The organism is Micromonospora sp. NPDC049900 (assembly GCF_044461025.1).
Taxonomy (GTDB): Bacteria; Actinomycetota; Actinomycetes; order Mycobacteriales; family Micromonosporaceae; genus Micromonospora.
This window is the reverse complement of the sequence record NZ_JBITKM010000008.1, coordinates 168889-277901: the sequence shown is the minus strand read 5'-3', so window position 1 is coordinate 277901 and position 109013 is coordinate 168889. Positions and strand designations below refer to the sequence as shown.

At 72.1% G+C, this 109013-nt stretch carries 92 protein-coding genes and 3 pseudogenes (1 of these 95 running past the window's edge); 61 read left to right on the top strand and 34 right to left on the bottom strand.

Going from position 1 to position 109013, the window contains the following annotated elements:
* Positions 1 to 155 precede the first annotated feature (155 nt).
* Entirely contained in the window at positions 156 to 1124 is a 969-nt protein-coding gene (gene pip, locus ACIBMZ_RS20060; protein WP_396695838.1) for a prolyl aminopeptidase, read from the bottom strand.
* 43 nt (positions 1125 to 1167) lie between these two features.
* Here pip and ACIBMZ_RS20055 point away from each other — a divergent pair, with 43 nt between their 5' ends.
* The 3 genes from ACIBMZ_RS20055 to ACIBMZ_RS20045 all read left to right on the top strand — a co-directional run bounded on the left by ACIBMZ_RS20055 (position 1168) and on the right by ACIBMZ_RS20045 (position 5660).
* A complete protein-coding gene (locus ACIBMZ_RS20055; RefSeq protein WP_396695836.1) occupies positions 1168 to 1722 on the top strand; it encodes a MarR family winged helix-turn-helix transcriptional regulator in 555 nt (184 codons plus the stop codon).
* 333 nt (positions 1723 to 2055) lie between these two features.
* Complete coding sequence (locus tag ACIBMZ_RS20050; protein WP_396695834.1) at positions 2056 to 4143, top strand: family 43 glycosylhydrolase; 2088 nt, start codon at positions 2056 to 2058, stop codon at positions 4141 to 4143.
* 527 nt (positions 4144 to 4670) lie between these two features.
* Positions 4671 to 5660: a LacI family DNA-binding transcriptional regulator gene (locus ACIBMZ_RS20045; protein WP_396695832.1), complete on the top strand. Its 990-nt coding sequence runs from the start codon at positions 4671 to 4673 to the stop codon at positions 5658 to 5660.
* Between the two features lie 79 nt (positions 5661 to 5739).
* Here ACIBMZ_RS20045 and ACIBMZ_RS20040 read toward each other — a convergent pair whose 3' ends face one another.
* Both ACIBMZ_RS20040 and ACIBMZ_RS20035 read right to left on the bottom strand, forming a co-directional pair.
* Positions 5740 to 7116: an endo-1,4-beta-xylanase gene (locus ACIBMZ_RS20040; RefSeq protein WP_396695830.1), complete on the bottom strand. Its 1377-nt coding sequence runs from the start codon at positions 7114 to 7116 to the stop codon at positions 5740 to 5742.
* A gap of 582 nt (positions 7117 to 7698) precedes the next feature.
* On the bottom strand, positions 7699 to 9072 hold the full coding sequence (locus tag ACIBMZ_RS20035) for a PHB depolymerase family esterase (RefSeq protein WP_396695828.1): 1374 nt from the start codon (positions 9070 to 9072) through the stop codon (positions 7699 to 7701).
* A 749-nt stretch (positions 9073 to 9821) separates the two neighbouring features.
* Between ACIBMZ_RS20035 and ACIBMZ_RS20030 the strand changes: the two genes are divergently transcribed.
* The 5 genes from ACIBMZ_RS20030 to ACIBMZ_RS20010 are packed head-to-tail and all read left to right on the top strand — an operon-like array spanning position 9822 to position 15709.
* Positions 9822 to 10883 carry a sugar ABC transporter substrate-binding protein gene (locus ACIBMZ_RS20030; protein WP_396695826.1) on the top strand — a complete coding sequence of 354 codons (1062 nt, stop codon included), beginning with the start codon at positions 9822 to 9824 and terminating at the stop codon, positions 10881 to 10883.
* A complete protein-coding gene (locus ACIBMZ_RS20025; RefSeq protein ID WP_396695824.1) occupies positions 10880 to 12421 on the top strand; it encodes a sugar ABC transporter ATP-binding protein in 1542 nt (513 codons plus the stop codon). Before ACIBMZ_RS20030 ends, ACIBMZ_RS20025 begins: the two co-directional genes overlap by 4 nt.
* Positions 12414 to 13451, top strand: coding sequence for an ABC transporter permease (locus tag ACIBMZ_RS20020; RefSeq protein ID WP_396695822.1), 1038 nt, complete (start codon positions 12414 to 12416; stop codon positions 13449 to 13451). Before ACIBMZ_RS20025 ends, ACIBMZ_RS20020 begins: the two co-directional genes overlap by 8 nt.
* A 60-nt stretch (positions 13452 to 13511) precedes the next feature.
* Positions 13512 to 14837 (top strand): enolase C-terminal domain-like protein, encoded by a 1326-nt coding sequence (locus tag ACIBMZ_RS20015; RefSeq protein ID WP_396695820.1) that lies wholly within the window; start codon positions 13512 to 13514, stop codon positions 14835 to 14837.
* Positions 14834 to 15709, top strand: a complete 876-nt coding sequence (locus tag ACIBMZ_RS20010) for an amidohydrolase family protein (RefSeq protein ID WP_396695818.1) — start codon at positions 14834 to 14836, stop codon at positions 15707 to 15709. Before ACIBMZ_RS20015 ends, ACIBMZ_RS20010 begins: the two co-directional genes overlap by 4 nt.
* A 15-nt stretch (positions 15710 to 15724) precedes the next feature.
* On the opposite strand, the gene ACIBMZ_RS20005 is transcribed toward ACIBMZ_RS20010, so the two are convergent.
* A complete protein-coding gene (locus tag ACIBMZ_RS20005) occupies positions 15725 to 16420 on the bottom strand; it encodes a FadR/GntR family transcriptional regulator (RefSeq protein WP_396695816.1) in 696 nt (231 codons plus the stop codon).
* A 215-nt stretch (positions 16421 to 16635) separates the two neighbouring features.
* On the opposite strand from ACIBMZ_RS20005, the gene ACIBMZ_RS20000 reads away from it, so the two are divergent.
* From ACIBMZ_RS20000 to ACIBMZ_RS19985, 4 genes are all read left to right on the top strand, one after another.
* Entirely contained in the window at positions 16636 to 17661 is a 1026-nt protein-coding gene (locus tag ACIBMZ_RS20000; protein WP_396695814.1) for a zinc-binding dehydrogenase, read from the top strand.
* Positions 17658 to 18419, top strand: coding sequence for an SDR family oxidoreductase (locus ACIBMZ_RS19995; protein WP_396695812.1), 762 nt, complete (start codon positions 17658 to 17660; stop codon positions 18417 to 18419). Before ACIBMZ_RS20000 ends, ACIBMZ_RS19995 begins: the two co-directional genes overlap by 4 nt.
* A gap of 231 nt (positions 18420 to 18650) precedes the next feature.
* Positions 18651 to 19229: a hypothetical protein gene (locus tag ACIBMZ_RS19990; RefSeq protein ID WP_396695810.1), complete on the top strand. Its 579-nt coding sequence runs from the start codon at positions 18651 to 18653 to the stop codon at positions 19227 to 19229.
* A 386-nt stretch (positions 19230 to 19615) separates the two neighbouring features.
* A complete protein-coding gene (locus tag ACIBMZ_RS19985; protein ID WP_396695808.1) occupies positions 19616 to 22612 on the top strand; it encodes a glycosyl hydrolase family 95 catalytic domain-containing protein in 2997 nt (998 codons plus the stop codon).
* A 74-nt stretch (positions 22613 to 22686) separates the two neighbouring features.
* Here ACIBMZ_RS19985 and ACIBMZ_RS19980 read toward each other — a convergent pair whose 3' ends face one another.
* From ACIBMZ_RS19980 to ACIBMZ_RS19960, 5 genes and pseudogenes are all read right to left on the bottom strand, one after another.
* The gene (locus ACIBMZ_RS19980) at positions 22687 to 23319 is read right to left on the bottom strand and encodes a hypothetical protein (protein WP_396695806.1); all 633 of its coding nucleotides are present in this window, start codon (positions 23317 to 23319) and stop codon (positions 22687 to 22689) included.
* A gap of 43 nt (positions 23320 to 23362) precedes the next feature.
* Positions 23363 to 25768, bottom strand: coding sequence for a family 43 glycosylhydrolase (locus tag ACIBMZ_RS19975; RefSeq protein ID WP_396695804.1), 2406 nt, complete (start codon positions 25766 to 25768; stop codon positions 23363 to 23365).
* Positions 25769 to 25863: 95 nt separating this feature from the next.
* Positions 25864 to 28368 carry a glycoside hydrolase 43 family protein gene (locus ACIBMZ_RS19970; RefSeq protein ID WP_396695802.1) on the bottom strand — a complete coding sequence of 835 codons (2505 nt, stop codon included), beginning with the start codon at positions 28366 to 28368 and terminating at the stop codon, positions 25864 to 25866.
* Between the two features lie 195 nt (positions 28369 to 28563).
* Positions 28564 to 31304 (bottom strand): annotated as a pseudogene (locus tag ACIBMZ_RS19965) (beta-L-arabinofuranosidase domain-containing protein).
* 97 nt (positions 31305 to 31401) lie between these two features.
* Positions 31402 to 32793: a glycoside hydrolase family 43 protein gene (locus tag ACIBMZ_RS19960; RefSeq protein ID WP_396695800.1), complete on the bottom strand. Its 1392-nt coding sequence runs from the start codon at positions 32791 to 32793 to the stop codon at positions 31402 to 31404.
* Positions 32794 to 33100: 307 nt separating this feature from the next.
* On the opposite strand from ACIBMZ_RS19960, the gene ACIBMZ_RS19955 reads away from it, so the two are divergent.
* From ACIBMZ_RS19955 to ACIBMZ_RS19900, 12 genes are all read left to right on the top strand, one after another.
* On the top strand, positions 33101 to 34486 hold the full coding sequence (locus tag ACIBMZ_RS19955; protein WP_396695798.1) for an MFS transporter: 1386 nt from the start codon (positions 33101 to 33103) through the stop codon (positions 34484 to 34486).
* A gap of 48 nt (positions 34487 to 34534) precedes the next feature.
* On the top strand, positions 34535 to 35452 hold the full coding sequence (locus ACIBMZ_RS19950; RefSeq protein ID WP_396695796.1) for a GNAT family N-acetyltransferase: 918 nt from the start codon (positions 34535 to 34537) through the stop codon (positions 35450 to 35452).
* A 36-nt stretch (positions 35453 to 35488) separates the two neighbouring features.
* Positions 35489 to 37117: an acyl-CoA dehydrogenase family protein gene (locus ACIBMZ_RS19945; RefSeq protein WP_396695794.1), complete on the top strand. Its 1629-nt coding sequence runs from the start codon at positions 35489 to 35491 to the stop codon at positions 37115 to 37117.
* A gap of 247 nt (positions 37118 to 37364) precedes the next feature.
* Complete coding sequence (locus ACIBMZ_RS19940) at positions 37365 to 39476, top strand: cellulose binding domain-containing protein (RefSeq protein WP_396695791.1); 2112 nt, start codon at positions 37365 to 37367, stop codon at positions 39474 to 39476.
* A 134-nt stretch (positions 39477 to 39610) separates the two neighbouring features.
* Entirely contained in the window at positions 39611 to 40504 is an 894-nt protein-coding gene (locus ACIBMZ_RS19935) for an alpha/beta hydrolase family protein (RefSeq protein ID WP_396695789.1), read from the top strand.
* A 308-nt stretch (positions 40505 to 40812) separates the two neighbouring features.
* Complete coding sequence (locus ACIBMZ_RS19930) at positions 40813 to 41460, top strand: TetR/AcrR family transcriptional regulator (protein ID WP_396695787.1); 648 nt, start codon at positions 40813 to 40815, stop codon at positions 41458 to 41460.
* A 59-nt stretch (positions 41461 to 41519) separates the two neighbouring features.
* Positions 41520 to 44309: a LuxR C-terminal-related transcriptional regulator gene (locus ACIBMZ_RS19925; RefSeq protein ID WP_396695784.1), complete on the top strand. Its 2790-nt coding sequence runs from the start codon at positions 41520 to 41522 to the stop codon at positions 44307 to 44309.
* A 154-nt stretch (positions 44310 to 44463) separates the two neighbouring features.
* Positions 44464 to 45435 carry an ABC transporter substrate-binding protein gene (locus ACIBMZ_RS19920; protein ID WP_396695782.1) on the top strand — a complete coding sequence of 324 codons (972 nt, stop codon included), beginning with the start codon at positions 44464 to 44466 and terminating at the stop codon, positions 45433 to 45435.
* Between the two features lie 66 nt (positions 45436 to 45501).
* Positions 45502 to 46302: an ABC transporter permease gene (locus tag ACIBMZ_RS19915; RefSeq protein ID WP_396695780.1), complete on the top strand. Its 801-nt coding sequence runs from the start codon at positions 45502 to 45504 to the stop codon at positions 46300 to 46302.
* The gene (locus ACIBMZ_RS19910; RefSeq protein ID WP_396695778.1) at positions 46299 to 47123 is read left to right on the top strand and encodes an ABC transporter permease; all 825 of its coding nucleotides are present in this window, start codon (positions 46299 to 46301) and stop codon (positions 47121 to 47123) included. The genes ACIBMZ_RS19915 and ACIBMZ_RS19910 overlap by 4 nt, the downstream gene beginning before the upstream one ends.
* Positions 47116 to 47916 carry an ABC transporter ATP-binding protein gene (locus ACIBMZ_RS19905; protein ID WP_396695776.1) on the top strand — a complete coding sequence of 267 codons (801 nt, stop codon included), beginning with the start codon at positions 47116 to 47118 and terminating at the stop codon, positions 47914 to 47916. Before ACIBMZ_RS19910 ends, ACIBMZ_RS19905 begins: the two co-directional genes overlap by 8 nt.
* A gap of 36 nt (positions 47917 to 47952) precedes the next feature.
* Entirely contained in the window at positions 47953 to 48840 is an 888-nt protein-coding gene (locus ACIBMZ_RS19900) for a PaaX family transcriptional regulator C-terminal domain-containing protein (protein WP_396695774.1), read from the top strand.
* Here the strand turns inward: ACIBMZ_RS19900 and ACIBMZ_RS19895 are convergent.
* From ACIBMZ_RS19895 to ACIBMZ_RS19880, 4 genes are all read right to left on the bottom strand, one after another.
* Entirely contained in the window at positions 48746 to 50287 is a 1542-nt protein-coding gene (locus ACIBMZ_RS19895) for a long-chain fatty acid--CoA ligase (protein ID WP_396695772.1), read from the bottom strand. The two genes, ACIBMZ_RS19900 and ACIBMZ_RS19895, sit on opposite strands and share 95 nt — an antisense overlap.
* A gap of 69 nt (positions 50288 to 50356) precedes the next feature.
* Positions 50357 to 50809, bottom strand: a complete 453-nt coding sequence (locus tag ACIBMZ_RS19890) for a MaoC family dehydratase (RefSeq protein WP_396695770.1) — start codon at positions 50807 to 50809, stop codon at positions 50357 to 50359.
* Between the two features lie 16 nt (positions 50810 to 50825).
* On the bottom strand, positions 50826 to 51707 hold the full coding sequence (locus ACIBMZ_RS19885; protein WP_396695768.1) for an amidohydrolase family protein: 882 nt from the start codon (positions 51705 to 51707) through the stop codon (positions 50826 to 50828).
* Between the two features lie 24 nt (positions 51708 to 51731).
* Positions 51732 to 52658, bottom strand: coding sequence for an SDR family oxidoreductase (locus tag ACIBMZ_RS19880; protein WP_396695766.1), 927 nt, complete (start codon positions 52656 to 52658; stop codon positions 51732 to 51734).
* A gap of 83 nt (positions 52659 to 52741) precedes the next feature.
* On the opposite strand from ACIBMZ_RS19880, the gene ACIBMZ_RS19875 reads away from it, so the two are divergent.
* Positions 52742 to 53203, top strand: coding sequence for a MarR family winged helix-turn-helix transcriptional regulator (locus ACIBMZ_RS19875; RefSeq protein WP_396695764.1), 462 nt, complete (start codon positions 52742 to 52744; stop codon positions 53201 to 53203).
* Positions 53204 to 53280: 77 nt separating this feature from the next.
* Here ACIBMZ_RS19875 and ACIBMZ_RS19870 read toward each other — a convergent pair whose 3' ends face one another.
* The 5 genes from ACIBMZ_RS19870 to ACIBMZ_RS19850 form a co-directional block, all read right to left on the bottom strand.
* Positions 53281 to 54075: an IclR family transcriptional regulator gene (locus ACIBMZ_RS19870; protein ID WP_396695762.1), complete on the bottom strand. Its 795-nt coding sequence runs from the start codon at positions 54073 to 54075 to the stop codon at positions 53281 to 53283.
* 24 nt (positions 54076 to 54099) lie between these two features.
* Positions 54100 to 55044, bottom strand: a complete 945-nt coding sequence (locus ACIBMZ_RS19865; protein ID WP_396695760.1) for a PDR/VanB family oxidoreductase — start codon at positions 55042 to 55044, stop codon at positions 54100 to 54102.
* On the bottom strand, positions 55041 to 55259 hold the full coding sequence (locus tag ACIBMZ_RS19860) for a hypothetical protein (RefSeq protein ID WP_396695758.1): 219 nt from the start codon (positions 55257 to 55259) through the stop codon (positions 55041 to 55043). The genes ACIBMZ_RS19865 and ACIBMZ_RS19860 overlap by 4 nt, the downstream gene beginning before the upstream one ends.
* Positions 55256 to 56299 carry a Rieske 2Fe-2S domain-containing protein gene (locus ACIBMZ_RS19855; RefSeq protein ID WP_396695756.1) on the bottom strand — a complete coding sequence of 348 codons (1044 nt, stop codon included), beginning with the start codon at positions 56297 to 56299 and terminating at the stop codon, positions 55256 to 55258. Before ACIBMZ_RS19855 ends, ACIBMZ_RS19860 begins: the two co-directional genes overlap by 4 nt.
* Positions 56300 to 56372: 73 nt before the next feature.
* On the bottom strand, positions 56373 to 57119 hold the full coding sequence (locus tag ACIBMZ_RS19850; RefSeq protein WP_396695754.1) for a FadR/GntR family transcriptional regulator: 747 nt from the start codon (positions 57117 to 57119) through the stop codon (positions 56373 to 56375).
* Between the two features lie 353 nt (positions 57120 to 57472).
* Between ACIBMZ_RS19850 and ACIBMZ_RS19845 the strand changes: the two genes are divergently transcribed.
* Positions 57473 to 59059 carry an alpha/beta hydrolase-fold protein gene (locus ACIBMZ_RS19845; protein ID WP_396695752.1) on the top strand — a complete coding sequence of 529 codons (1587 nt, stop codon included), beginning with the start codon at positions 57473 to 57475 and terminating at the stop codon, positions 59057 to 59059.
* Positions 59060 to 59142: 83 nt separating this feature from the next.
* On the opposite strand, the gene ACIBMZ_RS19840 is transcribed toward ACIBMZ_RS19845, so the two are convergent.
* The 3 genes from ACIBMZ_RS19840 to ACIBMZ_RS19830 are packed head-to-tail and all read right to left on the bottom strand — an operon-like array spanning position 59143 to position 62337.
* Positions 59143 to 60219, bottom strand: a complete 1077-nt coding sequence (locus ACIBMZ_RS19840; RefSeq protein WP_396695750.1) for a zinc-binding dehydrogenase — start codon at positions 60217 to 60219, stop codon at positions 59143 to 59145.
* Positions 60216 to 61634, bottom strand: coding sequence for an aldehyde dehydrogenase family protein (locus tag ACIBMZ_RS19835; RefSeq protein ID WP_396695748.1), 1419 nt, complete (start codon positions 61632 to 61634; stop codon positions 60216 to 60218). Before ACIBMZ_RS19835 ends, ACIBMZ_RS19840 begins: the two co-directional genes overlap by 4 nt.
* A 37-nt stretch (positions 61635 to 61671) precedes the next feature.
* Entirely contained in the window at positions 61672 to 62337 is a 666-nt protein-coding gene (locus tag ACIBMZ_RS19830) for a TetR/AcrR family transcriptional regulator (protein ID WP_396695746.1), read from the bottom strand.
* A 124-nt stretch (positions 62338 to 62461) separates the two neighbouring features.
* Between ACIBMZ_RS19830 and ACIBMZ_RS19825 the strand changes: the two genes are divergently transcribed.
* From ACIBMZ_RS19825 to ACIBMZ_RS19815, 3 genes are all read left to right on the top strand, one after another.
* Positions 62462 to 63637 (top strand): acyl-CoA dehydrogenase family protein, encoded by a 1176-nt coding sequence (locus ACIBMZ_RS19825; RefSeq protein ID WP_396695744.1) that lies wholly within the window; start codon positions 62462 to 62464, stop codon positions 63635 to 63637.
* Between the two features lie 17 nt (positions 63638 to 63654).
* Positions 63655 to 64836 (top strand): macrolide family glycosyltransferase, encoded by a 1182-nt coding sequence (locus ACIBMZ_RS19820; RefSeq protein WP_396695742.1) that lies wholly within the window; start codon positions 63655 to 63657, stop codon positions 64834 to 64836.
* A gap of 126 nt (positions 64837 to 64962) precedes the next feature.
* Positions 64963 to 65460, top strand: coding sequence for a GNAT family N-acetyltransferase (locus ACIBMZ_RS19815; protein WP_396695740.1), 498 nt, complete (start codon positions 64963 to 64965; stop codon positions 65458 to 65460).
* 59 nt (positions 65461 to 65519) lie between these two features.
* Here ACIBMZ_RS19815 and ACIBMZ_RS19810 read toward each other — a convergent pair whose 3' ends face one another.
* From ACIBMZ_RS19810 to ACIBMZ_RS19800, 3 genes and pseudogenes are all read right to left on the bottom strand, one after another.
* Positions 65520 to 67382: an adenylyl cyclase gene (locus ACIBMZ_RS19810; RefSeq protein WP_396695738.1), complete on the bottom strand. Its 1863-nt coding sequence runs from the start codon at positions 67380 to 67382 to the stop codon at positions 65520 to 65522.
* A 259-nt stretch (positions 67383 to 67641) separates the two neighbouring features.
* Entirely contained in the window at positions 67642 to 69102 is a 1461-nt protein-coding gene (locus tag ACIBMZ_RS19805; protein WP_396695736.1) for a PepSY-associated TM helix domain-containing protein, read from the bottom strand.
* A 187-nt stretch (positions 69103 to 69289) separates the two neighbouring features.
* A pseudogene (locus ACIBMZ_RS19800) lies at positions 69290 to 69553 on the bottom strand (helix-turn-helix transcriptional regulator); the annotation flags it as partial.
* Positions 69554 to 69663: 110 nt separating this feature from the next.
* Here ACIBMZ_RS19800 and ACIBMZ_RS19795 point away from each other — a divergent pair.
* Entirely contained in the window at positions 69664 to 70089 is a 426-nt protein-coding gene (locus ACIBMZ_RS19795) for an alpha/beta fold hydrolase (protein WP_396695734.1), read from the top strand.
* A 3-nt stretch (positions 70090 to 70092) separates the two neighbouring features.
* Here the strand turns inward: ACIBMZ_RS19795 and pobA are convergent, their stop codons facing one another.
* Positions 70093 to 71262 (bottom strand): 4-hydroxybenzoate 3-monooxygenase, encoded by a 1170-nt coding sequence (gene pobA, locus ACIBMZ_RS19790; protein ID WP_396695732.1) that lies wholly within the window; start codon positions 71260 to 71262, stop codon positions 70093 to 70095.
* 314 nt (positions 71263 to 71576) lie between these two features.
* Between pobA and ACIBMZ_RS19785 the strand changes: the two genes are divergently transcribed.
* From ACIBMZ_RS19785 to ACIBMZ_RS19745, 9 genes are all read left to right on the top strand, one after another.
* The gene (locus ACIBMZ_RS19785) at positions 71577 to 72395 is read left to right on the top strand and encodes a CoA transferase subunit A (RefSeq protein ID WP_396695730.1); all 819 of its coding nucleotides are present in this window, start codon (positions 71577 to 71579) and stop codon (positions 72393 to 72395) included.
* Positions 72392 to 73159: a CoA-transferase subunit beta gene (locus ACIBMZ_RS19780; protein ID WP_396695728.1), complete on the top strand. Its 768-nt coding sequence runs from the start codon at positions 72392 to 72394 to the stop codon at positions 73157 to 73159. The genes ACIBMZ_RS19785 and ACIBMZ_RS19780 overlap by 4 nt, the downstream gene beginning before the upstream one ends.
* Positions 73160 to 73208: 49 nt before the next feature.
* On the top strand, positions 73209 to 73952 hold the full coding sequence (pcaH, locus tag ACIBMZ_RS19775) for a protocatechuate 3,4-dioxygenase subunit beta (RefSeq protein ID WP_396695726.1): 744 nt from the start codon (positions 73209 to 73211) through the stop codon (positions 73950 to 73952).
* On the top strand, positions 73945 to 74514 hold the full coding sequence (gene pcaG, locus ACIBMZ_RS19770; RefSeq protein WP_396695724.1) for a protocatechuate 3,4-dioxygenase subunit alpha: 570 nt from the start codon (positions 73945 to 73947) through the stop codon (positions 74512 to 74514). The genes pcaH and pcaG overlap by 8 nt, the downstream gene beginning before the upstream one ends.
* Positions 74489 to 75826: a 3-carboxy-cis,cis-muconate cycloisomerase gene (gene pcaB, locus ACIBMZ_RS19765; protein ID WP_396695722.1), complete on the top strand. Its 1338-nt coding sequence runs from the start codon at positions 74489 to 74491 to the stop codon at positions 75824 to 75826. Before pcaG ends, pcaB begins: the two co-directional genes overlap by 26 nt.
* The gene (gene pcaD / locus ACIBMZ_RS19760) at positions 75823 to 76605 is read left to right on the top strand and encodes a 3-oxoadipate enol-lactonase (RefSeq protein WP_396695720.1); all 783 of its coding nucleotides are present in this window, start codon (positions 75823 to 75825) and stop codon (positions 76603 to 76605) included. The genes pcaB and pcaD overlap by 4 nt, the downstream gene beginning before the upstream one ends.
* On the top strand, positions 76602 to 76982 hold the full coding sequence (pcaC, locus tag ACIBMZ_RS19755) for a 4-carboxymuconolactone decarboxylase (RefSeq protein WP_396695718.1): 381 nt from the start codon (positions 76602 to 76604) through the stop codon (positions 76980 to 76982). Before pcaD ends, pcaC begins: the two co-directional genes overlap by 4 nt.
* Positions 76979 to 77767: an IclR family transcriptional regulator C-terminal domain-containing protein gene (locus ACIBMZ_RS19750; protein WP_396695716.1), complete on the top strand. Its 789-nt coding sequence runs from the start codon at positions 76979 to 76981 to the stop codon at positions 77765 to 77767. Before pcaC ends, ACIBMZ_RS19750 begins: the two co-directional genes overlap by 4 nt.
* Positions 77768 to 77850: 83 nt before the next feature.
* On the top strand, positions 77851 to 79422 hold the full coding sequence (locus tag ACIBMZ_RS19745) for a Na+/H+ antiporter (protein ID WP_396695714.1): 1572 nt from the start codon (positions 77851 to 77853) through the stop codon (positions 79420 to 79422).
* 75 nt (positions 79423 to 79497) lie between these two features.
* Here the strand turns inward: ACIBMZ_RS19745 and ACIBMZ_RS19740 are convergent, their stop codons facing one another.
* Complete coding sequence (locus tag ACIBMZ_RS19740; RefSeq protein WP_396695712.1) at positions 79498 to 80733, bottom strand: PucR family transcriptional regulator; 1236 nt, start codon at positions 80731 to 80733, stop codon at positions 79498 to 79500.
* An 84-nt stretch (positions 80734 to 80817) separates the two neighbouring features.
* Here ACIBMZ_RS19740 and ACIBMZ_RS19735 point away from each other — a divergent pair, with 84 nt between their 5' ends.
* Together ACIBMZ_RS19735 and ACIBMZ_RS19730 are read left to right on the top strand one after the other, a co-directional pair.
* Positions 80818 to 81909 carry a ferredoxin reductase gene (locus tag ACIBMZ_RS19735; RefSeq protein ID WP_396695710.1) on the top strand — a complete coding sequence of 364 codons (1092 nt, stop codon included), beginning with the start codon at positions 80818 to 80820 and terminating at the stop codon, positions 81907 to 81909.
* 17 nt (positions 81910 to 81926) lie between these two features.
* The gene (locus tag ACIBMZ_RS19730) at positions 81927 to 83075 is read left to right on the top strand and encodes a fatty acid desaturase family protein (RefSeq protein WP_396695708.1); all 1149 of its coding nucleotides are present in this window, start codon (positions 81927 to 81929) and stop codon (positions 83073 to 83075) included.
* Between the two features lie 24 nt (positions 83076 to 83099).
* Here the strand turns inward: ACIBMZ_RS19730 and ACIBMZ_RS19725 are convergent, their stop codons facing one another.
* Together ACIBMZ_RS19725 and ACIBMZ_RS19720 are read right to left on the bottom strand one after the other, a co-directional pair.
* Positions 83100 to 83276, bottom strand: a complete 177-nt coding sequence (locus ACIBMZ_RS19725) for a hypothetical protein (RefSeq protein WP_396695706.1) — start codon at positions 83274 to 83276, stop codon at positions 83100 to 83102.
* A 72-nt stretch (positions 83277 to 83348) separates the two neighbouring features.
* The gene (locus ACIBMZ_RS19720) at positions 83349 to 84092 is read right to left on the bottom strand and encodes a spermidine synthase (protein WP_396695704.1); all 744 of its coding nucleotides are present in this window, start codon (positions 84090 to 84092) and stop codon (positions 83349 to 83351) included.
* A 104-nt stretch (positions 84093 to 84196) separates the two neighbouring features.
* On the opposite strand from ACIBMZ_RS19720, the gene eccB reads away from it, so the two are divergent.
* From eccB to ACIBMZ_RS19705, 3 genes are all read left to right on the top strand, one after another.
* Positions 84197 to 85567, top strand: coding sequence for a type VII secretion protein EccB (gene eccB / locus ACIBMZ_RS19715; RefSeq protein WP_396695702.1), 1371 nt, complete (start codon positions 84197 to 84199; stop codon positions 85565 to 85567).
* Between the two features lie 132 nt (positions 85568 to 85699).
* On the top strand, positions 85700 to 86914 hold the full coding sequence (locus tag ACIBMZ_RS19710; RefSeq protein WP_396695700.1) for a helix-turn-helix transcriptional regulator: 1215 nt from the start codon (positions 85700 to 85702) through the stop codon (positions 86912 to 86914).
* Positions 86915 to 87171: 257 nt separating this feature from the next.
* Positions 87172 to 88377: a helix-turn-helix domain-containing protein gene (locus ACIBMZ_RS19705; RefSeq protein WP_396695698.1), complete on the top strand. Its 1206-nt coding sequence runs from the start codon at positions 87172 to 87174 to the stop codon at positions 88375 to 88377.
* Positions 88378 to 88536: 159 nt separating this feature from the next.
* On the opposite strand, the gene ACIBMZ_RS19700 is transcribed toward ACIBMZ_RS19705, so the two are convergent.
* Positions 88537 to 89151 (bottom strand): class I SAM-dependent methyltransferase, encoded by a 615-nt coding sequence (locus tag ACIBMZ_RS19700; RefSeq protein WP_396695696.1) that lies wholly within the window; start codon positions 89149 to 89151, stop codon positions 88537 to 88539.
* Positions 89152 to 89174: 23 nt separating this feature from the next.
* Positions 89175 to 89777, bottom strand: a complete 603-nt coding sequence (locus ACIBMZ_RS19695; RefSeq protein WP_396695694.1) for a class I SAM-dependent methyltransferase — start codon at positions 89775 to 89777, stop codon at positions 89175 to 89177.
* A gap of 105 nt (positions 89778 to 89882) precedes the next feature.
* Here ACIBMZ_RS19695 and ACIBMZ_RS19690 point away from each other — a divergent pair, with 105 nt between their 5' ends.
* From ACIBMZ_RS19690 to ACIBMZ_RS19645, 10 genes are all read left to right on the top strand, one after another.
* Entirely contained in the window at positions 89883 to 91244 is a 1362-nt protein-coding gene (locus ACIBMZ_RS19690) for an MGH1-like glycoside hydrolase domain-containing protein (protein ID WP_396695692.1), read from the top strand.
* Positions 91245 to 91360: 116 nt separating this feature from the next.
* On the top strand, positions 91361 to 92005 hold the full coding sequence (phoU, locus tag ACIBMZ_RS19685) for a phosphate signaling complex protein PhoU (RefSeq protein ID WP_396695690.1): 645 nt from the start codon (positions 91361 to 91363) through the stop codon (positions 92003 to 92005).
* A gap of 211 nt (positions 92006 to 92216) precedes the next feature.
* Positions 92217 to 93293: a phosphate ABC transporter substrate-binding protein PstS gene (pstS, locus tag ACIBMZ_RS19680; RefSeq protein WP_396695688.1), complete on the top strand. Its 1077-nt coding sequence runs from the start codon at positions 92217 to 92219 to the stop codon at positions 93291 to 93293.
* 85 nt (positions 93294 to 93378) lie between these two features.
* The gene (gene pstC, locus ACIBMZ_RS19675) at positions 93379 to 94368 is read left to right on the top strand and encodes a phosphate ABC transporter permease subunit PstC (protein ID WP_396695686.1); all 990 of its coding nucleotides are present in this window, start codon (positions 93379 to 93381) and stop codon (positions 94366 to 94368) included.
* Positions 94368 to 95282, top strand: a complete 915-nt coding sequence (gene pstA / locus ACIBMZ_RS19670) for a phosphate ABC transporter permease PstA (RefSeq protein WP_396695684.1) — start codon at positions 94368 to 94370, stop codon at positions 95280 to 95282. The genes pstC and pstA overlap by 1 nt, the downstream gene beginning before the upstream one ends.
* 1 nt (position 95283) lies before the next feature.
* Entirely contained in the window at positions 95284 to 96147 is an 864-nt protein-coding gene (pstB, locus tag ACIBMZ_RS19665) for a phosphate ABC transporter ATP-binding protein PstB (RefSeq protein WP_396695682.1), read from the top strand.
* Positions 96148 to 96260: 113 nt separating this feature from the next.
* Positions 96261 to 97010, top strand: coding sequence for a DNA-binding response regulator (locus ACIBMZ_RS19660; protein WP_396695680.1), 750 nt, complete (start codon positions 96261 to 96263; stop codon positions 97008 to 97010).
* Complete coding sequence (locus tag ACIBMZ_RS19655) at positions 97007 to 97561, top strand: hypothetical protein (RefSeq protein ID WP_396695678.1); 555 nt, start codon at positions 97007 to 97009, stop codon at positions 97559 to 97561. The genes ACIBMZ_RS19660 and ACIBMZ_RS19655 overlap by 4 nt, the downstream gene beginning before the upstream one ends.
* A 156-nt stretch (positions 97562 to 97717) precedes the next feature.
* A complete protein-coding gene (locus tag ACIBMZ_RS19650) occupies positions 97718 to 98101 on the top strand; it encodes a DUF2267 domain-containing protein (protein ID WP_396695676.1) in 384 nt (127 codons plus the stop codon).
* A gap of 108 nt (positions 98102 to 98209) precedes the next feature.
* Positions 98210 to 98692 (top strand): type II toxin-antitoxin system PemK/MazF family toxin, encoded by a 483-nt coding sequence (locus ACIBMZ_RS19645; RefSeq protein ID WP_396695674.1) that lies wholly within the window; start codon positions 98210 to 98212, stop codon positions 98690 to 98692.
* Positions 98693 to 98704: 12 nt separating this feature from the next.
* Here ACIBMZ_RS19645 and ACIBMZ_RS19640 read toward each other — a convergent pair whose 3' ends face one another.
* Both ACIBMZ_RS19640 and ACIBMZ_RS19635 read right to left on the bottom strand, forming a co-directional pair.
* Positions 98705 to 99355 (bottom strand): flavodoxin family protein, encoded by a 651-nt coding sequence (locus ACIBMZ_RS19640; RefSeq protein ID WP_396695672.1) that lies wholly within the window; start codon positions 99353 to 99355, stop codon positions 98705 to 98707.
* An 84-nt stretch (positions 99356 to 99439) separates the two neighbouring features.
* Positions 99440 to 100087 carry a GGDEF domain-containing protein gene (locus ACIBMZ_RS19635; protein ID WP_396695670.1) on the bottom strand — a complete coding sequence of 216 codons (648 nt, stop codon included), beginning with the start codon at positions 100085 to 100087 and terminating at the stop codon, positions 99440 to 99442.
* 254 nt (positions 100088 to 100341) lie between these two features.
* Here ACIBMZ_RS19635 and ACIBMZ_RS19630 point away from each other — a divergent pair, with 254 nt between their 5' ends.
* From ACIBMZ_RS19630 to ACIBMZ_RS19610, 5 genes are all read left to right on the top strand, one after another.
* Entirely contained in the window at positions 100342 to 100581 is a 240-nt protein-coding gene (locus tag ACIBMZ_RS19630; RefSeq protein WP_396695668.1) for a DUF397 domain-containing protein, read from the top strand.
* A gap of 137 nt (positions 100582 to 100718) precedes the next feature.
* Positions 100719 to 101600: a helix-turn-helix domain-containing protein gene (locus ACIBMZ_RS19625; protein ID WP_396695866.1), complete on the top strand. Its 882-nt coding sequence runs from the start codon at positions 100719 to 100721 to the stop codon at positions 101598 to 101600.
* A gap of 104 nt (positions 101601 to 101704) precedes the next feature.
* Entirely contained in the window at positions 101705 to 102760 is a 1056-nt protein-coding gene (locus ACIBMZ_RS19620) for a LacI family DNA-binding transcriptional regulator (protein WP_396695666.1), read from the top strand.
* A gap of 2 nt (positions 102761 to 102762) precedes the next feature.
* Positions 102763 to 102969 carry a hypothetical protein gene (locus ACIBMZ_RS19615; protein ID WP_396695664.1) on the top strand — a complete coding sequence of 69 codons (207 nt, stop codon included), beginning with the start codon at positions 102763 to 102765 and terminating at the stop codon, positions 102967 to 102969.
* 136 nt (positions 102970 to 103105) lie between these two features.
* Positions 103106 to 104647 (top strand): serine/threonine-protein kinase, encoded by a 1542-nt coding sequence (locus ACIBMZ_RS19610; protein WP_396695662.1) that lies wholly within the window; start codon positions 103106 to 103108, stop codon positions 104645 to 104647.
* 6 nt (positions 104648 to 104653) lie between these two features.
* Here ACIBMZ_RS19610 and ACIBMZ_RS19605 read toward each other — a convergent pair whose 3' ends face one another.
* Positions 104654 to 105361: a carbon-nitrogen hydrolase family protein gene (locus ACIBMZ_RS19605; RefSeq protein ID WP_396695660.1), complete on the bottom strand. Its 708-nt coding sequence runs from the start codon at positions 105359 to 105361 to the stop codon at positions 104654 to 104656.
* A gap of 81 nt (positions 105362 to 105442) precedes the next feature.
* Here ACIBMZ_RS19605 and ACIBMZ_RS19600 point away from each other — a divergent pair.
* Both ACIBMZ_RS19600 and ACIBMZ_RS19595 read left to right on the top strand, forming a co-directional pair.
* Positions 105443 to 106228, top strand: a pseudogene (locus tag ACIBMZ_RS19600) (DedA family protein); the annotation flags it as partial.
* 332 nt (positions 106229 to 106560) lie between these two features.
* Positions 106561 to 106989 carry a protein-tyrosine phosphatase family protein gene (locus tag ACIBMZ_RS19595; RefSeq protein WP_396695658.1) on the top strand — a complete coding sequence of 143 codons (429 nt, stop codon included), beginning with the start codon at positions 106561 to 106563 and terminating at the stop codon, positions 106987 to 106989.
* Between the two features lie 115 nt (positions 106990 to 107104).
* Here the strand turns inward: ACIBMZ_RS19595 and ACIBMZ_RS19590 are convergent, their stop codons facing one another.
* Positions 107105 to 109013, bottom strand: partial view of an ATP-binding cassette domain-containing protein gene (locus tag ACIBMZ_RS19590; RefSeq protein ID WP_396695656.1) — the 3' portion only. It continues 365 nt past the right edge of the window; the window shows 1909 of its 2274 coding nt (coding positions 366-2274); its start codon lies off the right edge, out of view — the gene reads right to left on this strand; the stop codon is at positions 107105 to 107107.

Genomic DNA, 109013 nt, shown 5'->3' with positions numbered 1-109013 from the left:
TGGCGGCCCCGCTTGTCGCGGCCCCACCCCGCCACCCCCCCCCCCGCCGGGGGTCCCCCCCCCCCCCCCCGGGGGGGGGGCCGCCCCCCCGCCCGGCGGGCCCCCCCCCCCCCCCCGCGCCCGGGTCCCCGCATCCCCCGTGGCGCGGGTCGGGTCTAGGTGCGTGCCATCGTGTCCGCCGTCTCGGACAGGACGCGCCGCATGGTCTCGCTGCCGGTGTGCCCCGCGTCCCCGACGACGTGCAGGCGTGCCTCGGGCCACGCCTGCGCGATCTCCCACGGTGTGATCGCCGGTCCGCTCACGTCGTTACGACCGTGCACCAGCACACCCGGGATGCCGGCCAGCTTCGGAACGTTGCGCAGGATCTCGCCGTCGGCCAGGAACGCGCCGTTGCCGAAGTAGTGCGCGCAGATCCGGGTCATGGTGAGCCGCTGTCGCAGCTCCCCGGCGGAGTACTGGCCGGGTCTGCCGTTGCTCTCCTCGGAGATCAGCGCGTCCTCCCACGCGCACCATTCCTCGGCCGCCCGTTCGCGTACCGCCGGGTCCGGGTCGGCGAGGAGTTGGCCGTAGCGCAGCAGGACCGGTTCGATCGGTGGTTGGCTGTCGGTCGGCAGCGCGTAGCCCGGCAGGCCCGCGTGGGCGACGAATCGTTGCCACGCCTCGGGGAAGAACCGCCCGCCGCCCCGGTACAGCCAGTCCACCTCGGACCGTCGGGTCATGGTCACCGCGACGAGCACCATGCCGCGTACCCGGTCGGGATGGTGCGTCGCGTACGCCAGCGCGAGCGTCGCGCCCCACGACCCGCCGTACACCACCCAGCGGGCGATGCCGAGGTGCTCGCGCAACCGCTCGATGTCGGCGACGAGATGGGCGGTGGTGTTGGCGCGCAGATCGGTGCTCGGGTCGGCCGCCGACGGGGTGCTGCGCCCGCAGTTGCGCTGGTCGAAGAGCACGACGCGGAACCGCTCCGGGGCGAGCGCCCGTCGGTGCCGGGTCGTGCTGCCGCTGCCGGGACCGCCGTGCAGGACGACGGCGGGGACGCCCTCGGGGTTGCCACTGACCTCCCAGTAGACCTGGTTGCCGTCGCCGACGTCGAGCATCCCGGTGTCGTACGGCTCGATCATGGTGCGCTCCTCGCGATATGACAGCGCTGTTACAGTACCCGCCATGGCAACCCCCGATCCCGGGCCCGGCGTCCTCGGCACGAGACTCGCGACGCTCATGGAGCTGCTCGACGGCGGCATCGGCCAGGTGTACGCCGAGATCGGCCTTCCCGGTCTGCGCGCGCGGTTCGCGCCGGTGCTCCTGGTGGTGGCCGACGACGGGCCGTGCTCGATCCGGGCCGTCGCGACCGCGATCGACGTGACCCATTCGGCGGCCAGCCAGACGGTCGCCGCGATGGCGCGTGCCGGGCTCGTGGAGACGATCCCCGGCCGCGACGCGCGCACCAGGATGGTCACGCTCACCGACGAGGGGCGGCGGGTCCTGCCGGCGTTGCGGGCCGAGGTCGCCGCCACCACCACGGCGACCCGCGAGCTGGAGACCGAGCTGTCGATGCCGTTGCACGTGCTCGTGGACGAGGCGCTGGCCGCGCTCGCCCGACGCCCGATGCGCGATCGGATCATCGCCGCCGACCCTGGCCTGCTCGGTGTTCGGGGCGGGGACGCCGGGACGGGCGGTCGCCGCCCGGGCGGCCCGCCGGACCCGCCGCCTCGACGGTGATCGGCTCGATCCCTGCCGCCACACCGCCCGGCGTGGACGACACCTCCGCGCCGCCCCGTCGGGCGGCGTCCTCGTCGTGTCCGGGTGCGTGATCCGGCCCCGCGCAAGTCGTCGGTGTTACGTCTTGACTAAGGATCTGTTATCGCTCACAGTCGATAGTGAAGACGGACGATATCTGCGGCCGACCGGGCCAGGCGCGTTCCGCTTCGTAGTAAACGATCACGACGCCGCACGTGGGCACGGCGGCGGTTGTTAGCGATCACACCACGCGGGACGCATCTACCCCGCGACCGTCCCCTGTGGTCGCTCCACTCTCTTCTCCCAAGGAGGATCATGGGTACCTTCGAGGTCCCCCGCATCGTTCCGCGTCGGCGTGGGTGGTTGTCCCGGGCCGTCGCGGCGGTGGCGGCGGTCGTGGTGGGCGGCACGCTGGTGGCGGTGGCACCCTCGCCGGCAGCGGCGGCGACGGTCGACACCAACGCGTGGTACGTGCTGGTCAACCGCAACAGCGGCAAGGCGTTGGACGTCTACAACCTGGCCACGAACGACGGCGCGCGGATCACCCAGTGGACGCGCAACAACGGCAACCAGCAGCAGTGGCAGTTCGTCGACTCCGGTGGCGGCTACTACCGGCTGAAGTCCCGGCACTCGGGCAAGGTGCTCGACGTCTACAACTTCTCCATCGCCAACGGCGCGTCCATCGTGCAGTGGACCGACGGCAACGGCACCAACCAGCAGTTCCGGCTCGCCGACTCCGACGGCGGGTACGTCCGCCTGATCAACCGCAACAGCAACAAGGCGGTGGAGGTGCAGAACGCCTCCACCGCCGACGGCGGCAACATCGTCCAGTACGACGACTGGGGCGGCACCAACCAGCAGTGGCAACTGGTCCGCGTCGGTGACACCGGCAACCCGGGCACCCCCGGCGGCAACTTCACCAACCCGGTGGTCTGGCAGGACTTCGCCGACGTCGACATCATCCGGGTCGGCGACGTCTACTACATGTCCGCCTCGACCATGCACTACTCGCCGGGCGCGCCGGTGCTGCGCTCGTACGACCTGGTGAACTGGGAGTTCGCCGGACACTCGGTGCCCCGGCTGGACTTCGGCACCAAGTACGACCTGCCCAGCGGGCAACACGCGTACGTCAACGGGATCTGGGCCTCGACGCTCAACTACCGGCCCAGCAACCGGACGTACTACTGGGCCGGGTGCATCGACTTCGCCCAGACCCACATCTACACCGCCTCCGCCGTGGACGGCACCTGGAGTCGGCACGCCACCATCCCCAACTGCTACTACGACGCCGGCATGTTGATCGACGACAACGACACCATGTACGTCGCGTACGGCAACGGCACCATCAGCGTGGCGCAGCTCTCCGCCGACGGGCGCTCCCAGGTGCGGGCCCAGCAGGTCTACCAGACGCCGTCGAGCATCGGCACGCTGGAGGGGGCGCGCTTCTACAAGCGCAACGGCGCCTACTACATCTGGCTGACCCGTCCGGCCAACGGCCAGTACGTGCTCAAGTCGACCAACGGTCCGTTCGGCCCGTACGAGCAGCGGCAGGTGCTGCTCAACATGCAGGGGCCGATCTCCGGCGGCGGCGTACCGCACCAGGGCGGACTGGTCCAGACCCAGAACGGCGCCTGGTACTACATGGCGTTCACCGACGCGTACCCGGGCGGCCGGATGCCGACGCTCGCGCCGATCACCTGGACCGCCGACGGCTGGCCGCAGGTGCAGACCGTCAACGGCGCCTGGGGCGTGAACTACCCCAACCCGCTGCCGCTGCGGCCGGTCAAGCCGCTCACCGGAGTGGACACGTTCGCCGGCACCCAGCTCGGCGTGCAGTGGGAGTGGAACCACAACCCCGACACCAGCCGGTTCTCGGTGAACAACGGACTGCGCCTGCAGACCGCCACCGTCACCAACGACCTCTACCGGGCCCGCAACACGGTCACGCACCGTATCCAGGGTCCGACCTCGACCGCGACGGTCGAGCTGGACTACTCCACCATGCGCGACGGGGACCGCACCGGCCTGGCCATGCTGCGGGACTCCTCGGCCTGGATCGGTGTCCGGCGCGACAACGGGGCCACCCGGGTGGTGATGACCAACGGCCTGACCATGGGCAACAACTGGAGCACCACCAGCACCGGCACCGAGATCGCCAGTGCTGCGGTGTCCGGCGGTCGGATCTGGCTACGGGCCAACGCCGACATCAGACCCGGCTCCGGGCGGCAGGCGCGCTTCTCGTACAGCACCGACGGGGTCACCTTCGTCCCGCTGGGCAACGCCCTGACGCTCAACAACAACTGGACGTTCTTCATGGGGTACCGGTTCGGCATCTTCAACTTCGCCACCAGCGCCCTTGGTGGTGCGGTGACGGTGCGACGCTTCGAGTTGGCCACGCCCTGACCTCGATGTCACGGCGCCCTCGGGGCGGGTGCGGCGCGAACCTCCGACCGCGCCGCCCGCCGGTACGGACGGTCACCGCGCTCCGGTGACCGAGGGGTGGGGGGCGGGGGCCCGCCCGGGCCCCCCCCCCCCCCCCCCCCCCCCCCAAGCCCCGGACCCCGGGTGGCCCCGGACCCCCCCGCGGCCGGGGGGCGCCGCGCCCCCGCGGGGGGGGGGGGGGGGGGGGGGGCCCGGCCCCCGGGCGGCCCACCACCCGCGTCCCGGCACGGACACCATGCGCGATCCCGGTGTACGCCGTCGACCGCGGAGCCTCGGCGCGACGCCAATTCGGCCGCACGGCCTGGCAACGATCGGGATCGGCGCTGACGTAGACTGTGCGTGATCGAGCGCTCTCCACTCGGACGGCACGGGCCGGTGTGGGTACCGCGAGAGGGGATCTTTGTACCCTAGCCGTTCCAGTCAGCGTCGACCGGTCGCGGCGCCGACCGACATGCGGGGAGTCTGAGATGGCCGTACGCGATCCTGCGATGACGGACGTGGCTCGCCTCGCTGGTGTCTCGCACCAGACGGTGTCACGAGTGCTCAACGGCCACCCGAACGTCCGCGAACAGACCCGGCTGCGGGTCCAGGCGGCCATCGCCGAGCTCGGTTACCGCCCCAACCGGGCGGCGCGCGCGTTGGTCACCGGTCGTTCGCAGGTGATCGGCGTGGTCGCCCAGAACACCACCCTCTACGGTCCGGCATCGTTGCTCACCGCGCTGGAACAGGTCGCCGCCGAGTCCGGCTTCGCGGTCAGCGTGGGCAGCGTCCGCGACCTCGACCACCGGTCCATCTCGGCTGCGGTGGAGCGGCACCTGGCCCACCGGGTCGCCGGCATCGTGGTGATCGCGCCGGTGGAGTCGGCCGGCGAGGCGCTGGAGCGCCTGCCGAAGGACGTCCCACTGGTCACCGTCGACGGGGATCCGCGCCGACCGATGCCACTGGTGACGGTGGACCAGGCCGCCGGTGCCCGGGCCGCCACCCAGCACCTGCTCGACGCCGGGCACCGCACGGTGTGGCACGTCTCCGGTCCGTCCGACTGGTTCGACAGCGCGGGCCGGATCGAGGGCTGGCGGGAGGCGCTGCTCGCGGCCGGGGCGGAGATCCCGCCGCTGGTGCCCGCCGACTGGTCCGCTGCGGCCGGTTACCGCTGCGGGCAGATGCTGGCCCGGATGCCCGACGTCACCGCCGTCTTCACCGCCAACGACCACCTCGCGCTCGGGGTGCTGCGGGCGCTGCACGAGCACGGTCGCCGGGTGCCGGACGACATCAGCGTGGTCGGCTTCGACGACGTGCCGGAGGCCGCGTACTTCATCCCGCCGCTGACCACCGTGCGACCGGACTTCGACGCGGTGGCCCGGGCCAGCCTGGAGATGCTGCTGACCCAGATCGAGTCGGCCAGCGGGGGAGCGTTGCGCGAGACGGTCGCGCCGACCCTGGTCTCCCGGCAGAGCGTGGGTCGGCCGCCGGTCCGCTGAGGCGGCCCGGCCCGCATCCCTCGGCGACGGGCAGGGCCCGGCCCGGCGATGCCGGACCGGACCCGCCGCCGGTGGGCGGTCAGCTCGCCGTGCAGGTCGGGGTGCCGGACGGACCCGTTCCGGTGCCCTGGAAACCGAACTCGGTATTGCCACCGGCACCGAGTTGGCCGTTGTAGCTCACGTTGGCGAAGTTCACCGTGCCACCGCTGCCGCTGGCCTGGGCGTTCCAGGTGCCGGTGACCGCGGTCCCGCCGGGCAGCGCGACCCGCACCGTCCAGCCACGGATCGCCGAGTTGCCGGCGGTGACCTTGACGGTGGCCACGAAGCCGCCGTTCCACGAGTTCAGCGACACCGACGCGGTGCATCCGCCACCGGTCGGCGGGGGCGCGGTGGTGGTGGGCGGCGGGGTGGTCGGGTTCGGTCCGCTGACGCTGTTCAGCGCGTTGAGCACCGACTGGTACGCCGCCTTCTTGTTGCCGTTGGCGTCGAACAGCAGCGGGTTCTCGTTGCGCCGCCACGAGTCGCTGTCCCGTACGCCCCACACGGTGATGCCGGTGCACCGGGCCACCGCCAGGCAGGCGCGGGTGACCCGCTCGTAGATGCTCGCCTGGTTGGACCCCTGGGCGACGTCCAACTCGGTGATCTGCACGTCCACGCCGAGGTCGGCGAAGCGTTGCAGGTTGGCCTGGTAGTCACCGGCCAGCGTGGTGCCCAGGTGGGACTGGAAGCCCACGCAGTCGATCGGCACGCCACGGGCCTTGAAGTCGCGCACCATGTTGTAGATGCCGGTCGACTTCGCGTTGATCCCGTCGGTGTTGTAGTCGTTGTAGCAGAGCTTGGCGCCCGGGTCGGCGGCCCGCGCGGTCCGGAACGCGACCTCGATCCAGTCGTTGCCGGTGCGCTGGAGGTTGGAGTCACGCCGACCGCCGCCACCGCCGTCGGCGAACGCCTCGTTCACCACGTCCCACGAGTGGATCTGGCCCCGGAAGTGACCGGCGACCCGGGTGATGTGGTTGGTCATCGCGTTGCGCAGCGCGGTGCCGGAGAGGTTCTGCGCCCAGCCCGGCTGCTGGGCGTGCCAGACCAGCGCGTGCCCGCGTACCGACATGCCGTTGGCCCGGGCGTGGGCGACGAGCCGGTCCCCGCCGGTGAAGTTGAAGCCGTTCTGCTGGGGTTCGGTGGCGTCCCACTTCATCTCGTTCTCGGCCACGATGGAGTTGAACTCGCGGTTGAGGATCGTGGTGTGCTGGCTGTTGGAGAACATGAACGAGCTGGTGGCGGCGCCGAAGTAGCGTCCGCTCTGGGCAGCGGCGGCGCCGAGCGTGCTGGCGGCGGCGTTGGCGGCGGGAACGACGAGCATGGTCGAGGCGAGCAGCGCGGTGCCCGCCGCGAGGGACAGCAGCAGGACGCGCGGCCGGATGGCCGGACCTCTGCCGTCGGTGGATCTGCGATTCATGACAGACCTCTCGTGGTGGTGGTCGGTACGCCCCTCGGCCCCAGGGCGAGTGGCGAGGAACACCCGGGGGCGGCCATGGCACGGCCCGTCGGGTGCTGGGGCGATCGGTGGAGTTCGTGCGGGCGCGGTGACCCGGCCGTGGTGAACGGGATCCGGTGCCGCCTGTGGTCGGGGCGGCTCGGACGGCCGACGCGCTGCGCCTTGTCGGCGGGCCCGGACAGGTCACCGGCGGGTGCGATCGTCGGTCGGCGTGCCCTGCCGGCCGGTTCGGTGACCTCGAAGGAGCGTGCCCTGCACCCCTCGACCGGAAGTTAGCATGTTATCGATAACACGCTCAAGTGACCGCGGTAAATATGCTCTGGTCGCCTGGTCGGGCACCCCGTCGCCCCGGTGGTCGGCGGGTGCCGGTGGGCACGAGCACAACGAGTGGGCCCGGTGTCGCGGGCGCGGGTGGCGCGCCCGCGGCACCGGGCCGCGTACTCGGTGACGGCCGGTCGCCGTCGGGTGTGGATCAGATCCGGATGCCACCGCCGGTCGACGTCGTGGCACCCGCGTCGGGGCCCGGTCGTCGGCCGGCGTCGCTCACTGGCAGCCGAGCCCGTTGAGGGTGAAGCCGGTGGGTGGGTTGTTGGTGCCGCTGTGGGTGGCCTGGAAACCGAAGCTGACGCTCTGGTTGCCGGCGATCGTGGCGTTCCAGGCGACGTTGCGTGCGGTCGCCTGGCTGCCGCTCTGGGTCACCGTGGCGTTCCACGCGCTGGTGACCTGCTGGCCGTTCGGCCAGGTCCACTGCAACGTCCAGCCGTTGACCGGGTTCGGGGTGTTGTTGGTGACGGTCACCGTGGCGACGAGACCGTTGTTCCACGAGTCGGTCGAGTACTGCACCCGGCAGGTCGTGGTGCCCGGCGGCGGGGTGGTGGGCGGGGGAGTCGTGGGCGGAGGAGTCGTGGGCGGAGGCGTGGTCGGCGGCGGCGTGGTCGGCGGCGGCGTGGTGGGCGGCGGCGTGGTCGGCGGCGGGGTGGAGGTCAGGCCGAAGAAGTCGATGGCGACCCGGGCCATGCCCGTCGACGGCAGCGTGTGCCCGGCGCCCTGGATGCTGTACGCCTCGACCTGCACGGTGCCGGCGGAGTTGGCGAACCGGCGACGGTTCCAGTTGGCCTGCGGGGTGTCCGAGGACGTCGGCGTCTGGCTCAATCCGAAGACGTTGGTCCACTGCTCGACCCCCTCCTGCAGGAGTTGGAACGGGATGAGCGTGTCGTTGGTGCCGTGCCAGAGCTGGATGCGGGGGCGCGGACCGCTGTAGTCGGGGTACGCCTGCCGTACCGCGTCGCCCCACTGCTGCGGGGTGCGGTCCATCCGGCCGTTGACGCACTGGCTGTTGGTGGGCGGGAAGTCGGCGGCGTTGGCGAAGCAGTTGAACGGCACGCCCATGAAGGCCGCGCCGGCCTTGAAGACGTCCGGGTAGAGGGCGAGCAGGGCCTGGGTGGCCATGCCGCCGGAGGAACTGCCGGTGGCGTAGACCCGCTGCGGGTCGCCGCCGTACTGGCGTTGGGCGTAACCGACCATGGACATGATGGAGACCGGGTCGCTGCCCCCGTCGCGGCGCTTGGAGGCCGCTGACCACACGTCGAAGCAGTTGCCGAAGCCGGCCTGCTGGGTCGCGGTGGGGTAGATGACCAGGAAGCCGTACTGGTCGGCGAGCCGGGCGAACTCGCTGCTGGAGTAGAAGCCGGTGCCGGAACCGCCGCACCCGTGCATGGCGACCACGATCGCCGGGTTGGCGGGTCGGTTGTCCGGCGCGTAGATGTGCATGCGCATGTTGCCCGGGTTGTTGCCGAAGCTGGTCACCTCGACCAGCGACGCGGCGACGGCCGGTGACGGGGACAGGGCCACGCCCGCCACGGCGAGAAGTAACGCGGTGGCCAGGGATGCCAGCAGCCCCGCTCTCGTTCGGGTCATGTTCACCTCCGGTGGTAGGGGCGACGCCGGAATCCGGGCACGGTGGACGTCGGGGTCAGCCGACATCGACCGGGGACGGGGGCCGGGCGTCGCGATGCGGGAGGTGCTGCCCTGCGGAGGGGATCCGCTCACCTCGCCGTGACGATGACACTTTCGTGCCGATTCGCGGCTCGCGCGCAAGCCAAAGTATGGAGTCGCGCCGAGAGGGCCAGCAACACGATGGCATTGATCGATATTTTCGGTCGGCCGCTGCTCGGGTGGCCGTGGTGACACCCTCCGCCCCCAGGGCTTCCGGGGGTGCCGCCACGGGCGCGAAACACGCTAGCAACACGAGGGGCGTCGATGTTAACGTTCGCAGGACTGTCGATGTGCGGACGTGGCGGCGATCGAGCGCCGTCGTGTGATCGCCAACATCGGTCCAGCCCGCCGGTCTGACCCGCCGTCGTCGGGCGAGTCGCCGCGTCGGGTATTGATGTGATGTATTCATTCCGCTGCCCCGATGCTCAGCCGCAGATTCCTGCCGATAGCCCGATATCAACGCAGATCTAGGCATTGACGCTGCGCGCCGGAAACGAATAACGTCTGATGTCTAGGCCGCCTTCATCCCGAACCACCCGAGGGGCGTCCGCACCTGCCCGCTGTGGACGTCACCGCCGCCCGATCGCATCTGTTCCGCCGGTCGTCCGTCGCCGCGCCCCGGTGGTCGCGGTGCCCAGCCTCCGGCGGCATCCCGATACGGAGGACACACGATGGAACGTAGAGCCCTGTTGAGCGTGGGACTGACCGTGCTGCTCGGTGCCTCGGCCACCCTCGCGGCCGGGTGCGGCGACGACGGCACCGGCTCGGGCGGTTCGACGCAGCTCGTCGGCGTCGACTACCCGCGTTCGGACACCGACTTCTGGAACTCCTACATCAGGTACGTGCCGCAGTTCGCCGACGAACTGGACGTCGAGACCAAGACGACCAACTCGCAGAACGACATCGCCAACCTGATCTCCAACACCCAGGCCTTCATGAGCCAGGGGGTCAAGGGCGTGGTGATGGCGCCGCAGGACACCGCCGCCATCGGACCGACGCTGACCCAGTTGGAGAGCCGGGACATCCCGGTGGTCACCATCGACACCCGACCGGACACCGGCCGGGTGTTCATGGTCGTCCGCGCCGACAACCGGGCCTACGGCATCAAGGCGTGCCAGTTCCTCGGCACGAAGCTCGGCGGCACGGGCAAGGTCGTGATGCTCCAGGGCGGCCTCGACTCGATCAACGGCCGGGACCGCACCGAGGCGTTCAACGAGTGCATGCGCAAGGACTTCCCCGGCATCACCGTCTTCGGCGAGGCCACCGACTGGAAGGCCGACGTGGCGGCGTCGAAGCTGCAGACCCGCTTCGCCTCGGACCCGGACGTCAGGGGCATCTACATGCAGTCCTCGTTCGCACTGTCCGGCACGTTGCAGATCCTCAAGCAGCGCGGTCTCCAGGTGCCGCCGAGCGACCCGAAGCACGTCTTCGTGGTCTCCAACGACGGCATCCCGGAGGAGCTGAAGAACATCGGTGAAGGTCTGATCGACGCCACCGTCAGCCAGCCCGCCGACCTGTACGCCAGGTACGGCCTGGAGTACGTGAAGGCGGCGATGGACGGCAAGACCTTCCAGCCCGGCCCGACCGACCACGGCAGCACCATCATCCAGGTCCGCGACGGCCTGCTGGAGGACCAGCTCCCGGCGCCACTGGTGACCCTGGACGGTGCGCCGATCGCGGGTGAGCCGACGCTGACGTTCGACGACGCCTCCCTGTGGGGCAACAACGCATGACCACCGTCGCGCACCACCCGGCCGACGGCGCGGCCGGCGACGCCCGGCCCGTCGTCGAGGCGGTGCACATCACCAAGCGCTTCGGGTCGACGGTGGCCCTGCTCGACGCGGGCATCGTGGTCCGGCCCGGCGAGACGCACGCCCTGGTCGGACGCAACGGCGCCGGCAAGTCGACCCTTGTCGGCATCCTCACCGGACTCCAGGCCGCCGACGGCGGCGCGGTGGCGTTCGACGGTCGGCCCGCCCCGCCGTTGGGTGACCGCGACGCGTGGCGGAAGCGGGTGGCCTGCGTCTACCAGAAGTCCACCATCATCGGCACCCTCACCGTGGCGGAGAACCTGTTCCTCCACCGCCACGCCCGGGGCCCGGCCGGGCTGATCCGGTGGTCGAGGCTGCGCCGACAGGCCGAGGAACTGCTCGCGACCTGGTCGGTCGAGGTCGACGTACGTCAACCCGCCGCGGCGCTCTCGGTCGAGCAGCGGCAGTTCGTGGAGATCGCCCGAGCCCTCTCCTTCGGTGCCCGGTTCATCATCCTGGACGAACCGACCGCCCAGCTCGACGGCGCGGGCATCAACCGCCTGTTCACCCGCATCCGGGATCTGCGGGCGCAGGGCGTGACGTTCCTGTTCATCAGCCACCACCTCCAGGAGATCTACGAGATCTGCGACCAGGTGACGGTCTTCCGCGACGCGCGGCACATCCTGACCGCGCCGGTGGCGCAGCTCGGCAGGTCGGACCTGGTCGCCGCGATGACCGGTGAGGACGTGACGATGCCGGAGGCGGATCACCGGCCCCTCGCGGCCGACGCGTCGGTGCTGCTGTCGGTGCGTGACCTGACCACCGCCTCCGGTGCGCGACTGTCGCTCGATGCCCGGGCCGGCGAGGTGGTCGGCATCGCGGGCGGCGGCGGCAGCGGGAAGGTCGAGGTCGCCGAGGCGATCGTCGGTCTGGCCCGCGCGGCCGGGGGAACGGTCGTGGTGGACGGTCGCACGCTGCGGCCGGGTAGCGTGCCGGACGCCCTCGACGCCGGGGTCGGACTGGTGCCGCAGGACCGGCACCGGGAGGGACTGGTGCCGCTGCTGTCCATCGCGGAGAACGTCACGATGACCGTGCCCGACCGGGTCGTGCGACGCGGTCTCATCTCACCGGCCCGGCGTGACGCGCTGGCCCGCGACACCATCGCCGACCTGGCGATCAAGGCGTCCGGGCCGCAGGTGCCGGTCTCCGACCTCTCCGGCGGCAACCAGCAGAAGGTGGTGATGGGCCGGGCGTTGGCCAGCGAGCCGAAGGTGCTGGTGCTCATCACCCCGACCGCCGGTGTCGACGTGCGGTCCAAGCAGACGCTGCTCGGTGTCGTCGACGAGGTCCGTCGACGCGGCACCACCGTGCTGGTGGTCTCGGACGAACTCGACGACCTGCGGATCTGCGACCGCGTGCTGGTGATGTTCCAGGGCCGGGTCGTCGGCGAGATGGCGCGCGGCTGGCGCGACAACGATCTGGTAGCCGCCATGGAAGGGGTGGATCTCCACCATGTCTGAGACGCTGACGCCCACCACACAGCCGTCGGCGGCACCGCCGCCGTCCCGGTCCGCGTCGCGGAGTCTGGCCGTCGCCCGGTTGCGCGACCTGGCGCTGGTGCCGGCGATCATCGCGGTCGCCATCGTCGGGTCGATCGTCAACCCGGTCTTCCTGAGCAGCGACAACATCATCAACGTGCTGCAGAGCATGTCGGAGATAGCCATCGTGGTGCTCGCCCAGACCATCGTGCTGATCACCGGCAAGATGGACCTGTCGCTGGAGTCCACCTTCGGCCTGGCGCCCGGCATCGCCGCCTGGCTGGTCATCGACCCCGCCCTCACCCGGGGTCTCGGGCTCGACGTGGTGCCGGACGCCTGGGCGGTTCCGGTGGTCCTGCTCGTCGGGGCGCTCGTCGGGGCGTTCAACGGTCTGCTCATCGTCCGGTTCGGCCTCAACGGCTTCATCGTCACGCTGGGCATGCTGATCGTCCTGCGCGGCCTGCTCACCGGCATCTCCGGTGGCCAGACCTTCTTCGCGCTGCCGGAGTCGATGACCTACCTGGGCTCCGCCACCTGGTTCGGGGTGCCGGCCTCGATCTGGGTGTCGCTGCTGCTGGTCGCCGTCGGAATCGTGGTGCTCGGATACACCCGTGCCGGCCGGGCGCTCTACGCCATCGGTGGCAACGCCGACGCGGCCCGGGCGGCGGGCATCCGTACCGACCGGGTGCTGTGGGTCGCCCTCATCGTGGCCAGCGTGCTCGCCGCCCTCGCCGGCCTGCTGATCAGTGGCCGGCTGGCGGCGGTGCCGGCGGCCCAGGGCAGCGGCGCGATCTTCCAGGTCTTCGCGGCGGCGGTGATCGGCGGGGTCAGCCTCAACGGCGGCAGGGGCAGCGTCTTCGGCGCCTTCACCGGCGTCCTGCTGCTGTTCATGATCATCAACGTGTTGACCCTGGCCGGGGTGCCCGCACAGTGGACGAACTTCCTCAACGGCACCGTCATCCTGGTGGCCCTGGTGGTCTCCCGCATCACCGGAGGCAAGGCACAGACATGAGGCCGGCGGGCCGCCGCACGACGCAGACCGAGTCAGCCGTACGACCCCCCAGGAGTTTCGGTGAGTGAGCGCATCTCGTCCGTAGAGACCATCGACGTACGGTTCCCCACGTCCCGGCACCGCGACGGGTCGGACGCCATGAACCCGTTCCCGGACTACTCCGCCGCGTACCTGATCCTGCGGACATCGACCGGCGCGGAGGGGCACGGACTGGTCTTCACCGTCGGACGTGGCACCGAGATCCAGGTCGCGGCCGTGCAGTCGCTGGCCTCGATGGTGGTCGGTCAGCCGGTCGACGAGGTGCTCGCGGACCCCGGTGCGCTGGCCCGTCGGCTCGTCGGCGACAGCCAGATCCGCTGGCTCGGCCCGGAGAAGGGGGTCGTGCACATGGCGGCCGGCGGGCTGGTCAACGCGGTCTGGGATCTCGCCGCCCGCCGGGCGGAGAAACCGCTGTGGAAGCTGCTCGCCGACCTCACCCCGGAGCAGCTCGTCGCGCAGGTCGACTTCCGCTACCTGCGCGACGCGCTCACCGAGGACGAGGCGCGGGACCTGTTGCGGGCCGCCGAGGGCGGGCGCGCGGCGCGGGAGCAGCGTCTGCTGGCCGAGGGGTACCCCGCGTACACCACCACCCCGGGCTGGCTGGGCTACACCGACGAGAAGCTCGCCCGGCTCTGCCGGGAGGCGGTCGACGACGGGTACCGACTGATCAAGCTCAAGGTCGGCGGGAACCTGGCCGACGACGTCCGCCGGATGGGCATCGCCCGACGCGCGGTCGGGCCGGACGTCCGCATCGCGGTCGACGCCAACCAGATCTGGGGGGTGCCCGAGGCCATCGCGTGGATGCGGGAGCTGGCACCGTTCGACCCGTACTGGATCGAGGAGCCGACGTCCCCGGACGACGTGCTCGGACACGCCGCCGTGCGCAACGCCCTCGCTCCGGTCCGGGTGGCCACCGGCGAGCACGTACACAACGCGGTGATGTTCAAGCAGCTCCTGCAGGCCGACGCCGTGGACGTGGTGCAGATCGACGCCTGCCGGGTCGCGGGGGTCAACGAGAACCTGGCGATCATGCTGCTCGCCGCGAAGTTCGGGGTGCCGGTCTGCCCGCACGCCGGTGGCGTGGGGCTGTGCGAGTTGGTGCAGCACCTGGCCATGTTCGACTTCGTGGCACTCAGCGGCAGCACCGACGACCGGGCCATCGAGTACGTCGACCACCTGCACGAGCACTTCGCCGACCCGGTCCGTGTGCGGCGTGGACGTTACCTCGCGCCGCGGACGCCGGGCATGAGCGCCCAGATCGTCCCGGCTGCGCTGACCGACTACCGGTTCCCCGACGGCCCGGAGTGGACCGCCGCGCCGGTCCAGGCGGGAGCGCCGGCTGCATGATCATCGATGCGCACCACCACCTGTGGCAGCCGGAGCACGGCTACACCTGGCTGGACGATCCCGCCCTGGCCGCGATCCGTCGACCGTTCACCCCGGCGGACCTCACCACCGAACTGGTGGCGACCGGCGTGGACGGCACCGTGCTGGTGGAGGGCGGTCGCTGCCACCCCGACGAGGCGGCCGAGTTCCTCGGGCACGCCGCCGACACACCGCCGATCCTCGGGGTGGTGGCCTGGCTCGACGTCGCGGCCGGTGACGTCGGGGCCACCATCGCGCGCTACCGCCGGCTGCGCGGCGGTGAGCTGCTGGTCGGGGTACGCCCGCAGGTGCAGGGGGAGCCCGATCCCGACTACCTCGACCGGCCCGACGTGCGACGGGGACTCGCCGAGGTGGCCGCCGCCGGGCTGGTGTTCGACCTGGTGATCCGGGCCGACCAGTTGCCGTCGGCGGCCCGGGCGGCGCGGGCCGTACCGCAGCTCCTGTTCGTCCTCGACCACCTCGGCAAGCCCCGGATCGACGCGGGGGAGGCGGGTCTGCGGTCCTGGCGTGACCCGTTCGCCGCGCTGGCCGCCAACCCGAACGTCACCGCCAAGCTGTCCGGGCTGGTCACCGAGGCCCGACCGGACTGGTCACCGGCCGACCTGAGCCCGTTCGTCGCGGTCGCGGTCGACGAGTTCGGTCCGGGTCGTCTGATGTTTGGTTCGGACTGGCCGGTCTGTCTGCTCAGGTCGGACTATCCGGGCGTGCGTCGGGCGCTGGAGGCCGCCCTGCCGCCGCTGTCGGTGCCGGACCGGCAGGAGGTCTTCGCCGGCACCGCCGTGCGCACCTACGGACTGACCCGGCGGTCCGCGCCCGCCGACGCGGCCGGGTGATCCGGCGTGCGGGGATCAGGCGTCCGTCGCCTTGGCGGCGAGCACCGTACGCAGCCACGCCTCGGAGGTGTTGACGTGCATCAGGGCACTGGCCTGCGCGAGCAGTTGATCACGGGAGCGCAGGGCGAGATAGATCGCGTGGTGCTCGTCGATCGTCTTGTGGGCCGCGTTGCCCTCGATCAGCCCGCGCCACACCCGGGCCCGCAGCGTCTGGCTGGACAGCCCGTCCAGCAGCGACGTCAGCGTCTCGTTCCCGGTGGTCGCGATGACCGTGTGGTGGAAGGCGGTGTCGAACTGGATCAGCTTCTCGGCGTCGTCGGCGGCGGCCCGCATGTCCTCCAGGATCCGGGCGAGCTCGTCGAGGTCGGTGTCGGTCATCCGCAACGCGGCCAGGCCGGTCGCCACCGGCTCCAGCATCCGCCGGACCTCCATCACCTCCAGCAGCGTGTCGTCGCGCAGCAGTTCCACCGCGACGCCGAGGCCCTCCAGCAGCAGGCGCGGGGCGAGGCTGGTGACGTACGTGCCGTCGCCGCGACGCACGTCGAGCACCCGGGCCGACTCCAGCACCTTGACCGCCTCGCGGACCCCGCTACGCGACAACCCCATCTGTGCGGCCAGTTGCGGCTCCGGTGGCAGCCGTGCGCCCGGCGGCAGCTCACCACTCTGGATCATGCTGCGGATCTTCGCGATCGCGTCGTCGGTCAGTGCCATCCACGCCCCCTTCGGACCGGCCCGCCACCGCCTGCGCCCGACACCGGCAGCCCTCACCACTATAGAGACGTCGGACGTTTGACGCCCTCGCGGCACCCTCGGCCGGCACCGGTGTCCGGGTCCGGCCGCACCATCCACCGGCGGCGGCCCGTCGCCGTCCGGCCCCCGGTCGCGCAGGCGCTGCGCGACGGCGGGCACCCGACCGAGGAGGCGGCGTGAATCGCAGCGCACAGTACGTCGGCGAGAACACCTTCGTCGTCGCGGAGACCCCCGTCGTGCCGCCCGGCCCCGGCCAGGTGCGCCTCGACGTCGCGTACACCGGGATCTGCGGCACGGACCTGCACATCGCGCACGGGTCGATGGACCAGCGGGTACGCGTGCCGGCGGTGATCGGGCACGAGATGTCCGGCCGGGTGGCCGAGGTCGGTGCGGGCGTCGAGGACCACCGGGTGGGCGACCCGGTCACCGTGATGCCGCTGGACTGGTGCGGTGAGTGTCCCGCCTGCCGTGCCGGGCACCCGCACATCTGCCACCGGCTCGACTTCGTCGGCATCGACTCGCCCGGCGCGATGCAGCGATCGTGGACCGTACCCGCGCGGATCCTGGTGCCGCTGCCGCCGGACCTGTCGTTGGTCCACGCCGCGCTCGTCGAACCGACCGCGGTGGCGGTGCACGACGTACGCCGCTCCCGCCTGGTCGCGGGCGAGCACGCGGTGGTCGTCGGCGCAGGTCCGGTCGGCCTGCTCATCGGCACGGTCGCCCGGGCCGTGGGCGCCGAGGTGACCGTGCTCGAACTCGACCCGCGACGTCGGGAACTCGCCGCCGACCTCGGCCTCACCGCCGTCGATCCGGCGACGGTCGACGTCGCGCGCCACGTCCGCGAGGTGACCGCCGAGGCCGGCGCGGACGTGGTCTTCGAGGTCTCCGGCTCGGCCGCAGGCGTCCGGACCGCGACCGACCTGCTCGCGGTCCGGGGACGGCTCGTCGTCGTCGCGATCCACCCCACCCCACGCGAGGTGGACCTGCACCGGATCTTCTGGCGCGAACTGGAGGTGATCGGGGTACGGGTCTACGAGCGCGCGGACTACGTGGAGGCGGTCCGTCTGGTGCACACCGGTCAGGTGCCCGCCGACCGGCTCGTCTCCCGGATCGTGCCGCTGGCCGAGGTGGCACGGGCCTTCGAGGCGCTCGCCGCCGGTGGTGACGTCAAGGTGCTCGTCGACTGCGGAGGCAACGCGTGAACCTGTTCGACCTGAGTGGCCGGTTGGCCGTGGTCACCGGCGCCCGGCGCGGCATCGGGCTGGCGATGGCGGAGGCCCTGGCGACTGCCGGCGCGGACGTGATCGGGGTGAGTGCGTCGCTGGAGGAGACCGGCAGCGAGGTCGCCGAGCGGGTGGCGGCGCAGGGACGCGGGTTCGTGCCGTACCGGGCGGACCTGTCCGACCGCGCCGCCGTCCGTGCGCTCGGCGACTGGCTGGTCGGGTACGACCAGCCAGTCGACATCCTGGTCAACAACGCCGGCACGATCCGGCGTGCGCCCGCCGCCGAGCATTCCGACTCCGACTGGGACCACGTGCTGGAGGTCGACCTGTCGGCACCGTTCGTCCTCGCCCGGGAGTTGGGTCGGGACATGATCCGGCGGGGCCGGGGAAAGATCATCTTCACCGCGTCGATGCTGAGCTTCCAGGGCGGCGTGACGGTGCCCGGGTACGCCGCCGCGAAGTCGGGGATCGCCGGGCTGACCCGGGCGCTGGCCAACGAGTGGGCGCCGCACGGGGTCAACGTCAACGCGATCGCCCCGGGTTACATCGGCACGGACAACACCCAGGCGCTGCGCGACGCGCCGGAACGCAATCGGGCGATCCTGGAGCGGATCCCGGCCGGACGCTGGGGGCGCCCCGATGACCTCGCCGGAGTCACCGTCTTCCTCGCCTCCGACGCGTCCGCGTACGTGCACGGCACCGTCATCCCGGTCGACGGCGGCTGGCTGGCGCGGTGACCTGCGTCGACCTCATGTCAAGAACATCTACACCTTGCTATGTTATCGCTCACAGACTACCTTTTGCCGTCAAGAGTGCAGGCTTCCGCTCACTCGCGACGTGCTCACCCGGGTTCTCGGCGTCCACCGTCCCGGCCGGCCGAGCCGGTCCCGCGACGCCCACCGGTCCGCGTACGCGGCGGCGGGTGCCTGCCACCACGCGACCTGACGTCTGAGGAAGGGGGGCCTGTCATGCGACTTCCTGCCACCACCGCGTCCGTCGGCGCCCGCACCGACCGGCACCCGTCGGCAAGCCCGGTCCGATCGTCCGACACCGCCGAGGTGGTGGACCGCGCCGATCGGATGGAACGCCTGCTCAGTACGGTGATCGACGAGGCCGGCGGACCGGAGTCGGCCGCCGAGCAGCGGGTCGGCTGCCCCACCCTCGACCTGTCTGGTGAGTCGGTCGGCGTCGACCCGGCGGCGTCCCTGCTCGCCGCCTTCGATCTCGCCTACCGCGATCTGCCGGCCAGTGGGCAACGGCTGGTCCGGTACCTCGGCCTGCACCCCGGCCCGGACTTCGACGCCGACGCCGCGGCGGCGCTGTGCAACCTGACCCTGGTGCAGGTCCGGCGCGGTCTGGGGGAGTTGCGCGACCGTCGGCTGGTCATCCGATGCGGCGCTCGCTACCGCTTCCCGGACCGGGTGGCCGACCACGTACGCCGCCTCGCCCTCGCCGAGTCCGCGGTCGACCGTGACGCGGCCCTGGCGCGGCTCGGCGACGCCTGTCCGGGTGTGGCGCTCCAAGGGCGTTCGACCGTCCGGCGCTGATCCGGCCGACGTCGCCCGCCACCATCCCGCCACGTCGATACATGTGATGTATCTGGACGCCGTCGAGGGCGCCCTGTCGGGTGCCGCATTCGTCCGCCTGCTCGCCGAACCGCCTCCGCGCGAGCCCATCACCTGCTGCGTCGTGTGAGAAACGCCTGATCGGCAGCGAATTGACGGCGGGTGCGACCAGTCGTCATCGACCATTGCCTATTTTGTCGTCGCGGAGTAACCTTCGCGAAACACATCAGATGTCTGGCTGTCTCTGTGGCGCCTCGGGTTCCGCCCGACAGACGCCCGCCCGACGTCACCGAGCAGCTCCGGCAGATCGGCTTTCACCCTGTTCGCGCGCACCGGCGTGGCCCCTCGGGTCACCGGTTGGAGGATCGATGTCAGACCTGACCCGACGGCAGGCTCTCAAGATCGGCGCGGCCGGCGCGGGCGGTGCCCTGCTGCCGCTGCCGTGGACCACACTGGCCCGCGCCGACTCCGCCCCACCGGCCCAGGTGCTCGCCGCCGGTGACCTGGCCCTCTGGTACGACGAGTCCGCCGGCACCGACTGGCTGCGCGCGCTGCCGATCGGCAACGGTCGGCTCGGCGCCATGGTGTTCGGCAACGTCGACGCCGAACGGCTGCAACTCAACGAGGACACCGTCTGGGCCGGCGGCCCCCACGACCCGAGCAACCCCCGGGGGCTGGCGGCGCTCGCGGAGATCCGGCGGTTGGTCTTCGCCAACCATTGGACGCAGGCGCAGAACCTGATCAACCAGAACATGCTCGGCAACCCGGTCGGGCAGTTGGCGTACCAGCTCGTCGGCAACCTGCGGCTGACGTTCCCCACCTCGGGCGGGGCGTCGCAGTACGAGCGGCAGCTCGACCTGACCACCGCGACCAGTTCGGTCAGCTACGTGATGAACGGCATCCGCCACCAGCGCGAGGTCTTCGCCAGCGCGCCGGACCAGGTCATCGCGATGCGTCTGACCGCCGACCGGACCGGGTCGATCTCCTTCACCGCCACCTTCGACAGTCCGCAGCGCACGACGCTCGCCAGCCCCGACGGCAGCACGATCGCCCTCGACGGTGTCTCCGGCAACCAGGAGGGCGTCACCGGCGCGGTGCGGTTCCTGGCCCTGGCCAACGCCACCGTCAGCGGCGGCACCGTGACCAGTTCCGGTGGCACGCTGCGGGTCGCCAACGCCACCAGCGTGACCCTGCTGATCTCGATCGGGTCCAGCTACGTCACCTACCGCAACGTGGGCGGTGACTACCAGGGCATCGCGCGGCGGCACCTGACCGCCGCCCGGGCCAGCAGCTACGACCAGCTCCGCAGTCGACACGTGGCCGACTACCAGGCGCTGTTCAACCGGGTCAGCCTGGACCTCGGCCGGACCGCCGCCGCCGACCAGCCGACCGACGTGCGGATCGCGCAGCACAACAGCGTCAACGACCCGCAGTTCTCCGCGCTGCTGTTCCAGTTCGGCCGGTACCTGCTGATCTCGTCCTCCCGGCCGGGCACCCAGCCGGCCAACCTCCAGGGCATCTGGAACGACTCGCTGACCCCGGCGTGGGACTCGAAGTACACGATCAACGCCAACCTGCCGATGAACTACTGGCCGGCCAACACCACCAACCTGGCAGAGTGCCACGCACCGGTCTTCGACATGGTCCGGGACCTCGCGGTCAGCGGCGCCCGTACCGCGCAGGTGCAGTACGGCGCAGGTGGTTGGGTCACCCACCACAACACCGACGCCTGGCGGGCCACCTCCGTGGTGGACGGTGCGTTCTGGGGCATGTGGCAGACCGGCGGCGCGTGGCTGGCCACCCTGATCTGGGACCACTACCTGTTCAACGGCGACGTCGAGTTCCTGCGCGCGAACTACCCGGCGATGAAGGGTGCCGCACAGTTCTTCCTCGACACGTTGGTGACCGAGCCGACTCTCGGCTACCTGGTCACCAACCCGTCGAATTCGCCGGAGATCGGCCACCACACCGACGCCAGCGTGTGCGCCGGCCCGACCATGGACAACCAGATCCTGCGGGACCTCTTCGACGGCTGCGCCCGGGCCAGCGAGATCCTCGGCGTGGACGCCACGTTCCGGTCCCAGGTCCGGGCGACCCGGGACCGGTTGGCCCCGACCCGGATCGGCTCCCGGGGCAACGTCATGGAGTGGCTCTACGACTGGGTGGAGACCGAACGCAACCACCGGCACATCTCGCACCTGTACGGCCTCGCACCGAGCAACCAGATCACCCGGCGCGGCACCCCGCAGTTGTTCGAGGCGGCCCGGCGCACCCTGGAGATCCGGGGCGACGACGGCACCGGCTGGTCACTCGCCTGGAAGATCAACTTCTGGGCTCGGATGGAGGAGGGCAACCGCGCCCACGACCTGATCCGCTTCCTCGCCACCCCGGCCCGGCTCGCGCCGAACATGTTCGACCTGCACCCGCCGTTCCAGATCGACGGCAACTTCGGTGCCACCGCCGGTGTCGCCGAGATGCTGCTCCAGAGCCACGCCGGTGAACTGCACGTGCTGCCGGCCCTACCGACCGCCTGGCCGAACGGGCGGGTGTCCGGCCTGCGTGCCCGGGGCGGACACACCGTCGGCATCACGTGGAGCAACGGCCAGGCCGGCGAGATCCTGGTCCGTCCGGACCGGGCCGGCACGGTACGGCTGCGCGGTCGACTGTTCGCCACCACGTACACGGTGGTCGACGTCGCCGACGGCACCCCCGCGCGCACCACGCGGATCGAGACCGACCTGGTCGAGGTGACCGTCCAGGCCGGGCGCACCTACCGGGCCACCGGGCCGGGCGTCGCCGTCCCGACGCTGGAGCAGAGCTTCACCAACGTCAGCACCAGCAACGACACCAACACCGGCGTCGGCAACTTCGACGGCAACGGCGCCTCGCTCTCCGCGCAGGCCCTGGCCGCAGCGGGCGTCACCCCCGGCGGCACGCTGAGCCGCAACGGGGTGACCTTCCGCTGGCCCACCATCGCGGCGGGTGGGGCGGACAACGCCATCGCCTCCGGGCAGGCGATCAGCGTCACCGGCACCGGTCGTACGCTCGGCTTCCTCGCCACCGGGACGTACGGTGCGGTGTCCGGCACCGGCACGGTGGTGTACGCCGACGGCACCCGCCAGACCTTCACGCTGAGCACCCCGGACTGGTACGGCGGGCCGCACAGCGGAGCCACCGCGGCCGTGGTCACCGCCTACCAGAACCGGCCCGGCAACCAGCGGCAGAACACGGCCGCCTGCGTCTACTTCGTCGGCGTGACGTTGCAGAACAAGGCGGTCGCCCGGGTCGAGCTGCCCAACATCAGTGCCCGACCGGCGGCCAACGTGCCCACCATGCACGTCTTCGCGATCGCGATCGGGGCCTGAGTCGCCGGCTCCGGCCGGCTCGACGGGGGACGAGGGCGGGACCGCCGTGGCCCGGCGGCCCCGCCCTCGGTGGATCACTCGAACAGGGACAGGGTCAGCGTCGAGGTGTACTCACCCGCGGCCACGTCGGCCGGGGTCCGCAGGAACAGGTCCGCGTCGACCGAGTACGCCCCACCCGCGACCGCACCCGAGTCGAACGTCGAGACCAGCAACTCCTGGTCGACCAGACCCACGTTGTTACCCGGCTGCGTCGGCTCGTCCAACACCGTCACCACCTCTTCACCCTCGCTGACCAGACCGGTGTCACCACCGTCGACCAGACGCGGCCTCCACCCCAGGTGCCCGGCACCGATCGGCTCCTGACCAGCGCCACCGGTGAAGTCGCTGGCACTACCCAACACCGCCCACGCCGCACCCGACGGCACCTCGTCAGCGGTACGCGTATCCGTCACGGTCACCGTCGGCAGACCACCGACGAACTGACGCACCAGCAGCGTCGACCCGTCCTCGGTCAACGCCACCGAGTCACCCGCGATCGACATCGCCAGCACACCCGGCTCCACCAACTCCTCGATCTCCACGGTGACCGTCACGTCACCACTGTCACCCGGATCGGCCGACACCGGCGCGGCCATCGCCACCGACCCGACCAGCAACGCCCCGGCAGCACCCGCCGCCAACAGCCGCCTGCGATTGTCCGTTCTCATCTGCTTCTCCGCGTCACTCGTGATCGACAGTTGCTAGTGATGATCAGCAGGTGGCGGCGGGGTGTCCGACGGTGCGTACCGTCGTCACGTCCCTGCCGTCGATCGACCCGGTGACCCGAACGGTCGCCGTGCCCGCCTGCGCCGCCGCCGTCCGGCTGTTGAACTGCTGGAAGGCGCTCGCGCCCGGAGCCACGGCCGTCACCGACCGCTGCCCGTACGCACTCTCCAGCACCACGTCCACCGGCGCGTCGTGGTCGTTACGCGCCTGCACCGCCACGTACGCCTTGCCGCCGACGCACCGCGCCTGCACGCTGACCGTCACCGGCAGTTCGGCGGTGGCCTTCTCGAACGCCCAGGTGTCGAGCTCGAACAGGTCGGCACCGGCCGGCCCGGCGTAGGTGAAGTAGACGTCGTGCACGCCGGCCACGCCGTCGAGCTGGGTGGTGAGTTCCGTCCACTCGCCGATCGGCCCGTCGACCGGGATGGTCGCCACCACCGGCGCGGTCACGTCACCGAGCCGGAGCTGGATCGACCCACCGGCCACCAGCGGACGGACCTTCGCGGTCAGGCTCTTGGCCCCGGTGCCGAAGTCGACCGAGGAGAGCGCGGTCCAGTCTCCGTTGTCGATGTCGCGGACCACCAGGTTGGGTGCCTCGTCGCCGAACTGGGCGGAACCGCCGTCGATCTTCGCCGTGGCGATGCCCTTGCTCCAGCCGAAGGTCTCCGCCTCGAACACCCGGTACGGGTCGAAGTCCCGGACCTGGTCGACACCGGCGTAGTCGCCCACCACCTGGCGGATCGTGCCGTCCGCGTTGAAGCTCAGTTCCTGGATGTGCGGGCTGCGGTAGCCCTGGGTGGTGTTGCCGTTGATGCGCTTGTTCAGCGTCGGGCCGTGGTAGGTGAAGTAGTACTTGCCCTCGTACTCGAAGGCGGACTGGTGGTTGTTGCCCCCGGTGCCGGCGCCGAAGAACTGCGACTGGTTCGGGAACAGCACGCCCGCGTAGGTCTCCTTGGGCCAGACCATCGGGTCGTCGGAGATCATGTAGCCGATCTGGCCACCGCCGGGGTAGCCGGGCAGCGGCGTCTGGTTGCCTCCGAAGTCGTTGCCGCCGAAGTGCGACGAGTACGACAGGTAGTACTTGCCGTCGCGCTTGAACACCTGGGCCGCCTCGAAGGCCACCGGGGCGTCCACGACCGCCGCCGTGCCCTCGGTCGACACCATGTCGTCGCCGAGCCTGATCGACCGCAGGTTCTTCGGGTTGTTGAACCGCTCGGCCGCCGGCATGCTGGTCGCCGCCGGTCCGCCGCCGAAGTAGAGGTACGCCTCGCCGTCGTCGTCCACGAACGGCGCCGGGTCGAACTTCCAGGCGACCGCCTCGGCACCTGGGGTGCGGCCGTCGATGAGCGTGCTGGTGCGCTCGCTGGTCCACGGGCCCACCGGCGACGCACCGGTGATCACGTTGCTGGACCCACCGCCGTTGGCGTAGTAGAGGAAGAACTTCTCCTGCCCGTCGACCACCTTCTTGGCCATGCCGGGTGCCCACGAATTGTTCGTGAACGGTGCCACGCCGTTCGGCCCGGCGACCTGGATCTCGCCGTGGTCCGTCCAGTTGACCATGTCGGTCGTGGAGATCACGGTGATCTGGTTGATGTCGCCGTAGTTGATGCCCGGCGAGACGCCGGTGGTCGGGTTCGGCGCGTACCCCTGGGTGTCGTTGGTCATGTACATGTAGACCCGGCCGTCGTGGACGAAGCCGTACCCGTCAGCGCCGAACTTGTGCCCGATCAACGGGTTGTGTTCGCCGGGCAGCTTGCCGACCACCTCGATGGTCTTGGACGCGGGCGGCGGTGGCGCGGCGCCGACCACCGACACGTCGTCGAGCGTGAAGTCCATGAGGTGCAGGTTCGCATCGGCGGCCGGGTTGCTCGTCCACGGGGTCTCGAAGAACAGCCGCGCGGTGCCGACGCCCTGGCTCGCCGGGATGGTGAACTGCCCGTTGACGTGCGCCCACTGACCGCGGGTGGCGGTCACGCTGACCAGGTTGGTGTAGGTGGAGCCGCCGTAGTGCATGGTGGCGAAGAACTGCTTCGTCGCGGGCGAGGCCGCGTTGTCGTACTTCAGTCGGGCACTGAGCGTGTACGTCTGTCCGGCCTGGACCTTGCCGGAGAGGTCCTGCATCGGGCCGGACCCGGTGGTCGCCCGGTTGGTGACCCGCACCGCGGCCGATCCGGAGTAGGCGTCGGTGGTGAGGGAGAGGGTCGCGCTGTCGGTGGCGTTGCCGTTGTTGACGAACCAGTTGGCCAGGCCGTTCTCGAACCCGCCGTTGACGACGAGGTTGGTGTCGGCGGCCTGGACCGGTGCCGCCGCGACGAGTCCGGCCAGCATCACGCCGGCCGTCGCGAGGGCGGCGACCCGTCGCCGGGCCCCCGTTCGTGGACGCGGTGTCACGAGATGTCCTCCTTGAGATGGAACGGGCAGGGGAGTTCATCGGCACCCCGGAGCCGGTGCGGGACCGGCTCCGGGGCGGATCGGGAGGGGCGGGATCAGCCGCCGCAGGTGGTGGCCGGGTACGCCGGGGTGCGGACGGTGGTCACGTCCCGGCCGTCGACCGTCCCGGTGACCCGGACGGTCGCCGTGCCCGCCGGGACGGACTCGCCACGGGTGGCGAACTGTTGGAACGCGTTGGCCCCCGGTGCCACGGCCGGGACCGACCGACGGCCGTACGCGCTCTCCAGCACCACGTCCACCGGCGCGTCGTGGTCGCTGCGCGCCTGCACCACCAGGTACGCCTTGCCGCCGACGCACCGCGTCTGCGCGGTCGCCGTGACCGGGAGCGTGTCGGTCCGCAGCACACCGAGGCGGGCCAACTGGTAGCTCAGCGCCCGTTCCGGCGCGTCGATCTGGTTCTGGGTGCCGAACGTGCCGGCCCGGGCCGTCGTGGCGGCGGCGAGCGCGGCGCGCATGGCCGCCCAGGCGTCGGCCGGGTACGCCGACTCGTCGAGCGTGGCCGCGTACGCGATGGCCGCGTCCAGCTCTCCGGTGTCCAGCGGCCGGTTCTGTGCGGTGAGCGTGTCGCTGAGCAGGTAGTGGTCGAAGTCGACGGATCCACCGGTCTGCTGGGTGGCGTAGTTGAACAGGCCGACCCGGTGCCCCATGAAGTGGGCCAGGCTGCCGTCCAGCGTCTGCGGGCCCACCCGGTTGCCCAACTGCGTCCAGGTCACCCCGTCCCGGCTGTAGTAGAACGTCGTCCAGAGCTGCCCGGTCGGCGTGGCGAAGTCGAGGTCCGCCTTCACGTGCACCTCGGTCGCGTCGCCCAGCGACACCGTCGTGCCCGGCAGGAAGTTCTCCAACGTCGCCTGGTCGAGGTCGACCGCGAACGGCTGTCCCCGGTTCACCACGCCGAGGGTGTTGACCCCGCCGGTCCGCTTGACCGCCACGTACGAGAAGCCCCGGTTGTAGGCGGCCAGCCCGGCGACGTCACCGTCGGCCATCCGGGAGATGTCCATCCTGGTCTCGACGGACTGCCGGGGCCCGAACGTGCGTTGCGACAGCGTGTTGCGGGCCTCCTCGAACCAGGCCAGCTCGGCCCGGTTGGCGAGCTTGGTGTAGACGTAGTCGCCGGTGACCACCTTGCCGGTGGTCAGCCGCAGCCAACCCGCCCGGTCGGTCAGCGACCAGTAGCGGTTGTCCGGGGCATGGTTCCACTCCCAGGCCATGTCCAACCGCGATCCGTTGGGCCTGATCTCGGCCTCGACCTCCGGCGTCGGGGCGGTCCACTCCTCGTCCATGTACGCCTTGTGCGGGGCGTCGTTGGCGAAGTCGTCCGAGACGACGATGGACTTCTGCCGCTCGAAGCGCTCCTGCTCGGGACTGAGCGCGATCGGCTTGGCGAAGGGACCCTCCACCGGCACCACGCCGTTGGTGCCGAAGGTCGGCCAGCCGTCCTCGGACCAGGTCGCCGGGATCAGGGCCGGGATGCGCCCGATCGGGAAGGTGTCCCGGAAGAACATGCCGTGCCAGTCGGTCTGACCGCCCTCCCGGGCGATCGGCACGAGGCTGCCCTGCGCGAAGCCGTTGGAGTTGAGCACGCCGCGCGCCTCGTAGGTGTTCACCCCGCCGGCCGAGGTGTAGCGCCCGAGCAGTTCCGGCGAACGGAGCATGACGACCTGGCGTCCCTGACCGGAGGGCCAGGTGATGATCACCGCGTAGTAGTAGCCGTTGATGTAATAGAACTGGGCGCCCTCGAAGAGGCCGCCGATGAAGGGCTGACCCGCGTAGTTGCTCGCGGTGAAGACGTTCGGGTAGTCCTGCACGACGGCGGTCAGTGCGGAGTTGAGCCGTACCGCGCTGATGTTCCCGTTGCCGTAGAAGATGTACGGCGTACCGTCGTGGTCGAAGAAGAGGGACGGGTCGTGCAGTCCCCGGCCGAGGGCCGTGCGCTGCCACGCGCCGTTCTCGATGTCGTCGGTGCGGTAGATGTACGCGCCGCCGAGGTTGTTGGTGTTGAAGGCGACGTAGAACATGCCGTCGTGGTAGCGCAGCGACGACGCCCACTGGCCCTGGCCGTACGAGTTCTGGCCGTTGCGCAGCGAGAACGAGTCGCCGATGCTCGCCCGGTCGAAGACGTAGTTGACGATCTCCCAGTTCACCAGGTCGTACGACTTCATGATCGGCGCACCCGGACTCAAGTGCATGGTGGTGCTGATCATGTAGTAGATGTCCCGGCCCTCGGCGTTCTCCGCGGCCGGCACCCGCTCGACGCCGATGTCCGGCACGTCGGCCCGGAACAGCGGCACCGTGTAGGTGCCGTCACCCCGGTCGGTCGAGGTGTACGACGAGCGCGGTGACCAGGGCTCGGCGGCCTGGGCGGTGCCGCCGGTGGTGACCAGGCCGGCGGCGAGCAGCGCGGCGGTCGCGGCGAGGGCGGTGGCCCGTCTGCGGCGGATCGCGGCGCGGGACCGCTGCACCGGGGCGGGCGGGTTGCCGGTGAGGATCCGTCTGACGAGGGATCGGAGGCGGGGCGTGCGGGGGCCGACGAACACCTGCATGCGAGCTCCAGAAGCGAGGTGGCGGGCCCCTAGCTTGTTAGCGCTAACATGGATCGTCAAGAGTTTCCGCGATACTCGTCTGAAATGTCCGCGTAACACCGTCGTCGATGCGTGGTGGGCGCGCTCCCACAGGCCGGGGCCCGTCCGGGACCGGTGTCGAGGGCGTGTCACCTCCACCCTCGACACCCGGCCCGGCTAGACGAACCGCCAGAGGTTGGCGTTGCCACCGTTGTCGTCGGCGAGCACGATCTGCGCCCCCTGGGCGGTGGAGGAGCCGCTGACGCCGAGCACGCGTCCGCCGTTGCCGGACTGGATCCGGAAGCCCCCGCCGGAGCCGTACCGCAGCCGCCAGCGGTTGGCCGCCGCGCCGTTGTCGGCCCACTGCACCACCCGCGTACCGGAGCCGGTGCCGCTGTTCTCCAGCCCCAGCACCTTGCCGCTGTGCGAGTTGCGCAACCGCAGGTAGCCGCTGCTGTCCACCAGTGCGGTCCAGAGATGGTCGGCGGTGCCGGTGTCGCCCCACTGGATCACCAGGCCACCGTCGGCGGTGGACATGTTCTGCACACCCAGCACCAGGCCACTGGCGACGTTCTGGATCCGCCGCGCGCCGTTGGGGACGAACCGCCACTGGTTGTCCGGCGTGCCGTTGTCCGGATCCTGCACCACCCGCGCGCCCTGGGCGGTCGACCCGTTGAGGACGGCCAGCAGTTTGCCGGTGTGCCCGTTGCGGATCTTGTGGGAGCCGTCGCCCACGTCCACCACCGTCCACCGGTGGTCCGCCGTGCCGGTGTCACCCCACTGGAGGACCTGGGCGTTGTCGGCGGTGGACATGTCCTGCACGCCGAGCACCTTGCCGCTGTTGGCGTTGCGGAACCGCACCGCCGTACCGTCGGGGACGAGCTGCCAGTGGTGGTCGGCGGTGCCGGTGTCGCCCCACTGGAGGGCGGGCGCACCGTCGGCGGTGGACATGTTCTCGATCCCGAGCACCAGTCCGCTGGCGGCGTTGACCAGCCGGAAGGTGGCGTCGCCGGTGCCGCTCTGGCCGCCGGTGCCCCAGTAGACGGTGTAGTTGTGGCCGTGCGCGTCGTAGAACGGGATCAGGTTGACCGTGGCCCCGTTGGCGGTCGCGGTGAAGGTGAGCGCGGTGCTGCTGGTGCGTGTCACCGAGCCGGTCGCCAGGGCGGGCAGCGCCGACAGCGCGGTGTTGCCGTAGTTGCCGGAGAGCACCGTCGGGCCGTACCGCAGCGCCACCACGGCCGAGTTGTCGTTGGTCGGCTCCACCACCACCCGCATCGGCAGACGTACGGTCACCGTGTCGCCCGAGGTCCAGGTGCGGGTCAGCGCGGCGTACGTGCCCGGGGTGGTGGCGATGTTCTGCGCCGTGCCGTTGACGCTGACCGTCGCGCCCTGCGTCCAGGCCGGGATGCGGATCCGCATCGTCCACGATCCGCCGACGGTGCCGGTGACGGTCAGCGTCGTGGTGTCGGTGGCCGGGAAGCCGGTGGTCTGGGTGACGGTGATGCCGCGCTGGGACCAGGTCAACACCGACGGCATGAACAGGTTCACCGTCAGCGTGCTGCCGTTGTGGAAGTAGATCGCGTCCATCAGCGTGGTGTTGCTCTCCAGCCCGGTGCCCTGGCAGCACCAGAAGGAGTTGTAGTCGGTGCTCCAGGTGCCGCCGCCCCAGGCCGGGCCGACCCCACGGCGGCCACCCGGTTGCAGCGGGGTGAAGTGGTGATGTGGCCGTGGGCGTCCGCCGGGTTCTGCGCGCCGATCAGGTGGTTGAGCAGGGCCCGCTCGTAGAAGTCGACGTACGCGACCCGGTTGGGGTCGAGCAGCCACAGCTCCCGGGTCAGCTTGAGCATGTTGTACGTGTTGCAGTGCTCGCAGGTGTCGTTGCGCAGGTACCCGGCGATGGCGTTCGGGGCCCGGAAGTGTTCGGCCTGGCTGTTGCCGCCGATCGCGTACGTGCGGGTGTTGACCGTCAGGTTCCAGGCGTTGCCGGCGATGTCGCGGTAGCGGGTGGTGCCGGTGGCCTTGAACTCCCGGGCCGCGCCGATCCACTTCGGGATCTGTGTGTTGGCGTGCAGCCCGTTGAGCTGGTCGGAGTTGGCGGCGAGCGGGTTGAACACGGCGGCGTGATCGAAGCGTTGCGCGGTGGTCAGCCAACGCGCGTCGCCGGTCTGCTGGTACAGGTCGGTCAGCACCGCGTTCATGCCGCCGAACTCGGTGCCGAGCATGGCCTGCATCTGGGCGGAGCTGAGCCGCCCGGTGCGCCAGTCGACCCAGCCGGCGAGCGCCAGCAGCACGTCGCGGGCCTGGGTGTTGCCGACCAGCCGCCACACGTCGAGCAGCCCGGCCATCGTCTTGTGGATGGTGTAGTACGGCACGTTGCCGTTGCTGAGCGTGCGGTTCTCCACGGCGGTGAAGTCGGACTCGGGATACCCGCAGAGGTATCCGGTGTTGAACCCGGCGGCGGCGTTGTTGGCCTGGCACTTGGCCAGCTCGGCCACCATCAGGTTGGCCTTGTCGCGGCACGTGGTGTCGCCCAGCACGGCCCACATCTGCGCCCAGGCGGTCAGGAAGTGCCCCTGGGAGTGGGTCCGGAACGGGAACGTCGGCGCCTCCCAGCCGCCCAGCGCCGCGGCGCCGCCGGTGGAGAGGCGGTGGTTGGCGCGGAAGTTGTAGAGCAGCCGGTTCACGTCGACGAAGCGCAGGTAGGCCAGGGTCCGGTTCTGGTTGTCCAGCCACCGGCTGGCGGTCAGCCGGACCTGGCCCGGGTCGAAGGCGTACGCGGAGACGCCGATGTCGGGCCGGGCCGGGGGGATCGCCGCGCGGGCGGCCTGGCCGTGCAGCACCGGGCCGATCGCACCGGCGACGGCCGCCACCCCGGCGGCCTGGAGAAGGTGGCGACGGTTGAGGGACGGGTTGGGCATCACGACCTCCGGAGGTCGGGGACGGGAGTGACTCGGGCGGAGGGTGGCCGGGCCGGGCCGGGGCGACGGCGACGGTCCGGCCACCGTGGGTACGGCGTCACGAGGTGACGCGGAAGGTGGCGTCCTGACGGTCGGCGGCGCTCGACGACGCGCTGAGCGGGTCGATGCGCAGCACGTGACCGGCGTGGCGCAGGTAGTGCGTGGGGAAGTTGTACGAGCGGAACGACGACCAGCCGCCGTCGGCCAGCCCGGCGGTGCGGTGGAAGGTGGCGTCGGCGCGGAAGGTCGCGCTGTTGTCGTTGGGGTCGAGGCGGGCCACGTACCCGCTGTGCCGCAGGAAGCTGCCGGGCACGTTCACCGACTCGAACGACACCCCGGCCGGGTCGGCGAGGCCGGGCACCATCCGCCACATCTGGTCGCGGTGCGGGTCGAACGGGTACGGGTCGATGCGGACCGCGCGGTTCGAGTGCCGGACGAAGTAGTCGGGCAGGTTCCAGGACTTCAGCCGGACCCAGTTCGGCAGGCCCCACCGGCTGACCACGCCGTTGAACTCGGCCTCGGTGATGCCGACGATCGAGCCGTGCTTGGAGTTCAGCGGCGGCGTGTAGTCGCGCTGGTTGAGCACCGACCACGAGTTGGCGCCGATGTTGTTCGTGCCCCAGAGGTAGAAGTCGTTGTTGACCGGGCTGAACGAGTCGCCCCAGAGCCACCAGCCCGACCCGTCGTTGCGCTTGAGCAGGTGGGCGCCCTCGATCGCGTTGCCCTGCCGTAGACCGGAGGTGTACGTGGTGAAGCTGTTCGGGGCGCCGGTGCCGGACCGGGCGCCGTACAGGTTCCCGTTGGAGAGGTTCTTGTAGTACAGGTACGTCACCCCGCCGTCGACGTGGACGTCGGCGTCGAGCACCGGGAAGCCGGGGCTGAAGTAGGTCTGCGGCGCGCTGACGGTGCGGAAGTCGCTGGTGTAGTTCACCAGGAACAGGTCCGTGGTGGTGTTGGCCGAGTAGACGATCGCGTACTGGCCGCGCCCGGCGTCCCAGAACACCGTCGGCGCCCAGGTGTGCACGTTGGCGTAGGTGTGCATCTGGATGCGCCGGTACCCGGTGAAGCTGGTCAGGTCGATCGAGTCGTAGACGTGCAGGTACTGGCTGTTGCGGCCGAAGTTGAGCCCGTACAGGTCGGTGGCGACGACCACGAAGGTGCCGTCCTGCTTGCGGAAGACGAACGGGTCGCGCAGCCCCAGGTCACCGGCGGTCGGGGTGACCACCGGACTGTTCTGGTTCAGCGGGGACCAGTTCAGGCCGTCCCGGCTGACCGCGAGGTGCAGGCCGTAGTCGGCCGCCGACTGGTTCGGGGACTCGGTGAAGTAGGTCTTGAGGTACGCGGTGTAGGTGGCCGCCGAGGCGGACTGCGGGCGGAATGCCACGTCGGAGGCGGTGAGGCCGACGGTGGCCAGCGCACCCAGGGTGAATGCTCGTCGACTCAGGACCATCGCGGTGACCTTTCTTGGCGCGGGGGACGGGTGGGGGTCGGGCCCGCCAGGGACGGGTGCGGCCCGTCGAGTCGTACGGGAGGCAGTGGCCGGGACGCGTCGCCCCGGTGGCTGGTTGCCGGTGTCGGACCTCCGGCGGCGGGCCGCTGACGATCCCGTCACGGGAACGGGCGTCGTGTGCGGTCCGTGACGACGCGGGCGCCTCGGCCGTCTCTCCGCCGAGGTCCGGCAACCTATGCATCCAGTTCGATGTTAGCGTTAACGTAGCGGTCGGTTAACACGTGCGCAAGCCTCCGATTTCCAGGAGATGGCGACGGAAACGGGTCGGCAACACGCCTGCGCCGCCGTCGTCCGGCTGCCGGTGAAGCTTCGGGGCGGCTTGACCCTCGACCCGGTCGAGGCCGCACTCTCCGTGCCGGGAAGCCGGGCCGGCACCGCACCCGGTGGAGCCGCCGGTCCCGTCGACGGGGGGAACGTGAAGGTGACTGGTGGTCGGGCGGCGGTGCCCGGCGCGTACTGGGCCTGGTTGGGCGGGACCGCGGTGAGTCTGGTCGGCGTGCAGGCCCTGGCGTTCGCGATGGCCTTCGTCGCGGCCGGGTACGGCGGGCAGTTCACCGCCCTGGTGCTGACCGCGATCAACCTGCCCCGGGCGCTGCTGTTGATGGCCGGTGGCGCGGTGGCGGACCGGGTCGGCCCGTGGCGCGTCATGATCATCTCGGACGCGGCGATGGTGGTGGTGACCCTGTCGCTGGCCCTCGCGGCCTGGTCGTCGACCGATCCGCGCCTGCCGCTGCTGCTGGCCGCGCTGGCCACCGGGGTGGTGGACGCGTTCCACCTGCCCAGCAGTGGGTCGATGCCGCGTCGCCTGGTGTCGCCGGCCGCCCTGGCGCGGGCGATGTCGGCACGCCAACTCGCCGGTCAACTGGCCCTGTTCGCCGGCCCGGTCCTCGGCGGCCTGCTCCTCGCGCCGGTCGGACTCGCCGGTGCCGCACTGGTCAACGCCGCGACCTTCGCGGTGATGCTGTCGATCCTGGTGACGTTGCGACGCGGCCGACACCGCGTCCCGGACGCCGCACCGGCGTCCGACCCTGCGTCGGCACCGGTGTGGCGGGCCGCTCTGGATGGGCTGCGGGTCGCCGCAGGTCACCCGGCCCTGCGGCCCGCGCTGCTGCTCACCGGTGCCGCCGCCGGGTTCCTCCTGCCGGTCTCCTCGCTCCTGCTGCCGCTGCTGGCCCGGGAGCGGGCGTGGCCGGGGCCGCTCACCGGCACGGTCGTCGCGGCCGTCGCGGCGGGTACGGTCGTCGTCGCGGTGGCGGTGCTGGCCCGGGGCGCGTCCTCCCGCCCGGGCGCGACGGCGGTCGGCGGACTGCTGACGGCCGCCGCCGGGACGTCAGCCGTGGCGATGGGTGGCACACCGATATGGTCGGTCGCCGCCGCGGCGACGGTCGGTGTCGGCTCGGGCCTGTTCGCCACGCACGTCGGCCCCCTGATCCTGGCCGCCGCCCCGGCGACGCACCTGGCCCGGGTGCAGTCCGTGCTGGTACTCGTGCAGAGCCTGCCGCTGCTGCTCACCACGGCCCTGCTCGGCGCCGTCGCCGAGATCGCGGCGGCCCCGACGGTGCTCTACGGCTGTGCCGGAGCGCTGGCGGCGTCCGCCGTGGCGGCGTTGGCCTCGCCGGTGCTGCGCGCCTGACGAGCCGCCACTGGTGCGGTCCGCATCACCTGACTAAAGTCAGAAATCGTGGATCGTGGACTGGTCGACGTGGTGCGGCGCTTCAACCGCACCGTCACCCAACGGGTCGGTGCCCTCGACGACGACTACCTCGCCCGCCACCGGCCCCTGGGACAGGCGCGGCTGCTCTGGGAGATCGGCCCGGCCGGAGCCGAGGTGGCCGCGCTGCGTACCCGGCTGGATCTCGACGCCGGTCACCTCAGCCGGCTGCTGCGCACCCTGGAGGCGGCCGGGCTCGTCGTGGTCGGTCCCGGCGACGGCGACCGGCGCGTCCGTGCCGCCCGTCTCACCGAGGACGGCCACGCCGAGTGGAACCTGCTCGACCGCAGGTCCGACGAGTTGGCCTGGTCGATGCTCGCGCCGCTGACCGCCGGGCAGCGCGGTCGGCTCACCGCCGCCATGGCCGAGGTGGAGCGGCTGCTGATGGCGTCACTCGTCGACATCGCACCCTGCCATCCGCGTGACCCCCGGGCCCGGGCCTGCCTGCGGGCGTACGTGCGGGAGCTGGACGAGCGCTTCGAGGGGGGCTTCGACCCGGGCGGCGACGACGAGCCCGACCTGGTCGCGCCGGACGGACTGTTCCTGGTCGCCACGCTCGCCACCGAACCGGTGGGCTGCGGCGGACTGCGGTTCGACCCCGGCGCGCCCGCCGAGATCAAACGCCTGTGGGTGTCCGGGTCGGTACGCGGACTCGGGGTCGGCCGGAGGTTGCTCACCGAGTTGGAGCGGCACGCCGTGGCGGGTGGCGCGGACGCCGTACGCCTCGACACGAACCGCGCTCTCACCGAGGCGATCCGGCTCTACCGCAGCGCGGGCTACCAAGAGATCCCGCGGTACAACGCCAACCCGTACGCGCACCACTGGTTCGCCAGGTCCCTGACCGGCGACGGGCCGGGGTTAGCCGCCCCGCCCCGGGAAACTGGATGATGGTTCGCACCCGCACCGTCGAGGGGAGTCCCGCACGTGGCCACGCACGAGGTGTTCAACCAGGTTCCGCCGATGATCGGCCACGACGTCGCCGACGACCCGGCGCTGTTGGCCGGGTTGGCCCGCGAGGGCGCCGACTGGGCCGTGGCCGACCTGCGTGAACTCGGTCGACTGGCGGGCGGCGAGGCCGCCGCCGAGCACGGTCGGCTGGCCGACGCACACCCGCCGACGCTGCGTACCCACGACCGCTACGGCCGTCGGATCGACGAGGTGGAGTTCCACCCGTCCTGGCACGAGCTGATGCGGACCGCCGTCGGCCACGGGCTGCACGCCGCGCCCTGGGCCGATCCGCGCGTCGGCGCGCACGTCGCCCGCGCGGCGGGGTTCTACACCTGGCGACCGGACGCCGGTCACGGGTGCCCGATCTCGATGACCTACGCCGTGGTGCCGGCGCTGCGACACGCGCCGGAGCTGGCCGACCGCTACGAGCCGCTGCTCACCGCGCGGACGTACGACTTCGGGCTGCGCGAGCCGCTGGGCAAGCGGGGCCTGCTGGCGGGCATGTCGATGACGGAGAAGCAGGGTGGTTCCGACGTCCGGGCCAACACCACCGCCGCGCGCCCGCAGGCCGACGGCAGCTACCGGCTGGTCGGACACAAGTGGTTCACCTCGGCACCGATGAGCGACCTCTTCCTCACCCTGGCCCAGGCCCCGGACGGGCTGACCTGTTTCCTGGTGCCCCGGGTGCTGCCGGACGGCACCCGTAACCCGATGCGGCTGATGCGGCTGAAGGACAAGCTCGGCAACCGGTCCAACGCCTCCGCCGAGGTCGAGTACGACGACGCGGTGGCCTGGCGGGTCGGCGACGAGGGGCGCGGCGTCCGCACCATCATCGACATGGTCAACCTGACCCGGCTGGACTGTGTGATCGGCGCGGCGGCCGGCATCCGGCAGGGCGTGATCACCGCGGCGCACCACGCCGCGCACCGCCGGGCCTTCGGCCGCTACCTGGCCGACCAGCCGCTGATGCGCAACGTCCTGGCCGACCTGGCGGTGGAGTCGGAGGCGGCGACCGTGCTGATGATGCGTCTCGCCGGGGCGACGGACCGCTCCGTGCGGGGTGACGCGGTGGAGACGGCGTTCAAGCGGATCGCCCTGGCCGTCGGCAAGTACTGGGTCTGCAAGCGGTGGCCGGGACATGCCGCCGAGGCGCTGGAGTGCCTGGGTGGCAACGGTTACGTCGAGGAGTCCGGGATGCCCCGGCTGTTCCGCGAGTCGCCGCTGAACTCGATCTGGGAGGGCTCCGGCAACGTCGCCGCGCTGGACGTACTGCGGGCGCTGGCCGGGCAGCCCGAGGTGCGGGCGGCGTTCGAGGCCGAGGTGGGCATGGCCACCGGTGTGGACTCCCGGCTCGACGCCGCGGTGCACCAGCTCCAGGTCGCCCTCGACGACCCGGCGGACCTGGAGGTGCGGGCCCGTCGGGTGGTCGAGCAGATGGCCCTGGTGTTGCAGGGTGCGCTGCTGGTGCGCCACGGCCATCCGGCCGTCGCCGACGCGTTCTGTGCCTCGCGGCTCGGCGTCGACCGGGGACACGCATACGGCACCCTGCCGGCCGGCGTCGACTTCGCCGCGATCATCGACCGGGCGACGCCGAAGGTGGGCTGACCGCAGAGGTCGCCACCGGATCGGTGCGGTGTGTCGTTGAGTCCACGTCGGAGCGTGTGGGATTCTGATGCGTCGATGCCGGTCGCGCGAGCGTGCTGACCGTCGCCTCAGGGGCACCCGGAGCCGCCACGGCCTCCCGGGAGGCGACGGACGAGCTGATGTCGTGGCGTCCGCCCGCGCCCGAGGCCGTCCGCCTCGGGCGCCGGGCCGGGCGGGTCGCCGCCGTGATCACCCACGAAGGACGACCATGACCATCTCGAACAGGCACGGTGTTCGACCCCTGAACCCGCCGTTGCGACTCTCCCGGCGTGGCCGGGCGGCCCTGGCGGCGAGCCTGCTGCTCGCCACCGGCGCGCTGCTCGGCGTGGCACCACCCGGTGCCGGTGCGGCGACGGCACCGGTGGCGGTGACGGTGAACGCACGGGCCGGGCTGGCCACCGTGCCGGACACCGCGCTGGGCGTGAACCACGCCATCTGGGACTCGCAGTTGGGCACCACCGAGACGTCGGACCTGCTGCGCGCGGCCGGCGTGCAGATGATGCGGTACCCGGGCGGCTCGTACGCCGACATCTACCACTGGCGCGACCACACCGCACCGGGCGGGTACGTCGCGCCGAACACCGACTTCGACACCTTCATGGCCGGGGTCCGCCGGGCCGGCGCCCAACCGATGATCATCGCCAACTACGGCACCGGCACGCCGCAGGAGGCGGCCGACTGGGTGCGCTACGCCAACGTGACCAAGGGGTACGGCGCCCGGTACTGGGCGGTCGGCAACGAGAACTACGGCAACGGTCACTACGGGTCGGCCTGGGAGGCCGACGAGCACCCGGACAAGAGCGCCACCTACTACGCGAACCTGGTCGTCGAGTACGCCGACGCGATGAAGGCCGTCGACCCGGACATCAAGGTCGGCGCGGTGCTGACCATGCCGGCGAACTGGCCGGACGGGCTGACCGCCGGTGCCGACCCGGGCCCCTGGAACCAGACCGTGCTCTCGATCGCCGGACCGAGGATCGACTTCGTCGACGTGCACTGGTACCCGGGCGGCAGCGCGGCCGAGTCGCTGCCCCGGACCAGCCACATCCCGGACGCGGTGCACCTGCTCCGGCAGCAGATCAGCCGGTACGCCGGGCCGGACGCGGACCGCATCGGCATCAGCCTCACCGAGGTGAACGTGACCGCCGAGGGGATGACCAGCCAACCGGCCGCGCTGTTCCTGGCCGACGCCTACAGCGGGTTGCTGGCCAACGGGGTCTTCACCGTGCAGTGGTGGAACGTCCGCAACGGCATCGGCAAGGTGACCACCGTGGCGGGGCAGACCGACTACGGCGACTTCGGGATGCTCTCCAGCGGCACCTGCACCTCGGACGGGTCGGTCTGCGAGCCGCCACTGAACACGCCGTTCGCGTCGTACCACGGGCTGACCATGATGAGCCGGTTCGCGCGCACCGGCGACCAGTTCGTCCGGACCGGCACCAGTGACCCGCTGGTCGCCGCGCACGCGGTACGCCGGGCCAACGGGGAGGTCGCGGTGCTGCTGATCAACAAGGACCCGGAGAACGCGCGGGAGGTCGACATCGACTACGCCGGGTTCGCGCCGTCGGCCGCCGCGCCCACGGTGCACTCCCACACCACCGGGGCCACCGCCGTCGCCACCGCGCAGACCGGCAGCGCGACCAGCCGGACCCTGCCGCCGTACTCGCTGACCACGCTCGTGGTGCGTCCGGCCGCCGCGCCGGGCGGTCAGCCGGGCGCACCCGGCCGACCCACGGTCGACGACGTCACCCACCGCAGCGCGACCATCTCCTGGCCGGCGGCCACCCGGGGTGCCGCCCCGATCGCCAAGTACGAGGTGCACCGGCAGCACGGTGCGGTCAGCGAACAGCTCGGGGAGACCTCGGGCACCAGCCTCGCCGTGGACAACCTCGTCCCCGGCGCCCGGTACACGGTCAACGTGCTGACCCGCGACACCGCGGGCCGGGTCTCCTGGGCCTCCCCGCCGCTCACCTTCACCACCGGCAGCCCGGCGAGCAGCACCTGCGCCGTCCGGTTCGCCAGCACCACGGACTGGGGCAACGGCTACGTGGCCGACGTCGAGGTGGTGAACACCGGGGCGGGTGCGGTCGACGGTTGGACGTTGACCTGGACCTGGCCGACGGGCTGGCAGCAGGTGAGCAGCGGCTGGAACGCCACCTGGGAACAGGTCGGCACCGCCGTGCGGGTGACCGGCACCGACGACAACCGTCGGATCCCCGCCGGAGGCACGGTCACCGCCGGATTCGTCGGGGCGTACAGCGGCCCGAACGTGACGCCGACCGCCTTCCGGCTCAACGGCACGCTCTGCACAGTGCGGTGAACCGGGCCGGGGTCGTCGGTGGGCCGCACCCACCGGCGACCCCGGTGACTGGTGATTCTGCCGATGCGCTGCCGGCCGGACACCTTGAACACTGATCGCAGTCGATACCGCCCCGGACCGAGGGAGTGCCCGACGTGCGATCATCCACCACCATCCGTTCCCGTTCCGCGACCCTGCTGGCCCGGCTGGCGGCGGTCACCGTCCTGGCCGCCACCGGTGGCCTCGTCGCCACCGCCGCGCCCGCCCAGGCCGCCGGCCCGTACGAGCGCGGTCCGACACCGACCGACGCGATCCTGGAGGCGAGCCGAGGCCCGTTCGCCACCTCCTCGATCAGCGTCTCCTCGGTGAGCGTCAGCGGCTTCGGCGGCGGCGTCATCTACTACCCGACCAGCACCAGCGAGGGCACCTTCGGCGCGGTCGCCATCTCGCCCGGCTACACCGCCTCGTGGTCGAGCCTGAGCTGGCTCGGTCCCCGGATCGCCTCGCACGGGTTCGTGGTGATCGGCATCGACACCATCACCCGTCTGGACCAGCCGGCCAGCCGGGGGCGTCAGCTCCTGGCCGCGTTGGACCACCTCACCCAGCGCAGCTCGGTGCGTGGCCGGATCGACGCCGGTCGGCTGGCGGTGGCCGGTCACTCGATGGGCGGCGGAGGCAGCCTGGAGGCCGCCGCGAGCCGACCGTCGTTGCAGGCCGCCGTGCCGCTGGCCCCCTGGAACCTGACCAAGAACTGGTCGAACCTGCGGGTGCCGACGCTGATCATCGGCGGGGAGAGCGACAGCACCGCCCCGGTCGCCACGCACTCCGAGCCGTTCTACACCAGCATCCCGGCCTCGGCGGAGAAGGCGTACCTGGAGCTGAACAACGCCGGGCACTTCTTCCCGAACACGGTGAACACGCCGACCGCCAAGCAGGCGGTGGCCTGGCTCAAGCGGTTCGTCGACGACGACACCCGGTACGAGCGGTTCCTCTGCCCCGGGCCGAGCGGCCCGGCCGTCGAGGAGTACCGCAACACGTGCCCGCACTGACCCGACGCCGAGGTCGTCCCGGATCGCGGGGCCGCCGGTCCGTCGACCGGCGGCCCCGGTCGAGCCGGGTCGACGGGGGAGTGCAGCGCCACTTCGGCCCGACGTACCAGACCGACGAGGGGGACGGGCCGGTCGAGGAGTCGCAGCGCCGGTGGTGCCCCCGGCCGACGGGGTGCCGACGCCCTGACCGCCGTTGCGCCGACTCGCCGGACACGCAGCCACGGCATATCGGGCGCAAAACCCCGTCGTGGTACGCGTCTAGACTCGGCTCGCACAACGGAACGTGACGGTGGGGGAGGCGGACGCGGATGGGTAGGGCCGAGGCACCGGGTCGGGCGACGGCACCGACGGCGGCTGAGGCGACAGGTCGCGTCGACGGCCGGACCGCCCGGGCCGAGCGCACCCGGGCGGCCATCGTGGAGGCGCACCTGGCCCTGATCTCCGAGGGGGACCTGCGCCCGACCGGTGAGCGCATCGCCGAGCGGGCCGGGATATCGCTGCGGACACTGTGGACCAACTTCAAGGACATGGAGACCCTCTTCGAGGCCAGCGGCCGGGAGCTGCTCCGCCAGCAGGACGCCGCCTGGCGGCCGATCTCGCCGACGTTGCCGCTGGCAAAGCGGGTGGACGCGTACTGTCGGCAGCGGGCGAGGCTGCTGCAACTGATCGCACCGGCGGCGCGGGCCGCCCAGATGCGCGAGCCGTTCTCCGCGCAACTGCGCCGCAACCGGCTCAAGCACCTGGCCCGGGTGCGCGACGAGGTCGAGGAGTTGTTCGCCGCCGAGTTGGCGCGCGCCGGTGCCGGTCGGGAACAACTGGTCCACGCGGTGGTCGCGGCGAGCACCTGGCCGGCCTGGTCGACGCTGCGCGACGGGCTCGGTCTCGGCGTGGACGCCGCCCGCGCCGTGCTGACCCGCACCGTGGAGTCCCTGTTCAGGGCGGTCGCCGAAGCCTGATCCCCCTTTCCAAGCCGCCCGACGTGGGCGAGACTCGATGCATGGTTAATGCATCGCGAGTGCAAATAACCTTCATCTGCGGGCGGCAGCACGAGTGCCGGCTGATCCGGGACCTGCTCGCGACGCCACCGGGGGCGGCCCTGCTGCTGCACGGCGAGCCCGGCGCGGGCCGGAGCACCCTGCTGGCGTACGCCCACCAGCATGCCGACGACCGGACGGTGCTCAGCGCGGCCGGACTGGCCGACGAGGCCGAGTTGCCGTACGCGGGCCTGCAACGGCTGCTCGATCCGGTCCGCGACCACGCCGTCGACCTGCCCGAACGGCAGCGGCGGGTGCTGCGCCGCGTGCTGACCGGGGACGGTTGCGGCGACGGCGACCGGCTCACCCTCACCGTAGCCGTCCTCGGACTGCTGGCCCGTGCCGCGCGGGAGCGTCCGCTGCTGTGCACCATGGACGACCTGGACACCGGCGACGTACCGACCGCCCGGCTCCTGGCCTTCGTGGCCCGGCGGTTGCGGCCCCTGCCGGTCACGCTCCTGCTCACCGCCGACGACGGCAGCCTGGTGGCCGGGATCCCCAGCCGGCGGCTGTCGCCGCTGGACGAGACGGCCAGTCGGGCGCTGCTCGCCACCCGGCGTCCCGGACCGCCGCCCGAGCCGGTGCTCGCCACGCTGGCCTCGATCGGCGGCGGCAACCCGCAGGCGCTGGTGGACCTGGCCGACGCGCTCACCCCGGGCCAGTGGCTCGGGCGGGAGCCGCTGCCCGGCACGCCGCCCCCGGACGGCGACCTCGGTCGCGCGTACCGCGCCATGCTGGATCGGCTGCCCGCCGACACCCGGCGCGTCCTGCTGCTGACCGCGCTCGCCGCCGACGTCGGCTCCGGCGTGCTGGCGCGGGCCGCCCGGGCGGCCGGTACCGCGGTCGAGGCGCTGGCTCCGGCGGAGGCGGCAGGGCTGGTGCGCACCGGCCCGTACGGAGACGTCACCTTCCCCCGACCGCTCGCCCGCGCGATGGTCGAGGCCACCGCCCCGGCGGCCGACCGGCGGGCGGCGCACCTGCTGCTCGCCGCCGCGTGCGGCGCGCCCGGTCAACGGCTGCGGCGGGCGTTGCACCGGGCCGCCGCCACGGACGCCCCGGACCCGGGCCTGGCCGCCGAGCTGGTGGCGGTCGCCACCGAGGGCGGGCACTCGGTCGACACGGCGGCGGCACTGGCCCGGGCCGCCGAGCTGACCGACGATCCGGCGTCGGCCGCCGAGCGGCGGGTCGCCGCCGCCGGTCACGCCTGGGCGGTGGGGCGCACCGGCCAGGCCCGCGCCCTGCTGCGGGCGCTGCCCGACCCGCCGGCGGGCACCGGGGTCGGTGGACCGGTCACGCCCCGGGACGCCGCTCTCGGCGGCCGGTCCGCGCTGCTGCGCGGCGAGATGCTGCTGCGCTGCGCCGCGCCGTCCGCCGCGCCGCCCGTGCTGCTGGCCGCCGCCGACGCGCTGGCCGCCACCGATCGCGCGACGGCCCTGCTCGCCCTGCTGCGCGCCGGTGAGGCGGTGTGCTACTCCGGGGAGCAGTACCGCTACGCCGAGGTGGCGCGCCACCCGGTGGCGGCGCGTCGCGACGCCGACGGCCCGGAGGCGGAACTGCTGACCACCCTGGTCGCCGGGATCGCCGCGACCCTGCGGGGCGAGCACCTGCGTGGCGGGCCGCTGCTGCGTCGGGCGGTCGTGCTGGGCGGACGGTCCGGCGTCGCCATGACCCCGAGCGCTCTGACCGGCGCGGTCGCCGCCGGCCTGCTGGTGGCGGTGGACGCCGCCGCGCACCGGCTCGCCGACCGCGCCGTGGAGCTGGCCCGCAGCACCGGCGAGGTGTGCCTGCTGCCGCGCGCCCTCGAACTGCGGGCGATGAGCGAGTACTGGTTGGGTCGGCACGACGCGGCGGCGGACAGTTGCCGGGAGGGGCTGCTGCTGGCCCGCTCCACCGACCAGCACGCCAGTGCCGAGGTGCACCTCGGTCTGCTCGCCGTGCTCGCCGCGGTGCGCGCCGATCGGGACGCCGGCCTGCGGTACGTCGCCGAGATCGGGGACAGCGCCCCGCCGGACAGCCGCCCGTACGCGTTGGCCCAGTGGGCGCTGTCCGTGCTCGACCTGGTCGCCGGCCGGTACGCCGACGCCGCCGACCGGCTCACCTCGCTGGCTCGCCCCGGCACCGGCCGGGGTCAGGTCATGGTGCAGGTGATGGCGACGCCGCATCTGGTGGAGGCCGCCGCCTGCGCCGGTCGGCCCGCGCAGGCCCACGCCGCGCTGGCGGTCTTCGACCGTTGGGTGGGCAGTACGGCCAGCTCGTCGCGGCGGGCGCTGTCCGCGCGGTGCCACGCGCTGTTGGCGCCCCGGGGTAGCGCCGAGGCCGAGGAGCTGTTCCGGGCCGCCCTGCGCATGCACCCGGCCGACGTCGCCACCTTCGAGCGGGCCCGTACCGAGCTGCTGTTCGGCCGGGAGCTGCGGCGTCGCCGTCGACCGCGCGACGCCCGGGCGCACCTGCACCGCGCCCGGCAGGCGTTCGTGCTGCTCGGCGCGGAGACCTGGAGCGAGCAGGCGACCGCCGAGCTACGCGCGGCGGGGGAGTCGGTCGGGGTGCCGCAGCGTCCGGCCGAGCGCCTGCTCACCGGCCAGCAGCTCCGCATCGCGCGGTTGGTCGCCGAGGGTGCGACCAACCGGGAGATCGCCGGCCGGATGTTCCTGTCCACCCGCACCGTCGACCACCACCTGCGCAACGTGTTCCACCGGCTCGGCGTGCGCTCGCGTACCGAGCTGACCCGGGCGTTGGGCGGCGCACCGCCGCAATATTCAACCTATTCATGACGGGCGTCAGAAATTCTTGACATCTGGTGGCCGGGTGGCTGACCATGGCCACCACGGCAGGGTGACCCCACTCACACCCGAACGCGTCCGCACCTTCGAGGCATCCGCCGTGTCGACGCACCCCCACCACCCCCGCCCAGGAAGGGCCCCGTCCATGAAGAAGGTCATCACTTTCGGGTTGGTCGCCGCCGTCGCGATCGCCCTCACCGCTTGCACCGACTCCGACGCGACCGGCCCCGAGCAGGCCGACGGCGACCTGCGCCAGGTGCGGGTCGCGGCGCTGCCCATCACCGAGACCGCCGCGTTGTGGGGCGGCATCAAGGCGGGCATCTTCGCCAAGCACGGGCTGGGGGTCGAGGTGCTGCCCGCCCAGGGCGGCGCCCAGGCGATCCCGGCGCTGATCAACGGTGACATCGAGTTCGCCATCGGCCAGCCGTTCGGTCCGTTCCGGGCCGACCTGCAGGACCTCGGCGTGGTGATGATCGGCAACTACGCGTCCTCGTACGCCGAGGGCGACGACATCAACGCCGTCGTGGCGTCGAAGGCGTCGGGCATCACCCGCCCCGCCGAACTCGCCGGGAAGCGGGTGTCGGTGAACAGCCTGGGCGCGGCCGGTGACGTGACCATCATGGCCGCCGTGGAGAAGGACGGCGGCGACCCGTCCACCATCAGGTTCGTCGAGGTCGCCTTCCCGGACGCGCCGGCCCAACTGGAGGCCGGCAACATCGACGCCGCCTGGGTGCCGGAGCCGTTCGTCACGCAACTGCGCGGCCGGGGGGACACCTTCGTGGTGGCGCCCTACCAGGCAGTCGTCCCCGGGCTCACCACGCTGACCACGATCACCACGAAGGAGCGGACCGAGTCCGACGCCGAGCTGATCTCCGCCTTCTCCACGGCGATGAAGGAGACCCTCCAGTGGGCGCAGGACCCCGCCAACGAGGCGGACGTCCGGCAGGCCATCAAGGACAACCTGCAACTCCCCGAGCCGGTGGCGGACTCGGTGCGGCTGCCGGAGTTCGGCTGGGAGCTGGACCGGGAGAGCCTGAGCACGCTCGCCACGCTCGCCGGTAAGTACCAGGTGCTCGACCGGCAGCCCAACCTCGACCGTCTCATCCAGCAGCAGTAGCCCTCGCGGTCCCACCCTTCCCGGCCGCCGGTCGGGAAGGGTGACGCCGCCGACCACGGGAGCGACATGCACGTGACATCCATCCGGCGGACCCGCCCGCCACGCAAGGTGCTGCTGGGTGCCGCAGGGTTGGCGGGATTCCTCGTCGTCTGGCAGTTGGTGCCGACCCTCGGGCTGGTCAACTCGCAGTACCTGCCGTACGTCACGGACGTGCTGGTCCGGCTCGCCGAGGAGTTCCGCGACGTCGCCTTCTGGCGGCGGCTCGGTCACACCATGACCTCGTGGGCGATCGGGCTGACCGTGGCGACGGTCGCCGCGGTCGTGCTGGGCACCGTCGTCGGGCTGGTTCCCGTCCTGCGTCGCGCGACCCATACGGTGGTCGAGTTCCTGCGCCCGATCCCCTCGGTGGCACTCATCCCACTGGCCGTGCTGATGTTCGGCATCCAGATGAAGGCCGCGCTGGTGATCATCATCTACGCGTCCTTCTGGCAGGTGTTCGTGCAGGTCATCTACGGCGTCGCGGACGTCGACGCGGTGGCCCGGGACACCGCCCGCAGCTTCCGGCTCACCCGGCGCGAGCGACTGGCCTACCTCGTGCTGCCGACCACCCTGCCGTACCTGATGACGGGGGTCCGGCTGGGTGCGGCGGTGGCGCTCATCCTCGCCATCACCTCGGAGATGGTGATCGGCAACCCCGGACTCGGGCGGATGATCGAGCTGTCCCGCTCCTCCGGCGACGCGGTCGGCCTGTACGCGCTGGTGGTGGTCACCGGCCTGCTCGGGCTGCTGGTGAACCTCGTCTTCCGGTTCGTCGAACGTCGCTCGCTGTCCTGGCACCAGTCCGTCCGAGGAGAGGAGCCCCGATGACCGCGCACGCCGAATGGATCGCCGCCCGGCCGCGCGGACGTGGCCTCGCGCACCGTGTCGCCTCGGGCTTCCTCTACTCGCTCGGGCTGCCCTTCCTGCTGCTGGTGATCTGGGGCGCGACGTCGACGGTGTCGACGAACCGGTTCTTCCCCGGACCGCTCACCATCGGCGCGGCGTTCCGGGACACCTGGGTCGGTCCCGCGTTCGTCCACGACGTGCTGCCCAGCCTCTACCGGCTCGCCCTCGGCATCGCCGCGTCGATCGTGATCGGCGTCGCCCTCGGCACGCTCATCGGACTGTTCCGGTGGCTGAGCGAACTGCTGGAACCGCTGCTGGAGTTCTTCCGGGCCATCCCGCCGCCGGTGCTGATCCCGGTGGTGATGCTGCTGCTGGGCATCACCGACACGATGAAGGTGGTGGTCATCGTCTCCGGCGCGGTCTGGCCGATCCTGTTGAACACCATCGACGGTGTCCGGGCCACCGATAGCGTCATGTCCGAGACCGCCGACTCGTACCGGATCACCTGGTGGGAGCGGCTGCGCTTCCTCGTGCTTCCGGCCGCGAGCCCGCGCATCATGGCCGGCGTCCGGCAGGGACTGTCGGTGGCGCTGATCCTGATGGTGATCTCGGAGATGTTCGCCTCGTCCGCCGGCCTGGGCTACCGGATCGCGTACTTCCAGCGGAACTACCTCATCGCCGAGATGTGGAGCGGCATCCTCCTGCTCGGCCTCGTCGGCGTCCTGCTCGCCGCGACCTTCGGTGTCGTCGAACGGCGGGTGCTGCGTTGGTACCACGGAATCAGGGAGGTCAACCGTGCCTGAGCGGGACATGTTGCTCAAGGTGGAGCACCTGCGGAAGGTGTACGAGTCCGCGTCCGGCGACGTCGAGGCGATCGGGGACGTCAGCTTCACCATGGCCGCCGGTGAACTCGTCTGCGTCGTCGGCCCGTCCGGCTGCGGCAAGACCACGCTGCTGAAGTGCCTGGCCGGGCTGCTGCGGCCCACGGACGGGCTGGTCGAGATGCACGGGGCACCGGTGACCGGACCGAGTCCCGCGATGGCCGTCGTCTTCCAGGAGTACGGCCGCAGCCTCTATCCGTGGCTGACCGTGCGGGGCAACGTCGAACTGCCGCTGCGCCACAAGAAGCTGTCCCGGGCGGCGCGCGAGCGCCTCGTCACCGACGCGATCGAGGCGGTGGGCCTCGGGCACGCCGCCCGGAGCCACCCCTGGCAGCTCTCCGGCGGCATGCAGCAGCGGGTGGCGATCGCCCGGGCGGTCGCGTACGAGCCGGAAGTGCTGATCATGGACGAGCCGTTCGCCGCGGTCGACGCCCAGACGCGCGCGGACCTGGAGGACCTGGTGCGGGAGCTGCACGCGACCCGCAAGATATCGATCGTCTTCGTCACGCATGACATCGACGAGTCGGTCTACCTGGGCGAACGGGTTCTAGTATTGTCCAAGTCGCCGACCTGGGTGCAGGAGGATCTCGTCATCGACCTGCCGCCGGAGCGTGACCAGATCACGACTCGCGCGCTACCCCGCTTCACGGAGCTGCGCACCCACGTCTACGACCAGATCCGTCGCGCCAAGGGCGCCCAGACCGTCGCCCCGTGACCGTCGCCAGGTCGGAGCCGTCCGAGAGGGAGGACTGTGCGCAGTCGTCAGCCGAAGCAACTGCTGCTCGCGTTCTTCGGTGAACACGTCGTCGACGACGATCCGGGGCCGGTCCGGGCCAGTGTCCTGATCGGGGTGCTGGAGGGGGCGGGTGTCGCGGCACCGGCGACGCGGGCCACCCTCGACCGGCTCGTGCAGACCGGCATCCTGGCCCGCAGCAAGAGCGGCCGGGAGATCCAGTTCTCGCTCACCGCACACGGGGTGGCGGTGCTGCGCGAGGCGACCGAACGGGTCCGGGGCCCGCGCCCGTTCGACCCGCAGGGCACCGGCTGGACCCTCGTCACGTTCACCATCCCGGAGGGGCAGCGGACCCTGCGTCACCGGCTGCGGTCCACGCTGACCTGGGAGGGCTTCGCACCGCTGCGCGACGGGCTGTGGCTGGCGCCCGGCGAGGTCGACCTCGCCGGGTCGCTGGAGCCGTTGTGCCGGGATCTGCCGCCGAACACGGTGATCGCCTTCCACGCCCGCGAACTGGCCGGCTTCCCGATCGCCGAGAGCGTCCGGGCGGCCTGGGACATCGAGGCGATCCGGCGCGAGCACCTGGCGTTCATCGAGGTGTGGGACGACCCGGACGCGGCGACGCAGGCGGCCGGCGCGCTCACCGTCCGCACCATGCTGGTCGCGGACTGGCTCGCGCTGTTGCGCGCCGACCCGCGACTGCCGCGCGAGTTCATGGACGCGCAGTGGCCGGCCGCCCGGTCGACGCAGGTCTACCGGCGGATGCACGAGCGGCTGGCCGAGGCCTCCGCCGCGGAGTTCGCCGCGCTGGTCACCACTCGCGCTGCCACCACCCGCCGAAGCGGCTCCGCAGGTCCGCCTTCCGCACCTTCCCCGACGCGGTCCGCGGCAACTCGTTCACGATGACCACGTTCTTGGGCAGCTTGTAGCGGGCCACCTTGCCGTTGAGGAAGTCGCGGACCGTGTCGACGTCGACGGCGGTGCCCTCGCGGATCGTCATGATCGCCCACGGTACCTCGCCCCAGCGCTCGTCGGGAACGCCGATGACCGCCACGCCGGTCACCCCGTCGATCTCGCCGAGCAGCGACTCGATCTCGGCCGGGTAGATGTTCTCCCCACCCGAGATGATCATGTCCTTGAGGCGGCCGGCGATGTGCAGGTAGCCGTCGTCGTCCAGGTAGCCGAGGTCACCGGAGCGGAACCAGCCGTCCGCCGTGAACGCGCCCGCCGTCGCCTCGGGCATCCGGTGGTAGCCCCGGAACACGTTCGGTCCGGCGATCTCGATCTCGCCGATGCTGCCGGCGGGTGCCGGGCCGCCGTCGGTGTCGGCGACGCGGACCTCGGTGAAGAAGTGCGGCAGTCCCACGCTGCCCTGCTTCGCCCGGGTCATCGTCGGCGGCAGCGAGGTGGCCCCCGGCGACGCCTCGGTCATGCCGTAGCCCTGCGAGAACGACAGGCCCCGCTCCTCGTACGCGTTGAGCACCCGGACCGGCACCGCCGAGCCGCCGCAGGTGAGTTTGCCCAGGGTGGACAGGTCGGTGCCGGCCCAGTCCGGGTGTTCGGCCAGGAGCTGGAAGGTGGTCGGTACGCCGCTGAGCATGGTGACGCCGTGCCGGGCGATCCGGGCGAGCGCGCGTCCCGGCTCGAAACCCTTCTCCAGCACCAGCGTGCCGCCCTTGAGGATGATCGGCAGCGCTCCCATGCCCAGCGAGGCGACGTGGAACAGCGGCGAGATCATCAGGGCGATGTCGGTCGACACCACGTCGTAGTCGACGATGCAGTTCAGCGCCGTCCAGGTCAGGTTGCCGTGGGTCAGCACGGCGCCCTTGGCCCGCCCGGTCGTACCCGAGGTGTAGACGATCGCCGCCGGGTCCCGCATGGTCACCCGGACGGGTGCGTCGTCCCGGGGGGCGGTGGCGGCCAACCGGGACAACCCCGGGGCCTCGGCGCTCCCGGGACCGGTCGGCACCGTGTGCGCGGGCCGGGACGCCGCCGCGACCGAGGCGACCCGGGCGGCGAACTCGGGGTCGTGGACCAGCACCCGGGCCCCGCTGTCACTGAGCACGTGGGTGATCTCGGGTGCCGCCAGCCGGGTGTTGACCGGCACGAAGGCGGCACCCAGCCGGGTGGTCCCGAACATCACCTGGAGGAACTCGGGGCCGTTCTCGCCCAGGTACGCGACCGTGTCGCCCTTGCCGACACCGAGGTGCCGCAGTGCCGCCGCGACGCCGTCGGCGGCGTCGGCGAGCTGCCGGTACGTCATGGTCGCCTGCTCGCCATAGACGAGGGCGGTCTTCTCCGGTGACTTGAGTCGGCGCTTGGCCAGCCAGGCGCCGATCCCTTGGTGGTGCATCAGCAGTCTCCTGGTGGTGGAGGGCGGTGGGTGGCGTCGGTGGGCGGCCGGACGACTGGTCCCGGCAGCTCAGGCGTAGAAGCGGTAGATCCCCCGGGCGACGACGGCGGGCTTGCCGCCGCCCTCGATCTCGATGGTCTGGTCGACGGCGATCTGGTAACCGCCCGCCACCTCGGTGACCTCGGCGACGACCGCCCGCATCCGCACCCGCGAGCCGACCCGGACCGGGGCCGGGAAGCGCACCTTGTCCAGGCCGTAGTTCACCTTCGTGGACACCCCGGTCACGTCGAGCAGCTCGGTCCAGAACGGCACGGCCAGGGAGAGGGTCAGGAAGCCGTGGGCGATCGGCGCACCGAACGGGCCGTCCTTGGCCCGTTCCGGATCGACGTGGATCCACTGGTGATCGTCGGTCGCGTCGGCGAACAGGTCGATCTGCTCCTGGGTGACCGTGCGGTACTCGGTGTGCCCGAGGTCGGTGCCACCGAGGTCGGCGAGCTTGTCGTAGGCGATGGTGGTGGTCACGGGTGTCCTTCCGTCGTCATCCGGCCAGGCGCAGCAGCCGGGCGGCGTTGTCCTTCAAGATGCCGGGCAGCACGTCGGGCTTGAGGTCGGTGCTCGCCACGTCCCGCAGCCAGCGGTCCGGGGTGAGCAGCGGATAGTCGGTGCCGAAGAGCACCCGGCGCTTGAGGATCGAGTTGGCGTAGCGCACCAACTCGGCCGGGAAGTACTTCGGGCTCCAGCCGGACAGGTCGATCCAGGTGTTCGGTTTGTGGGTCGCCACCGACAGCGCCTCGTCCTGCCACGGCACCGACGGGTGGGCCATGATGATCTGGAGATCGGGGAACTCGGCGGCGACCGGGTCGAGCAGCATCGGGTTGGACAGTCCGAGCCGGAAGCCGTAACCGCCGGGCAGTCCCGCGCCGATGCCGGTCTGCCCGGTGTGGAACAACGCCGGCAGTCCCGCCTTCTCGATCAGGCCCCACAGCGGCGCGTACTCCTCGTGGCTCGGGTCGAAGCCCTGCACGGTGGGGTGGAACTTGAACCCGCGTACGCCCTCGTCCTCGATCAGCCGGGCGGCGAGTTCCAGGGCCGCCTCGCCGGTGCGCGGGTCGACCGAGCCGAACGGGACGAGCACGTCGGCGTGCTGGGCGGCGGCACGGGCGATGTCGGCGCTGGACAGCGGCGGGTGGGCCAGTTGCGTGCGCGCGTCGACGCTGAACACCACGGCCGCCATGTTCCGCTCGCGGTAGTACTGCGCGACCGCGTCCACCGCCGGACGCGGGCCGTCGGTGCGGAAGTACGTCGAGGCGGCGGCGACGAGCGGGTCGGGCAGCGAGGCGTGGCCGTGGTCGTCGATCTCGATGTGTACGTGCATGTCGATCGCGGTGACGGCGTCCAGGTCGATCGCGGGCTGGTACATGCTCGGCAACCTTCGTGCGGCGGGTCAGGAGGCGGTGTCGCGGAACTCCACGGGCAACTCCGGGAAGCGCTCGCCGACGCTCTGCGTCGCACCGGCGAAGGTGCTCGGCCACGCGGCGACCAGCGCGTCGTACGACCAGCCGCCCTCGTGGTGGGCGGTCAGCGCGACCTCCGGGTGGGTCCAGATCTGGATCCGGTCGCCACCCACGCCGATCACCTGGCCGGTCACCTCGGCCGCGCCGTCGGAGCCGAGGAAGGCGACCAGCCCGGCCACGTCGTCGGAGGTGCCGAACCCGAGGTCGTGCCGGAAGAAGGCGGGCATCGGCTCACCGGCGGCCTCGGCGCGGACCGCGGCGGCGAAGTAGGGGACGGTGGCGGTCATCGCGGTCGCGGCGACCGGGACGACGGCGTTGACCGTGATCCCGGCCCGCTTCAGCTCCAACGCCCAGGTCCGGACCATGCCGACGATGCCCGCCTTGGCGGCGGCGTAGTTGGTCTGGCCGAAGGTGCCGCGTTGGCCGGTGGGGGAGCCGATGCAGATGATCCGCCCGCCCTCGCCGGCCTGCCGCATGTGTCGCACGGCCTCGCGCACGGTGGTGAAGGTGCCGCGCAGGTGCACGCCGATCACGGTGTCGAAGTCCTCGTCGGTCATCTTCCAGAGCACCGTGTCGCGCAGCACCCCGGCGTTGGTGACCAGGATGTCGAGCCGACCGAAGCTCTCGACCGCGGCGGTGACCAGGGCCTGCGCGGTCTCCGTCGGGCCGACCGGTGCGACCACCGCGACGGCGCGTCCGCCGGCCGCCCGGATCGCCGCGACGGCGTCGGCGGTCGCCTGCTCGTCCACGTCGTTGACCACGACCGCGGCACCCCGCTCCGCCAACTGGCGGGCGTAGGCGAGGCCGAGACCGCGTCCGGCTCCGGTGACGATTGCGACTTTGCCGTCCAGGGACATGGGCACTCCTTCGCGTCGAGGTCGATCGGAACATGGACCGTTGAAAAAGTCAATTATTGGTAGGGCTTGCTATCATCGTCGCCGTGCCTCCTCCCGAGAGAGCCCGACCGGCCGACGGCCTGCGGGACAGCGTGCTCGGCCGGGATCTGAGCTTCCTGCTGGTGCGCGCCAACGCGCTCACCCTCGCCGCGGCCAACGCCGCCCTGGCCGAACACGGCCTGAAGGCCCGCTCGTACTCGGTGCTCGCGCTGGCCGCCGACGACACCCGCCCGACCCAACGGGAGCTGGCCGAGTTCCTCCGGCTGGACCCGAGTCAGGTGGTGGCGCTCATCGACGACCTGGCGAAGCGCGGTCTGGTCGAGCGCCGCACCGACCCCGCCGACCGACGCGCCAACGTCCTGGTCGCCACCGACGAGGGGCGGGAGTTGTTCGCCCGCGCCCAGTCCTCCGCGCACGCCGTGGAGTTGGGACTGCTGGCCGCGGTCACCCCCGAGGACCACGCCCGGCTGGCGCAACTGCTGCGCCTGCTCGCCTTCCCGGACTGAGTCGGTAACGGACCGAGTCGGGCCGGACCGAGCCGGTGTCGGGCGGCGTCGGATGACGCAACAGGCACCCGGACAAGCTACTGCGTACGGGGTCGGCGGGGTAACGGCCCCGGCCGGGTCGACGCGGACGGGCGACCCAGCGCGCGGGAGACCCCCCGACCGGCCGCCTGCACCAGCGGTGCCAGCGCCAGCGGATCGGCCCGGTCGTACGCCACCACCAGCGAGATCGCCGCCACCACCCCGTCCGGCCCGGTGATCGGGGCGGCGACGGAGAGGGCGTCCATGGTGACCTGCCGGTCGCTGATCGCGTACCCGGCCCGGCGGACCTCGGCGAGCTGACGACGCAGCCGCACCGGATCGGTGACGGTCAACTCGGTGTACCGGGCAAGCGGCGCGGCGAGGACCCGCTCCTGCACCTGCGCCGGTGCGTGCGCCAGCAGCACCAGCCCGACACCGGTGGCGTGCAGTGCGAAACGGCCACCGACCCGGGTGAGCACCGGCACCGCGTGCCGCCCGGCGATCCGCTCGATGAAGACGAGTTCGAGGTCCTGCCGGACGGCGAGCTGGACGTTCTCGTGGGTCACCTCGTACAGGTCCTCCAGGATCGGCAGCGCCGACTCGCGCAGCCCCAGCCCACGCGGCGCCAGCGAACCGACCTCCCACAGGCGCAGACCGACCCGGTAGCGCGCGTCGTCACCCCGCTCCAGCGCGCCCCAGGCCACCAACTCGGCGACCCGGCGGTACGCGGTGGGCAGCGGCAGCTCGGCCCGCCGTGCCAGTTCGCTCAGGGTCAGCGCCGGCTCACCGGGGCTGAACGCGTCGAGCAGCGCCAGCACCTTGCTGGTGACCGAGCGCCCGGGCCGTGCCTGCACCCCGCCATCATCCCCGCCGACCGGTCACAGCTCCAGCACGAGCCGCCGGGTACGCGCCCGCGACACGCAGATCAGCATGGTGTCCCCGGCGGCCCGCTCCTCCTCGGTGAGCAGGCTGTCGCGGTGCTCCGGCACACCGTCGAGCACGGTGGTCTCACAGGTGCCGCAGGTGCCCTCGCGGCAGGAGGAGAGCACCTGCGTACCGGCATGCTCCAGGGCGGCCAGGATCGAGGTCTCCGGCGGCACGTGCACGGTACGGCCGGAGAGCGCGAGCTCGACCTCGACGGTGTGGTCGCCCGTGGCGGCCTGCTCCGTCGGGGCGAACCGCTCGACGTGCAGCCGACCGGGCGGCCACGCTCGGCAGCGCTGCTGCACCGCGTCGATCAGTCCCGCCGGCCCGCAGCAGTAGACGACCGCGTCGCCCGCGTCGCCGATCAGCGTGTCCACGTCGAGCGGGCCCGTCTCGTCCTGCGGACGAAGACGCACCCGGTCGCCGTACGTCTGCCGCAGGTCGGCGGCGAAGGCCATGGTGCTGCCGCTGCGTCCGCCGTACACCAGTCGCCAGTCGGCGCCCGCGGCGTCGGCGGCGGCGACCATCGGCCGGATCGGGGTGATGCCGATCCCCCCGGCGAGGAAGAGGTAGCGGTCGGCCTCGACCAGCCGGAAGGCGTTGCGCGGGCCGACCACCCGGACCTGTGTGCCGGGCAGCAGCCGCTCGTGCACGTGCCGGGAACCGCCGCGCCCGTCCGACGCCAGGTGCACCGCCACCTGGAGCGCGGTGCGGTCGGCCGGGTCGCCGCAGAGCGAGTACTGGCGCACCAGTCCCGGCCCCAGGTCCAGGTCGACGTGCGCGCCCGGGGTCCAGTCCGGCACCTCGCCACCGTCCGGACGGCACAGGGTCAGCACCACCACGCCGGTGGCCACCGCCTCGCGGCGCGCGACCACCAGCGTCGTCGGCGTCGCGGTCATGCCGGCACCACCGCCCGCTGCGGCGGGGGCGGTGCGGCCGTCGCCGGTGGCCGGTGGTCCTCGGGGTGGGCGAGCAGCCACTCCCACAACTGCACCGGCTCCTCGGCGATCCGTTCGGCACCACAGTGGCAGGTGCCGCGCAGCGTGTCGGTGCCCGGCAGCCAGTGGATCCGGTAGACCCGGTCACCGGTGAGCCCGCCGGCCGGCGCGGTCACCGGGGTGCCGCCACCGTGGACGACTCGACCATCCGGGCGAGCAACCGTCGGGCGGCCAGCCCGCCGGTGTCGATGTTGATGCTCAGTTCCTGGTACCGCTCCGGCTCGCCGGCGATCACCCGCTCCAGGACGTTCAGGGCGGTGACGTCCTGCATCACCACGGTGTGGTTGCTCTGGTACAGGTATTCGCTGACCGACTCGTCGTCCACGGCGAAGTCCCGGGCCACCGCCCAGAAGTCGTACGTGGTGTGCGCGGTCGACGGGGTGATCGCGTACACGATCTCGGCGTGGAACGCCTGGTCGTCGTCGCCCTCGGCCGGTGGGTAGACGCCCTGCGGGGCGATCCGACTGTGCAGCAGGTACAGGCAGGGCGGGTGGTACTCGATGTCCTGCCAGCGGGTGATCCGTCCCTGGATGCCGGTCGAGCGGGCATAGAAGGGCGGGCACTCGGCATCGTCCATGTGTCGGCTGACGTAGACGACGCCGCGGTCCTCGTCCACCTCGGTGGTGATCGGGGTGTTCGCCACCTCGGGCGTGCCGATGTACCCGCCGTGCAGGTACGTCTCGTGGGACAGGTCCATCAGGTTGTCCACCAGCAGGCCGTACCGGGCGTCCAGCGGCGCCATGCCGCGTACCGTCGTGTAGCGCGGGTCGCCCAGCCAGGGTGCCCGGGGGATGGTGGAGGCGTCGGCCCGGTCCCGGTCGCCGATCCAGACCCAGACCAGGGTGTCCTGCTCCACCACCGGGTACGCGGCCACCCGCGCGGTCCGGGGGATGCGCTGCTGTCCGGGTACGAAGACGCAGGCGCCGCTCGGGTCGTAGGTGAAGCCGTGGTACCCGCAGACCACGGTGTCCCCGTCGAGGCGGCTCTCCGACAGCGGATACCGCCGGTGCACACACCGGTCGGCGAGCGCCACCGCCGCACCGGACTCGGTGCGCCACAACACGACCGGCTCGCCCAGCACGGTACGGGCGAGCAGGTTCCGCCCGACCTCGGTGCTGAACGCGGCCACGTACCACTGGTCACGTGCGAACGGCATCCGGACCTCCTGTCGACGTACGACGGTCAGTCGGATGGTCCGGGGCGTGCCCCGTCGGCCGGGAGCCGCATTCTCACTCAGTGAAAGTCGGCCGGTCCGCGTCGGCGGCGCCGATCGCGTCGCGTACCTCCTCGACGAGTTCCCGCATGGCGTTCTCGGCACCCCGCGCGTCCTCGGCCGCCACCGTGTTCGCGACCCGCTCGTGCAGGTCCAGGGCGACCGGTCGGGGGCACTTGGGCATCAGTCCGTGCTCGGTCCGCCCGGCGAGGACCTCGGCGATCACCCCGGTCAGCGCGGTGAACATCTCGTTGAGGCAGGCATGGAGCAGCAGCGCGTGGAACTCGACGTCGGCGGCGAGGAACGCGTCCAGCTCACCGGCCTCGCCGAGCTGCCGCATCTGCGCGGCCAACGCGCGCAGCCGCTGACGTTCCTCGGCGGTGGCGTGCCGGGCGGCCCCGGCGGCGGCGAGCGGTTCGACCGCCACCCGCAGGTCGGTGAGGGTCCGCAACTGCGCGGCCCGGCCGGGACCTTCCAGCCGCCAGCGGATCACGCGCGGGTCGAGCACCCGCCACCGGTGCATCGGCTGGACCACCAGGCCGACCCGGCGTCGGGAGGCCACCAGGTTCAACGACTCCAGGATCCGCATCGCCTCGCGCATCACGGTGCGCGAGACGCCGAAGCGTTGCTGCAACTGCTCCAGGGTGAGCGCCTGCCCGGCGAGGTGTCGACCGCTGGTGATCTCCAGCCCGAGCGCGTCGAGCACGGCGTCGTGCAGCACCGGCGCTGCGGGCCGCGCCGGGTCCCGTGTCGCCTCGCCCATCAAGGATCCCCGATCACTCGCTTGCGGAGAGACTAGCGCGCCGCGCAGCGCCGGCCGGTCCGGCGCGGGGCGGATCGGCGACAAAAGGTGCCACCAATGTATTTACAAAGATATCACCTTTGTGTGACGATCACGTTAATCAGCAGGTGGCGCGCACGACGGGCCCGGTGTGACCCCGCACCGCACCGGGACCGGAGACCCTGGCCGCCGTCCGGCCCGCACCGGTCCTCATCGGACCGTCGCGGACCGGTCACCCGCACCAGGGGAGAGCCGGACTCGTCAGCACCCACCACTGGTCGCCCGTGCGACATCCCCGGGAACAACCGGGCGACCAGCCGATGAAGGGAACGCACATGCCCGTTGCTCATCCTCCACCCGCGTCGACCCGCCGGTTCCGCCGTGCGCTGGCCGTCTCGGCCGTCGCGGGCCTGACGGTCGCCTCCGGGGCCCTCGCGGCTCCCGCGGCGTCCGCGGCTCCGGCCGCCGCCCTCGGACCGAAGGTCGTGCAGACCAACCAGGCTCCCACCGGTCACTCGGTCACCTTCCGCTACCGGGCGCCCGCCGGCGTGCAGTCGGTCCAGATCTACGGCGAGTGGTGGTTCTCCCAGCCGGCGAGCGTGACCTGCGTGGGCTGCGGTGACGCCCGCACCGGCGCGCAGTGGCAGCCCGGCGACATCCTCGCCGACCCGTGGCGTCCGCTGCCGATGCAGCAGGGACGCGACGGGGTCTGGACGTTCACCACGCCGTTGCCCTCCGGCACCTTCCGGTACGCCTTCACCCACGACTGCGACAGCCCGACGGCCAGCGGCTGCACACTGCACCCCGACCCGGCCAACCCGCTGGAGGTCACGCCGCACGCCACCGCGCCGGGTGCGCTGCTCAGCCGGGTCTACGTGCCGAACAGCAAGCGATTCCCCACCTACGACAACAGCTACCAGGCGCCGGTCGACCGCAAGAAGGCCGGCACGCTGGAGCAGCGCTGGTACGACTCGCCGCTGTCCACCGACCCGGCGGGCAAGCACGACGTGGTGGTCTACCTGCCGCACGGCTACGACGCCACGCGCGCCACCCCGTACCCGACGCTCTATCTGAGCCACGGCGGCGGCGGCAACGCCACCGACTGGACGATGGAGGGCGTGGCCCACGAGATCCTGGAGAACGCGATCCGGGACCGTAAGGCGCTGCCGATGGTGATCGTGTCGACCGACTTCAACGGTCTGCCCGACGGCAACCAGGGCTACGTCGACGAGCTGCGGAACAACGTCATCCCGTTCGTGGAGAAGAATTACCACGTCTCCACCCGCGCCGAGGACCGCGCCTTCGGCGGTCTCTCCGCCGGTGGTGCTCGCGCCATCACGCTGCTGTACGACAACACCGACCTGGTCGGCTACCACGGTGCGTGGGGTGCGGCCGGCGGTGCGGTGAACCCCTCCGCCGAGCAGGTGGCGCGGATGAAGGCCGTGCCCGGCGGCATCCACGTCGGCACCGGCATGCAGGACTGGCTGATCAACATCGCGCCGGACTCGGTCGCCCGCACCGAGAACTGGCGTGCGGCCGGTGTCGAGGTGACCGAGTTCAACATCGACGGGGTGCACGTCTGGGACGTCTGGCGGCAGATGCTCAACGACTACCTGCGGACCGTCGCGTTCCGGAGCACCACGGTCGACCTGGACGTCGAGTCGATCCGGGCCGGCAACTCGCACCGGTACCGCGTCATCGCGACCGCCGAGGTCGCCTCGGTGACCACCAGCGACCGCAAGCCCTCCGGCAAGGTCGACTTCTACGCGGGCGACAAGCGCCTCGGTTCGGCGAACGTGCGCAACGGCGTCGCCGAGTTCAAGGGCAACGTCAGCGGCCCGCTGACCGAGCCGGTGACCGCCCGCTACCAGGGCGACAGTCTCTACAACACCTCGCAGAGCAGCCCGGCGCAGGCCGGCTGACCCGACGCACCGGACCGGTCCGTGGTGGCACTCCTCCGAGGGGTGTCATCACGGACCGTCGTCGTCCACCGGCCCGGCGGCGCTCAGTCGAACTCGACGACCGTCCGGGCGCCCTCGCCCCGGGCCATCCGGGCGAACGCCGCCGGCACCTCGTCGAGCCTCGCCCGGTCGGTGACGAGGTAGCCCAGGTCGAGCGTGCCGTCGAGCACCGCCCGCGCCAACTCGGGCACGTCCCGGTCGGGATCGGACGAGCCGTAGACCGAGGAGCGCAGCGTCCGCGCGGAGTGGAAGATGTCCAACGCGCTCAGGCCCACCGTGTCGTCCTTACCGCCCATCCCCACCACGACGACCTGGCCGCCCCGGCGGGTGCTCTGCCAGGCGCTGCGGATGGTGGCGGAGCGCCCGACGCACTCCACCGCGTGGTCCACGCCCCGGCCGCCGGTCAGCCCCCGCACCGCGCGGACCAGCGAGTCGTCCGCGAGCAGGAAGTCGGTGGCGCCCGCAGCGGCGGCCAACTCGGCCTTGGCGGGGGCGACGTCCACCCCGATCACCGCTGCGGCACCGGCCGCCCGGGCGGCGGCCACCGCCGACAGCCCGACCCCGCCGAGACCGATCACCGCGACCGAGTCGCCGGCCGCCACCCGGGTGGTACGTCGTACCGCGCCGACCCCGGTGAGCACCGCGCAGCCGAGCAGCGCGGCGGCCGGGAACGGCAGCTCGGGCGGCACCACCACGGTGGCCTCCTGCGGCACCAGCACCTGCTCGGCGAGCGCTCCCAGCCCGAGCGTCACGTGCAGCGGCCGACCGTCCACGGTGTGTCCCCGCGTCACGGCGGGCGCGCCGTTGCGCCGGCACAGCCAGGGCTCGTCGCGCCGACAGAACCAACAGGACCGGCAGGCCGGGGCCCAGTTGAGCACCACGTGGTCGCCGGGGGCGACCCGGTCCACACCGTCGCCGACCTCCTCCACCACGCCGGCCGCCTCGTGTCCGAGCAGCAGCGGGTACGGCGCGGCCAGGGTGCCGTTCGCCATGGACAGGTCGGAGTGGCACACGCCGGAGGCGCGGACGCGGACGCGTACCTGGCCGGGGCCGGTGTCGGGAAGCTCGACCGGCTCCACCCGCAGGGGTGTGTCGGCGGCCCGGGCCACCAGACCTCTCACCGCTGGATCGCCTTGATCTCGCAGAACTCGGCCAGCCCGTGGCTGCCCAGCTCGCGCCCGAGACCGGACTGCTTGTAGCCGCCGAACGGGGCCATCGGGTTGAACGGCGCGCCGTTGATGTCGACGGCCCCGGTCCGCAGCCGCCGGGCCACCCGCAGCGCGCGTTCCTCGTCGGCGGACCAGACCGCGCCGGCCAGCCCGTACCGGGAGTTGTTGGCGACGCTCACCGCGTGGTCGTCGTCGTCGACCGGGATGACCGCCAGCACCGGCCCGAAGACCTCCTCCTGGGCCAGCGCGCTGTCCGGGTCGACGTCGGCGATCACCGTCGGCGCGACGAAGAAGCCCCGGTCCGGCACCGGGGCGTCCGGCCCACCGGCGACGAGTCGGCCGCCGTCGGCCAGCCCTCGGGCGATGTGCGCACGGACCCGGTCCCGCTGCTGCGCCGAGACCAGCGGACCGAGCCGGGTGCCCGGTTCCAGGGGGTCGCCGACCTGGTAGCCCTCGGCGGCCTTGGCGACCAGGTCCAGGGTCTCGTCGTAGCGGGACCGCTGCACCAGCATCCGGGTCCAGGCGGTGCAGGTCTGCCCCGAGTTGAGGAAGGCGTTGCCGACGCCGACCTTGACCGCGGTCGCCAGGTCGGCGTCGTCGAGGATCACGTTGGCGGACTTGCCGCCCAGCTCCAGCGCGACCCGGGCGATCCGGTCGGCGGCCAGGTGCGCGACCCGCCGACCGGTGGCGGTCGAGCCGGTGAAGGAGACCAGGTCCACGTCGGTATGCGCGGCGATGGCCTCGCCCACCACCGGCCCGGTGCCGGTGACCAGGTTGACCACGCCCGGCGGGAGGCCCGCGGCGTGTACGGCGTCGAAGAGCAGGTACGCCGTCAGCGGCGTCAGCTCGCTCGGCTTGAGCACCACCGTGCACCCGGCGGCCAGCGCCGGGGCGAGTTTCGCCACGATCTGGTGCAGCGGGTAGTTCCACGGGGTGATCGCGCCGACCACGCCCACCGGCTCCCGGACCACGAGCGAGTTGCCGACGGTCTCCGGTGCCGGCGGTCGGGCGGCGAGGTCGACATAGCTGCGCAGCACGGTCAGCGGTAGGCCGGTCTGCACCCGGGTGGCGACCTTGAGCGGGGTGCCGAGTTCCCGCACGACGGTGCGGGCGATGTCGTAGGCGCGGGCGGTCAGCTCGGCGTGCAGCCGGTCGAGGTGGGCGGCCCGGTCCGCCGGGTCGGTGGCCGACCAGCTCCCGAACGCCGCACGCGCGGCGGCCACCGCCCGGTCCACGTCCTCGGCGGTGCCGGCCGGTACGGTCGCGACGACCTCTTCGGTCGTCGGGTCGTGCACCTCCAGTGACGCTCCGCCGCTCGGCGTGACCCAGCGCCCGTCCAGATAGACGTCGGTCCGTACGAGATCCATGCGGCCCTCACCTCGCCTGGCAGTGGAAGTTTCGACCCTAGTACGCCTCGTCGGTCGGCGGCAGGGGCGGCAGCGGGCCGACGCTGCGTTCGTAGCTGCGCGACAGCCCCTCGATCAGGGCGTCCAGGCCGAGCGTGAACGCGCCCTCGTCGACCTGCTGCTGGTGCTCGGCGAGCCGGTGCGCCTGGCTCAGGTGCGGGTACTGGTCGGCGTAGAGGCTGGGATCCTCGACGAAGCCCCGGGCGAACGAGCCGAGCGCCGAGCCGGTCACGAAGTACCGCATCAGCGCGCCGATGTGGGTGGCCCGGGCCGGCGGCCAGCCCGCCGCGACGAGCCCGCCGTAGACGGCGTCGGCCATCGCCAGCGCCGCCGGACGTCGCCCGGGTCCCTGTGCCAGGTGCGGCACGATGTTCGGGTGGGCGGCCAGGGCCGCGCGGTAGGTGTGTCCCCACCGGCGCAGCGCCACCCGCCAGTCGACCGTGCCGAAGTACGACACGTCCACCTGGCCGGTGATGCTGTCGGCCACCGCGTCGAGGATCGCGTCCTTGGTGGCGAAGTGGTTGTAGAGCGAGGGCCCTCGGACGCCGAGTTCGGCGGCGAGCCGTCGGGTGGAGAACCCGGCCAGCCCGTCGGCGTCGATCAACGCCACGGCGGCCTCGACGATCCGCTCCCGGCTGAGCAGCGCCTGTCGTGGCCGGGGCATGGGCTTCCTCCTCGGGTCGGTGCTCCGTGGCGGAACTCTGCCACAGGTCTGGACAGTCGAAAACTTGCAGCGCTAGTTTAAGCGTAGGACGTCACCAGCCCAACCGGAAGGGACGGATGAGCACATGGACTTCGGACTGTCCGACGAGGAACGGGCCATCCGCGACACCGCCCGCGACTTCATCGCCCGCGAGGTCATGCCGCTGGAGCAGGAGCTGCTGCGCCGGGAACGGGCCCACCAGCCCGGCCTGGAACGCGCCGAACTGCGCGAGTTGCAGCTCAAGGCGCGTACCTTCGGCTTCTGGGGGCTGGCCACCCCGCAGCGGTACGGCGGCATGGAACTGCCCGCCGTCGTCCAGTCGCTGATCTGGACCGAGATCGGCCGCACCTTCGTGCCGTTCCGCTTCGGCGGCGAGGCCGACAATATCCTCTTCCACGCCACCGACGAGCAGCAGGAGGAGTTCCTGCTGCCCACCATCGAGGGGGAACGGCTCTCCTGCTTCGCCATCACCGAACCGGGCGCCGGCTCGGACGCGGCCAACATCCGGCTCCGGGCACGCCGCGACGGTGACGACTGGATCCTCAACGGCGAGAAGACCTTCATCACCGGTGGCACCGACGCCGACTTCGCCATCGTCATCGCGGTCACCGATCCCGAGCGGGGCGCCCGCAACGGCGGGGCGACCGCGTTCCTGGTGGACCGGGCGATGGGCTGGCGGTCGGAGTTCATCCCGACGATGGGCGAGGGCGGGCCGGCGTCACTGGTCTTCGACGACGTACGGGTGCCGCACCGCAACATCCTCGGCGAGATCGGCCAGGGCTTCGCCCTCGGCATGGAGTGGATCGGCAAGGGGCGGTACACCATCCCCTCGCACGCCGTCGGCATCGCCGAACGGGCGCTGCGGATGGCGATCGAGCACGCCAACACGCGCGAGACCTTCGGTGCGAAGATCGGCGTCAACCAGGCCATCCAGTGGATGATCGCCGACTCGGAGACCGAGCTGGAGGCGGCCCGGTGGCTGATCCTGCGTGCCGCCTGGACGGTCGACGCGGGCCTGGACCCGCGACACGCCTCCTCGATGGCGAAGCTCTACGGCGCCGGCATGGTCAACCGGGTGGTGGACCGGGTGCTCCAGATCCACGGCGGCATGGGCTACACCCGGGAGCTGCCGATCGAACGCTGGTACCGGCAGGTACGGCTCTATCGGATCTTCGAGGGCACCGACGAGATGCAGCGGCTGATCATCGCCCGCGACCTGCTGCGCGGCTACACGAAAATCGGCGGGCATCTGGCCGGCTAGTCGTCAGAATCGTCGGCATGTCCGCTCGTCACATCGCCATGATCGGCAGCACCGCGCCGAGTCACGTCTATCCCTCGCTGGCCCTGATCCGGGAACTCGCCGACCGGGGCCACCGGGTCACGTACGCGGTCGGCACACCGCTGACCGACCTGGTCGCGTCGACCGGCGCGGAGCCGCTCGCCCACCCGACGATCCTGCCGCAGGGCGACACCCCCTGGCCGGAGGACCCGGGTACGGCGATGCGGGTCTTCCTCGACGAGGCGGTGGCGGTGCTGCCCCGGCTGACCACCCGTTTCGACGAGGACCGGCCGGACCTCGTGCTGTACGACATCGGCGGGCTGGCGGGGCCGCTGCTCGGTGCCCGCTACGGCGTACCGGCCGTGCAGTTGTCGCCCACGATGGTCGCCTGGGACGGCTACGACGAGGACATGGCGGCGTTCTACACCGCCCTGCGGGACTCGGCGTCCGGGCGCGACTACTACGCCACGCTGGACCGGTGGCTCGCCGACAACGGCGTCCCGCAGGACGGGCACACGTTCCTCAGCCGCCCGCCGCACGTCCTCGCGCTGATCCCCGAGGTGATGCAGCCGAACGCCGACCGGGTGTCCCGGCAGCGGGTACGTTTCGTCGGACCCTGCCTCGACCCCGCCCGGCTCACCGAGACGGGCTGGACACCACCGGCCGACGGGCGGCCGGTGCTGCTGGTCTCGTTCGGCACCGCGTACAACGACCAGCTACCGGTCTACCGCGCGTGCCTGGACGGGTTCGCCGACTCCCGGTGGCACGTGGTGCTCGCCGTCGGCGACAAGGTGGACCCGGCCGCGCTGGGTCCGCTGCCGGACCACGTCGAGGTGCACCGCCGGGTGCCGCAGGTGGTGGTGCTGGGGCACGCCTCGGCGTTCGTCACGCACGCCGGGATGGGCGGCTGCACCGAGGCGCTCTGGTGCGGCGTGCCCACGGTGGCGATCCCGCAGGCGGTGGACCAGTTCGCCAACGCCGACCGGCTGGTCGCGGCCGGTGTCGGCCGCCTGTTGCCGGCCGACGAGGTCACCGCGCAGACCCTGCGGACGGCGGTGGACGCGGTCGCCGACGACCCGGAGTTGCGGCGTCGCCTGGACGCGGTCCGCTCCGAGGTGCGGGCGAACGGCGGGGTACGGCACGCGGCGGAAGCGGTCGAGAGCTTCCTGGCCACCCACTGACGCGGTGGCGCGCATCTCATCGTGGCGCGCGTGTGATCATGGCGGTGCGTGCTTCATCGTGGCGGTGTGGCTGTTCCCGTGTCGGCGTGCCGAACAGCCACACCGCCACGATCAGAGAGGGGCTCGGTGGGTGACGTCGTGCTTCGGGGGATGCGGGGTGGGGACGCCGAGCGGGTGTTGGCGATCTATCAGGCCGGGCTGGACGGCGGGCAGGCCAGTTTCGAGACCGTCGCGCCGAGCTGGGCCGCCTTCGACGCCGGCCGGCTGCCGGCGCACCGGCTGGTCGCGGTGGACGCCGACGACGCGGTGCTCGGCTGGGTCGCGGTGACGCCGACCTCGACCCGGGCGGTGTACGCCGGAGTGGTGGAGCACTCCGTCTACGTGGACCCGGCCGCGCAGCGGCGGGGTGTGGCCCGGCTGCTGCTGGACGGGTTGATCGCCTCGACCGAGGCGGCCGGTGTCTGGACCATCCAGAGCGGCGTCTTCCCGGAGAACGAGGCCAGCCTGGCGTTGCACCGGCAGGCCGGCTTCCGCGTCGTCGGCACCCGGGAACGGGTGGGCCGCCACCACGGCCGCTGGCGCGACGTGGTCCTCCTGGAACGCCGCAGCCCGACCGTCCACTGATGAAAGGAAGGGTCCCCTGCTATACACCAGGCGTTAGCAGGGGACCCTTCCTTCCATCCCTACGGGTACTGGCGCAGGTAGACGGGGGCGCCGACCCGGTCCATGTCGGCGGCCTCGCCCACCCCGTTGACCACGTGGTCGATGGTGCCGGCGCTGAGGTTCACCGTCATGATGTGGTGCAGCCGGACACCGGGCCGCACCGGCACCTCGAACCCGTTCTCGGTACGGATCGACGGGTTGTTCTGGTTGAACACGTACACGCCGCCGCCGTGCAGGGTGTGGTGGCGTACCCGGTCGGCGACCTTGTAACCGGCCCACCCGTTGACCGTGCCGTTCATCCAGTCCGCCTGCGTGGGCGGGTCGTACGGCAACTCGTTCTGGTAGAGGATCGTGGTGCCGTGCTCACCGTTCCAGACGGTGTTGTACCGCTGGAAGTGCTCCACGAACAGGCCGGTGGCGGTGACGTGGTCGCCGTTGATGACCGCGCCGTACCGTCCGGTGTTGGTCCGCCAGCGGTCGGTGTCGCCGTTGACCCCCTCGGTGAAGCCCTCCACGCCGTGGTCGCCGCGCCACACCCAGGTGTGGTCGATCAGGACGTGGTCGCTGTTGACCTCCAGCGCGGTGTCGGTCTTGCCGATGTGCGGCCCGCCGATGCGGAAGTACACGTCGGAGAGCGTGGTCGGGTTCTTCGGCGTGCTGTGGTCGCGGCCGTGCTTGCGGCCGACCCGCAGCAGCACCGGCGACTCGGTGCGGCCGGCGTCGATGGTGACTCCGGCGATCACCACGCCGGGCACCCCGGCGACGTCGAGCGGTACGGCTCCCTTGACGGCGGTGAGCGTGGCGTGTCCGATGCCGAGCACGACCGTGTCGGGGCGGCGCACCTCGATGCTGCGGGCCACGTCGTACACGCCGGGGGTGAGCAGCAGGTGCTTGCCCCGGGCGAGCTGCGAGTTGATGGTCTGCACCGAGTCGCCGGGTCGGGCGACGAAGAAGTCGCCGATCGGGATGGTGCGTCCCGGCGTCAGCCCGTTCGCCCAGGTGACGCCCCGGGTGTCCCGGCGGGCGGCGGGCACCCTCACCTGGTACTTGCCCTTGGCGTCGACGAACAGGTACGGCTTCTCCCGGCTGACCGGCGTGGTGTCCAGGGTGGTGTACGGCGGGTCGGGGAACCCGGCGTCGTCGGGGGCGCCCACCACCCCGGCGAAGACCTGGTTCCACACCCCGTTGGACCAGCTCTCGACCTCGCTGTTGCGGGTCAGCCACTGCTGCTGCGAGCCGTTGGTGGTGGCCGGCAGCCGGGAGTCGGCGATGAAGCCGCCGCTGGCGTACTGCGGCCCGTTGGTGCAGTAGTCCATCAGCGACAGCCCGCCGCCGCTGATGTCCAGCCGGCGCATCGACACCGCCTGGGAGACCGCCCAGAAGTTGGCCGAGGCGCGGCAGTCGTCCTGACCGGCGGCGTTGACGCGCAGCGACAGGTTGGACAGGGTGCGCCAGAAGTTCACCAGCGCGATGCAGTTGCCGGTGCCGCCCTCGGTCAGGCACCGGTTGTACGCCTCGATCTTGCCGTTGATGACCACGTCGGTGGGGGCGGCGCCCAGTCCGGCGATCTCGGTGTAGTAGCCGACCTTGATCTGGAGCGGCTGCGTGGCGGTGCCGTAGCTGCCCGGCCGGAACAGGTACGCGTGCCGGGCGGTGCCCATCTCGTTGTCGACCTGGGCGGCGTGGGCCGCGTCGAGGGTGGCCTGGATGCGGCTGACCGGCATGCTGGGGTCGAAGATCGTGACGTTCGGCCCGAAGTTCGGGGTGACCGGTCGGGGCGGTCCCGCGCCGGCCGAGGTGGTGGTGGCGACGGCGGCGGTGGTCAGCACGAGGCCGAAGGCCAGCGCGCGAGCGAGCCGCCGGCGGTGTGGTCGAGTCGGCATTCGTTCGTCCTTCCCGTCGGGGCGGCGTGATCTCCGGCCCGACGACGCGGTGGACCCCGACGTGTGAGAGCGCTCTCTCGGCGGGGCGGACTTCTATCACGGTGTGCAGGAATCGGGGTCGAGATGTTTCTACCCCGTAACCGCGCCGCGCGCCATGGTCGGGACGCATCGATTTCCATGGCCGCCCACCACGCGGGTCCGACAGCGGCCGACGGTGCCGTCCCGGCCGGATCACGACACCCGGCCGGGACGGCACACCTCACCGCGCGGCGGGCGTCGCGGTCCGGCCGCGCCGCCGGGCGGCCAGCCCCAGGGCGGCGTCGACGACCAGGAAGCCGAGCAGCGGGATGCCGAACCACGGCAGCGCCCAGCCCAGCGCGACCGTCACCGGCACGCCGACCAGCAGCATCCACAGTGGTAGCCCGCGCAGGCCACCCCGCGCGGGTGGCGCCCCGGCGAGCGCCGGCCGGTCGGTGCGGGTGGGGCGGCGCTGCCACCACATCCGGTAGCCCCAGACGATGACGCAGAGCAGGCCGACGGCGAGCGCGGCGAGCAGGACCTGGTTGACCACGCCGAAGAGCAGACCCATGTGCGCCTGTACGCCCAGCGCGCTCACCTGCGCCAACAGTGGCCAGTCGGCGAAGTCGAGGCGGGCCGTCACCGTACCGTCGGTCGGGTCGACGGCCACCTGGTCCCGCCCGACCGGCCAGGTGTTGTCGGTCTGGCCGACCGCCCAGGCGCTGCCCGGCTCGCCCGGGGTGATCTCGATCGGCCCGTCCAGCCCGGCGGCGCGGGCGGCGGTCGCCACCCGGTCGAAGGTGGCCGGGTCGGCTGCTTCCGTCGCTGTCCCGCCGTGCTGGTGCTCGCCGCCGGAGTCCGCCGGTGCGCCGGTCAGGCTGGTCGACAGCGCGGGACGGCCGGCGTCCAGCGCGTCCAGCCCGGCGGCGAAGTTCCCCCCGGCGAACCGGGACCAGGTCAGCCCGGTGGCGGAGAGCACGAGCAGACCCACCGCGAGCCAGACCCCGAGCGTCGCGTGCCAGCTCCGGGTACGCCGGACTCCCTTGCCGGCGGAGATCTCCGGCACCAGCAGGTGCCTGACCCGACCGCGTGCGCCGCGCCGACGCCACCACAGGACGATCCCGCCCAGCGCCAGCACCCACAGCCAGCTCGCGGCGATCTCGGAGTAGTGCCGTCCCAGGTCACCGAGGTGCAGGTTTCGGTGCAGGTCGTCCAACCACGTGGTGGCGGGCGTGGACCCGAACCAGGTGGTCAACTGTCCGCGTACCTGCGCGGTGTACGGGTCGACGTAGACGGTGTGCTGCCTGTCGCCCAGCTCGGGCAGCGCGAACACCACCCGGGTGGTGTGCTCGCCGGAGCCGGGGGAGACGCCGACCAGGCTGCCCTCCGGATGGGCGGCCCGCGCGGCGGTGATCTGCTCGGCCAGCGGCCTCGGCTGCGCACCGACCGAGGCGACGGTCAGCTCGTCGCCGTAGAGGATCCGGTCCAATTGCGGGGTGACGGTGTACGCCAGGCCGGTCAGGGCGGCGACGACCAGGAAGGGCGCGACCAGGACACCCGCGTAGAAGTGCAGGCGGACCAGGAGCGCGGCCAGCGGCGAGGGACGGCGTGATGCGCGGGCGGGCGACGGCTCGGCGGCGGGCCGATCCGGGCCGGGCGTGGAGTCCGGTGTGGAGGCGCCGGAGACTTCGGTCAGAGACATGACTTTTCCGATCGGAATAGAGGGTCTTGCTGCGGACACGCCCGTGCCCTTCGGGTCGGTGTTGCTGCCGTCGCCCGGTCGCCCGCCGCTCTGCCCTCTAGTCGGACGCCGGGCCGTCGCGGTTCCCGCCACTCTCGCCGTCCCCGCCCGGCACGCCCCGGTGGCAACGATCGCCCAGGTCGCGCAGGGCGGTCCGCAGCCCGATCGTCACGGCCACCGCCTCGTCGTCGTCGAGCAGCAGCGGTGGCAGCGCCGCGCCGGCACCGAGCCGGTAGCCGCCGGTGCCCTGGGTGGCGTGCACCGGGTAGCCCAGCTCGCGGAGTCGGTCGACGTCCCGGCGCACGGTCCGCGCGGTGACTCCGAGCCGCGCCGCCAGTTCCGCGCCGGACCACTGACGGTACGTCTGGAGCGGCGACAGCAACCGGAGCAGGCGTGCGGAGGGCGTCGACATGTGATCGAGGATGCCACCGGCTTAGGACCGGAACTGACCTAACCGGCTCCTAGCGTCGACCGTATGACCGACGACATCGTCCCGTTTCACCTGGACGTCCCGCAGTCCCGGTGGGTCAGCTCGCCTGGATCGTCGAGATGTTCCACCGGCTGACCGACGGGCCCGCCGACGGGCACCTCGACGACGTCATCGACCGGGACCGGCTGCTGACCAACGTCACCCTGTACTGGCTGACCGGTACGGCCGGCTCCGCCGCCCAGGTCTACTACGAGGACATCACCGCCGCCACCTGGTCCGGCGAGGCGTACGGCGACGGCGACGGCGAGGCGGGCGACTGGGGCGTGGGGGAGGGGACCGCCGTGCCGACCGGGGTGCTGGTGTCCCGGTCCCGCGACGTCACCGTGCGGCGGCTCGCCGAACGCGACCACCACGTGGTGCACTGGGCCGAGTACGACACCGGCGGGCACTTCTTCGCCCTGGAACAGCCGCAGGTCTTCGTCGCTGACCTGCGCACCTTCTTCGGTGCCCTGCGGTAGGTCTCAGACCTGCGGCAGGCCCACGTAGTTCTCCGCCAGGCTGGTCGCGTACGCGTCGGAGGTGGTGACGTAGCGCAGGGTCGCCGACTGGAGCTTCGCCTCGTACGGGTCGTCCGCGTCGAGCCGGTGCAACATCGAGGTCATCCACCAGGAGAACTGCTGCGCCCGCCACACCCGGCGCAGCGCGGTGGCCGAGTACCCGTCGAGCAGGTCGGTGCTCCCGTCGGCGTACCAGGCGGCGAAGGCGTCCCCGAGCAGGGCGACGTCGGCCAGCGCCAGGTTCATGCCCTTCGCGCCGGTGGGCGGCACGATGTGCACGGCGTCGCCGGCCAGGAAGAGTCGCTGCCAGCGCATCGGCTCGACCACGAGGCTGCGCAACGGCGTGATCGACTTCTCCAGGACCGGCCCTTCGTTGAGACGCCACCCGGGGACCGTCTCCAACCGGGTGCGCAGCTCGGCCCAGATCCGCTCGTCCGGCCAGTCGGCGATGTCGGAGTCGGCGGGCACCTGGAGATAGAGCCGGGAGATCTGCGGCGAGCGCAGGCTGTAGAGCGCGAAACCCCGCTCGTGGTGGGCGTAGATCAGTTCGTCCACCGCGGGCGGGGCGGCGGCCAGCACCCCCAGCCAGGCGAACGGGTAGGTCCGTTCGTACGTGTGCAGCACCCCGTCGGGCACGGCCGCGCGGCTGATCCCGTGGAAGCCGTCGCAGCCGACCACGAAGTCGCAGTGCAGCTCCGCCTCGACGCCCTCGTGCCGGTAGTGCACCACCGGTGAAGAGTCCAAGCCGGACAGGCGTACCGCCTCGGCCTCGAACAGGATCGTCGCGCCGGCCGCGAGACGGGCGGCGATCAGGTCCTTGACCACCTCCTGCTGCCCGTACACGGTGATCGCCCGGCCGGTCAGCTCCGTCATCGGCACCCGGTGCGACTCGCCGTCGAAACGCAGCTCGATGCCCTCGTGCCGCATCCCCTCCCGGTCCAGCCGCGCGCCCAGGCCGGTGCGGCGCAGCAGGTCGACCGAGCCCTGTTCGAGCACGCCCGCGCGGACCCGGTGCTCCACGTACTCCCGGCTGCGGCTCTCCAGCACCACCGAGTCGACGCCCTGGCGGTGCAGCAGGTGCGACAGCATGAGACCGGCCGGTCCCGCCCCGACGATGCCGACCTGGGTACGCATCCGTGCCTCCTCGACCTGTCCGCGTCCGCGTCACGCGCGACGGCTGGCGTTCCGACGCCCCGGCGGACACCCCGTCCCGCGGTGCGGGAGGGGGCACCGGTTGTTCGCAAGCCGAACGTCCGTTCTCATCAGGAACGTTGGCACGTGGGTCGGGGCCGAGTCAACGGGCGTGCGGCAACAATTCCCGGCCCGCGCCGCGCCGTCGGTGGGCTGCGTTGACGGCGCCGACGGGGGACCGCTACGTTCGAGATAAGTACGCACGTCCGTATGCCGAACAGGTCGACGGGCTCCGGAGATCGGGAGGCGGAAAGCCCATGGCGAAGCTCGTCTCGTTGGCCGACGGCGTCGCGGACCTGGTCCGCGACGGTGACACGGTGGCGCTGGAAGGATTCACCCACCTGATCCCGTTCGCCGCCGGCCACGAGATCATCCGGCAGGGGCGGCGCGACCTGACCCTGGTCCGGATGACTCCCGACGTCATCTACGACCAGCTCATCGGCGCCGGCTGCGCCCGGCGGCTGGTCTTCTCCTGGGGCGGCAACCCGGGCGTCGGCTCGCTGCACCGCTTCCGCGACGCGGTGCAGAACTCCTGGCCGGTCCCGCTGGAACTGGAGGAGCACAGCCACGCCGGGATGGCCAACCGGTACGTCGCCGGGGCCTCCGGGCTGCCGTTCGCGGTGCTGCGTGGCTACACCGGCACCGACCTGCCCCGGCACACCGACAACATCCGCACCGTGGACTGCCCGTTCACCGGTGAGACGCTGACCGCCGTGCCCGCCCTGCGACCCGACGTGACCGTGGTGCACGCCCAGCGCGCCGACCAGGCCGGCAACGTGCAGATGTGGGGCATCACCGGGGTGCAGAAGGAGGCGGTGCTCGCCGCCGACCGGTCGCTGGTCACCGTGGAGGAGATCGTCGACGAGCTGACCCCGGTGCCGGGCCAGGTGGTGCTGCCCGGCTGGGTCGTCGACGCGGTGGCCCGGGTGCCCGGCGGCGCCCACCCCTCCTACACCCAGGACTACTCGGTCCGCGACAACGACTTCTACCGCGCCTGGGACGCGATCAGCCGGGACCGCGACACCTTCCGGGAGTGGATCGACCGGCACGTACGCGACGTGGAGGTGCCGGCATGACCGACGGGTACACCGCCGACGAGATGATGACCGTCGCCGCCGCCCGGCAACTGCGCGACGGCACCGCCTGCTTCGTCGGCATCGGGCTGCCCAGCACCGCGGCGAACCTGGCCCGGGCCACCCACGCCCCCGGGCTGGTGCTGGTCTACGAGTCGGGCTGTCTCGGCGCCAAGCCCGACCGGCTGCCGCTGTCCATCGGCGACGGCGTGCTCGCCGACACCGCCGACGCGGTGGTCTCCGTGCCGGAAGTCTTCAACTACTGGTTGCAACCCGGCCGCATCGACGTCGGGTTCCTCGGCGCGGCGCAACTCGACCGGTACGGCAACATCAACACCACCGTCGTCGGCGGCGACTACCGCGACCCCACGGTGCGCCTGCCGGGCGCGGGGGGCGCGCCGGAGATCGCCGCCTCCTGCCGGGAGGTGGTGGTCGTGGTGCGGCAGAGCCGGCGGACGTTCACCGAGCGGGTCGACTTCGTCACCTCCGTCGGCTACGGCGACGGCCCCGACACCCGGGCCCGGCTGGGCCTGCGCGGCGGCGGGCCGAAGACGGTCATCACCGACCTCGGTGTGCTCGAAGCCGACCCGGTCACCTGCGAACTCACCCTGACCCGACTGCACCCGGGAGTCACCGTCGCGCAGGCCCGGACGGCCACCGGCTGGCCGCTCGCCGTCGCCGACGACCTGGCCACCGGTACGCCGCCCACCGCCGCCGAACTCACCGCGCTGCGCGCTCTCCAGGCGACCGTACGGCCGGCCCGATGAGCGGACGGACCCGGCGGGAACCCGCCGACACCGAGGGGAGAACCACGCCATGACCCGAGACACCGGCGGCGGGCTGGTGCTGCCGAGCTACCGCCGCGACGACGTCGAGGCCCATCCGCCCCTGCTCAGCCCCGGCTACCGCTCCACCGTCGCCCGCGCCCCCGCCCAGCCGCTGGTGCACCTGCCGCAGCGACTCACCGAGATCACCGGCCCGCTGCTCGGCGACGGGCGGATCGGCGACCTCGACCACGACCTGACCCGCCAGCACCACGGTGAACCACAGGGGCAACGGATCATCGTGCACGGCCGGGTACGCGACGGTGACGGGCACGCCGTGCCGCACACCCTGGTGGAGATCTGGCAGGCCAACGCCGCCGGCCGCTACCGGCACGCCGCCGACACCTGGCCGGCCCCGATCGACCCGCACTTCACCGGCGTCGGGCGCACCCGCACCGACGCCGACGGGCGCTACGAGTTCGTCACCGTGCTCCCCGGCGCGTACCCGTGGCGCAACCACGACAACGCCTGGCGGCCCGCGCACATCCACTTCTCGCTGTTCGGGCGCGCCTTCACCCAGCGCCTGGTGACCCAGATGTACTTCCCCGGCGACCCGCTGTTCTTCCAGGACCCGATCTTCAACTCGGTCCGTGACCCGCAGGCCCGGCAGCGGATGGTCGCCCGGTACGACCACGACGCGACCCGACCCGAGTGGGCGCTGGCGTACGCGTTCGACATCGTGCTGCGCGGCCGGGAGGCCACTCCCTTCGAGGACGAGGACGACCACGATGACTGAGCGCCTCGGTGTCACGCCCGCCCAGACCGTCGGGCCGTACCTGCACATCGGCCTGCGCTGGGCGGACGGGGCGTACGTGGTGCCCGACGGCACGCCGGAGGCGTTCTGGATCCGGGGCCGGATCGTCGACGGCACCGGCGCTCCGGTGCCCGACGCGCTGGTGGAGACCTGGCAGGCCGACCCGGACGGCCGCTTCGACCACCCCGACGACCCGCGCGGCGCCCGACCGCCGACGGTCGCCGGCTTCCGGGGCTTCGGTCGCGCCGAGACCGACCCACAGGGGGAGTACGCGCTGCTCACCGTCAGGCCGGGACCGTTGCCCACCCCGACGGGCGAGACCGAGGCGCCGCACCTGACCGTCTCCGTCCTCGGGCGCGGGCTGTTGCACCGCCTGGTCACCCGGATCTACTTCCCCGGCGAGCCGACCAACGCCGCCGACCCGGTGCTGCGTACCGTCGACGCCGACCGACGGGACACGCTGCTGGCCCGCCATGCCCCGGACGGCTTCCGGTTCGACATCCGCCTGCAGGGGGAGCATGAGACCGTCTTCTTCGCCCTCTGACGTGCTGCTGCGCGGGCTGTCCGGCACGCCGGACGTCGACGCCGAGCTCGGTGACGTCGCCCTCCTGCGGGCGATGCTGGACGTGGAGGCCGCGCTGGTCCGGGCCGCCGCCGACGCCGGACTGGTGCCCGCCTCGGCGGCCGACGCGATCGCCGCCGGGTGCCGCGCCGACCGGTACGATCCGGCGGCCCTGGGCGCGGCGGCGGAGGCCGCCGGCAACCCGGTCGTGCCGCTGGTGCGGGAACTGACCGCCGCCGTCGCCGAACCGGCCCGCCCCTGGGTGCACCACGGCGCCACCAGTCAGGACGTGCTCGACAGCGCGTTGGCGCTGGTCGCCTCGCGGGCACTGACGCCACTGCTGGGGCACCTCGACGAGGCCGTCGACGCCGCCGCCGGGCTGGCCCGCGCCCACCGGGACACCCCGATGATCGGACGGACCCTCGGCCAGCAGGCCGCGCCGACCACCTTCGGGCTCAAGGCGGCCGGCTGGCTGCTCGGTCTCGTCGAGGCGCGCACTCGGGTCCGCCGGGTCCGCGACACCCTGCCCGCGCAACTCGGCGGCGCGGTCGGCACCCTCGCCGGGTACGGCCCGGCCGGTCCGGCGGTGGTCGAGCGCTTCGCCGCCCGGCTGGGCCTGGCGGCGGCTCCGCTGCCCTGGCACACCCGCCGGCAACCCGTCCTCGACCTGGCCGCCGCGCTCGGTGGGCTGCTCGCCGCCGGCGGCAAGGTCGCCCTCGACGTCGGCCTGCTCGCCCAGACCGAGGTCGGTGAGGTGTCCGAGGGCGGTGCCGACCGTGGCGGGTCCTCGGCCATGCCACACAAGCGCAACCCGGTCGACTCGGTCCTGGTCGCCGCCGCCGCCCGACGCGGCCCCGGGCTGGTCGGCACGCTGTTCGCCGCCGCCGGGCAGGAGCACGAGCGCGCCGCCGGTGGCTGGCACGCCGAGTGGGAACCGCTGCTGGACCTGGTGCACCTCGCGGGCGGAGCCGCCGCCCGGACCGCCCGGATGTTGACCCACCTGCGGGTGGATCCGCAGCGGATGCGGACCAACCTGGACGCCACCGGCGGCCTGCCGATGGCCGAGGCGGTCGCCGCCCGGCTCGCTCCGACGCTGGGCCGCGCCGCCGCCCACGACCTGGTCCGCCGGGCCGCCACCGGCCCGCGCTTCCGGGACGCCCTGCTCGCCGACGCGCAGGTGCGGGCCCACCTGTCCGAGTCCGACCTCGACGCCGCCCTGGACCCCACCGCCTGGCTCGGGTCCGCCGGTCACCTGGTCGACCGGGCGCTCGCACACGAAAGGTCCGACTCGTGAACGACGTGCTGCACGCCACCGTGGACGGCCCGTCCGACGCGCCGGTGCTGGTGCTGGGCAGTTCGCTGGGCACCACCGGCGCGATGTGGCAGCCGCAGGTGGCGGCGCTCGCCACCCGGTTCCGGGTGGTCCGGTACGACCATCTCGGGCACGGCGCCTCACCCGTCCCGTCCGGGCCGTACACGATCGACCTGCTGGGCCGGACGGTGCTCGGGCTGCTCGACGCGCTGGACGTGGAGCGGGTCCACTACGCGGGGCTGTCCCTCGGCGGCATGGTCGGCATGTGGCTCGCCGCGTACGCGCCGGAGCGGATCGACCGCCTGGCCCTGCTGTGCACCTCGGCGGCGCTCGGCCCGGCCGACGGCTGGCGGGCCCGCGCCGCGACCGTCCGCGCCGGCCTGCTGCACACCGTCACCGAGGCGATCGTGGCCCGCTGGTTCACCCCCGAGTTCGCCGCCGCGCAGCCCGACACCGTCGCCGCCTACCAGGACATGCTGGCCGTCACCCCGCCCGCCGGGTACGCCGCCTGCTGCGAGGCGATCGCCGCCATGGACCTGCGCCCGGCCCTCGCCTCGGTCCGCGCACCCACGCTGGTGGTCGCCGCCGCCGACGACCCGGCGACCCCACCCGCGCACGCCGCCGACATCGCCGCGCGGATCCCCGGTGCCCGGCTGGTCGTCCTGCCCGACGCCGCCCACCTGGCCAACGTCGAACGACCCGAGGCCGTCACCGGCCTGCTCACGACCCACCTCGACCCGGAAGGCAGGGCGACGCCGTGACCGACGCGCAACGACACGAGGCCGGGATGGCGGTACGCCGGCAGGTGCTCGGCGACGACCACGTGGACCGCGCCGTCGCCGGCACCGACGAGTTCACCGCCGACTTCCAGGACCTGATCACCCGGTACGCGTGGGGTGAGATCTGGACGCGGGACGGGCTGGACCGGCGTACCCGTAGCTGCGTCACGCTCGCCGTCCTCGCCACCCTGCACCACGACGCGGAACTGGCGATGCACGTACGCGCCGCGCTGCGCAACGGCCTGACCCCGCAGGAGGTCGGTGAGGTCCTGTTGCAGGTGGCCGTCTACGCTGGCGTACCGGCGGCGAACCGGGCGTTCAAGGTGGCCCAGGAGACCCTGCGGCAGGAGGCCCAGTGACCGACGCGGCGACCACGCGGTCCGGCGAGTTCGTCCAGTCGCTGGAACGCGGTCTCGCCGTGATCAGGGCCTTCGACGCCGAGCACCCGCAGCTCACCCTCAGCGAGGTGGCCCGCTCCACCGGGCTGACCCGTGCCGCCGCCCGCCGGTTTCTGCTCACCCTGGTCGAGCTGGGCTACGTGCACACCGACGGGCGGCTGTTCTCGCTGCGCCCGCGCATCCTGGACCTCGGCTACGCGTACCTCTCCGGCCTGGGCCTGCCGGAGGTGGCCCGCCCGCACATGGCGGCGCTGGTCGCCCAGGTCCGCGAGTCCTGCTCCGCCTCGGTCCTCGACGGCGACGAGGTGGTCTACGTGGCGCGGGTGCCCACCAAACGGATCATGACGGTGGGGATCAGCGTCGGCACCCGGTTCCCCGCGTACGCCACCTCGATGGGCCGGGTGCTGCTGGCCGCGCAGCCCGCGCAGTGGCTGGACGACTACCTCGCCACCGCGACGCTGCGCTCGTTGACCCGCCGTACCGTCACCGACCCGGCCAAGCTGCGCACCATCCTCACCCGGATCGCCGCCCAGGGGTACGCCCTGGTCGACCAGGAGTTGGAGGAGGGGCTGCGGTCGCTGGCCGCTCCGGTACGCGCCGACGACGGCTCGGTGGTCGCGGCGGTCAACGTCTCCGCCCACGCCAGCCGCGGCACGTTCGACACGATCCGCCGGGACCTGCTGCCGCCGCTGCTCGCCACCGCCCGGCGCATCTCCGAGGACCTGGCCGGGGGAGCGGCCCGCTAGCCGCGAGCCCCGCCGGTCGGCCGAATCCGCCCGGGACGCCCGTTCGGCGTACCACCATGTGGTGGACGACGAACGGGGGCGACGTGAGCGAACTGCTGCTGATCATCACGTTGGGCGTCACCGTTCTGCTCGGCACCACCCTCGGCGGTCGCTACCGGGTCGCACCGCCGGTCCTGCTCATCTGCATGGGCGCGCTGCTGGCGCTGCTGCCGCCGCTGTCGCACGTCATCCTGCCTCCCGAGGTGGTGCTGCTGCTGTTCCTGCCGGCCATCCTCTACCGGGAGAGCCTGACCACCAGCCTGCGCGAACTCCGGGCGAACATCGTGGTGATCACGCTGCTGGCGGTCGGGCTGGTCGGCGTCACGATGGTGGTGGTGTCGCTGGTCGTGCAGCGCTTCGGCGTCGATCCGGCGGTGGCCTGGGTGCTCGGCGCGGTGCTCGCCCCGACCGACGCCGCGGCCGTGGCCGGTCTGGCCAAGCGGATGCCCCGGCGGCTGCTCACCACGCTGCACACCGAGAGCCTGATCAACGACGGCACCGCCCTGGTGCTGTTCGCCGTGGCGCTCGGGCTGCTCGGCGGCGGTGCCGCGCCGACCGTGTTCGAGCTCGTCGAGCGGGTCGGCCTGTCGTTCCTCGGCGGAATCGCGGCCGGTCTGCTGGTCGGCACCGTGGTGATCCTCATCCGCAAGCGCCTGGACGATCCGTTGCGGGAGGGCGCGATCAGCGTGCTCACCCCGTTCGCCGCGTTCTTCCTCGCCGACGTCGTGCACGAGAGCGGCGTACTCGCGGTGGTGGTCTCCGGGTTGATGCTGACCGCGGCCAGTCCCCGGGTGGTCCGGGCCCGGTCGCGGGTGTTGGCGTTGTCGTTCTGGGACCTGACCACCTTCCTCATCAACGGTGGACTCTTCGTGCTGGTCGGCATGCAGATCCCCCGGGCGGTACGCAGCGTCACCAGCGTGTCGCTGCTGCGCGCGCTCGCCATCGCGGTGGTGGTGGCCGTGGTGCTGGTGGCGGTGCGGATGCTCTGGTTGCACCTGACCGCCCTCGTGGCCCGGTTGGTGGACCGTCGCGCGGTCGCGGTCAGCCGTCGGGTGAACTGGCGGGTGCGTACCGTCGCCGGGTGGGCCGGCTTCCGGGGTGCGGTCTCGCTGGCGGCGGCGCTCGCCGTGCCGCTGAGCATCGACGGCGACCGGGTGCCCGAACGCGACCTCATCATCTTCTGCGTGGCGGCGGTGATCCTGCTGACCATGCTGGTGCAGGGCACCACGCTGCCGCTGCTGCTGTCCTGGGCCGGGCTGACCGGCGACCCGGAACGCGAGGACGAGAGCCGGCAGGCGCGGGTGCGGGCCACCCAGGTCACTCTCGACGCGCTGCCGGACATCGCCGACCGGGTCGGCGTCGACCCGGAGACCACGCGACGCATCCAGGACGAGTACGCGGGACATCTGGACGCGGCCCAGGCCGATCCGGAGGACGACACGTCCGCCGCCCAGGAGGCGGAGCGTCGGCTCCGGCTGGCCGCGCTGGACCACAAACGCCGCGAGATCACCCGGATGCGCGACGCCCGCGAGATCGACGACGTGGTGCTTCGCGAGTTGCAGGCGCACCTGGACGTCGAGGAGATCCGCCTGCTCGGGCCGCACACCCTCGAGTAGCGATGCACCGGATGTAAGGAGGGGTCCCCTGCTAACGCCTGGTGTATAGCAGGGGACCCCTCCTTACATCCATGCTCAGCTCGCCGCGGGAGACGGGCCGGGGGCCGGCAGCGCCAGCGCCACGGTGAGGTCCAGCAGGCTGCGCGGGTCGGTGAGCCGCTCGCCGTAGAGCTGGCGGAGCTGACCCATCCGGTACCGCACGGTCTGCGGGTGGACGAAGAGGTCGGCGGCGACGTCGTCGCGCCGCCCCTGGTGCAGCAGCCAGGAGCGCAGCGTCTCGGCGAGCCGCTCGGCGCTGGCCGCGGGCAGCGCGGCCAGCGGTTCCAGGACCCGGGCGCGCAGGTCGGCGAGCGCCTCCAGGTCGGCGCTGAGCAGCAGTTCGGCCAGGTGGTGCTCGGTGTCCACCGGCTCGCCGTCGTCGGGCGGCGCGATGCCCAGGGTGCTGAGCCGCAGCACCCGGTGGTACGACGAGCGGGCCCGGGCCCACGGACGGGCCGGCCCGAGCACCGCGCGACGGCCCTGCAACACCCGGGCGAGCTGCCGTCGCCGGTCGCCGTGCATGTCCGGTACGAGCAGCACGGCGGTCTCCGTACCCGACTCCCCGGCGGGCAGTTCCTCGGTGCTCTCCAGCGTGTGCTCGTCGAGCAGGGCCAGCGCGCCACGCAGCTTCGTCTGCGGCAGCAGTGCCACGGTCAGCGTCTGCGGCAGTGGCCAGTCGGCCCGCTCCGCGCTGCGCACCAGCACGTCCTCCGGCTCGCCGAGGAGCAACTGCTGGGTGAGCCGTTCCAGGTTCCGTCGTCGGGCCCGCCCGACGCTGGCCAGTTCGTCGGCGTGCCCGGCCACGCTGGCCGCGGAGAGTTCGTCGATGTAGGCGAACATCAGCTCGGCGAACTCGGCGACCGCGGCGGCGGGTGACCCGATCGACACGGTGGTGGCGGCCAGTTCCCGCCAGGAGACCCGGGCGCCGATCCGGTACGCGGCCAGCAGTGCGTCCACGCTGCGACCCGACCGGGCCTCACCGCTGCCCAGCGCGTACGCGGCCTCAAGCGCCGGGACCAGCGGTGTGCTGGGGTCGCCGCCGTGGGACCGTTCGAGCAGTTGCAGGAACGTGCCCAACGCGATCTGCACCGCGTTCTCGATCTTGTCCCGCATCTGTCCGGTCAGGGTGCCGGAGTAACTGGGCACCTCCGCCGTGATCGCGGTGACGGTCCGTTCGGCGACCAGCGGCAGGCGGTCCCGCAGCTCACCGGCCACCCGCTGGTCCAACTCGATGCGGGCCGCCCGATGGGTGGTGTCGGAGTTTTCCGCCACGTTGTTCTCCCCGCACAAAACGGATGGGTCGCTTTACCTTCGCCGGCCAAGATTTTATGCCCAGCACACCGCGACCATCGTCCTATGACCGCCACCGTTCCGCGACCGGGCGCCAAGGTATCCCTTCGACGCCGTCTGTGGCGACTCGCCGAGTCGGTGACCACACCGGTACTGCCCGGGGACTACCTCGACCTGGTCGCCCCGCTGCGGTCCGGCGCCGACCTGCGCGGGCGGATCGTCGAGGTACGCCCCGAGACGGCCGACGCCGCGACCGTGCTGATCCAGCCGGGACGCAGTTGGAATGGCCACGTCCCGGGCCAGTACATCCGCCTCGGTGTCGACGTCGACGGCGTACGCCAGTGGCGGGCCTACTCGGTGACCTCGCCGCCCGGCCGCCGAACCGACCCGATCTCGGTGACCGTCAAGGCGATCCCCGACGGCGTGGTCAGCAACCACCTGGTGCGGCGGGTCCGCCCCGGCACGCTGGTGCAGCTCGACCAGGCACGCGGCGACTTCGTGCTGCCCTCGCCGGCACCGGAGCGGGTGCTGTTCCTCACCGCCGGCAGCGGCATCACGCCGGTCGCCGGGATGCTGCGCTCCGGTGCGCTGGACGGCAGCGACGTGGTGCTCGTCCACTCCGCGCCGACCGCCGACGACGTGGTCTTCGGTCCGGAACTGCGCGCCCTCGCGGCGCGTGGCGCCCTCCGGCTGGTGGAGCGCCACACCTCCGTCGAGGGTCTGCTGGACGTCGCCGAACTCGACACCCTCGTCCCCGACCACCTGGAGCGCCGCACCTGGGCGTGTGGTCCGCTCGGTCTGCTGGACGCGGCCGAGGCGCACTGGGACGCCCGAGGGCAGGCCGATCGCCTGCACACCGAACGCTTCCGACCCACCATCATCACCGCCGGTGACGGCGGCACGGTCACCTTCACCACCTCCTCGGTGACGGTGGCGGCCGACGGCACCACCCCGCTGCTCGACGCCGGTGAGAACGCCGGCGTGCTGATGCCCTCCGGTTGCCGGATGGGCATCTGCTTCGGCTGCGTGCTGCCACTTCGCCAGGGCGCTGTCCGCGACCTGCGCAACGGACAGCTCACCACCGCCCTGCCGGGCGACGGCGTACGCGTGCAGACCTGCGTGTCGGCCGCGGCCGGGCCCTGCGAACTCGAGATCTGAATCGGAGAACCACCGCCGTGACCGTGATCCAGAAGAAGGCCAACAACCCGATCGCGCACCTCACCGCCGAGGACATCGAGAACCTCGGCCGGGAACTCGACGCCCTGCGGGAGCGCGTGATCAACTCCCGGGGTGAGCGGGACGCCGCGTACATCCGCAAGGTCATCTCGACGCAGCGCAAGTTGGAGGTCGGCAGCCGGGTGGTGCTGCTGTTCTCGCTGTTCCCGCCGGCCTGGATCATCGGTACCGCCGGTCTGTCGGTGGCCAAGATCCTGGAGAACATGGAGATCGGGCACAACGTCCTGCACGGCCAGTGGGACTGGATGCGCGACCCGAAGATCCACTCGACGAGCTGGGAGTGGGACCACGCCACCCCGGCGTCGCAGTGGAAGGAGTCGCACAACGAGCTGCACCACCGCTACACCAACGTGGTCGGCAAGGACAACGACCTCGGCTACGGCATCATGCGGGTCGACGAGGACCAGCCCTGGCACCCGGCCTACCTGGGGCAGCCGGTCTACAACTTCGTCAACGCCTGCTTCTTCGAGTACGGCGTCGCCGCGTACGACCTGGACCTGGCCAACAACCTCAAGGACGGCAAGCACAAGAGCCCGGAGTTCCGGGCCCGGCTCCGGGCGGTCGGCCGCAAGATCCGCCGCCAGGCGCTCAAGGACTACGTGATCCACCCGCTGCTGTCCGGCCCCTCGTTCTTCCACACCATGGCCGCGACCTTCACCGCCAACCTGGTCCGTAACCTGTGGAGCCACTCGGTGATCATGTGCGGGCACTTCCCGAAGGGCGTCGAGACCTTCGAGAAGACCTCCATCGAGGGGGAGACCCGGGGCGAGTGGTACCTGCGGCAGATGCTCGGTTCGGGCAACATCAGCGGTAGCAAGCTGATGCACATCATGACCGGCAACCTGTCGTTCCAGATCGAGCACCACCTCTTCCCCGACCTGCCCAGCAACCGCTACCAGGAGATCGCCCCCGAGGTGCGGGCGCTGTTCGACAAGTACGGCCTGAAGTACGTCACCGGCTCCCTGCCGCGACAGGTGCTCTCCGCGTGGGGCAAGGTCTTCCGCCTCGCCCTGCCGAACCGCCGCCGCACCGAGACGACCTCGGACGACCGCCCGGCGACGCCCGCGCTGGCCGCCGCCGGCGTCTGACGCCGCCGACTTCCGAGCCGTCGCTCAGCGGCGGCTCGGATAGTTCTGGGCCGACCGCCGGCCCTTCACGAAGGCCAGCACGATCACCGCGGCGAGCGCGATGACACCGATGATGAGCAGCCAACGGACCGCTTCGAGGAGCAGCCCGAGCAGGACGAGCACACCGGCCACCACGGCGACCACCCACAGCAGGGCACGCATCTGAACCTCCTGAGCACCTCGCCCGGACGATCCGGGCGGCCTGCCTGGTCAGCTACCCCGTTCGTCCCGGCCTCATGCCTGCCCGGCGAGGTCAGGCGCGGTCGAGGTCTGCGCCACATAGACCGTGTTGGCCGATTCGCCACCGGTCAGCGGGTTCGGGAAACGCACCACGTGACTGTGGTGGGTCGGGAAGACCTCGGCGAGGACCGCGTCGAAGCCCGGCTCGGGCGGGTCGTCCGACCAGAGCGCGAACACCCCGCCCGGACGGAGCAGCCGCGCCAGGCGGCGCAACCCCGCCGGGGTGTAGAAGTCGGCGTGACTCGGGTGCAGCACGTGCGCGGGGGAGTGGTCGACGTCCAGCAGGACGGCGTCGAAACGACGCCCGGGCGCGTCGGGGTCGAGGCCGTCGCCGCCGGCCACCCGGGCGAAGAAGTCGGCTCGGGCCAGCCGGGTACGCGCATCGGTGGCCAACCCGGCGGCGAACGGCAGCAACTCGCGCCGGTGCCAGTCGATGACGTCCTCGACCGCCTCCACCACCAGCAGCGCGCCCACCCGCTCGTCGGCCAGCACCGTCCTCGCCGTGTAGCCGAGCCCGAGCCCACCGACGGCCACCTCCAGGCCGGTCCCCGACAGCGGTGCCAGTCCCAGCTCGGCCAGCGCGACCTCACCGGCGGTGAACAGGCTCGACATCAGGTACTCGTCGTCGAGCTTGACCTCGTACACGTCGAGGTCGAGACGGGGGTCCCGGCGTCGGCGCAGGCTGATCTCGCCGATCGGGGTCGGACGCCAGGCCAGCTCCTCGAAACGTACGCTCACCGGCCGGATGCTACGCGCATGCCGGCGGACCGTGACGCAGGGTCCACGCGACATCGACGCGGCGCATATCCTGTGCGCCGACCGTCTCGCGCGGAGGAGATCGCATGCCGTCGCGGCAGGACCAGCTCCACTCGTACCAGTTCACCCTCCAGCGGGTGGTGGCGGCGCTGGTGATGCGCGAGACCGACCCGGTGCGCTCGCCGATGCGGCGGCTCGCCGGTGCCGCCCTGGCCAGCGTCCTGGTGGCGGTCGTCGGGTTGGGCGCGTTCGCCCTCTACGGCCTGTTCACCGGCGGTGGCGCGACGTGGCGGGACGCCGCCGCCGTCATCGTCGAGAAGGAGTCCGGCGCTCGCTTCGTCTACCGCGAACAGCGGCTGCACCCGGTCCGCAACTACGCCTCGGCTCTGCTCATCGTCGGTGCGGACCAGCCGAGGACCGTGCTGGTGTCACGCCGGTCGCTCGACGGGGTGCCGCGTGGCGTACCGCTGGGCATCGGCGACGCGCCCGACTCGCTGCCGGACACCGGGCGGCTCACCACCGCGCCGTGGACGGTCTGCTCGTCGGTGTCGACCCCGGCCGGACCGGAGCGGCCCCACTCGACGCTGCTGATCGGCTCCGGCGGCGACGACGGTCGGCCGCTCGGCGCGTACGGCCTGCTGCTACGCGCCCCCGGCGGCGCGTTGCACCTGCTCTGGCAGCAGCGGCGGCACCTGGTCCGGGACACCGACCGGGTGCTGGCCGCCTTGGCGGCCACCCGGGCGCGGGCCGTGCCGGTCGCCGCGGCCCTGCTCAACGCCGTCCCGGCCGGCGCGGACCTGAAGCCGCTGGAGATACCCGGCCTCGGTGACCGCGCGGTTCGCGTCACCGGTGCGCGGGTCGGCGACGTCCTCGTCGTGCGCAACCCCGGCGGCGGGCGGCAGTACGCGGTGGTGCTCCGTGACGGCCTGGCCGGCATCACCGAGTTGCAGGCCGCGCTGCTGCTGGCCCGGACCGGGCAGCGCGAGCCGGACCCGGTCAGCCTCGGCCGCTTCGCCGCCCTGCCGCAGCTCGACGACCTCACCCCGAACGGACCCGGCGCGCCACCCGAGGTACCGCCCCGGCTGACCGCCGAGGACACCTCGACGCTCTGTGTGCGGGTCGGCGACGACACCGGCCCGGTCGACCTGCGTCTCGGCGTACGGACACCGGAACCGGTCGGCGTGCCGCACCGGGCGACCGGTGCGGCGGACCAGGTGTCGGTGGAGCCGGGGCGCGGCGCGGTGGTCGAATCGGTCGCCGCGCCCGGTGCCACCGGTGGGGCGATCTCCCTGGTCACCGACCTCGGCCGACGCTACGTCCTGGCCGACGCCGCCGTGCCGGCCATGCTCGGCTACGGCGAGGTGCGTCCGGTGCGGCTGCCCGCCGGCGTGGTCGACCTGGTTCCCGCCGGAGCGCCCCTGGACCCCGAGGCGGCCCGCCAGGCCGACCCTCCGTGATGAAAGGAAGGGTCCCCTACTAACGCCTGGTGCATAGGAAGGGTCCCTTCCTTTGCATCCGGGGACGGCGAGGGCCGCACTCGGGCGTTACGGTGGGGTACACGATGTACCCCTATTGGGTGAGGTGTCTCCGTGACCGATCAGCAGCAACCCACCCCGGGCCAACGCGTCGAGCGACTTCGCCGAGCTGCCGGGCTTTCCCGTGAACGCCTTGCCGGTGTGAGTGGACTCTCGCCGACGACCGTGAAGTTCATCGAGAAAGGGCGACGGTCGTTGACGCTGCGGGCCGCACAACAGTTGGCCCCGCATCTCGGTGTACGGGATCTCGGTGACCTGTTCGGCCCGTCCGTCTCGCTCTCCCTGGACGCCCGGGTCAGTCATCCCGCCGTTCACGAGGTTCGGCGTGCTCTGACCGCCTGGCACATCACGGTCGACGGTGAACCGGAGAGCACCGACTATCTGCGGGGCGCGGTCGACTCCGCCTGGCAGACCTGGCACACGTCCCGGCATCAGCGGACTGCGGTTGGCGAGGCGCTGCCCGTGCTGCTCGACGCGACCCAACGGGCGGCTCGGCTGTATACCGGCGCCGAACGACGGGCAAGCCTTGCGCTTCTCGCGCAGGCATACCATCTCGCTCAGGCGTACCTGGCGTGGCACGGTGACCGCGAGCTGGTCTGGCTCACCGTCGACCGCGGGATGACTGCGGCCCTGGACGCGGACGATCCGCTCGCGATTGCTCAGGCGAGTTGGTATGCCGCGCACCTGCTGCGCTCGGTCGGTCGTGGTGACGAGGCCTTGGAGCGGCTCCGGGATGCGCGAGAGCTGATCGCACCTCGGGTTGCCGAGGGTGGGACCGAGTGGGCGGAGATGCTCGCCGACCTGCACCTGAATGAGGCGCTCACGCGCGCCCGGACGGGCGACCAGGGGGCGTGGTCGGACTGGGACGCCGCGAGAACGGTGATCGACCGTGCGTTGCCGGACGGCTTCGTGGGTCTGAGGACCAGGGTGTCGCGGCCGCTGGTCGACGTGTACGCCGTCATGTGCGCGGTGGATCTGGGCGACCCGGACGAGGCTCAACGTCGGGCTCACGCCCTGGACCCGGCGTCGATCCCATCGACCGAGCGTCGCGGCCGACACTATGTGGAGCTGGCCCGGTCGGCCGATCTGGAGGGTGCACGGGAGGCGACCCTGCACCTGCTCACGCGGGCCGAGGCGACTTCGCCGGAGACGGTTCGGTACTCCCCGATAGCGCAGGACATGGTCGGCCGGTTGTGTCGCGAGGCGCCGGCGTCGATTCGCGCCGAGGCCGTCGACCTCGCACGCCGAATCGGTGTGACCGACCTGTAGGTACCGCCCGTCACCGGGTACGCCACGTACCCCCTGTCCGGACTCTCCCTGCTTAGCGTGATCGCATGGTGGCTCTAGGGAGTATGTGCTGGTGGAATCCCTTCGCCGCTGTTCATGACGAGCGGAGGCGAACGGGTGATCTTGGTGGGGGCCGTGCGTCGCGGCGCAACACATCGTGTGGCGGGTGGCCGTCCGAACTGAGGTGGAGCGGACACCGGTCAGGGAGTTGGCCCGGACGTTGCCGGATCGATCGCGTCGTGAGTGGTGAGCTGTTGCCGATCGGTCGGCGGGTGGCGTACTGGCGTGGTCGGCGGCGGATGTCGCAGCAGGTGTTCGCCGACCGTCTGGGCAAGTCCAAGAGCTGGGTGGACAAGGTCGAGCGTGGTGCCAGGTCGTTGGACAAGGTGTCCACGATAGTGGACGTCGCCGCTGTGCTGGGGATCGACCAGTCTGTGCTGCTCGGCCGTGACACCCGCATCGATGGGGCCGGCGGGCGGCCGGAGGGTGTGGAGCGGATCCGCGAGACGTTGTCGACGTACGACGTCGTCCTGGGGCGGCGAGCCTCGGGTCGGGACGTGTCGTCGACGGCCCAGGTGGCCCGGACGGTGGAGCATGCGTGGACCACCTACCAGTACGCTCGGTACCCGCACCTGATCCGTGCATTGCCGGAGCTGCTGACCGCAGCGCAGCGCGGCCACGCCCTCGATCCGAGCACGGGCCGGGGGCCGCTGGTGGAGGCGTATCGGGTGACCGCGTCGCTGCTGGTGAAGCTCGATGAAGGCGAGTTGGCGTGGTTGGCCGCCGACCGGGCGATGGCCTTCGCCGTGGGTGATCCGGCGTTGGTGGCCGCCGCAGCGGTGCAACTGGTGCAGGTACTTCGGTCCACCGGACGGGCGCGGCTGGCGGCATCGACCAGCCGGTCCGCCGCGTACCGCATCGCACCGCCGGACCTCGACGGTGAATCTCCGGCGTGCCTGTCGTTGTGCGGAACACTGCTCGTGCAGGCCGCCCTCGCGGCGGCCGGGCACGGCGACGAGCGGACTGCCCGCGCCCTGCTCGGCGAGGCTGCTGATCTGGCCGCGCGAGTGGGTGAAGGTCGCGACCACTATCGGACCGCGTTCGGACCCGCCGCCGTGGCCGCCGCCCGGATGTCGGCAGCGGTCGCATGCGGCGACGGAGGCGACGCGGTGGTCTGGCATCATCAGGTGGTCAGCGGCGAGGGGTGGCGGTGGCTGCCCGTCGAGCACCGTGCCGCGTACCTGATCGACGCTGCCCGCGCCCATCTCCAGGTGGGCGACCCGGTCAGCGCCGCTCGGATCGTGCTGGAGGCCGAGCGCACCGCCCCCGCTGAGGTGCGCCACCGACCCGCTGCTCGTGATGTGCTCGCCCAGCTCATCCGTAGCCCGGATGCTCCGACGACGGTCGTGCAACTCGCCGCCGCCCTCGGGGTGTCCGGAGTATGACGGCACCGTTCCTGTCCTTGGCCCAGATCCTCAACCGGCTCGCCCTTACCGCGCGGTGGACCCTGCGCGACCACCAGCCGACAGTCGGCGGCACGTGTCCTGTCTGCCGCATACCGGACTGCACGGTGGCCGCCGCCGCTCGCGACGTTCTCGACGCGATCAGGCGGATGCGGTGGCGGGGCGGCGCAGGACGGTGACGGCGAAGTCGGCGTCGTCGTGCCACGGACGCAGGTCCCAGGTGGCGAAGCGGTGCTCCCGGCGCAGCCCGGCGGCGACCACGTCGGCGTCGAAGTCGGTCAGCGGATAGCCCCGGTCGGTGCCGAATCCGATCGCCGCCACCCCGTCCGGACGCAGGTGCGCGGCGACGCGCCGGAGCACCGCGCCCTCGGTGCCCGCCGCCACGAACGCCATCACGTTTCCGGCCAGCACGGCCGCGTCGAAGGGCTCCGGTTCACCGGCCGCCACCAGATCCAGCTCGGTCAGGTCGGCGACCAGCCAACGCGGCCCCGGATGGTCGGCGCGGGCCGCCTCGACCAGGACCGGATCGGCGTCCACGCCGACCACGCTGTGGCCCCGGGCGGCCAGCTCGGCGCCGACCCGGCCGGTGCCGCAGCCGGCGTCGAGGATCCGGGAGCCCGGCGGCACCAGTGTGTCCAGCAGTCGCGCCTCCCCGGCCAGGTCGACCCCGTCGGCCGCCATGCGGCGGAACCGGTCGACGTACCACTGGGAGTGCTCGGGGCCGGTGTCGGTGGCCCACCGAGTCGGGTTGCCCATGGGCCCACCGTAACCGGCGGCCCTCAGGGCAGCCGGGCGACGGTCACGAACTCGTTGTACGTGAACACCCGTCCCGCGATCCGGGGGAACGGGAAGGAGTACTGCCGCAGCACGGTCAGCCCGAGTTCCCGGCAGGTCTCGGCCGCCTCGCCGAAGCCGACGAACCGGACGTGCGACGCGTCGCTGTCGTACCCGCGCTCCTGCGGGGTGATGAAGACCGCCCGGCCGCCGGGGCGGACGAACGGCAGGTACGACGCGACCACCTCGCGGGCCTGCTCAGCCGGCATGTGTTCGAGCAGGTGCGCGGCGAGCATGGAGTCGAACGCGTCGGGGCGGGCGTGCGCCGAGCGGAAGAACTCCTCCGTGGTGTACGCCTCCAGCCCGAGCGAGCGGGTGTGTGCCACCGAGGTCGGATTGTGGTCCACGCCGACCGCCCCGGCTCCCAGGTTGACCAGGTTCCGGCCGAGCCCGGAGCCGACGTCGAGGGTACGGCCGAGGCCGAGTCGCCGAAGGTTCCACCGGTACGGCGCCTGCACGTCCAGGAGTTGCTTCCAGCGCGCGCCACCGAGCTTCTGCAACCGGTGGGTGTAGTCCTCGCCCTCGGTACCCGTGGGACCCTGCTGCATCGTTGGGGCTCCTTCGCGTCGATCGTTCGCGCGCCCCCGTGCGCAGTGACTGATGCCACGATCGTCTAGCCTAGCGAGGAGCGTAGCGCTACCGGGATGTGACTCATGGTTAACCAGACTGTTCCGTCGACCGGACCGAGCCCCGCCCCGGCCGACCAGGCCGACGGGGGTCACGCCCGGCTGCGGCAGTCGGCGCAGGCCACTCTGGACGGCAACTGGGAGCACGACCACACCGTTCCGTCGCGCACCCTCTATCCGCACCAGTGGAGCTGGGACTCGGCGTTCATCGCGATCGGCTGGGCGCACGTCCGACCCGAGCGGGCCTGGTCGGAGCTGTCCAGCCTGTTCGCCGCCCAGTGGCGCGACGGCCGGGTGCCGCACATCGTGTTCAACCCGGCGGTGCCGGCCACCGCGTACTTCCCGGGTCCGCTGTTCTGGGCCTGCACCGAGGTCGAGGGTGCGCCCGCGGTGGCCACCTCGGGTCTGGTCCAGCCGCCGGTGCACGCGCTGGCCGCCTGGCACGCCTACGAACGGGCACCCTCGCCGCAGGCCCGGGACGCGTTGCGGCGGCTCTATCCCCGGCTGGTGGCGCAGCAGCGCTATCTCGCCACCCGTCGGGACGTCGGCGGCGCCGGGCTGGCCGCCGTGGTGCACCCGTGGGAGTCCGGCCTGGACAACAGCCCGGCCTGGGACGAACCGCTGGCGGCCGTGCCCGCCGAGGCGTCTGTCATGCGGGCGTACCGGCGGCGCGACATCGTGCACGCCGCCGCCGCGCACCGGCCCACCGACCTGGACTACGCGCGGTACGTCGCCATCGTCACCGCCTACCGCGCGGCGGGGTACCGCGACGTGGGGCTGGCCGAGCGCCATCCGTTCCTGGTGGAGTGTCCGCTGTTCAACGCCGCGATGGGCGCCGCCGAGCACGCGTTGGCCCGGATCGCCGGGCAGGTCGACGCCGACCCGGGGCCGCACCGGGAGAACGCGGCCCGGATCACCACGGCGCTGGTGGACCGGCTGTACGACCCGGCCACCGGCACGTTCCACGCCCGCGACCTGCGTACCGACCGGTTGACCCCGGCCCGTACGGTGCTCGGGCTGGCCCCGCTGATCCTGCCCGACCTGCCGGCGCGGCAGGTCGAGGCGGTGCTGGCGGAGGCCACCTCGGCGCGTTTCGGTCTGGCCGAGCGGATGGAGCGACCGCTGCCGAGCCACGACCGTACCGCGAGCGACTTCGAGCCGTTGCGCTACTGGCGTGGTCCGAGCTGGATGAACGTCAACTGGCTGGTGCGGTACGGCCTGCTGGCGCACGGGCGGGACGGGCTCGCCGCCGGCCTGCGCGCGTCGATGATCGAGCTGGTCGAGACCGCCGGCTGTCACGAGTACTTCCACCCGCAGACCGGTGCCGGTCTCGGCTCGGCGGATTTCGGGTGGACGGCGGCACTGCTGCTGGACGTGCTGGCCGACTGACCACCGACGGGGATGCACGGGGCGGGTAGTTTTGCGGGCCGGGCCGGGCCCGGCCCCCGGCGCGGCGGTGACGTGCCACCGGCGGGTGGGACGGCCTGGACGGACGGAGGGGCGCGATGAGCCGGGACAGCTACGACGAGCAGCTCGACCGACTCACCGGCGTGCTGGCCGCGATGAGTCGGGACGCCAGCGCGGCGATCCGGGGTGCCGGCACCGCCCTGCTCGATGTGGACCGGGGTGCCGCCGAGGCGGTGATCGCCGCCGACACGGTGCTCGACCAGCGGCGGGCCGAGGTCGAGGCGATGATCCCGCAGGTGCTGGTCCGGCATCAGCCGGTCGCCTCCGACCTGCGACTGGTGGTGTGCGCCCTGCGGATCGCCGGTGCCCTGGAGCGCATGGGTGACCTCGCCGTGCACGTCGCCAAGGTCGTCCTGATGCGGTACCCGGTGGGTGTGGTCCCGGAACCGGCGGTCCCGGTGATCACGGAGATGGCCGACGCGGCGGCCCGGATCGCCGACAAGACCGCCGTCGTGCTGGCCACCCGCGACCGGTTGGACGCGATGCAGCTCGGACTGGACGACGACGAGGTCGACGCCGCCCAGGAGCGCCTGCTGTCGCTCCTGGTGGCCGGCTGGCCGTACGGGGTGGAGTCCGCCATCGACCTGGCGCTGGTCGGCCGCTACTACGAGCGGTACGCCGACCAGGCGGTCAACGTGGCGCGGCAGGTGGTCTACCTGACGACGGGCACCATCCGGCTCTGACGGTCCGAGGCCGCTTCGACCGGGGTCGCATTCCGGGCATTCGGCACGCTGTCCCCGCAACGTCACATCCCGACTCCGGTCCGGCCATCGGTCGAGCCGTCAAGTTCACTCTTCGTTCACCTGGGTCCGGGGGTCCGGCTACCTGGGCCTCCTACCTTGGCTCGCGTACGGCCCGGACGGGCTGATGCACCCCGATAGAGAGGCTTACCTGGTGAACCGCAACGTGCTCTCGCGGCGCGTCCTCGCCGGCGTCGCGCTTGCCGCGCTCGCGCTTACCGGCTGTGGTAGCAGTGACAACAGCACGGAGCCGGGCGGAAGCGGCGGCGACAGCGCCTACGCGAACCTGTCCGGCGCGTTGAACGCCTCCGGCGCCAGCTTCCCGGACGCGTATTACCAAGAGGTCATCGAAGAGTTCAAGAGCGTTGCCTCCAACGTCACGGTCACCTACAACGCGACCGGATCCGGCACCGGCAAGAAGCAGTTCGGTGAGGGCCTGGTCGACTTCGCCGGCACCGACAGCCTGGTGAAGGACACCGACGGCGTGGCCGCCGACTCGTTCCTCTACGTGCCGACGGTCGCCGCGCCGATCACGATCTCCTACCACCTCCAGGGCGTGGAGAAGCTCCAGCTCAGCCCGGAGACGCTCGCCAAGATCTTCCAGACCGACATCAAGACCTGGGACGACGCCGCCGTCAAGGCCGACAACCCGGGTGTCGAGCTGCCCAGCACGCCGATCGTCGTCGCGCACCGCTCGGACGGCTCCGGCACCACCAACAACTTCACCAAGTACCTGGCGGCTGCCGCCGGCTCCACCTGGAAGCTCGGCAGCGGTGACACGGTGGCCTGGCCGGCCAGCACCCAGGGCGGTGAGAAGAACACCGGTGTCGCGCAGATCGTCAAGCAGACCAACGGTGCCGTGGGCTACGTCGACCTGAGCGACGCGAAGGCCACCCAGCTCACCTTCGCCGCCATCAAGAACAAGGACGGCCAGTTCGTCGCGCCGTCGATCGAGGGCACCACCGCCGGCCTGGAGGGTGCCGCGGTCGAGGCGGACCTCAGCTACAACCCGCTCGACGCCGCCGGTGCCAGCTCGTACCCGATCACCGCGCCGACCTTCATCATCGTCAAGACCTCGTACGGCGACGCCGCCAAGGCCGAGCTGGTCAAGGGCTTCCTCACCTACCTGCTCAACGAGGGCCAGGAGCTGGCTCCGGAGATCGACTTCGCGCCGCTGCCGGCTTCGCTCAAGGAGAAGGCGCTGGCCCAGGTCGAGAAGATCCAGGGCTGAGCAGATCAAGATCGCTGGGCGTTCCATCCGGGGACGGGATCGACACGATCCCGTCCCCGCCAGGGGTACCTGAGCTGGAGTGAAGATGACCTTGACAACCAAGTCCCCCGACCCCCGGCCGACGCTGGCCCGACGCGGCTCCAGCGCCCTCGGCGACCGGGTCTTCTCCTGGTGGACGCTCGGCACCGGCCTACTCGTGCTGGCCGTCCTCGGGCTGATCCTCGTCACCACCGTGACCGAGGCGTGGCCGGCGTTCGACGCGATGGGGCTGCGCTTCGTCACCGAGCGGGTCTGGGACCCGAACCCGGCGACCGGCGACGCCATCTTCGGCGCGCTGTCGTTCGCGTACGGCACGGCCGTCTCGTCGCTGATCGCGCTGCTGTTCGCGGTGCCGGTCTCGATCGGCATCGCGCTGTTCCTCACCGAGCTGGCGCCGCGCCGACTGCGCGGCCCGGCGGTGACCGTGATCGACCTGCTGGCCGCCGTGCCGTCGGTGGTCTTCGGCCTGTGGGGCATCCTGGTCGTCGCGCCGGCGCTGGTCCCGGTCTACCAGGGGATCCACGACGTGGTCGGCGGCGTCCCGGTGCTCGGCAGCCTCTTCGGCCCGGTCAGCACCGGTCGCAACTTCATGACCGCCGGCATCATCCTGGCGATCATGGTGACGCCGATCATCACCTCGATCACCCGCGAGGTGTTCGGCACCGTTCCCCGCGCCGACAAGGACGCGGCCCTGGCGCTCGGCGCGACCCGCTGGGAGATGATCCGGGGCGCGGTCTTCCCGCACAGCTTCGGCGGCGTCGTCGGCGCGGTGATGCTCGGCCTGGGCCGGGCGATGGGGGAGACCATCGCGGTGGCCCTCGTGATCGGCGGTTCGACGCAGATCACCGCCAACCTGTTCGCCTCCGGCAACACCATGGCCGCGGTCATCGTGCAGCAGTTCGGCGAGTCGACCGGCACCTACACCGCCGCCCTGATCGGCCTCGGCGTGGTGCTGTTCGCGATGACGGTACTGATCAACGTGCTCGCCCAGGTGGTCGTCCGCCGGGCCGAGGCGCGGATGAAGGGAAGCAGGTAATGACCGTCACCGCACCTCCGGCCCCCCGGGCCGCAGCCGGCGGGCCCGATCTGACCAGGGCGGCCCTGTCCGGCCGTCGTCGGTTCCGCAACCACCTCGCCACGGCGGCCATCTGGACCGCCGTGCTGCTCGCCGTCGTCCCGCTGGCCCTGGTGACCTGGGAGGTCGTCGTCAAGGGCTCCGGGGTGATGAGCCTGTCCTTCCTGACCGAGGACATCCCGAACTCCTACCGCCGCGACGGCGGCGGCATGTCGGCGGCGATCGTCGGCACGCTGACCATCACCGGCATGGCCGCCCTGATGGCGATCCCGCTCGGCGTCTTCGGCGCGATCTACCTCAACGAGTACGGCAAGCAGAAGCCGCTGGCCCGGGTCATCCGGCTGATGGCCGACGTGATGACCGGCGTGCCGTCGATCGTGATGGGCGTGTTCATCTACATCGCCTGGGTGCTGATGATCGGCAAGCAGACCGGCTTCGCCGGCTCGCTGGCGCTGGCCTGCCTGATGCTGCCGGTGGTCATCCGCAGCAGTGAGGAGATGCTCCGGCTGATCCCCGAGGAACTGCGGCAGGCGAGCATGGCGCTCGGCGCGCGCAAGTGGCGTACCACGCTCACCGTCGTGCTGCCGGCGGCGATCTCCGGCATCACCAGTGGTTCGCTGCTGGCGGTGGCCCGGGCCGCCGGTGAGACCGCGCCGATCGTCATCGTCACCGGCATCGTGTTCGCGCCGAACTGGAACCTCTTCGACGGGACCAACACCGCGCTGCCCGCGCAGATCTTCCGCAACGCCAGCCAACCCTTCGAGGCGGCCCAGTCCCGGGCCTGGGGTGCCGCCCTGACGCTCATCGTGATCGTGCTCGGCTTCACGATCATCGCCCGCCTCATCGCAAGCCGGTTCGCCATCAAGGAGCGCTGACATGGCCAGTAACGACACCGACCTCACCACCCGACCGTCCGTCGCGGTGCACGCCCCCGGCACCACTGCCGCGGGTACCGTGTCGTCGACCGCACCGGTGATGCAGCTCAACGACGTCAGTGTCTTCTACGGCAGCTACGAGGCCGTCCGGGGCACCTCGATGCCGATCCAGCAGAACCAGGTCACGGCGATGATCGGGCCGTCGGGCTGCGGCAAGTCGACGGTGCTGCGGGCGCTCAACCGGATGAACGACCCGATCCCCGGCGCCCGTGTCGGCGGCGAGGTCCTCTTCCACGGCCAGAACCTGTACGCCAAGGAGGTCGACCCGATCCAGGTCCGCCGCCGGATCGGCATGGTCTTCCAGAAGCCGAACCCGTTCCCCAAGTCCATCTTCGACAACGTCGCGTACGGGCTGCGGATCAACGGCATCAAGGGCCGTCTCGACGACCACGTCGAGGAGGCGCTGACCCGCGCCGCGCTCTGGGACGAGGTCAAGGACAAGCTGCGCAAGAGCGCCCTGGCGCTCTCCGGTGGTCAGCAGCAGCGGCTGTGCATCGCCCGGACCATCGCGGTCAAGCCCGAGGTGATCCTCATGGACGAGCCCTGCTCGGCGCTCGACCCGATCGCCACCGCCAAGATCGAGGACCTGATGTTCGAGTTGGCGAGCGACTACACCATCGTCATCGTCACGCACAACATGCAGCAGGCCGCCCGGGTCAGCCACTACACCGCGTTCTTCACCGCCGAGGTGGACGACAGGCAGGTACGGCACGGCCGGCTGGTCGAGTTCAGCCAGACCGGCAAGCTGTTCACCAACCCCGCCGACAAGCGGACGGAGGACTACATCACCGGCCGCTTCGGCTGAGCCGGAGCGACGGTACAACGGCGGGTCGCACGCCGTCCTGCCGTGCGGCGGACCGTCCTGCGCGACGTGCCGACGTCGCGTGGGGCCCGAACCTGAACCGGAGCCGGTGTGGAATGAACATCCTCGTCGAGGCCACCAGGGGTGACCACCGAGCCGACGGGCGATTCGTGCTGCTCGTGGTGGACGACGACGAGAGCGTCGGCGCCGAGCTGGTCGCGCAGTTGGCCGACCATCGGGTACGCGGGCACCACTTCCCGCACGCCGCGGAGGCCTTGCTGGCCACCGGTGCCCTGCAACCGGACGCCGCCGTGGTCGCCGCCGGACTGGGCACCATGAGCAGCGCCGACCTGGTGCGGCTGCTGGCCGGGCGGGCCGGCATCCCGACCGTGGTCGGGGTCGGTGACGACGACGGCGGGGTGGCCGTGGCCGCGCTCAAGGCGGGCGCCACCGCCGGTGTCCGCCGTCCGTACCGCGCCGAGGAGGTGCTGCCGATCCTGCGGGCCATCCGCCCGGACACCTCCGGCGCGCTCGACCCGCCGATCGAACTCGGTGGACTGCGGGTGGACCCGGCGACGTTCGAGGTGAGCCGGGACGGTCGGGCGATCGCCCTGCCGTTGAAGGAGTTCAAGCTGCTCTACTTCTTCATGAGCCACGCCGAGCGGACGGTCACCCGCGAGCAGTTGCTCACCGCTGTCTGGGGCGGCGTCCCCGACGACAGCTCCAACACGCTCACCGTGCACATCAAGCGACTGCGTCGGCGGCTCGCCCTCGACGGCGACCGACCTCCGGTGATCGTGACCGTACGCGGCCTGGGGTACCGATTCGTACCCGCCGCGGCCCCGGCCGCCCACCCGACCTCGTGACCGCCCCGGCACCGCCGCCGTACCCGCCCCGCGCCGGGTGGGCGCCGACCCGTCAGCCGGCACCGGACGGGATGGTGCTGGTGGCGGTGCCGATGGCCTACGTGCCGCACGTCGCGCGCCTGCTGGCCGAACTGGACGCCGGACAGCGGGCGGGGCCGCCGCACGCCCGGGTCGCACCTCCGCCCGGCCCGCCCGCCGCCGACTGGTCCGTCGATGACCTGCGTCGACTCAGCCGGGGACGCAGCGCCACCCACCGTACGGTGGCCGCGGTGCTCGACGCGCTCGCCGCCGAGCCCGACCGGCTGTTCACCGTGCGGGACCTGGCGCAGGCCACCGGTCGGCCACGCAAGAAGATCGTCGGGGCGATGGCGGGCCTGACCCGGCTGTTGAAGGCGCACTACGACTACGCGGGCCGGGGACTTCCGTTCGCCCGGGTGGACGGGCGGCCGGAGGCGTCCCGCGAACTCTGCTACACCGTGGACGCGCGGCGGGCGGCGTGCTGGCGCGAGGCCCGCTCGCCGTCGCCCCCGAGCGAGTCGACACCCACGTGAATCCGCGTCCCGCCACGGGCCTGCTGGTAAGGAAGGGTCCCCTGCTATACACCAGGCGATAGCAGGGGACCCTTCCTTACACCGCACCCGCATCCGAGGCGGTTTGTCGGCGTGGGGCAGGGGTAATCGGCGCGGCGCCGACGACAGGAGGGCGCCGTGCGGTTTCCCTTGTTCGTCGCCGCGGTGTCGCGCCGGTCGGGCCTGCCGTCCGACCAGGCCGCCGCCGTGGCCCGCGCGGTGCTGGACACCGTCGCCGAGCGGATGGCGGGTACGACGGCGACCACCGACCCGACCGGGTACCTGCCGGACGAGCTGACCGACGACCCGCCCACCGGATCCGGGTCGACCCGACCGGCGGAGTTCCTGCGCCGGGTGGCCCAGCGGGCCGGCGTCGACGGGGCGACGGCCTCCGTCGGGGCCGACGCGGTGTTCGCCACGCTGCGCGAGACCGTCACCGTGGCCGAGTTCCGGCATCTGGTGGCACGGTTGCGGAGCCCGTCGGCCGGACCCGTCGAGTGCCCCGGGGAGACTCTGCCCTGACGCGTGCCCGGGTCGGGGCGGGGGAGCCCCGGTGCGCCACGTGGACCGGACCCGCCAGAGGTCTCCCTGCCGGTGGGGCGGTCGATGCCAGCCGATAGGCTGCCGCCCGTGGCAGGTCTGTTGAGGAGTATGGCGGCCCGTGTCGGCGCGGTTATCCCGGGTCCCCGGCGTGGTGGGCCGGCACCGGCGAAGACCGCGCGACCGCGTCAGGTCACCGCGTTGCAGCGTCGCGTGCTGTCGTATGCGCCGGAACCGGACGGCCAGGCCGACCCGGGGGAGATCGTCTGGACCTGGGTGGCCTACGAGGACGACCCCCGGCAGGGCAAGGACCGTCCGGTGCTGGTGGTGGGGCGGCACAGCCGGACGCTGTTCGCGCTGATGTTGTCCAGCCGCAGCGACCGCGACGGCGAGCGGCACTGGCTGTCGCTCGGGCCCGGCGAGTGGGACCGGGAGAAGCGGCCCAGTTGGGTGCGGCTGGACCGGGTGCTGACGATGCGGGAGGACAGCATCCGTCGGGAGGGCGCGGTGCTGGACCGGGCCCGATTCGACCGGGTCGGCCAGGCGTTGCGCGCCGGGTACGGCTGGCACTGACGCCCGGCGCGGTCAACCCGCCTGGGGACCGGGACCGGCCGCCGCGTGCCGGGTGTCCGGCGGCGGGTACGGCTGCGCGGCGAGCAGCCGGGCCAGGTGGGCGCTGTTCAGTGCCAGCGCCGCAGTGGTCCGGCCGGTGGTGTCGGGTTTCGGGCGTACGTCGAGGTAGTCGGTCTTGTGCAGCGCTTCACCGACCCAGTACGTGGCCCCGGCCGCCGGGCAGGTGAAGCCGACCTCGTTGAGGGCCTGTTGCACCTGGCCGATGGTGTGGTGTGCGCCGTCCTCGTTGCCGACCACGGCGACCGCACCGACCTTGCCGTAGGTGAGCAGCCGGCCCTGCTCGTCGGTCTCGGCGAGTTCGGCGTCCAGCCGTTCCAGCACCATCTTGCAGACGCTCGACGGCTGGCCGAGCCAGATCGGTGTGGCGATCACCAGGATCCGCGCGGCGAGCAGCTTCGCCCGGATGCCCGGCCAGCCGTCCCCGTCGCCCTCGTCGGTGGAGACGCCGAAGCGGACGTCGTGGTCGACGACGCGGATCAGGTCACCGTCGACGTCCTGCTCGGCGAGGGCGTCGAGGACCTCACGCCCGAGCGCCTCGGAACTGGAGGGCGCCGGTGAGCGCTTGAGGGTGCAGTTGAGCACCAGGGCCCGGATGTTCGCCACGATCGTCCCTCCGGCCGTCGGTCCGCCTGATCCCGTTCCGTTACCCGGACACGACGCGGTCACGCCCCGACGGAGGGACGGAGGTCAGCACTCGGCGAGATGCGGGCTGTCGCGCAGCTCCCGGCGGGCTCGGCCGGCGCCGATGCCCTTGGCCTCGTACATCACCGCGTCGGCCCGGTCGAGGGCCTCGGTGAGGTGGGTGCCCTGCACCGGTGCCAGGCCGACCGAGGCGGTCACCCGTAGGGTGACGGTGCCCAGCGGGATCGGCGCGGCGAGCATGTCGCAGAGGCGCCGGGTGGCGTGGTCGATCCACCGGCGGTCCGTGGTGGGGCTGGCCAGCAGTCCGGCGAACTCGTCCCCGCCGAGCCGGGCGACCAGGTTGTCCCCGGCGAAGGTGGCCAGCCGTTCGGCGACGCTGATCAGCACCTGGTCTCCGGCGGAGTGTCCGTACCGGTCGTTGATTTGTTTGAAGTCGTCCAGGTCGAGCACCACCGCGACCAGTGGGCGGCCCGCGCAGTCGGTGAGCAGGGTCGCGGCCAGACGGTAGAAGGCCCGCCGGTTGGGCAGGCCGGTCAGCGGATCGTGGCTGGCGGCGTGCCGTTCGGCGGTCAGCTCGGCCTGGAGTCGGCCGATCTCCGACTCGGCGCGGACGGCCCGACGTCCGAGCTGCCAGGAGGAGAGCAGGGCACCGACGGCGCAGAGACCGGACGCGACAGTGAGCGGATCCGGCACCCACCTCTCCCTTCGCCGCGAACGCGTCGCGCGCCCGCCCGACGGGTGTGTGCCAGACACCTCGTTTCCCCTGGTGGCGGCCGGGATCGCGTGACAGAAAGTGAGCGGATGGGCACCGCTCACTTGCGCTATCATGCTCGCTGTCCATTGCAGATGCAATAGCAGATGCACGTGCAGATGAGTTGACTCCATCCCCTTTGCCGCTACCGCTCCTCCCACGGCACCGGCGCCTACCGGAGAGAACCGACGCCACCATGCAGCAGCCCCCGAACGGCGTTCCCGTCGCCCAGTTGCCCCCTCTCGTCTGGCAGAAGAGCCGGCACAGCAATCCCAGTGGGAACTGTGTCGAGCTGGCGGAGTTGCCCGAGGGGGCGGGGATCGCCGTGCGCAACTCCCGCCACCCGGAGGGGCCGGCGTTGATCTACACCGTCGACGAGATCACCGCGTTCGTGCTCGGCGCCCGGGACGGGGACTTCGACCATCTGATCGACTGACCGTCCGTCCCATCGCTGGGAATCGCCGTACGCGGGACGGAGGTTCACCTCACTGATGGTTCATGGCATGCTTACACGTCGGTCGGACCGGTCCATCGGTTCGACCGACGACGGCGTGCGGAGGACGGCAGGTGACCATGGTTTCCGCGGAGGAGGGTCCGGCGGCGGGCCCCACCGTGCTGCGGATGCTACTCGGCGCCCAACTGCGGCGGTTGCGTGAGTCGCGCGGGGTCACCCGGGAGAACGCCGGTTGGGAGATCCGCTCCTCCGAGTCCAAGATCAGTCGGATGGAGCTGGGTCGGGTCGGGTTCAAGGAACGCGACGTCGCCGACCTGCTCACGCTCTACGGCGTCACCGCCGAACAGGAGCGCGGCGCGCTGCTCAAGCTGGCCCGGGACGCGAACAACCCGGGCTGGTGGCACCGCTACGGCGACGTGCTCCCGTCGTGGTTCCAGTCGTATCTCGGCCTGGAGGCCGCGGCGGCGCTGATCCGCAGCTACGAGGTGCAGTTCGTGCCGGGCCTGTTGCAGACGCGCGAGTACGCCCGCGCCGTGGTGCTGCTCGGGCACGGCCAGGCATCGCCCGCGGAGATCGACCGCCGGGTGGACCTGCGGATGCGCCGGCAGGAGGTGCTGCACCGGGCCAAGCCGCCCCGGCTCTGGGCGGTGGTCGACGAGGCGGCGCTGCGCCGCCCGATCGGTGGTCCGCAGGTCATGCGGGGGCAGTTGGAGGCCCTGCTCAAGGCCACCCAGACACCGAACGTCCGGGTGCAGGTCATCCCGTTCGCCGCCGGTGGACACGCCGCCGCCGGTGGTGCCTTCACCATCCTGCGCTTCGGTGACCAGGATCTGCCGGACATCGTCTACATCGAGCAGTTGACCAGCGCGATCTATCTGGACAAGCGCGATGACCTCGACTTCTACGCGGTCGCCATGGAGCGGCTCTGTGTCGAGGCCGAGCCGCCGGAGCGTACGGCGGAGATCCTCGAACGGATGATCGCGGACCTCGACCCCAGGTGATCCACCCGGACCGTTGACGACGGCGGGTGATTGACACCTGACGACGTGCTGGCTAGTCTCTGGATCGATCCAGTAACTGGATCGATCCAGAAGGGTGGGCCTGCATGAAACCGACCCTGCGGGCCGTCGCCGAGGCGGTCGGCGTCTCACGCAGCACCGTCTCCAACGCGTACAGCCGTCCCGACCAGCTCTCCACCGAGCTGCGCGAGCGCATCCTGGCCGCCGCCCGGCAGATGGGCTACCCGGGACCCGACCCGACTGCCCGGTCGCTGCGCCGGGGCTTCGTCGGCGCCATCGGGGTGCTGTTCACCTCGCGGCTGTCGTACGCGTTCACCGACCCCTTCGCGGTCCGGTTCGTCACCGGCGTCGCCGAGGCGGCCGAACGCCACGCCAGCAGCCTGCTACTGGTGCCGCTGCCACCGGATCCGGCCGGTGCGCGGCGGGCGGTGGAGAACGCCGCCGCCGACGGGTTCTGCGTCTACTGCACCGGCGGCGAGGAGGGCCTCCTCGCCGCCATCCGTCGCCGTGGGCTGCCCTTCGTCACCACCTCGTCGCGACCCCGCGCGGACGACCGTTGGGTCGGCATCGACGAGCGGGCCGCCGCCCACTCGGTGGCCGCGCACCTGGTCGACCTCGGACACCGACGGGTCGCGCTGCTCGGCCACGACGTCCTGCCACGCGCCGGGGACGGACTGCTGCGCGTGGCCGACGTGACCGACGTGCCGCATCCCACCACCCGCGAGCGGTTCGCCGGCTTCGCCGACGCCTTCGCGACGGCCGGCGTGTCCTGGACCGACCTGACGGTGCTCACCGCCCGGGACAACACCCGGGAGGCCGGAGCCGTGGCCACCCGGGCGCTCGCCGGCCTGCCCGAGCCGCCCACGGCGGTGCTGGCCGCCTCCGACGTACTCGCCCTCGGCGCGCTCGACGCCCTGCGCACTCAGGCCGGAGGGGGACCACCGGTCTCCGTCACCGGCTTCGACGACATCGCCGAGGCCGCCACCGCCGGCCTGACCACCGTGCGTCAGCCCGCCGAGGAGAAGGGGCGCACCGCGGCCGAACTGCTCCTCGACCCGCCCGAGGACGCCCGCGCGGGTCAGATCCTGCTGCCCACCACGCTCGTCGTCCGGACCACGTCCGGACCTGTCCCGAGGAGCTGACCATGGAACAGCCCACCGGCTTCGTGTTCGCCATCGACGCGGTCGACCGCCACGTCAACTCCGCCCGGCCGGACGCGCCGATCCGTCCCGATCCGCCGCGTGTCGCGCGGTTCGCCACCGGTCGCCGACGCGCTGCCGGGGCACTGCGCCGACTCGCCGACCGGATCCAGCCGGCCCCGCTGCCCAGCCCGACCAACTGCGTCCGCTGAGGGCGACCGGCGACCGGGCGGTGGCGGCGAGGCGGGCCTGAGTCCCCCACCGGCTCCCGCGGCAGCCGCCCCGACCGCTGCCGCCCGGGTCGCTCGACTGGTGTGCGGGGCGGGTCACCAGGCAGACTGGAGACCCATGTCAGCCTTCACCCCCAGCCTGCGGTTGCACGACCGCTACGTGCTGCGCGACCGGATCGGCCTCGGCGGGATGTCCGAGGTCTGGTGGGCCGATGACGAGATCCTCGGCCGACCCGTCGCGGTGAAGGTCCTCGCCGGCTCGTTCGCCGTCGACCCGGATCTGCGGGCCGTCCTCCGCCGCGAGGCTCGCGCCGCGGCACGCCTGGCTCATCCGCACGTCACCCAGGTGTACGACTACGGCGAGGCCGCCCTCGACGGTGGCACCGTGGTGCCGTTCCTGGTCATGGAACTCGTCGACGGGCAGAACCTCGCCGACCGACTCGCCGACGGCCCCCTGCCCTGGCCCTCGGCGCTGCGCACGGCCGCCCAGGTGGCCGCCGCACTGGCCGCCGCGCACCGCATCGGCGTGGTGCACCGCGACATCAAGCCGGGCAACGTGATGCTCACCGAGACCGGCGCCAAGGTGCTCGACTTCGGCATCGCCGCGCCGACCGGGCCACCGCACGCCGGTCCCGGCCTGACCGGCGAGCCGATGATGGGTACGCCCGCGTACACCGCGCCCGAACGGTTCGGTCCGGGCGCCCCGGACCCGGCCAGCGACGTGTACGCCCTCGGCGCGTTGCTCTACCGCACCGTCACCGGTGAACCTCCGCTACCCGTGCAGAGCTGGGAGGACGCCTTGGTGGTGCACGCCAACCGGCATCCGGTGCCGCCTCCGCGCGTACCCGGCCTGCCGGCCGACATGGCCGACCTGATGCTGGCCTGCCTCGATCCCGATCCGGGCCGCCGCCCCACCGCGGGTCAACTGGCGGCGCGGTTCGTCGCCGGTGCGAGCGGTGCGGCCTCGTCGGCCACGACCGTGCTGCCGATCGTCACCACCGCCGTCGCCCACGGCGCGGCGGACCCGTCCACCGCCGCCCGTACGGCGACCGCCGCGCACCCGGCGACGCTCGTCGACCGGACCGGTACCTGGTCGGCGACGGCCCGACCGCCCTCCGCCGCCCGGTCCACGCCGGACGGTCCGACCCGGAGCGTCGCCGGTCGCCCACGGCGTCCCCGTCGACCGGTCGGCGCACTGGTGGCGACCGGACTGGTCCTGGCGGCTGGCATCGGCACGGCGGTCGCCCTCGGCAGTGGCGACGAAGGGGTGCCGGCCGCCACGCCCAGCTCCGCACCGGCCGCACCGCCACCGACCTCCTCGCCACCGGCCACGTCGGCCGCCCCACGACCCAGCCCGACGCCGTCGACCGCCCGGCCCGAGCCGGTGAACCTGCGCCAGACCGCCGGTGAGCTCATCGCACTGCTGACCGAGGGGCAGTTCAGCGGTGACATCGACCGCAAGGTCGCCGACCGGCTGCGCAAGGACCTGGCCGAACTCGCCACCGGCAAGCCCAAGGACCGCGAGAAGCGCATCGAGAAACTGCGCGACCGCCTGGACGACGAGGTGGATCGCGGTCGGGTCCCGGCCGACTTCGCCGAGCGCCTGGAGCGCCTGCTCGACCAGGTCGAGGAGTCACTCGACGACGAGGACGACGACTGACCGGCCTCAGGTGAGGGTGGCCTGGACGAACTCGCCCGGTGCGGTGCCCGCGCGGGCCAGCACGGATCCGTCGGGTGCCCAGATCGCCGAGCGCCCGGCGGTCTCCCCGAAGCCACCGCCGGTCGGCCCCGCGCAGCTCGCGACCGCCACCACCACTCGGTGTGCGGTGGCGATCCGCACTGCCCGTTCGTCCTGGACCGCCGCGTCGGCCGCGTGGTCGACGACCGACGCGACGTAGACGTCGACGCCGAGCGCGCAGGTCCGGGCGGCGTGCTCCGGCACCCCGGTGTCCTTGCAGATCGCCAGGCCCAGCCGCCAGCCGTCGACGGTCTCCACGACCGGTTCCGGGCCGGGCGTGAACCGCCGGGCCTCCACCGTGCCGAGCGACATCTTCCGGTACGCCACGCGCGCGCCGTCGTGGTCCACCGCGAGGGTGGCGATGTGGTCACCGGCCACCGGCGCGCCGGCCAGCGCCAGCGTTCCCGTCCGGCCGCACGCCTCGACGAGCGGCGCCAGCCGTGGGTCGGTCGGGTCGAGCGGGGGCGCGTCCAGTTCGTACCCGGTCAGTGAGAGCTCGGGGAAGACGACCACCCGGCAGTCGGCGGCATGGACCAGCGCGGCGTGCGCCGACACGTTCGCCGCGACGTCGTACGCCACGCACGACGGCTGGGCGACGGCGATCCGCAGTGGGCCGCGCGTTGATGTGTCACTCACTCTGGGTAGCCTAGATCGTGCGCGTTCACCGATCGACGGGCGATTGTGCGATTCTCAGCTTGAGTTCGTAGCGTGTGGGCCATGATTCAAGCCCCGCACGCCCCGTCTGGTGTCGGCGTCGTCGCCCAGTCCGCACCGCCCGAGGACGGCCTGGTCGGTCTGGTCACCGACCTGATGGAGCGACTCGGTGCCCCCGGGGCGGGGCTGGCCGTGGCGTTGGAGAACCTCTTCCCGCCGATCCCCAGCGAGGTCATCCTGCCGCTCGCCGGATTCGTCGCCGCGCAGGGCCGGATGAGTGTGGTCGCAGCGATCTTCTGGACCACGCTCGGGTCGGTTCTCGGCGCTCTGGCGCTCTACTGGATCGGCGCGGTGCTGGGGCGGGAGCGGACCCGGGCGATCGCGGCGAAGCTGCCGCTGGTCAAGCTCAGCGACGTCGACCGGACCGAGGAGTGGTTCCTCCGGCACGGCGTCAAGGCCGTCTTCTTCGGCCGGATGATCCCGATCTTCCGCAGCATGATCTCCATCCCGGCGGGCGTGGAGCGGATGCCGCTGCTCACCTTCACGCTCTACACCACGCTGGGCAGCCTGATCTGGAACACCACGTTCGTGATGGCCGGATATCTGCTCGGTGACAACTGGCATCTGGTCGAGGGGTACGCGGGCATCCTGCAGAACGTGGTCATCGTGGCCTGCCTGGCCGGGCTGGTGTGGTTCGTGGTCACCCGGTTGCGGCGCTCCCGCCGGGCCGGTGGGCTGCGCGCCAACGACACCGCCTCCGCCGTGGCCGAGTCGGCGACGACCGGGACACCCGACCCGGAGGGGCGGGGCACCATCTACCGCAGCGCCTGGGCCGACGACCAGCCCGTGACCGGCCAACGCGCCCAGGCCGACGAGCGGCCGGTGGTGGACCGGCCCGGTGGTTGGGGGAGCGACCAGCGCGCCTGGGCGGACGAGCGGCCGGTGTCGGGTCAGCAGGGTGGTCGGGCCGAGCACCAACCTGTGGCGGGGCAGTATGGTGGCTGGGGGAACGACCAGCACGCCTGGACGGAGGACCGGCCGGTGGCGGGTCAGCAGGGTGGTTGGGCCGACCATCAGCCGGTGGCGGGCCAGCCTGGTGGTTGGGGCGACGACCAGCGCGCCTGGGCGGACGAGCGTCCGGCGGCGGACCAGGGCCGCCCAGACCAGTCGGGACATCGCTGGTGAGCGCCGAGCAGCAGGACCAGGGCTGGGCCACGCAGGCCGGGGTGGTCGCGCTGCCCGGCGGCGTACGGGTGCGGGGGCGACGCATCGCGGATCCGGTCACCGACGCCGACTTCAGTCTGCTGCTGGCGCCCGGGCCGACGCCCGGGTGGGCCTACCGCCGGGTGCGCTGGCCCGACTTCTGGATACCGGTGGACCGGGCCGACGCCCTGGACGCCCTGCGGGAGGCGTTGCGCCGAGGGTACGCGGGCGAGCGGGTGGAGGTGGCCTGTCGGGGCGGTACGGGTCGGACCGGCACCGCGTTGGCCGCGCTGGCGATCCTCGACGGGTTGCCCGCCGATCAGGCGGTGGACTGGGTCCGGGCCGTCTACCGTCCCCGCGCGGTCGAGACCCCGTGGCAACGTCGCTGGCTGCGTCGTCTGGCCTGACGCGCCCGCCCGACGGCCATCGCGGCCTCCGCCCGGCTATGCCTGACCCGCCTCCGCCCGGTGAAGCCTGACCCGCCTGCGCCCGACACGACCGTGCCGGGCGCAGGCGGCTCCGTCAGGGGACCACGTACTCGCGCAGGTGCCGGGCGGTGAGCGTCTCGCCGTGCGCGACCAGGTCGGCGGGAGTGCCGGTGAAGACGACCCGGCCGCCGTCGTGACCGGCGCCCGGCCCCAGGTCGATCAGCCAGTCCGCGTGCGCCATCACCGCCTGGTGGTGCTCGATGACGAGGACCGTGTTGCCGGCGTCCACCAGCCGGTCGAGCAGCGCCAGCAACTGGTCGACGTCGGCCAGGTGCAGGCCGGTCGTCGGCTCGTCCAGCACGTACGTGCCGGCCTTCTCGGCCATGTGGATGGCCAGTTTGAGTCGCTGCCGTTCGCCACCGGAGAGGGTGGTCAGCGGCTGACCCAGGGTGAGGTAGCTCAGCCCCACGTCGGCGAGCCGGTCCAGGACCACCCGGGCGGCGCCGCCGGGGAAGAAGTCCTGCGCCTCGCTGACCGACATGCCGAGCACCTCGCTGATGGTGCGACCGCGTAGCCGGTAGGTCAGCACCTCGTCGGTGAAGCGGCGGCCCTCGCACCGCTCGCAGACCGACGCGACGCCGGCCATCATCGCCAGGTCGGTGTAGACCAGACCGATGCCCTTGCAGGTCGGGCAGGCGCCCTCGGAGTTGGCGCTGAACAGCGCCGCCTTCACGCCGTTGGCCTTCGCGAACGCGGTGCGTACCGGGTCGAGCAGACCGGTGTACGTGGCCGGGTTGCTGCGCCGCGAACCCCGGATCGGTGCCTGGTCGACCACGACCACCCCGTCCCGTCGCCGCAACGAGCCGTGCACCAGGGAACTCTTTCCCGACCCGGCAACCCCGGTCACGACGGTCAGCACGCCGAGCGGGACGTCCACGCTGACGTCGCGCAGGTTGTGCAGGTCGGCGTGGCGGATGGCCAACTGCCCGGTGGGGGTCCGGACCCGCTCGCGTAGGCGTACCCGGTGGTCGAGGTGTCGGCCGGTACGGGTGTCGGAGCGGCGCAGCCCGGCCACGTCTCCGGTGTAGCAGATCCGGCCACCGGCGGTACCCGCCCCCGGACCGAGGTCGACCACGTGGTCGGCGATCGCGATGGTCTCCGGCTTGTGCTCGACGACGAGGACCGTGTTGCCCTTGTCCCGCAGCCGCAGCAGCAGGTCGTTCATCCGGGCGATGTCGTGCGGGTGCAGGCCGACGGTGGGTTCGTCGAAGACGTACGTGATGTCGGAGAGGCTGGACCCGAGGTGCCGGACCATCTTGACCCGCTGCGCCTCGCCGCCGGAGAGGGTGGCCGACTCCCGGTCGAGGCTGAGGTAGCCCAGACCGATCTCGACCAGCGAGTCCAACAGTTCCCGCAGGTTCCCGGTCAACGGGGCGACCGAGGAGTCCTCGATGCTCCGGACGAACGCGGCGAGGTCGCTGATCTGCATGGCGGCGCATTCGGCGATGGTGCGGCCGGCGATGCGGGAGGAGAGCGCGGCGGCGTTGAGCCGGGTGCCGTCGCAGTCGGGACAGGTGGTGAAGGTGACGGCCCGGTCGACGAAGGAGCGGATGTGCGGCTGCATCGACTCGCGGTCCTTGGCCAGGTAGAGCCGGCGCACCTTGACGACCAGGCCCTCGTAGGTCAGGTTGTTGCTGCCCACCTTGATCTTCGTGGCCGGCTTGTGCAGGAAGTCCTCCCACTGCTGCGGGGTGAAGTCCTGGAGCTTGACGTCCGGGTCGAACAGACCGGAGCCGACGATGGTCTGCCAGTACCAGGTGTCGACCGCGAAGTTCGGCACGGTGATGGCGCCGTCGTTGAGGGACTTCTCCACGTCCACGAGTTCGTTGACGTCGAGGTCGGAGACCCGGCCCAGTCCTTCGCAGGCGGGGCACATGCCCTCGGCCAGGTTGAAGCTGAACGCCCCGGCGCCGCCGACGTGCGGCGTGCCGAGGCGGCTGAAC

What these genes read in the sequence shown, in the direction of transcription:
- pip (WP_396695838.1), bottom strand. Translation starts at nt 1,124, where the DNA reads ATGATCGAGCCGTACGACACCGGGATGCTCGACGTCGGCGACGGCAAC.
- ACIBMZ_RS20055 (WP_396695836.1), top strand. Translation starts at nt 1,168, where the DNA reads ATGGCAACCCCCGATCCCGGGCCCGGCGTCCTCGGCACGAGACTCGCG.
- ACIBMZ_RS20050 (WP_396695834.1), top strand. Translation starts at nt 2,056, where the DNA reads ATGGGTACCTTCGAGGTCCCCCGCATCGTTCCGCGTCGGCGTGGGTGG.
- ACIBMZ_RS20045 (WP_396695832.1), top strand. Translation starts at nt 4,671, where the DNA reads ATGACGGACGTGGCTCGCCTCGCTGGTGTCTCGCACCAGACGGTGTCA.
- ACIBMZ_RS20040 (WP_396695830.1), bottom strand. Translation starts at nt 7,116, where the DNA reads ATGAATCGCAGATCCACCGACGGCAGAGGTCCGGCCATCCGGCCGCGC.
- ACIBMZ_RS20035 (WP_396695828.1), bottom strand. Translation starts at nt 9,072, where the DNA reads ATGACCCGAACGAGAGCGGGGCTGCTGGCATCCCTGGCCACCGCGTTA.
- ACIBMZ_RS20030 (WP_396695826.1), top strand. Translation starts at nt 9,822, where the DNA reads ATGGAACGTAGAGCCCTGTTGAGCGTGGGACTGACCGTGCTGCTCGGT.
- ACIBMZ_RS20025 (WP_396695824.1), top strand. Translation starts at nt 10,880, where the DNA reads ATGACCACCGTCGCGCACCACCCGGCCGACGGCGCGGCCGGCGACGCC.
- ACIBMZ_RS20020 (WP_396695822.1), top strand. Translation starts at nt 12,414, where the DNA reads ATGTCTGAGACGCTGACGCCCACCACACAGCCGTCGGCGGCACCGCCG.
- ACIBMZ_RS20010 (WP_396695818.1), top strand. Translation starts at nt 14,834, where the DNA reads ATGATCATCGATGCGCACCACCACCTGTGGCAGCCGGAGCACGGCTAC.
- ACIBMZ_RS20005 (WP_396695816.1), bottom strand. Translation starts at nt 16,420, where the DNA reads ATGGCACTGACCGACGACGCGATCGCGAAGATCCGCAGCATGATCCAG.
- ACIBMZ_RS19990 (WP_396695810.1), top strand. Translation starts at nt 18,651, where the DNA reads ATGCGACTTCCTGCCACCACCGCGTCCGTCGGCGCCCGCACCGACCGG.
- ACIBMZ_RS19985 (WP_396695808.1), top strand. Translation starts at nt 19,616, where the DNA reads ATGTCAGACCTGACCCGACGGCAGGCTCTCAAGATCGGCGCGGCCGGC.
- ACIBMZ_RS19980 (WP_396695806.1), bottom strand. Translation starts at nt 23,319, where the DNA reads ATGAGAACGGACAATCGCAGGCGGCTGTTGGCGGCGGGTGCTGCCGGG.
- ACIBMZ_RS19970 (WP_396695802.1), bottom strand. Translation starts at nt 28,368, where the DNA reads ATGCAGGTGTTCGTCGGCCCCCGCACGCCCCGCCTCCGATCCCTCGTC.
- ACIBMZ_RS19960 (WP_396695800.1), bottom strand. Translation starts at nt 32,793, where the DNA reads ATGGTCCTGAGTCGACGAGCATTCACCCTGGGTGCGCTGGCCACCGTC.
- ACIBMZ_RS19955 (WP_396695798.1), top strand. Translation starts at nt 33,101, where the DNA reads ATGGCGACGGAAACGGGTCGGCAACACGCCTGCGCCGCCGTCGTCCGG.
- ACIBMZ_RS19940 (WP_396695791.1), top strand. Translation starts at nt 37,365, where the DNA reads ATGACCATCTCGAACAGGCACGGTGTTCGACCCCTGAACCCGCCGTTG.
- ACIBMZ_RS19930 (WP_396695787.1), top strand. Translation starts at nt 40,813, where the DNA reads ATGGGTAGGGCCGAGGCACCGGGTCGGGCGACGGCACCGACGGCGGCT.
- ACIBMZ_RS19920 (WP_396695782.1), top strand. Translation starts at nt 44,464, where the DNA reads ATGAAGAAGGTCATCACTTTCGGGTTGGTCGCCGCCGTCGCGATCGCC.
- ACIBMZ_RS19915 (WP_396695780.1), top strand. Translation starts at nt 45,502, where the DNA reads ATGCACGTGACATCCATCCGGCGGACCCGCCCGCCACGCAAGGTGCTG.
- ACIBMZ_RS19910 (WP_396695778.1), top strand. Translation starts at nt 46,299, where the DNA reads ATGACCGCGCACGCCGAATGGATCGCCGCCCGGCCGCGCGGACGTGGC.
- ACIBMZ_RS19895 (WP_396695772.1), bottom strand. Translation starts at nt 50,287, where the DNA reads ATGCACCACCAAGGGATCGGCGCCTGGCTGGCCAAGCGCCGACTCAAG.
- ACIBMZ_RS19885 (WP_396695768.1), bottom strand. Translation starts at nt 51,707, where the DNA reads ATGTACCAGCCCGCGATCGACCTGGACGCCGTCACCGCGATCGACATG.
- ACIBMZ_RS19880 (WP_396695766.1), bottom strand. Translation starts at nt 52,658, where the DNA reads ATGTCCCTGGACGGCAAAGTCGCAATCGTCACCGGAGCCGGACGCGGT.
- ACIBMZ_RS19865 (WP_396695760.1), bottom strand. Translation starts at nt 55,044, where the DNA reads ATGACCGCGACGCCGACGACGCTGGTGGTCGCGCGCCGCGAGGCGGTG.
- ACIBMZ_RS19855 (WP_396695756.1), bottom strand. Translation starts at nt 56,299, where the DNA reads ATGCCGTTCGCACGTGACCAGTGGTACGTGGCCGCGTTCAGCACCGAG.
- ACIBMZ_RS19850 (WP_396695754.1), bottom strand. Translation starts at nt 57,119, where the DNA reads ATGGGCGAGGCGACACGGGACCCGGCGCGGCCCGCAGCGCCGGTGCTG.
- ACIBMZ_RS19845 (WP_396695752.1), top strand. Translation starts at nt 57,473, where the DNA reads ATGCCCGTTGCTCATCCTCCACCCGCGTCGACCCGCCGGTTCCGCCGT.
- ACIBMZ_RS19835 (WP_396695748.1), bottom strand. Translation starts at nt 61,634, where the DNA reads ATGGATCTCGTACGGACCGACGTCTATCTGGACGGGCGCTGGGTCACG.
- ACIBMZ_RS19830 (WP_396695746.1), bottom strand. Translation starts at nt 62,337, where the DNA reads ATGCCCCGGCCACGACAGGCGCTGCTCAGCCGGGAGCGGATCGTCGAG.
- ACIBMZ_RS19825 (WP_396695744.1), top strand. Translation starts at nt 62,462, where the DNA reads ATGGACTTCGGACTGTCCGACGAGGAACGGGCCATCCGCGACACCGCC.
- ACIBMZ_RS19820 (WP_396695742.1), top strand. Translation starts at nt 63,655, where the DNA reads ATGTCCGCTCGTCACATCGCCATGATCGGCAGCACCGCGCCGAGTCAC.
- ACIBMZ_RS19810 (WP_396695738.1), bottom strand. Translation starts at nt 67,382, where the DNA reads ATGCCGACTCGACCACACCGCCGGCGGCTCGCTCGCGCGCTGGCCTTC.
- ACIBMZ_RS19805 (WP_396695736.1), bottom strand. Translation starts at nt 69,102, where the DNA reads ATGTCTCTGACCGAAGTCTCCGGCGCCTCCACACCGGACTCCACGCCC.
- pobA (WP_396695732.1), bottom strand. Translation starts at nt 71,262, where the DNA reads ATGCGTACCCAGGTCGGCATCGTCGGGGCGGGACCGGCCGGTCTCATG.
- ACIBMZ_RS19785 (WP_396695730.1), top strand. Translation starts at nt 71,577, where the DNA reads ATGGCGAAGCTCGTCTCGTTGGCCGACGGCGTCGCGGACCTGGTCCGC.
- ACIBMZ_RS19780 (WP_396695728.1), top strand. Translation starts at nt 72,392, where the DNA reads ATGACCGACGGGTACACCGCCGACGAGATGATGACCGTCGCCGCCGCC.
- pcaH (WP_396695726.1), top strand. Translation starts at nt 73,209, where the DNA reads ATGACCCGAGACACCGGCGGCGGGCTGGTGCTGCCGAGCTACCGCCGC.
- pcaG (WP_396695724.1), top strand. Translation starts at nt 73,945, where the DNA reads ATGACTGAGCGCCTCGGTGTCACGCCCGCCCAGACCGTCGGGCCGTAC.
- pcaB (WP_396695722.1), top strand. Translation starts at nt 74,489, where the DNA reads ATGAGACCGTCTTCTTCGCCCTCTGACGTGCTGCTGCGCGGGCTGTCC.
- ACIBMZ_RS19735 (WP_396695710.1), top strand. Translation starts at nt 80,818, where the DNA reads ATGACCGCCACCGTTCCGCGACCGGGCGCCAAGGTATCCCTTCGACGC.
- ACIBMZ_RS19725 (WP_396695706.1), bottom strand. Translation starts at nt 83,276, where the DNA reads ATGCGTGCCCTGCTGTGGGTGGTCGCCGTGGTGGCCGGTGTGCTCGTC.
- eccB (WP_396695702.1), top strand. Translation starts at nt 84,197, where the DNA reads ATGCCGTCGCGGCAGGACCAGCTCCACTCGTACCAGTTCACCCTCCAG.
- ACIBMZ_RS19700 (WP_396695696.1), bottom strand. Translation starts at nt 89,151, where the DNA reads ATGGGCAACCCGACTCGGTGGGCCACCGACACCGGCCCCGAGCACTCC.
- ACIBMZ_RS19695 (WP_396695694.1), bottom strand. Translation starts at nt 89,777, where the DNA reads ATGCAGCAGGGTCCCACGGGTACCGAGGGCGAGGACTACACCCACCGG.
- ACIBMZ_RS19690 (WP_396695692.1), top strand. Translation starts at nt 89,883, where the DNA reads ATGGTTAACCAGACTGTTCCGTCGACCGGACCGAGCCCCGCCCCGGCC.
- phoU (WP_396695690.1), top strand. Translation starts at nt 91,361, where the DNA reads ATGAGCCGGGACAGCTACGACGAGCAGCTCGACCGACTCACCGGCGTG.
- pstC (WP_396695686.1), top strand. Translation starts at nt 93,379, where the DNA reads ATGACCTTGACAACCAAGTCCCCCGACCCCCGGCCGACGCTGGCCCGA.
- pstA (WP_396695684.1), top strand. Translation starts at nt 94,368, where the DNA reads ATGACCGTCACCGCACCTCCGGCCCCCCGGGCCGCAGCCGGCGGGCCC.
- pstB (WP_396695682.1), top strand. Translation starts at nt 95,284, where the DNA reads ATGGCCAGTAACGACACCGACCTCACCACCCGACCGTCCGTCGCGGTG.
- ACIBMZ_RS19660 (WP_396695680.1), top strand. Translation starts at nt 96,261, where the DNA reads ATGAACATCCTCGTCGAGGCCACCAGGGGTGACCACCGAGCCGACGGG.
- ACIBMZ_RS19630 (WP_396695668.1), top strand. Translation starts at nt 100,342, where the DNA reads ATGCAGCAGCCCCCGAACGGCGTTCCCGTCGCCCAGTTGCCCCCTCTC.
- ACIBMZ_RS19625 (WP_396695866.1), top strand. Translation starts at nt 100,719, where the DNA reads ATGGTTTCCGCGGAGGAGGGTCCGGCGGCGGGCCCCACCGTGCTGCGG.
- ACIBMZ_RS19620 (WP_396695666.1), top strand. Translation starts at nt 101,705, where the DNA reads ATGAAACCGACCCTGCGGGCCGTCGCCGAGGCGGTCGGCGTCTCACGC.
- ACIBMZ_RS19615 (WP_396695664.1), top strand. Translation starts at nt 102,763, where the DNA reads ATGGAACAGCCCACCGGCTTCGTGTTCGCCATCGACGCGGTCGACCGC.
- ACIBMZ_RS19610 (WP_396695662.1), top strand. Translation starts at nt 103,106, where the DNA reads ATGTCAGCCTTCACCCCCAGCCTGCGGTTGCACGACCGCTACGTGCTG.